This is a genomic window from Streptomyces sp. YIM 121038, assembly GCF_006088715.1.
GTDB lineage: Bacteria > Actinomycetota > Actinomycetes > Streptomycetales > Streptomycetaceae > Streptomyces.
Genome location: NZ_CP030771.1, coordinates 2,176,935 through 2,288,104 on the forward strand (window position 1 = coordinate 2,176,935; position 111,170 = coordinate 2,288,104).

Genomic DNA, 111,170 nt, shown 5'->3' on the forward strand with positions numbered 1-111,170 from the left:
GAGCACCCAGCGCTGCTGTCCGGTGCTCGCGGTGAACTCGTCGGCGACCTCGCGGGCGATGCGGGCACCGGCCTCGGAGAGCTCGAAGACGCGCTCGGGGATGTCGTACTCGCCGAGCGCGGCGTGGTTCGCGCCGAAGGTGTTGGTCTCCACGCAGTCGACGCCCGCGGCGAAGTACTCCTCGTGCACGGAGCGGACGATGTCGGGACGGGTGACGTTCAGGACCTCGTTACAGCCTTCGAGGTTCTGGAAGTCCTCGAGGCTGGGGTCCTGTGCCTGCAGCATCGTGCCCATCGCGCCGTCGGCGACCACCACGCGGGTGGCGAGCGCCTCGCGAAGGGCGTCGGCTCGGTTCCCGGCGGAGGTCTCCGCTGCGGAAACGGATGAGGGGGTCGGCGACGAGGCCATGAATGAGCTCCCTGGAGTGCGACGGCTGTCGGCTTTGCGGCTTCCCGTGGAAGGCGCACCCGGTCAGCGTAGCCGGGACGGGCGTTCTGGTGTGAGGGCATTCCACGGGACGGACGCGTGGCTGGAAATCGCCGTCGAGGGACCCGCCGCGCGACAAGGCGGTGCGCACCCTTAGCCAGAGGTCGGCAACGACCGATAGTGTTCAGCATTGCCGAACGGCGACCCCGTTCGCGAGGGAGCCGCGGAACGAGTGCCCGGCACACAGGGGTGCGGGAACGGGATGGAGGAAAGGGCTGCGATGGCACGCAACATCCAGTCGCTCGAACGGGCCGCGGCGATGCTGCGCCTGCTCGCGGGCGGCGAGCGCCGGCTCGGCCTCTCGGACATCGCCTCCTCCCTCGGTCTGGCCAAGGGCACGGCCCACGGCATCCTGCGCACCCTCCAGCAGGAGGGGTTCGTGGAGCAGGACGCGGCGTCGGGGCGCTATCAGCTGGGCGCGGAGCTGCTGCGCCTCGGCAACAGCTACCTGGACGTGCACGAGCTGCGCGCCCGCGCCCTGGTGTGGACCGACGACCTGGCCCGCTCCAGCGGCGAGAGCGTCTACCTGGGCGTGCTTCACCAGCAGGGCGTGCTGATCGTGCACCACGTCTTCCGGCCCGACGACAGCCGCCAGGTCCTGGAGGTGGGGGCCATGCAGCCGCTGCACTCCACGGCGCTCGGCAAGGTGCTCGCGGCGTACGACCCGGTGGCGCACAGCGAGGCCCTGGAGGCCGAGCGGCGGGCGTTCACGGACCGGACGGTCTGCGGCCCCGCGGAGTTCGAGGGCGTCCTCGACCTCACGCGGGCGCGCGGGTACGCGACCGACGAGGAGGAGACCTGGGAAGGGATCGCCTCCGTGGCCGCGCCCATCTACGACCGGCGGCGGATGCCGGTGGGTGCGGTCGGGGTCACGGGCGCGGTCGAGCGGGTGTGCCCGGACGGGGAGCTGCGGCCGGAGCTGATCGCCGCGGTGCGGGACTGCGCGCGGGCGGTCTCGCGGGACCTGGGCGCCAGCCGCTTCTGACCTCCGGCGGGCCCTCGCGGGGCGCCCCGGGCCCGCCCCTTCCCGATCCGGGGGGCTCCGCCCCCGTGCCCCCCGTTCGTCGGCGCTTCGCGCCTCGTCCTCAAACGCCGGACAGGCTGGAACGTCCCGTGCAGGCCGGTGACCTCAAGTGGCACGCCCACCGATAGGGCGAAACGATCAATAACGATCGTGTTTTCAATTACAGAAGTCTTGACGCGCTGGTAACCCCAGAGTCAGACTCGCGTCCACCGGTCGGCATTGTCGAACAGCTAACGGCATTACGCGTTAGAGTGGGGCGAGCCAAGGGCCGGCAACGCTCTCACCTGAGGGCGCGGACCACCGGAGGGACCCGGGGTTCGGCTTTCCCCTGGACGAAGGACAAAGGAGTCGCGGGTGTCCAGCCACGACATCTTCCTCGGCGAGACCATCGGTACCGCCGTTCTCATTCTGCTGGGCGGTGGCGTGTGCGCCGCCGTCACGCTCAAGCGCTCGAAGGCCAAGGACGCCGGCTGGCTCGCCATCACCTTCGGGTGGGGCTTCGCGGTCCTCACGGCCGCCTATCTGGCCGGTGGCGTCTCGGGCGCCCACCTGAACCCGGCGGTCACCATCGGCCTCGCGGTCGAGGGCGGCACCAAGTGGGGCGACGTGCCGCTCTACCTGGCCTCGCAGCTCCTGGGCGCGATGATCGGCGCCGTGCTCGTGTGGGCGACGTACTACGGGCAGTTCCAGGCCCACCTCACGGACCCCGAGATCATCAAGGCCCAGCCCGCCGAGGAAGGCCTCGTCGACCAGAAGGCGGCCCCCGCGGCCGGTCCCGTGCTCGGCATCTTCTCGACCGGCCCGGAGATCCGGAACGCCGTACAGAACCTCATCACCGAGATCATCGCCACGACCGTGCTCGTCCTGGCGATCCTCACCCAGGGCCTCAACGACGGCGGCAACGGCCTCGGCACCCTGGGCGCCCTGATCACCGCGCTCGTCGTGGTGGGCATCGGCCTCTCGCTCGGCGGCCCCACCGGCTACGCCATCAACCCGGTCCGTGACCTCGGCCCCCGTATCGTCCACTCGCTGCTCCCGCTCCCCAACAAGGGTGGCTCCGACTGGTCGTACGCGTGGATTCCCGTGGTCGGTCCGCTGATCGGCGGCGCTCTCGCCGCATACATCTTCAAGCTGTTCTGAGCGAACCCGCCGACCACCCGACCACGACGCACTTCAGGAGCACACCGTGACCGACGCGCACACCGCAGGCCCCTTCATCGCGGCGATCGACCAGGGCACCACGTCCAGCCGCTGCATCGTCTTCGACCGGGACGGCCGCATCGTCTCCGTCGACCAGAAGGAGCACGAGCAGATCTTCCCCAAGCCGGGGTGGGTCGAGCACAACGCCACGGAGATCTGGACCAACGTCCAGGAAGTCGTCGCCGGCGCCATCCAGAAGGCCGGCATCACCCGCGACGACATCAAGGCCATCGGCATCACCAACCAGCGCGAGACCACGCTGCTGTGGGACAAGAACACCGGTGAGCCGGTGTACAACGCCATCGTCTGGCAGGACACCCGCACCGACGCGCTCTGCAAGGAGCTCGGGCGCAACGTCGGCCAGGACCGCTTCCGGCGCGAGACCGGGCTGCCGCTGGCCTCCTACTTCGCGGGCCCCAAGGCCCGCTGGCTGCTCGACAACGTCGAGGGCCTGCGCGAGCGCGCCGAGGCGGGCGACATCCTCTTCGGCACCATGGACTCCTGGGTCATCTGGAACCTGACGGGCGGAGTCAACGGCGGCAAGCACGTCACCGACGTCACCAACGCCTCCCGCACCATGCTGATGGACCTGCACAGCATGCAGTGGGACGAGCGCATCTGCGACTCCATCGGCGTGCCGATGCAGATCCTCCCCGAGATCCGCTCCTCCGCCGAGGTCTACGGCGAGGTCACCGGCGGCAAGCTCGGCGACCTCCTGGGCGGCATCCCGGTCGCCTCCGCGCTCGGCGACCAGCAGGCGGCCCTGTTCGGCCAGACCTGTTTCGCCGAGGGCGAGGCGAAGTCCACGTACGGCACCGGCACGTTCATGCTGATGAACACCGGTGAGAAGGCCATCAACTCGTACTCCGGCCTGCTGACCACCGTCGGCTACCAGATCGGCGACGCCAAGCCGGTCTACGCCCTCGAGGGCTCCATCGCCGTCACCGGCTCCCTGGTGCAGTGGATGCGCGACCAGATGGGCCTCATCAAGTCCGCCGCCGAGATCGAGACGCTGGCCTCCAGCGTCGAGGACAACGGCGGCGCCTACTTCGTCCCGGCCTTCTCCGGCCTGTTCGCCCCGTACTGGCGCTCCGACGCCCGCGGTGTGATCGCCGGTCTCACCCGGTACGTCACCAAGGCGCACATCGCGCGCGCCGTCCTGGAGGCCACCGCCTGGCAGACCCGTGAGATCACCGACGCCATGACGAAGGACTCCGGCGTCGAGCTCGCGGCCCTCAAGGTCGACGGCGGCATGACCTCCAACAACCTGCTGATGCAGACCCTCTCGGACTTCCTGGACGCGCCCGTGGTGCGTCCGATGGTGGCCGAGACGACCTGCCTCGGCGCCGCATACGCCGCCGGCCTCGCCGTCGGCTTCTGGTCTTCCACCGACGACCTGCGCGCCAACTGGCGCCGGGCCGCCGAATGGACCCCCCGCATGGACGCGGACACCCGCGCCCGTGAGTACAAGAACTGGCTCAAGGCCGTGGAGCGGACCATGGGCTGGCTCGAAGACGAGAGCTGACCACAGCTCAGCTGACGAGGAGCAATAACCATGACCACCCTAGAGAGCGGCCCCGTCATCTCGGCACTCGGGACGCCGCCGGCGGCCGGCGGCAACCCGAGCCGTGCCGAGACCCGGGAACGCCTTTCCAAGGCGGCGTACGACCTCCTGGTGATCGGCGGCGGCATCCTGGGCATCTCCACCGCCTGGCACGCCGCGCAGTCGGGTCTCAGGGTGGCCCTGGTGGACGCCGGCGACTTCGCTGGCGCCACCTCCTCCGCCTCCTCCAAGCTTCTCCACGGCGGTCTGCGCTACCTGCAGACCGGCGCGGTGAAGCTGGTGGCGGAGAACCACTTCGAGCGGCGTGCGGTGTCGCGTCAGGTGGCACCGCACCTCGCCAACCCGCTCACCTTCTACCTGCCGGTGTACAAGGGCGGCCCGCACGGCGCCGCCAAGCTCGGCGCGGGCGTCTTCGCCTACTCGGCGCTCTCCGCGTTCGGCGACGGCGTCGGCCACCTGCTCTCCCCCGCCAAGGCGGCGCAGGACGTGCCGGAGCTGCGCACCGACAACCTGAAGGCCGTCGCGGTCTACGGCGACGACCAGATGAACGACGCCCGCATGGCCCTGATGACGGTCCGCGCGGCCGTCGAGGCCGGCGCCGTCGTCCTCAACCACGCCGAGGTCACCGGCCTGCGCTTCACCAAGGGCCGGGTCACGGGCGCCGACCTCAAGGACCGCCAGTCCGGTGACGAGTTCGGCGTCAGCGCCCGGCTCGTCCTGAACGCCACCGGCCCCTGGGTCGACCACCTGCGCGCGATGGAGGACCCGGACGCGGCCCCCTCCATCCGCCTGTCCAAGGGCGCGCACCTCGTCCTCAAGCGCACCGCCCCCTGGAAGGCCGCGCTGGCCACGCCGATCGACAAGTACCGCATCACGTTCGCCCTGCCGTGGGAGGACATGCTGCTGCTCGGCACGACCGACGAGGAGTACGAGGGCGACCCGCGCGACGTCTCGGTCACCGAGCAGGACACCGCGCAGATCCTGGACGAGGCCGCGTTCTCGATCCGGGACCAGCAGCTGTCCCGTGATCTGATCACGTACTCGTTCGCGGGTCTGCGGGTGCTGCCCGGCGGTCCGGGCGACACCTCCAAGGCCAAGCGCGAGACGGTCGTCACCGAGGGCCGCGGCGGCATGCTGTCGGTCGCGGGCGGCAAGTGGACGACGTTCCGCCACATCGGCCGCACCATCATGAAGAAGCTGGAGTCGCTGCCGGGCCACCCGCTGGGCGACGACTACGAGCCGATCTCCACGCTGCCGAAGAAGCTGCCGCTGCCCGGCATCGCCAACCCGCGCGCGGTCGCCCACCGACTGCTCGTCGACGGCCCGGCCCCCGGCCCGCGCATGGCGCCGGACACCGCCCGTCACCTGGCGACGCACTACGGCTCGCTGTCCTTCGACATCGCCCGCCTGGCGAACGAGAACCCGGAGCTCGCCGAGCGCGTCCACCCCGACGCCCCGGAGATCTGGGCGCAGGTCGTCTACGCGCGTGACCACGAGTGGGCCGAGACGGCCGACGACGTGCTGCGCCGCCGTACGACGCTGACGATCCGCGGCCTCGCGACGGACGAGATCCGCGGCAAGGTCGAGGACCTGCTGGGCAAGAAGAGCTGACCCAGGAGTGATCTGTAAGGGGCGGTCGCCATGGCGACCGCCCCTTACGCGTGCCCGGGAACAGCTGCCACGCCACCGCCACAGCACCGCAATGTTCAGCGCGTACATGTGAAGCATGAAGTTTCAGGTACTTTCCCTCATCTCTCACTCCCCGCACCCGCTGACCGGGGAACGGGCCCCCGCGGCCGAGCGGATCGCCGACGTCGTCGAGGTCGGCGTCGAGGCGGAACGGCTCGGCTACGACGCCTACGCCGTGGGCGAGCGGCACGCGGGCGACTTCCTGTCGTCCAGCCCGACGGTCGTCCTCGGCGCGCTGGCGGCCCGTACGACCCGGATCAAGCTGCTCACCGGCGTGACGGTCGTCGCCATCCTCGACCCGGTGCGGATCGCCGAGGACTACGCGACGCTCGACCAGCTCTCGCGCGGACGCGTGGAGCTGGTCATCGGCAAGGGCGCCGAGGCGGGCCACTTCGACCTGTTCGGGCTCGACGAGGCGCGCCAGTGGGACCTGCAGCAGGAGAAGTACGAGCTGCTGCGGCGCCTGTGGCGGGAGGAGAACGTCGACTGGCAGGGCGAGTTCCGCCCCGCCCTGAAGGACGTCACGACGGTGCCGCGCCCGTACGCGGGGCCGCCGCGCGTCTGGCACGGCTCGGCGACCTCCCTCAACTCCCCCGAACTCGCCGCCAAGCACGGCGATCCGCTGTTCACCGCCAACGCGATCCAGCCACGCGCGGCGTACGCGAAGCTGATCGCGCACTACCGCGAGCGGTTCGAGGCGTACGGCCACGACCCGGCCGACGCCCATGTGGCGGCGGGCTCGGGCGGGCTGCTCATCGCCGACAGCGCGGAGCAGGCCGTGCGCCGCTACCGGGACCTGTACGAGGCGAAGGTGCGCCAGACCTTCAAGCCGCACCTGGAGGGCAAGGCGGGCTACAACACGCCCTTCCGCACCATCGAGGAGGCGATCGCCGACGGGCCGCAGCTCATCGGTTCGCCGCAGCAGATCATCGACAAGATCCTCGGGTACCACGAGGTGTACCGGCACGACCTGCAGTCCATCACGGTCGACGGGTTCGGCCTGTCGCGCGCCGAACAGGTCGAGACCCTCCAGCGGTTCGCCGAGGAGATCGCGCCGGTGGTGCGCAGGGAGGCTCCGTCCCGGCTGTGGGACCCCTCGTGACGGCGGCCGGGGCCGGGCTACGATCCGCACAGGAGTCCGGCCACCGCCCACACCGCAGTCCGCCCCTTGGGAGCGACCGATGACCCTCCTCACGACCTGGCCCGACGCGGGCCCCGAGACCGTCGTCCGCCGCACGTCGGACCCCACCGAGATCGCCGGCGCGCTCGCGCCGCTGGGCGTGCGCTACGAGCGGTGGCCGGTGCGTGCGGACGTACCGGCCGACGCGGACGGCGACACCGTGTTCGCCGCGTACGGACCGGAGATCGACAAGCTGAACGCGGCGGAGGGCTTCCGCACGGTCGACGTCGTCGCGCTGCGTCCGAGCGACGACCCGGGCTGGCCGGACAAGGCACGGGCGGCCCGGGAGAAGTTCCTCGCCGAGCACACGCACGACGACGATGACGAGGTGCGCTTCTTCGTGGCGGGCGCGGGCGTCTTCTATCTGCACGTACGCGGTGAAGTGCACGCCGTGTACTGCGAGAAGGGCGATCTGCTCGGGGTGCCGCGCGGCACGACGCACTGGTTCGACATGGGCACGTCGCCCTCGTTCACGGCGATCCGCTTCTTCCACGAGGAGGACGGCTGGGTCGGCACGTTCACCGGCAGCGACATCGCCGGGCGCTTCCCCGACTTCGACACGATCCACGCCGGTCACACGGGGTCCGCGCGGTGAGCGTGGGCCTGGGGCCCGGCGCCGTGGACGCGGTGGTGCTCGACATCGAGGGCACCACGAGCGCCACCGGGTTCGTCGTGGACGTCATGTACCCCTACGCCCGGGAGCGGTTCGGGGCGCTGCTCGCCGAGCGGTCCCACGAGGCCGTCGTCGCGCGCGCCGTCGCCCAGGTCCGCGAGGAGATCGGCGAGCCCGGCGCGGACGCCGCGCGGATCGAGAAGGTCCTCGGCGCCTGGGTCGACGAGGACCGCAAGGCCACGCCGCTGAAGACGCTCCAGGGCGTCGTCTGGGCGGAGGGCTTCGCGCGCGGCGACCTCGTCGCGCCCTTCTTCGCCGACGTGGTGCCGCGGCTGCGGAGCTGGTACGCGGCCGGGATCCGGCTCTACGTGTACTCGTCGGGGTCGGTGGCGGCGCAGCGCGCGTGGTTCACGTACTCGGCGCACGGGTCGCTCACCGGCCTGGTCAGCGGCTGGTACGACACGGAGAACGCGGGGCCCAAGCAGGATCCCGGCTCCTACCGGGCCATCACCGCCGCGGTCGGCGTGCCGCCCGGCCGCACGGTGTTCCTGTCCGACCGGCTCGGCGAGCTGGACGCGGCCCGGGAGGCCGGGTGGCGCACGGTCGGGGTGCGCAGGGCCGGGGAGCCGTACTTCGCCGAGGGCGTCGGCGGGCATCCGGAAGTGGGGTCGTTCGACGAGGTGGGGCTGGTGACGTCGTGAGCGTGGAGTCGCGGGCGGGCGGGCAGCCGATTCCCGGCCCGGCCCCGAAGGCTGACCCGGACGTCGGCCCGGACGTCGGCCCGGATGTCGGCCCGGATGTCGGCCCGGATGTCGGCCCGGATGTCGGTGTGGCGGCGGCCGGGGCGGTGCTCGCGGCGGAGTCCGCGCGGTTCGCCTCCTTCGGCTGGATGCGCGGGACCTCGGGGAACCTCTCCGTCGTCGTCTCCCGCGATCCCGTACGGCTCGCCGTGACGGCCAGCGGGCTCGACAAGGGCGAGCTGACCGCCGCCGACGTGGTCCTGACGGACGCGGAGGGCGCCGCCGTCGGCGCCGGGCGGCCGTCGGCCGAGGCCGCGCTGCACGCGCGCGTGGTGCGGCTCACCGGGGCGGGCGCCGTCGTGCACGTGCACACCGTGGCGTCCGTGGCGATGGGCGGACGGCGGCCGGGCGGGATCGAGTTCGAGGGCCTGGAGATGCTCAAGGGGCTCGGGCACCGGACGCACGACGTCGCGGTGGTCCTGCCGGTGATCGAGAACAGCCAGGACATGGCGGAGCTCGGGGACCGCCTGGAGGCGGCGCTGCGGCCGGGGATGCCCGCGGTGGTCGTGGCCGGGCACGGCCTGTACGTCTGGGGCGACGACCCGCGGCAGGCACGGCACCGCACGGAGGTCGTGGAGTGGCTCCTGGAGCTGGCCCTGACCGGGTGACCCCCGCGGGGCTACCCGGGCAGCTCCCCCTTCGCCACCTCGCGGACGCCGTGCTCCGTCACCAGGGCGGTCACCAGCGAGCCGGGGGTGACGTCGAACGCGGGGTTGTGGCCGCGCGATCCGGCGGGGGCGGTGCGGACGCCCGCCCACTCCAGGACCTCGTCCCCGGCGCGCAGTTCGATGGGGATGTCCGCCCCGGACGCCGTGGCGAGGTCCACGGTCGTGGTGGGCGCGGCCACGACGAAGGGGATGCCCGCGTGCGCGCAGGCGAGGGCTATGCCCACGGTGCCCACCTTGTTGGCGGTGTCGCCGTTCGCGGCGATCCGGTCCGCGCCGACGACCGCCGCGTCGACCTCGCCGCGCAGGATGACTCCCGCGGCGGCCGCGTCCGCCTGGACGTAGTGCGGTATGCCCGCGTGGGCGAGCTCCCAGGCGGTGAGCCGCGCGCCCTGGAGCAGCGGCCGGGTCTCGTCGGCGTACACGCGGTCGATGCGGCCGCGCCGGTGCAGCTCCCGGATGACGCCGAGCGCGGTGCCCCAGCCCGCCGTGGCGAGCGCGCCGGTGTTGCAGTGGGTGAGGACGCGCAGCGGCCGGTCGGGGCCGAGGCGTTCGAGGAGCCAGTCGGCACCGTGCCGGCCCAGGGCGTGGTTGGCCGCGAGGTCTTCCCGTACGACGGCGTCCGCCTCGGCGAGCACCGCGCCAAGCCCCTCGTCGAGGCGCGCGGCGACGCGGTCCACGCAGGCCATGAGGTTGACGGCGGTGGGGCGCGCGGCGCGGACGCGGGCGACCTCGGCGTCGACCCGCGCGCGGTCCCAGCCCTCGCGCTCCCCCTGGACCAGGGCGAGGGCGACGCCGTAGGCCCCGGCCGCGCCGATCGCGGGCGCGCCGCGGACCACCAACCGCACGATGGCGTCGACGAGTTGGTCGACCGTGCGGACGTCGAGGCGCTTCAGGGCGTGCGGCAGGGCCGTCTGGTCGACGAGACAGAGCGCGGGGCCGCTGCGGGTGTCCGTCCAGACGACGGCCCTGAGGTCCTCGGTGCTCGCCTTGCTCATGGGGGTCAACTCCCGGTGGCGGGTGCGGGGTCCGGCTCGCGCGGTCACCGTACCCGAGCGTCCTGAACGCGGGTTCGACGCCGTCGGCCCACCCCGGCGCCGCCGCCGCGCCCGGCTCCCGGCACACTTCCTCCCGAAGCCCTCGGAGCTCCCGAAGCCCACGGAGCCCACGGACCCCCCGGACCCCCCGGACCCCCCGGACCCCAGCCAGGAGCGCGCGCATGACCATGTCCTCGGCGTCCCCCGCCCCGCAGCCCATCACCGGTCTCCCCCGCACCGGCCTGCCGCCGTACGCCGTCGTCGTCGGCGACCCCGCCCGCGCGGCGGCAGTGGCCGGCCTCCTCGACGACGCCGAGGAGGTGGCGTACCACCGGGAGTACCGCACCTTCACCGGGACCTGGCGGGAACTGCCCGTGGTCGTGTCCTCGCACGGCGTGGGCGCTCCCGGGGCGCTGCTCCTCTTCCAGGAGCTGGCACAGGCGGGTGTGACGCATGTCATCCGGCTCGGCACGGCGGGCGCGATCCGGCCCGGCATCGCGTCCGGCGACCTGGTGATCGCGGACGCGGCGGTGCGCGACGACGGCGTGACGGGGCAGCTGATCCCGGCCGAGTACCCGGCGTTCGGGACGCCCGAGGCGGTGCTCGCGCTCCAGCGGGCGGCCCGTGCCGCCGGGGCCCCGCACCACCGGGGCGTGGTGTGGACGCGGGCCGCCTTCCAGCCCGGCTTCCTGCCGCTGCCCGCCGACGCGTACGAGCGGGCGGGCGTCGCCGCCATCGAGATGGAGCTGAGCGCCCTGTACGTGTTCGCCTCGACGCGCGGCCTGGTCGCGGGCGGCGCGCTCGTCGTGGACGGCGTGAACGCCGACGAGCTGGTCGACGAGGAGGCCACCGGCGGCTACGACCCGCACCGGTCGGAGGTCGCCGACGGAGTCGCCCGTGGCGCCCGGATAACCTTGGACGCGCTGCACCTGTTGGCCGCCGACGTCCCCACGCAGACCGGACAAACCCGGTAGAACCGCCCGCGGAAGCACCCTGGAGATACGCACCACATGCTCCCCATAGACCTCCTCGTCCACGGCGGCGACGTCCTGACCGTCGACGCGTCCGGCACCGTGGTGAGCGACGGCGCCGTCGCCGTGCGCGCCGGTGAGATCGTGGCCGTCGGCCCCGCCGAGCACCTGCGCGCCCGGTACGCCCCGGCCGAGGAGATCGACGCGCGCGGCTGTCTCGTCCTTCCGGGGCTCGTCAACACGCACACCCACCTGGCGATGACGCTGCTGCGCGGCACCGCCGACGACGTCACCCTCCAGGGCTTCCTGGAGCGGGTCGTGCCGCGCGAGGCCGAGCTGCTCACGCCGGAGACCGTCGCGGTGGGCCTGCGCGCGGCGATCGCCGAGTCGGTGCGCGGCGGGGTGACCACCGCGCTCGACATGTACTGGTTCCACGAGGCCGCCGACGAGGTGGCGCGCGAGGCCGGGTGGCGGCTGCTCACCGGGCCGACGTTCATGGACGTGCCCCAGCCGCCGGACGGCCGCCCGTACGCGGAGCGGCTCGCCTGGGCGGGCGCCTGGCTGGCCGCCCGCACCGCCGCGCCGGGCACCAGGCCGGTGCTCTTCGCGCACTCCGCGTACACCCTGGCGCCCGACCAGCTCGCCGCGATCACCGCGCTCGCCCGCGCCCACGGCGCCCTGCTGCATCTGCACGCGGCCGAGAACGCGGCCGAGGTGGCCCTGGTCGGCGAGCGGTACGGCATGCGCCCGGTGGAGCTGCTCGACTCGCTCGGCGTGCTCGGCCCGGACACGCTCCTCGCGCACGCCGTCGAGCTGACCGACGCGGAGATCGCTGCGCTCGCCCGCACGGGTACGTCCGTCGCGCACTGCCCGGCGTCGAACCTGAAGCTGGGCTGCGGCATCGCCCGCGTACCCGACCTCCTCGACGCGGGCGTCACGGTCGGCCTCGGCACCGACGGCGCCGTGAGCTCCAACACGCTCGACGTGCTCGGCGCGGTCCGGCTCGCGGCGCTCGTCCACAAGGCGGGCGGCGACCCGACGGCGGTCGGTGCCGAGCAGGCCGTGCGGATGGCCACCATCGAGTCGGCGCGGGCCCTGGGCCTCGGCGACCGGCTCGGCTCCCTGGAGCCGGGCAAGCGCGCCGACCTGATCGTCGTCGACCTCGACCGGCCGCACCTGGCGCCGCGCCACGACCCCTACGGGACGCTCGCCTACGCCGCCGCGGGCGCCGACGTGCGCGACACCGTCGTCGACGGCCGCGTCCTGATGCGCGACCGCGCCCTGCTCACCCTCGACGAACCGCACGTGCTGCGCGCCCTCAACGACGCCGTGGCCCCGACCGAACCCGCGTACCTGTCATGAGCTCCCCGCCCCCCGCCCCGACCCGCGGCTTCACCGGCCGCGCCCGCGCCGCCGACCGCGACCCGCGCCTGCCGCCGGGCCAGTACGACGCCCGCGACACCTGGCCGGTGCTGTCCGCCGAGGTCACGCCCCGGCTGACGGCCGCCGACTGGACGTTCCGCGTCGGCGGCCTGGTGGCGAGCCCGCGCACCTGGACCTGGGACGAGGCGCACGCGCTGCCCGCGTCCGAGTACCGGGGCGACATCCACTGCGTGACGAGCTGGTCCAAGTTCGGCGTGCGCTTCGGCGGCGTGAGCCTGGACGCGTTCCTCGCCGGGGCGGGCGGCCCGCTGCCCGCCGCCACGCACGTCGTCGCGTACTCCCACACCGGGTACACCGCGAACCTGCCGCTCGCCGACGTGACCGGCGGCCGGGCCTGGATCGCCTGGGAGTACGACGGGGCGCCGCTGCCGCCCGAGCACGGCGGGCCCGCCCGGCTCGTCGTGCCGCACCTGTACTTCTGGAAGAGCGCCAAGTGGATCGCGGGCCTTGAGCTCCTCGACCACGACGAGCCGGGCTTCTGGGAGAAGAACGGCTATCACCACCGGGGCGACCCGTGGCGTGAGGAGCGGTACGCCGGTGACTGACACCTCCACGGGGGCGCTCGTCCCCCCGCTCGCCCCTCCGCTCGTCCCCCCTTTCGTCCCCCCGACCGCCTTCGCGGTGCCCGGGCGCATCGCCGTGAGCGAGCAGGCGGCGGCCCACTGGCAGCAGGCCCTCATCACGGAGATCCGCCGCGAGACGCACGCCGCCGCGACCTTCCGGCTCAAGGTGCCCGACTGGCAGGGGCACCTGCCGGGCCAGCACCTGATGCTGCGCCTGACCGCCGCGGACGGCTACGTCGCCCAGCGCCACTACTCGCTGGCCTCCGCGCCGGACGACAGCGGCGAGATCGAGCTGACCCTGGACCACGTGCCGGGCGGCGAGGTCTCGGGGCATCTGCACACCGTCGCGCGGGAGGGCGACACCGTGGAGGTGCGCGGCCCGCTGTCCGGCTTCTTCGCCTGGCCGGGCGACCGGCCCGCGCTGCTGCTCGGCGCGGGCTCCGGCGTGGTCCCGCTGATGTCGATGATCCGCCACCACCGGCGGGCGGGCCTGACGGTGCCGCTGCGCCTGCTCGTCTCGGCCCGCACCCGCGCGGACCTCCTCTACGCCGACGAGTACGGGGCCGAGACGGATGTGCTCCTCACCCGCGCCGAAGGGCGCCTCACCGCCGGGCACTTGGCGCCCCACCTCGGCGCCGGGCGGCCCGAGGAGGGCTGGGAGGCGTACGTCTGCGGCTCCAACGGCTTCGCCGAGCACGCCTCGCGGCTCCTGGTGGAGGGCGGCCAGCCCGTGGACCGGATCAGGATCGAACGCTTCGGCTGAACCCCGTTCCCCGTAGGGCTCCAAGGGACATAATGAGCCGATACATCCGATGTCTCTATGCCTACCGGACATCCGATGTCCGTTCCTGCTGCTCTTCACCGAGGCGAGGTCCCCATGGCTGTCACGGACGAGGCCATCGAAAAGATCAAGGGCATGATCGTCTCGGGTGCGCTGCGCCCCGGCGACCGCCTCCCCAAGGAGAGCGAGCTGGCCGCCGAACTCGGCCTGTCCCGCAACTCCCTGCGCGAGGCGGTGCGCGCGCTCTCCCTGATCCGCATCCTCGACGTGCGGCAGGGCGACGGCACGTACGTCACCAGCCTCGATCCGCAGCTGCTGCTCGAAGCCCTGAGCTTCGTGGTCGACTTCCACCGCGACGACACGGTCCTGGAGTTCCTCGCCGTACGCCGCATCCTGGAGCCCGCCGCGACGGCGATGGCGGCCGCGCGGATCAGCGAGGCGGAACTGGACGCCCTGACGGAGCAGTTGGACGCCCTCGGCGCCGCGCCGTCCGTGGAGGAGCTGGTCGCCTGCGACCTGGAGTTCCACCGCGGCATCGTCCAGTGGTCGGGGAACTCCGTCCTGTGCTCGCTGCTCGACGGCCTGTCCGGGCCGACGACGCGGGCCCGCGTCTGGCGCGGCCTCACCCAGGAGGACGCGGTCAGCCGCACGCTGCACGAGCACCGGGCGATCCTCGGCGCCCTGCGCGACCGGGACGCGGAAGCCGCCAGGTCCTGGGCGACCGTGCACATCGCGAGCGTGGAGCAGTGGCTGCGCTCCACCCTCTGAACTCCGGGGTCCGCGGCCGAACCGGGCACGGCAGGAGTGAGGCGCGATTGACCTGGGCAGTGATCCGGCACTCGGCGCCGCCGGGGGGCTGCGGAGGCCCCCGCGGGACGCCGTAAGGTTGGGGCGTACTTAGCGGAGAACGTCGGAAGGAGGCCTGGGTGATCGAGCTCGAGGGGGTACCCGAGCTGATCGACCCGGTCATGGTGGCCGCGTTCGAGGGCTGGAACGACGCCGGCGACGCCGCCTCCACCGCGGTCGCGCATCTCGACAAGGAGTGGAAGGGCGAGGTCTTCGCGGCACTGGACGCCGAGGACTACTACGACTTCCAGGTCAACCGCCCCACGGTGTGGCTGGACGGCGGCGTGCGCAAGATCACGTGGCCGACGACCCGGCTCTCGGTCGTCCGCGTCGGCGGCGAGAAGCCGCGCGACCTGGTCCTGGTGCGGGGCATCGAGCCGTCCATGCGCTGGCGTTCGTTCTGCAACGAACTCCTCGGCTTCGCCCACGAGCTGGGCGTCGAACTGGTGGTGATCATGGGCGCGCTGCTCGGTGACACCCCGCACACCCGGCCGGTCCCGGTCAGCGGCGTCACCTCCGACCCGGACCTGGCGCGCAGCATGGACCTGGAGGAGACGAAGTACGAGGGCCCGACGGGCATCGTCGGCATCCTCCAGGAGGCCTGCACGCACGCGGGCGTGCCCGCGGTCAGCCTGTGGGCGGCCGTGCCGCACTACGTCTCGCAGCCGCCGAACCCGAAGGCGACGCTCGCGCTGCTCAACCGCCTGGAGGACCTGATCGACCTCAGGATCCCCCTCGGCGAGCTGACGGAGGACGCGCGCGCCTGGCAGCTGGGCGTCGACCAGCTGGCGGCCGAGGACAGCGAGGTCGCCGAGTACGTGCAGTCCCTGGAGGAGGCGCGGGACACCGCGGAGCTGCCGGAGGCCTCCGGCGAGGCCATCGCCCGCGAGTTCGAGCGCTATCTGCGGCGGCGCGACGGGGGCGGCCCCGGCCAGGTCGGCGGCGTGGCGTCCGAGGGCGAGGGCGCGGCCTATCTGCGGGACGCCCCGAGCGAGCGCACCCGCCCGCCGAAGCCGCAGCCGCGCCCGGAGACGGGCCCGGAGTCCGGCACCGGCTCCCCGGCGAAGCCGTCGGCGGACGACAAGGCCGAGGACAAGGGCGAGGCCCAGGACAACGCCGAGGCTCAGGGCAAGGGCGAGGGCGGGCCCGACGGCAGAGCTGGTGACGCGGCGGCCGACGACCCGACCGACAGGCCCGGCGACAAGCCGACCGACAAGCCCGTCGGTGCCACGGACGCCGAGCCGGAGGACGGCCCGTCCGCTCCGGGCACGACCGCTCCGGGCATGATCACACCGGACACGACCGCTCGGGACACGACCACACCGGAAGCGACCGCTCCGGACACGACCGCTCCAGAAGCAACCGCACCGGACCCGGCGGAGCCGGACGCCGAGCCCGGAGATTCCTCCGAGGACTGAGCGGCCGCGTCCGCGGACGCACCGGCCCGCCCGGCAGCAGGAAGGGGCGGCACCCGCGCGGGTGCCGCCCCTTCCTGCGCTCCCATCCCATCCGTCTCGCCACCTTTGGCCGGTTTGCGGCGTGACATGGGATTGTCGATGAATTGCACACGGTTCCCCCATCAACTTCTGTTCAAACACAGTTGCGGGAAAGGGGGCTGGACGTTCCGGCCGAGCGGTAGCAGGGTGTGCAGCGACCGAACGCCCGGGGTGTGGCAACCGAAGGGAGCGGTGAAGCGATGACCGACCAGGTGCGGCAGGGCGACGATCCGGGAGGCAGTGGCCCTGGACCGGACGGAGCGGGATTCACCTATCGGGCGACCGAGCAGGAACTCATCGTCGTCGCACGGCCGGAGGCCCGGCTGCGCGCCCAGGAGCACGGTGTCCGCTCGGCGACAGGCGCCGACCTCTCGGCCCTGAACATGTTCCTCAGCGACGAACAACTCACCCTGGAGCCGCTGTTCGGCAGCGAGGACCGGCTCCAGGCGGCAGCGGCGGGCACCGTGGACGACGTGCCCGACCTGACCCTCTTCTACCGGGTGCGCGGCAGCGAGGACCGGGCCCCGGAGCTGCGCGCGCGGATCGCCGCGCTGCCCGGCATCGACACGGCGTACGTCAAGCCCGGCGCCGTCCCCGCCACCCTCGGCTCCATCGGGCAGCAGAGCGGCGGCAGCGAGCCCGACGAGGGCCGGCGCCGCAAGGAAGGCGCTCCGGTCACCCCCGACTTCACCGGCCGCCAGGGCTATCTGCGCCCGGCCCCCGAGGGCGTGGACGCGCAGTGGGCCTGGCAGCGGCTCGGCGGCGGCGGTGACGGCGTGACCGTCATCGACATCGAGGGCGCCTGGCAGCTCAGCCACGAGGACCTGTCCGCGCGGCTCGCGGGCGTGGTCATCGGCACCCCGATCCAGGACCTGTCGTGGCGCAACCACGGCACCGCCGTGATCGGCGTGATGGGCGGCGACCGCAACTCCTTCGGCGTCACCGGCATCGTGCCGGACGCCGTGACGGCGGCCGCGTCCTTCCTGCCCAGCGGCACGGCGGCGACCATCCACGCGGCCGCGGACCGGCTCGCGCCCGGTGACGTCATCCTCATCGAACTGCACCGGCCGGGACCGAGGTTCGACTTCGAGGACCGCGACGACCAGCGCGGCTACATCGCCGTCGAGTGGTGGCCCGACGACTACGCGGCGGTCCGCTACGCCACGGCCAAGGGCATCGTCGTCGTCGGGGCGGCGGGCAACGGCGCCGAGTCGCTCGACGACGCCCAGTACGAGCGCCGTCCGGACGAGTTCCCGTCCTGGTGGCGCAACCCGTTCAACCCGTCCAACCCGTCGTCCGACGCCGTCCTGGTCGGCGCGGGCGCGCCGCCGCCCGGTACGCACGGCCGCGACCACGGCCCGGACCGCTCGCGCCTGGCGTTCTCCAACTACGGGGCGCGCGTCGACGCGCAGGGCTGGGGCCGCGAGACCACGACCACCGGCGGCTTCTGGAACCAGCCGGGCGACCTCCAGGGCGGCGTGGACGAGATCGCCTGGTACACCGACACGTTCTCCGGCACGTCGTCGGCGTCCCCGATCGTGGTCGGCGCGCTCGTCTCGCTGCAGGGCATGCTCAAGGCGGCGGGCCAGCAGCCCATGACGTCCGCACGCGCGCGTGCGGTCCTTCGGGCGACGGGCTCGCCGCAGCAGGACGCGCCGGGCCGCCCGGCGTCGCAGCGGATCGGCAACCGCCCCGACATCAAGGCGGCGGTCACCAAGCTGCTGCCGTCGGCGGTGGGCTCGGGCCGCGCCGAGCGCTACTGGGACGAGCTGCTCCCCTATCCGCCGGAACTCCCGCCGCGCCTGCGGCTCTTCGTGGCCGGGGAGTGGCGCAACCTGAACCACCCGACGCCCGAGATCCGCCAGGCGGTGCACTCCGCCTTCGCGGGCGGGTCCCCCGACGTACGTGTCTGGTTCTCGGACGACGAGGTCGTCGGCCTGGTCGTCACGGGCTGAACACCACGGCAAGCACACGGCAAGCACAGCAAGCACGGCAAACGGACCGACCATTGAGGGAAGGTGGCACCCGCATGAGCACCACCCCGCAAATGAGTCAGCTGGGCCAGCAGTACGGTCAGCAGCCCCCCGGCTCGCAGCAGTACGGCCAACAGCAACCGTTCGGCCAGCAGCAGCCGTTCCAGCAGCAGCAATCCCAGCAGCAGCCCTTCTCGCAGCAGCAGTACGGCCAGCAGCCCTTCGGCCAGCAGGGCCCGAGCACCGCGCCGCCGCAGATCGGCCAGCAGGGCCAGATCGGCCAGCGGCCGTTCGGGCAGCAGGGCCAGCAGCAGCCGTTCGGCCAGCAGGGCATCGGCCAACAGGGCATCGGCCAGCAAGGCATCGGCCAGCAGATCCAGGGCCAGCAGATCCCGCCGCACCTGCGCCAGCAGATGCAGCAGCTCGGCCAGCAGCAGCCGTTCCAGCAGCTGCTGCAGCAGCTCGGCCAGCAGCAGGTCCCGCAGGCGCAGGCACCCACGATCTCCACGCAGGCCCTGTCGGGCAACGTGGCGGAGAGCTTCTGGGACGTCATCCAGCCGCTGCCCGGCCAGGCCACGCTGCTCTATCTGCACGTGGACGGCGACTGGCGCGTCTTCATCAACCCGCTCGACCGCACCCGTGACCAGGTGCAGGAGGCGTTCGCGTACGGGCAGCCGGTCATCGGCTACTACGACACCAACAACCCGGGCATCCTGCTCGCCATCGTGATCACCAGGTGATCCGCACGGCGGACGTCTGAGGCGCCGGGTGAGACGGCGGCGCCGGGCGGAGTCCTTCCCGCCCGGCGCCGCTTGCGTCTGTCCGCCTGCCTTACAGGCGTGCTGACGGGGCCACGTCCGCGTGCCTACAGGGCCACGCCGAGCAGGGCGTCGACGGCGCGCGACACCACGCCGGGCGCCCCCTCGTCCGTGCCGCCCTCGGCGTCCTGACGGGCGGCCCAGCGGTCCACGGCGGCGAGTGCCGCGGGCGCGTCCAGGTCGTTGGCGAGGGCCTCGCGCAGCTCCTCCACCAGGTGCTCGGCGGAGGGTCCGTCCGGCCGGGACACGGCGGCGCGCCAGCGCCCGAGGCGCTCGACGGCGTCCTGGAGGACCTGGTCGGTCCACTCCCAGTCGGCGCGGTAGTGGTGGGCGAGGAGCGCGAGCCGGATGGCGGCGGGGTCGACCCCGTCGCGCCGCAGCTTCGACACGAACACCAGGTTGCCCTTGGACTTGGACATCTTGGCGCCGTTGAGCGCGACCATCCCCGCGTGCACGTACACCTTGGCGAAGGGGTGCTCCCCGGTCAGGGCCTGGGCGTGCGACGCGCCCATCTCGTGGTGCGGGAAGACGAGGTCGGAGCCGCCGCCCTGCACGTCGAAGCCCATGCCCAGGTGGTCGAGGGCGATGGCCACGCACTCGATGTGCCAGCCGGGCCTGCCACGGCCGAGCGAGGCGCCGTCCCAGCTGGGCTCGCCCTCGCGGGCCGCCATCCACAGCATCGGGTCGAGCGGGTTCTTCTTGCCGGGCCGGTCCGGGTCGCCGCCGCGCTCGGCGGAGAGCAGCCGCATGGCGGCGGCGTCGAGCCCCGACACCTCGCCGAAGTGCGGATCGGCCTCTACGGAGAAGTAGACGTCCCCTTCGAGCTCGTACGCGGCGCCCTGGTCCCGCAGCCGCTCCACGAGGGGCACGATCCCGGGTATCGACTCGACGGCGCCGACGTACTCCTGCGGCGGGAGCAGCCGCAAGGCGGTCATGTCCTCGCGGAACAGCGCCGTCTCGGCCTGCGCGAGCTCCACCCAGTCCTTGCCGTCGCGGTTCGCCCGCTCCAGGAGGGGGTCGTCCACGTCGGTCACGTTCTGTACGTAGTGCACCTGCCGCTTGGTGTCGAGCCACACGCGCTGCACGAGGTCGAACGCGTTGTAGGTCGCCGCGTGACCCATGTGGGTCGCGTCGTACGGAGTGATGCCGCAGACGTAGAGACGGGCGACGGGACCGGGCTCGAGGGTGACGAGGCCACCGGTCGCGGTGTCGTGGATCCGGAGGTCGCGGCCCTTGCCAGGCAGGACGGGGACCTCAGAAGCGGGCCAGGCATACATGCCATGAGCCTAACCGGATGCACCGTCCACATACGACCCCGGGGACCATCCCCGGTCCCCCGCCCCCGCGGACGCGCCTACACCGGTGGCCAGGGAATGGCAGGCCACTCCCCCGAGGGCGACGGATGCCGCCCCGCGGCGAGCAGCGCGTCCACCCGCGCGCGGGCGGCCTCCACCTCGGCCGCGGTGAGCAGCTCCCCCAGCCGCGAGGCCAGCGCCCCCTCGGCGGCGAGGGCCTCCCGCAAGCCCGCCAGAGCGGCGACGGCCTCGTCCGTGAGCTTCTCCCCCGCCCACCCCCACAGCAGCGTCCGCAGCTTGTCCTCCACGTGGAACGTGACCCCGTGATCGATGCCGTACAGCCGCTCCGCGGCCCCCACGACCAGGTGCCCACCCTTGCGGTCCGCATTGTTGATCACCGCGTCGAGCACGGCGAGCCGCCGCAGCCGGGCGTCGTCCGCGTGCACGAGCAGCGCCGTGCGCCCCTCCCCGACCTCGGCGAACCCCACGGCCTTCCAGCCGTCCCCGGGCTCGTCCCCGTCGACGAGGGCGAGCAGCTCCGCGCCCTCGCCTGCCTCGTCGGGCGAGTCGATCCACAGCTGGACCATGCCCTCGCCGTAGGGCCCGTCCCGCAGCACGGTGGGCGGCACGAGCCCCCAGCCCAGCGCCTCGGACACCTCGTACGCGGCGACCTCGCGCTCGGCGAGCGTGCCGTCGGGGAAGTCCCACAGGGGCCGCTCCCCGGCGACGGGCTTGTACACGCAGGACACCGAGGCGCCGTCGTGGGCGACCGAGCAGTACAGCACCGCGTTGGACGCCTGCCGGATCTGCCCGCGCACGGTCAGCTCACCGCGGGTGAGCAGCTCCGTGGCGGTCAGGCTCCCCGCCGGTATCCGTTCTGGCGCGGGCATACGTGTCCTTCCGGGTCGAGCGGCAGGCTGCACAGCGGGCACGGCGGACGCCCGGCGTTCACCACGTCGAGGGCGCGCTTGGTGAAGGCTCTGGCCTGCGCCCCGGTGAGCCGGACGCGCAGCATCGGCGGGCCGTTCTCCTCGTCCTGCAGGAGCCTTTCCTCGGCCTCCGCGAGGTCCTCGTCGGAGTCCGCGTCCAGCTCGACGAGGGCCTGCGCCTCCACGATCATCCGTTCGGCCTCGCCGTCCCAGGCCAGGGCCATCGTGCCGACCCGGAACTCCTCCTCGACGGGCGAGTCCAGCGGGGCGCTGTCGGCGACCTCGGTGGGCGCGACGGCGGGCACCGCCGCGCTTCCCCCGCTACGCCGTACCACCTCGTCGAGGAGCTCTTCCATGCGTTCGGCGAGGGCGGCCACCTGGGTCTTCTCCAGGGCGACGCTGGTCACTCGCACTCCGGCGGACGCCTGGAGGAAGAAGGTACGCCGCCCGGGAAGGCCGACCGTTCCGGCAACGAAGCGTTCCGGCGGGTCGTAGAGGAACACCTGACGGGGCACGTCCTGTCTCCATTGGAATCGACTGCGGGTTCTTGGCGCGACAACTGCACTGAACCCTACTGCGGGCGACGATCACGGTCATCGCGCGTCTCACGGTGCGCCTGTGTCTCCCCCCACCTGAGCCTCCTCGCCCGCCGGCTCGGCACGCGGGGCGAGGGACCCGAAGTCCCCGGTGTCCCCGAGGCGGACGAGGAAGGGGCGCAGCCGTGTGTAACGGATCGCCGTGATGGAACACGGTTCTACGGAGATCCGCTGAAAGAGGTCGAGATGCAGTCCGATGGCGTCGGCGACGAGGGACTTGATGATGTCGCCGTGGGAGCACATGAGGTACACGGCGTCGGGGCCGTGGTCGCGCTCCACGCGCGCGTTCCACTCGCGTACGGCCTCGGCGGCGCGGGTCTGCATGGCGCGCAGGGACTCACCGCCGGGGAAGGCGGCGGCGGACGGGTGCTGCTGGACGACCTCCATCAGCGGCTCGTCGGACAGCTCGGCGAGCTTGCGTCCGGACCAGTCGCCGTAGTGGCACTCACCGATGCGGTCGTCGGTGTGCACGGTGAGGTCCGGGCGGGCGGCCGCGAGCGGTGCGAGGGTCTCCCGGCAGCGCTGGAGGGGGCTGGTGACGGCTTCGGCGAGCGGCAGCTCGGCGAGGCGTCCGGGCAGCGCGGCGGCCTGTCGTGCGCCGCGCTCGTCGAGGGCGACACCGGGGGTCCACCCGGCGAGCAGGCCTGCGGTGTTGGCCGTGGAGCGGCCGTGCCTAACGAGGATCAGCGTGGGCATGCGGGTCAGCCTAAGCCGCCGAGCGGGTGCGGCAGCAGTGCTGCTTGGGAAGAATGCCCAGCGTGATCGTCGACTGTGCCATCTACCAGCACGGGCGCCGGACCGAGGGTCCGGCGGACTTCTCGGACGCGCTGGACGAGGCGCGTGCGGCGGGGGACGCCTTCGTGTGGATCGGCGTGCACGAGCCGACGGAGGACGAGTTCGAGCGGGTCACCCAGGAGTTCGCGCTGCATCCCCTGGCGGTCGAGGACGCCCTCAAGGCGCACCAGCGGCCGAAGCTGGAGGTGTACGAGGACTCGCTGTTCATGGTCCTGAAGCCAGTGGTGTACGAACCGGAGAGCGACACGGTGTCGTCGGGCGAGCTCATGATCTTCATGGGGGACTCGTTCGTGGTGACGGTCCGGCACGGCGAGGGCGCGCCGCTCGGCAGCGTACGGCACCGACTGGAAGCGGAACCGGAGGTGCTGAAGCACGGTCCGACGGCGGTGCTCTACTCCATCGCCGACGCCGTCGTGGACCACTATCTGGAGGTCGCCGAGGAGCTCCAGACCGACCTGGAGGTCCTGGAGGCGGAGGTGTTCTCGCCGGACAGCGGCGGCTCGCGGAACTCGGCGTCGCGGATCTACCGGTTCAAGCGCCAGATCCTGGAGTTCCGCCGGGCCACGGGGCCGCTCGCGATGCCGCTCTCCCGGCTCGCCGGGGTGGGCCCGCCCGGCCGCACGGTGCCGTACGTGAACGAGTCGGCGCAGCCCTATCTGCGGGACGTCAGCGACCATCTGACGCGGGTGAACGAGTCCGTGGAGGGCCTGGACCGCCTGGTGACGGACATCCTGTCGGCGCATCTGGCGCAGATGAGCGTGCGGCAGAACGACGACATGCGGAAGATCTCCGCCTGGGCGGCCATGGCGGCCGTGCCCACGATGATCGCGGGCGTCTACGGCATGAACTTCGAGCACATGCCCGAGCTGGCCTGGTGGTGGGCGTACCCGGCGGTGATCCTGCTGATGGCCGTTCTGGAAGTGGTCCTGTACCGGATGTTCAAGCGCCGGGGCTGGCTGTAGCCCACGCGCGCGTGGCGGGGCGTGGCGGGACGCGCGCCCGCACGGGGGCCTGGTGGGGGCCCATAGGGGGCTGTGGGGGCTGTGGGGGCTGTGGGGGCTGTCAGGCGAATTCGGGCGCCGTGGTGGCCGGTCCGCCCAGGGCGTCGCGCCGCTCGGGCATCCGCAGGCTCACCATCTTGCGCCAGCCGCCGACGCGTTCGTACGCGTACAGGGCGTGGACGCCCGCCGCGAGGGCCCTGGCCTTGGTGGGCGTCCAGCCGAGGATGCGGCCCATGCGCTCCATGACGGCGAGGCTGACGTCGCGGTAGATCCGGATCTCGACGTGCGCGGTCTCCTGGAGCGTGCGCTGGATGGCGCGGCCGTGGCCCGCGTACGCGAAGCGGAGCAGTTCCTCGTGGCAGTAGGCCAGGTGGTTGTCCTCGTCGTTCGAGATCATCTTCACGGCCTTGCCGATCTCCGGATGGTCGGCGAAGTGCTTGCGGAGCATCACCATCTGGTCGGCGGCGCGCTGCTCGGTGACCCGGCTGTGCGCCAGGTACGTGATGATGTCCTGCTCGGTCAGCGGCTCGTCGGCGCGGAGCTTGTCGTGCGCGAGGCCGATGCCGTGCTTCTCCAGGAGCATCGTGTAGTCGGTGTCGTGCGGGACGTCGCAGGGCTCCAGCCCGCGTTTGCGCAGGAGCGCGTTGAAGATCCGCCCGTGCTTGTCCTCGTCGGCGCCGTGCCGGGTGATCTTGGGGGCGAGGGCGCGCTGGCTCTCGGGCACGAGGGCGGCGATGCGCCCGTTCTCCCAGCCGCCCTGCGACTCCCCGCTGGCCGCGATGGAGCAGAACAGCCGGAACGACTCGTCGTTGTCGACGATCTCCCCGAAGAGACTCTTGGCCGAAAGCATCCCAGGCACCTCCATACCGTCACGCACCACACGGACTTCCGCAAAGAACGAGTCAAATGCGGAGTGCGGGAGGAGGCAACAGCTGTATGGGCCAGCTCCGCCGAACGAAGGAGTTTCGCGGGCCGAACGGAGCCGTAACCGGAAGGCTCGTCGCGGCGTTGTGCTCCGTGACGGCCGTGGCGGGGAAGACCCCCCGAGCCCCCACCACGGCCGCAGAAATCGTCAGGCCACCGCGGCCCGCTCCAGGGCCTCGGCGCCCGCCCGCAGCGCGGTGAGCCGCTCCTCGAGCGTGAAGCCCGCGGGCGACAGGGTGAGGGTGGTGACCCCGGCCGCCGCGTAGGCCCGCATCCGGTCGGCGATCCGGTCCACGGAGCCGAGCAGCGACGTCGAGTCGATGAGCGAGCGCGGCACGGCGGCGGCCGCGCCGTCCTTGTCGCCCGACAGGTACTTCTCCTGGATCTCGGCCGCCTCCTTCTCGTAGCCCATGCGGCACGCGAGCTGGTTGTAGAAGTTCTGCTTGCGGCTGCCCATGCCGCCCACGTACAGCGCCGCGTACGGCCGGAACATGTCGGCCAGCGCGTCGATGTCCCCGTCGCCGTCCTTGCCGACGGCCAGCGGCAGCGTCGGCACGACGTCGAAGCCCTCCATCGCCTTCCCGGCCTTCTCGCGACCCGCCCGCAGGTGCTTCAGCGCGGTCTCCTCCAGGTGCTCGGCGGCCGGGAAGATCAACAGGGCGCCGTCGGCGATCTCGCCCGTCTGCTCCAGGTTCTTCGGGCCGATCGCCGCGATGTACAGCGGGATGTGCTCGCGCTGCGGGTGCACGGTGAGCTTGAGGGGCTTGCCGGGGCCGCCCGGCAGCGGCAGCGTCCAGTGCTCACCCTCGTACGACAGGCGCTCGCGGGTCATCGCCCTGCGGACGATCTCCACGTACTCGCGCGTACGGGCCAGCGGCTTGTCGAACTTCACGCCGTACCAGCCCTCGGAGACCTGCGGGCCCGAGACGCCGAGGCCCAGCCGGAAGCGGCCGCCGGACAGCGAGTCGAGGGTGGCCGCCGTCATCGCCGTCATCGCGGGCTGCCGGGCCGGGATCTGGAAGATCGCCGAGCCGATGTCGATGCGCTCGGTCCGGGCCGCGACCCAGGACAGCACGGTGGCCGCGTCCGAGCCGTAGGCCTCGGCCGCCCAGCAGACCGCGTAGCCCAGCTTGTCGGCCTCCTTCGCGACGGTGAGGTTGTCCGCGTCCATCCCCGCGCCCCAGTAGCCGAGGTTGATCCCGAGCTGCATGGCCGAATCCCCTTACTCGTGAGTAACGTCCCTGTGCCGGGGACTGTAGCGCGCGGCCGCGCGATCCGTCAGGGGCCGACCGCGCGGGTGCGCCCCGGCCGGTGCCGCGGGTTCGCCCCGGTGGGGCCCTTGGGGGGCATCAGGTTGTCCACACCCGCGCGTTTGTCCACAGGCATGCCCTGCGTGGAGGCATGGCCAGTAATCTCGCGCCATGGAGCAGAGGCATCTCGGCCGCACGGGTCTGCGCGTGTCCCGGATCGGGCTCGGCACCCTCACCTGGGGCCGCCCCGAAGAGACCGGTGAGAACGACGCGGCGGACCTGCTGAAGGCCTTCTGGGAGGCGGGCGGCACCCTCGTCGACACGGCCGACGTGTACGGCGACGGCGAGGCCGAGTACCTCCTCGGCCGCCTCGTGGAGCGGCTCGTGCCGCGCCGCGACCTGGTCATCGCGACCAAGGCGGGCAGCGTGCCGGACCCCGACCGCCGCTTCGACTGCTCGCGCGGCCACCTCCTGTCGGCGCTCGACGCCTCCCTCGCCCGCCTCGGCACGGACTATGTGGACATCTGGCAGGTGCACGCCTTCGACCCGGAGACCCCGCTGGAGGAGACCCTCCAGGCCCTGGACATCGCGGTCACCAGCGGCCGCGCGCGGTACGCGGGCGTGTCCAACTTCAGCGGCTGGCAGCTCGCGAAGGCCGCGACGTGGCAGCTGGCCGTCCCCAGCGCCCGCACCCGCCTCGCCAGTACGCAGATGGAGTACTCCCTGCTCCAGCGCGGCATCGAGCGCGAAGTGCTGCCCGCCGCCCGCGACCTGGGCGTGGGCCTGCTGCCGTCGTCACCGCTCGGCCGCGGCGTCCTGACCGGCAAGTACCGGCACGCGACGCCCTCGGACTCGCGGGGCGCCTCCGAGCAGTTCGCGCCCTTCGTCGCGCCGTATCTGGACGAGGCGGCGAGCCGCGTCGTGGACGCCGTCGCCATAGCGGCGGACGGGCTCGCCGTGAGCCCGCTCCAGGTGGCGCTCGCCTGGGTGCGCGACCGCCCGGGAGTGACCGCCCCGATCGTCGGCGCACGCAACGCGCAGCAGCTCACGGCGGCGTTGTCAGTGGAGACCCTTAGTCTTCCTGACGAGATCTGCCAGGCGCTCGACGACGTGTCGGCGCCCGTGCACCGCTACCCAGACCAGGACTGGAGCACGCTGTGAGTACGGAGTCCGCTGCCGCGGAGGTTGCCGAGCCCGAGGCCCCGGAGGCCGCGGCGGAGCCCGAGGCCGAGGCCGCACCGGAAGCCGACGCCACGCCGGAGGAGGCCGACGCACCGGAGGAGGCCGCGGGGCCGGACGAGGACGCCGGGCCGGAGGAGGCCGACGCGACCGGGGCGGACGACGGGTCCGGGAGCGCGGCGGACGCCGAGGGCAAGGCCGAGGCCGGGAGCGAGCTGTCCGAGGCCGAGGCCGAGCTGGCCGCCCAGCGGGAGCTGCGGCAGCGGATCGAGGAGCGCAAGGCCGCCAAGGAGGGCCCGCTGGAGGCGGGCGCCAAGCTCCAGGGCACGGCGGCGGACCTGCTCGCGGCGGTGCGGGCGGTGGAGAGCGGGGAGAAGCCCGTGGCCTCCGCGTTCCGCGAGCCCCAGCCCGTCGCGCCGCGCAGGCCCGCGCCGGAGCCGGTGCGGCGCCCGGCTCCCGAGGCCCCCGCGGCACCGGCCGAGCCCGCGGCGGACGCCGTCGCCGCGGTGGCGGCGGTGCTCTCCGAGGGCGGCGCGCCCGCCGCGCTCGCGCCCAGGGCTGCGGCCGCGCTCGGCGAGGGTGCCGACGAGCGCCTGCGCGAGGACCCCTGGCAGTTGCTGCGCCTCCCCGGGGTGCGGCCCGAGCAGGCCGACGGCTTCGCGCGGGCGCTGCTCGGCGACGCGTGCGGCCCCGGGGACGAGCGCCGGGGCCGCGCCCTGACGGTGTGGCTCCTGGAGCAGGCCGCCCTCGCGGGGCACACAGCCCTCGACGCGGACGCCCTCACCGCGGCCCTCGGGCAGCGCGCCGTGCCGGACCCGGAGGAGGCCGCACAGGGCGCCCTCGCCGAGGGGGACGTGCTCGTCTTCCAGGACGCGCTGGAGGACGCCCCGCAGGTGGCCCCGGCCGCCGCTCCGGACGGCGAAGGCGCCGATCCCGAGGCGGAGGCCACTGCTCCGGTTCGTGTCCTGTTCGGCCTCGAGCGGTACGCGATGGCGGAGGAGAGCCTCGCCGACGGCCTGGCCCGCGTCATCAACTCCCTGCCGAAGGAGGACGGTTCGGGCCCGGACGCCGAGGCCTGGGAGTCCGCCGCGAGCGCAGCGTCCGGCTCCGCCGCCGAGCTGATCCGCGCCGTCGCCGCGCACGGCCTGGTGCTGCACACCGGCGGCGAGGCGGCACGGGCCGAGCCCGCCGCCCTGGTGGCGGCGGCGCGCTCGCTCGGCCTGCGGGTGTGCGCGGCCGCGCACACGGCGGACGGACAGCGCCGCCTCGCCGAGCACACGGGCACCGGCGCGGACGACGGCGAAGGTGCGGCAGAGGGTGCGGGCACCGCCGTCACCGTGGCCGGGTTGCTGTCCGGCCGGCAGGGGCCCGGGCGGGACGCCGACGGTGCCCTGGCCGTGGACCTCCTCGTGGTCCTGGACGCGCCGCAGCTGGACGTGGAGGCGGCGGCCATGCTCGTCGAGTCCCTGCCGGACGGCGCCCGCCTGGTGCTCAGCGGCGACCCGGGCGTGCTGTGGTCGGCGGGCCCCGGCCGGGTCTTCGCCGACGTGCTCGCGGCCCGCGCCTGCCCGCAGATCGCCTCGCGCACCCCGGACCCCGGCCCCCTCGGGGAGCTGGTGTCCGGCATCGGCGTCGGCGAGCTCACCGAGGTCGCCGCGCCGGACAAGGAAGTCGTGATCGTCCCGGTGCACGACGCCGCCGACGCGATCCGGCGCACGGTGCAGCTCGTCGCGGACTCCGTGCCCCGCGCCATCGGCGTGCCCGCCGAGCACACGCAGGTCATCACGCCGGGCCACGGCGGAGCCGCGGGCACCCGCGCGCTGAACGCGGCGCTGAAGGAGCGGCTGAATCCCGGCCCCGGCCGCTTCGGCGGCTTCGACCCGGGCGACCGCGTCGCCCACGCCCCGGTGCCGGGCCGCACGGCGCTCGGCCGTGTCGTGCGGGCCGACGCGGAGGGCCTGCACCTGGAGTGCGACGGCGCCCCCGTGGTCGTGGCGAAGGAGCGGGTGGAGCAGAGCGTGCGACACGCCTGGGCCGTCACCGCGCACCAGGCGGCCGGCCGCCGCTGGCCCGCCGCGGTCGTGGTGCTGCCGGGCGACGCCGCGGCGGCCCTGACCCGGCCCTGGGTGTACGCGGCGTTCAGCCGCGCCGAGCGCCATCTGTCGGTGGTCCAGGGGGTCGCACAGGCCCTGCCCCGGGCGGTCGCGGAACGCCCGGCCAAGGAGCGCACGACCCGGCTGCGCACACTGCTGCGGCCGCAGCTGCCCGAGACGGACTAGGAAGCACGCGGACGCCCCCCGGCCGGGTTACCGCCGGGGGGCGTTCGCGTGTCCGCGTACGGCCCCGCCGCATGGACGTGACCAGCCACGACGAGGCGTCGGGCGGCGAGGCCGCAGACGCCGGGGCCACCGGTGCGGCGCACCGGCACGGCCCTCAGGCTGGCTCGCCGCGCTTGCGGTCGACGACTTCCACGTCGTCGACGTCGTCGTCGAGCGCCACGACCTCGTCCGGGTCGTAGTCGAGCTCGCCGTCCAGGTCGGGATCGGCCGGATCCGCACCGTCGTCGGCGTCCTCCAGGTCCTCCAGGTCCTCCGGGCCGTCCGGCTCGTCATCGAAGACCGCGCTGACGTCGAAGCGGCACACGACCCGCTGGGGGTCGCTCTGGTCGAAGGGGGCCTCCAGCCACTCGCCCGCCTCGGCGGGCTCGTCCAGGGCCGTCACCCACAGCGTGGAGTCGCCCTCCTCCAGGCCGAATTCCTTGTGCCGGGAGGCGATTTCATCTGCTTCGAACTCACCGAAGAGCAGGCCGATGGCGCCCGGCAGCGTGCCCGCCTGACGGTCGTCGTCCGTCGCGTCCTCGTCCGCGGCCTCGACGCGCGCGGCCTGGGCGAGGAGCCGCTGCGGCTCCGCCACCGCGTAGTCGCGCCGGATCAGCACGCTCAGGGCGGTCGGCTCCGCGGGGCCCTGGTACGGCGGCAGGCTGTCCTCCGCGCCGGGGATCTCGAAGGGGGTGACCTCGTCGTAGCGGTCGTAGAGCAGCTCGTCGTAGGCCTCGGCGGCGGCGGCCAGCTCGTTGAACGCGTCGTAGACGTCCGGATCGTCCTCGCCCGACCTGCGTTCGACCGCGGCGAGATGGCGGTCGAGCGCGGTCTTGACCGCCTCGGCGGCGGCGCGTACCTCGGCAGCGGTGGGCTGCGCAGCATCAGACATAGTGCAGACGCTATCCGTACCGGGCCTGTGCCCGCACAATAGATGCGAGACCCGTTATGGAGACGTGGCACAGACTGCCTGGTCAGAGCATGGTGGGGGCGGATGTGATCCGGCCGGAACGGCTCGCCGTACAGATTCCGTACACCTAGGCGGCCATCGCCAGCTTCCGGCGGGCGTCCAGGGCGGTCGCCACGTCGTCCAGGTCGTCATCCCACAGGTGCGCGTACAGGTCGAAGGTGAGAGCCGCGCTCTTGTGCCCGAGCATCTTCTGGACCGCCTTGGGGTTGGCCCCCGCCTGGATCGCCAGCGAAGCGGCCGTGTGGCGCAGCTTGTGGGGGGTCAGCCCCCGGCCCTGGAGACCGGCGTCCTTGACGGCCTGGCGCCAGATGGGCCGCCATTCCGCGTACGTGAGGGCGCCGTCCTCCCCGGTGAAAAGGAACTCATCGCGCCCCTTGGACTTGGCCAGTTCCTTCAGCTCGCCGAACAGGAACGCCGGAACGGGAAGGGTGCGGCGTTCGTGGTTCTTCGTGTCCTTGAGGATGGTGCGGCCACCCTTGAGCTTGGTGAACGCCTCGACAATCCGCACCGTGCGTTTCAACGGATTCAGGCGACCGGCTTTGATGGCGCTGATCTCGCCCCACCGTGGCCCCGTATACGACTTGAGCCGGATCAGCGTTCCGAACATCGGGTTCTGTTTCGCTGCGGCACACGCCAGTCTTTCCACCTCTTCGTGCGTGAGGTAGACGTGCTCGCCGTCGTCACCCGTGCGCGGAAGCTCGTGATCCTTGAACGGACTGGCCGTGATCTTCCCTGTCTGCACAGCACGCTTCGCGACCATTCCGGCTACCCGGTAGATCTTGACGATCCTTCCGGCGGAGAGCGTCTTCGTCTTCCTGCCGGGCAGCCCCTCCAGGTAGGTCAACCAGTCGTCCACGTCCTCCCATCGGATGGCGGAGATTTTCCAATCCCCCCAGAAGGGGATGACGTAGAGGTCCAGGATTTCACGGTAATCCTCTTTGGTGCGCTCCGTGATCCGCCGCTTGTTCTTGTACCAGTCCTCCGCCAGGGCGGAGATCAGGATTTCCCCCTGGCTCGGGTCGCGATAGCTTCCGCCCTTGAGCTTGGCGGTGATGTCCTCTTGGCCGTTCTCCGCATCGGGCTTGGTCGAATACGTCTTGGCCTTGGGCTTCCCCTGCGGGTCGTACCACCGCACTCTCCAGCGCCCCGGTGGCTGACGCTTCTTCCCCGACGCCTTCCACTTGGCGATGGACTCGATGTAGTCCTTGTGCTCCGCGCGGTCCTCGATCCACACCCGGGCCACTACTCATCCCCTTCCATCGTGAGGTACGGATTTCCGGGAAGGTGGCGAAGCCCCGGGGGCAGGCTGTAGAGCCTGAACTCCCACGCGGCGGTCCGGGGATCACCTTCGGGGTTCAGCGGCTCGTAGCCCTGCGCCCAGGACCATGCGCGATGCAGGGGCAGGGTGCCGCCCCCGGTGACGTCCACGGCCTCCGCCCCGTCGTCTCCGAGCGGGAGGAGAAGGCCGAGGGGGGAGACGTCCAGCACCACGGCCAGCGCCATCAGGTCGGAGACCGTGACACGCTGGAGGCCCCGTTCCATGCGGGAGAGGGCCGACTGGGAGACGGTATGGCCCGCTTCGGTGAGGAGCGCGGACAGCTCGTAGGTGGATTTCCCGCGCCGGGCTCGGGCTCTGCGGATGTTCTCGGCGACGGTGGCCGCTGTCGGGTCTGGTGGTGACTCGTCCATGGATGGCATAGGCCATATCAAATCACGTAGCGTCCCGGAGTGTCTGTTATCGTCCTTGAAGGGCCCTGACCAGGGGTTACATGAGTCGGATTCAGACTTGGAGGGGCGATGGCGGACGAGATCCTGACCCCGAAGCAGGTGGCGGCGGAGTACGGCTTCGCGGTCCACACGCTGAAGAACTGGCGCTGGATCGGGACCGGGCCCGACTACATCAAGGGACCGGGACGCACCGGCCGGATCAAGTACCGCCGCAGCGCGGTGGAGCGGTGGCTGAAGAGCCACACCGTGACCCCTGGCCACACCTGATCCACCTCAAGCACAACGAGAGCCCCGCGACCTGCTGATCAGGTGCGGGGCTTCGCCGTACTCGGTGACCCGGCGGACGCTCAGCCGCGCGCTCCGGCAACGCAGCCTTCCACGTACGCGTCGCTGACCGTCTCGGAGAGATCCGTTCCGAGGCTTTCGGGGCTGACGTTCTCCTCGCACGCCATCGCGATCTCCTCGGCCGCGTGCGCACCCGAGTCCTCCGAGACGAACAGGAACGCGCCGTCCTTGTAGCCGTCCTCGTACGCGCTCTCCGGGTCTGAGCCGAGGGGATCGCCCGGTGGGCCGTCGGTCGGCGAAGCGCCCTCCAGGATCCGCGCGATGCGCTCGCCGTGCTCCCCCTGTTGCTGCGGGGTCAGCTCCTCGCGATCGGCGCAGCCGGTGAGTGTCGCCACCAGGCAGGCGGACCCCAGAGCCCAACGGCGGACCCTGTTGCCTTTCTGGATCATCCGCGCTCTCCGTGCTCGAACCGGGCGGACCGAGCCGCCCTGACGGCTTCGACCAGGCCGTCACCGAAGGACTTGCGCATCTGCCGCTCATCACCTGCGAACTCCAGCACGCCGGACACCGGGTCCATCACGACCTTCCGGAACCAGTAATCGTCGGCGGTGGCCAGGAATCCTTCATGGTCGCGGAAGAACGCGGCGGTGAAGGCACCGCGGTCCTGGCCGGGGAGGAACTGGTGGTACATCCGGTGACCGGGAGCCCCTGTGAGGAGCAGCACCGGGTGCCCTGTGCCGTCGGCGAGGTCTCGGCACAGGTCGACGTGGCGTCCCTCGTGCTCGTCGTTCTCCACGTGCTTGACCTCGGCGAAGACGGTGCGGTCACCGGGAAGCATGATCTTGAAGTCCGGGAGGTAGGGAGTCCCGTCCAGGACGTACCCCTCCGGCTCGTACTCCCACCGGACACCGAGGGCGTTGAAGAAGACGGCCCACCGGGCTTCCAGGCGCGACCGGAACCGGTACCCGCCGTAGCTGGTCTCGATCGGCGCGGCCTGCACCGGCCTGCGGCGGGGCTTGTTCGGCTTGTGTCGTCCCATGACGTCTCCCTCCCCTGCTTCGCTGGCGAATTACCGAGAATTAGCGAGGACTTGTTCCGGCATTGCGGGCCTCCTGACGTGTCGCTCGCCTCGGCAACCTCTGATGCGCCTCAAGTTCAGTTGGCGCGCGATGGGTTGACGAAAGGGTAGGGCCATGTCGATCTGGAGCCGGGGCGCTGGCCCCGTACGCGCCCACTGGCGCCTTGTCCTGTTCCCCATCGGATTCGCAGCCTGCCTCTGGGGCAATGAGCGGTGGGCTCACGCAACCGCCACGGACCGGGCGGCCAGTCTGGTGTGCTTCTTCGGCGGCCTTGCTCTGGTGCGCCGCTCGGCCCGGTACTGGCAGCCGTTCACTCTCCCGGGGCTCAGGGCGGAGATCGCGGAGCGGGTCTCGGCGAGGTGGCGTTCGCCCGGGTGGGTCCGGCGTCGGGGGCAGGTGCAGGTACTGCTGTGGGGGGCGGTCGTGGCCGCCATCGCGCTGTACGGGTGGCGGCTCCTCATCCACCTGGACACCGCGCGGCCAGACAGGTACATCGACGACGTCCTGAACCTGATGGCCATCTGGGTCCTCCTCCCCATGTTCGCGCAGATGACCGAACCGGAGGATGTTCCGCTGGACCGGCTGGACGGGCGCATCGCGCGGGCCGCGATCACCCGCACGGCATCGAACGCGGCGGGCATCTCCATGGTGGGCGCCATGGTGTACACGATTGTCCTCCCCCGGTACCCGGCGGCGGTGCTGACCGTGGCGGTGACCCTGGGGGTGGTCGTGATCGCCACGGTCCACAAGACGTGGACGCGGACGCGGAAGCTGTGCACCCGTGTCCATACGGATGTTCAGGCGCTGGTACGGGACTTGGAGGATCTTGCGGACAGTCCCGGTGAGGGCCAGCGTGCGACTGCGGTGCGGAGTTGGGATGCGGTGCACCGGGACCTGCTGACGAGGATCGACAGCGGGTACTGGATGCTCGGGATGCCGTTCCTGCCGCCCAGCGAAGTCGCCGCACTGAAGGAGAAGGTGGCGACGGCGGTGCGGGATCTCCCCGGCGACAAGAACGCGGGCGCGGACGTGTTCGCCGACTTCGAGGCGATCCTGAAGGTGTGCGCTGCGCGGATCGACACGGTGGCGTGACCGCGCACCCCGGGGCCCCTGGGCTCCGTGACGGCATCGCCGCACTCGCTTCGCCAAGGGCGCGCCTCGGCGGCCGTCTGCGGCCTCGTGGCGGACATCGGTTGCCATCGATCCATTGTCGCCGGAGAAGAAGAGGCCACGGCGGCGGCCTGGAGCCGACCCTGCACCAGCGTGTACGCGGACAAGCGCCCTGACCTGCACAAACGCGAAGTGTGTAGGGTTGTGCAGGGTTTCCCCATCCCTCGTGTGTATGCGTACGCGGAGGTGGATTGGAGAACCATGCACAACCCTACACTTTTTGCGTTCACGCAGGTCAGAGCGTTGCGGAAGTGTATGGATCGAGCGTTCGACAAGCCGCCTGTACGTGTTGGCAAAGGTCGAAGAGGCCACGTCCTTGCGGGCACGCCGAGATGGCCCCGCCTCTGGATGAGACAGGGCCCCTCGGTCGGTACGGGTCAGCGGATCGTCAGGCCGCCTGCCCCATCGGCACGTTCATTCCGGACGCCGCGAACCCGTTCTGTACGGCCCGGATCGCCCGCCAGTGCTCCAGGCCGGTGGCGATGGCCATGTTCACGATCTCGTCGCCCAGGTTCTCCAGCCCGCATGGTCCGGGGCACTGGGCGTGGAGGCGTCCCATGTGTCGTGCGACGCTCCACGCCGTCCGACCGCGCCCCTGTCCGTCCTGGAGCGGCCGGAGCATGTCCAGGCCGCGCTCCAGGCCCGTGCGTACGTACCGCTCGGTGTGACGGCACCCGGAGGCCACCTGACGGTCCCAGGCGGCCCGTGCGGGGAGCGCGGACGGCACCCGCGAAGAGCCCGCCCCGGTGGCTTCTTCACGTGCCGTCAGCGCGCGCACGGAGTCCGGGAGCTTCACCATGAGACCGTCACCGGGGCCGAGCCAGCGCGCGTACGCCATGAGGGACTTGATGTCGACGCCGGGGCGCACCGCGTTGGCCGACTGCATGGCGCCCAGGTAGATCCAGTGCTGCCCGCGCGTGGTCTCCACAGTGCGGGTGGCGGGCAGGTGTCCACGGGCCCAGGTGACGGCGTCGGCGTTGTCGAGATCCACCACGGTCAGGTTGGCGCCCCCGGGGTGGTAGGCGGTAGCAGCCGCCTTCGTCCAGGCCGTGCTCCAGGCGTCCGAGGAGATGACCTCGGCGCGGGAGGAGGAGGCGGCCCATCCGTGACAGGGCATCGGGCAGGCGCAGGAGCCAGGGATCTTCATGTTCGGCCGCCCACCGCACTGGTTACCTGTGCAGGTGGGGCAGTTGCCGAACGGCACCTTCCCCTGACGCAGGGGCAGGGCGGGGACGCCGACGGAGGCCAGCGCCAAGGCGGCGTGCAGGGGGCCGAACAGGGCGTCATTGCCGTTGATCATGAGGTAACCCCCATGGTCTGCGCCTGGTGACCGATCGAGGCGGCCGGTCGATGGAGGGGCGCCGTTTCGCGGAGCCGGTCAGGGCCTCCGGGGCGGAGCTGGCTCTCCGGTGCCCGTCCGGCGCTCGGACGGCCCGGTGGCGGACTGGAGGGCGCGGAGCACTGCCGCGGATCCCCGGTCGGCGGGTCGCTGAGCGTGGGCTCCTCGTACTCCGGCTCAGTGGGCTCCGGTTCGCCGCCGCTCTCCCCCGCCAGTCCGGCGAGGAGGCCGAGGCCCTTGTAGACGTTCCCCGCGCTGGATCGCTTCTTCTTGTACCCGCGCAGTTCCAGGGCCTTGGCGAACGCCACCTCGCTCCCCGCTGTCCCGTGCTCCTGGCCGGTCGAGAAGCACCACTCGGACCACTTCTCGTACAGGTAGCGGGCCCCGACGCTTCCCCGCGCGACGCTCACGGTCTCCTCCTCCAGGAAGCGGGCCATAATGTCGCTCTCCGCCCGGTACGCCGCCGTCTTGGCGCGTACCGCGTCCGGAGGGTTCAGTCCCTGCTCCTGGTAGGCGAGCCAGCCCTGGTAGGCCCACGCGAGGATCTGGGGGGCGGCGTCCCGCAGCTTCTCGGGGAGCCGGGTGTCCCGCTCCTCTTCGGGGATCACCACGTCGAACGGGACGACAAGGATCCGGCGCCAGATGGCGGGGTCGTCGCCGGACACCTCGGGGAGGTGGTTGGTGAGCATGATCAGGGTGTGCGTCGGGTCGAATTCGATGGGGTCCTGGCGCATGAGATTCGCTTCGATCGGCTCGCCGCCGGTCAGTCGCTTCATGGTCGCCTCGGAGAACTTCCGGCCCTTCTCCGTCTCGGAGCAGAACGCGAGGCGGGCCCCGCGCAGGCGCATCAGGAATGAGGCGTGGCGCTGGTGCTTGGACTCCATCAACATCTCGGGGTCGACGGTGATGGCGTAGTCGCCGAACGCGTACTGGATGGCTCCGGCCAGCACGCTCTTGCCGTTCGCACCGGTACCGGTGAGGAGAGGCAGGATCTGCTCCAGCACGGCCCCGTACATGGAGCATCCGATGAGCCGCTGTACGAAGTCGCGCACGTCCTGCTGGGGCAGGATGCGGTGCAGGAAGTTCTCCCACAGCTCGCTCCGCCCGCCGTCGATGTCGGCGCACGCCCCGGCGACTTTCGTGATCAGGTCTTCGTGCCGGGACTCTCGGAGGGTGCCGTTTTTCAGGTCCAGGACGCCGCCAGCGGTGTTGAACAGGTGCGGGTCGGCGTCCAGGCTCTTGGACGACGTGCTGACCGGTTCCAGGGCTCCGGCGATCTTGGCGATGCCCTCAAGAGCCCCTGCGGACTCCGAGCGACGGATGTCCTTGAACAGGGCCTTCTGGGTGTCCCCGTCAAGGTGCTGAAGGTCGCTCAGGGCGTTGCGGACGGTCTTGACGGCGTAGGCGAGGTGCCGGACCTGATCGTCCGCCTTCCAGCGGAAGCCGTCCCACTCGTGCCAGCCGATCCCGTGTACGCGCCGGAGCTGGTGGCCATACTCGGTGATCATCCGGTCGGCGAACCGAAGCTGTCCGCTGTGGCGCTCCTCGGCCGCCCGGACGCGGTGCTCCGGCTCCGGGATGGACGCGGATTCCTCGCGGGCCTTGTCGACCAGCGCGATGCGCTGCTCCGGGCCGGTGGGTACGGCGTCCTCGCCACCCCACATGTCGTCGTCGCTGAAGGTGGAGCCAGGTGTGGCCTCTTCGGCGATCGAGGCCGCATCGTTCGTGGCGAAGCTCATGCCGCCACCGCCTGACGGGAGATCACAGGCTGGCCGGTGCAGACACCCTTGTGCTCCCGGTACGCCGTGATCTCGGCCATTGCCTTGGCGGCCGTCGATCCAGGCTCGAAGCCGCAGCCGATCGCCCCGTCAGTGCTCGGGTGTGCCAGCCGGGCCTCCTTCTTGGAGGCGTAGCCGTCGTACAAGGCGCGTCCGGTCCACCGGTCCTTGGGCGCGAAGGATCCGCCCGCCCCGCAGGGGCAGCTCCAGGCGACCTCGGGGGTCTCTACCTGAAACTTCTCCTGGTCGGCGAGGGCGCCTTCGCCTTCGACGTGGAGGCGGTAGCTGCCTCCGGGGCGGATGTGCAACCCGTAGGTGACGGGCGCGACGGCCTGTGTGTCTTTTGTGCCGCCGGGGCGAAGGAGTGGTCCGCCCCGTTCACCGGATGGCAGACTGGCGATGGAGGGTGGAAAATCTGACACGGTTGCCCGCTCTCCGCCCGCTCGCCATCTGTACGACTGTCTGACGGACCGTGTACGGTGGCAGCGAGCTTTGGAAAGGGGAAGATCGCGGCGTATCCGCCAAGATGAGACGCGACTTCCATTCGGCCCCCGGTCCTTGTGGCCGGGGGTTTCTTCTTGCCTGACGTGAGTCTGTATTCGATTCACCATGGACTACAAGTGACTCGATCGACCCAGTTCACGACTGTACCCCAACCACGCTAGAGCAGTCGAGCAGGCACGAAGAAACCCCGCGCTCCGAGGAGGGCGGGGCCTAGGACGTGCGGGTCAGTCGCGCGTTGCGGCCTCCACTCGATCCCCCGGGAAGATCCGCACGACAACGGCGCCTTCGGTCCGGGTCAGCAGCGCCAACACGGGCACGAAATCGTGCATCCCGAGGAGCTTCTGCTCCTCGTCTGCGGGGATCCAGGTCCGCACGCAGTGGAATCCACCATCCGGGCCAACGACGCCGCTGTGCGCCTTCTCGACGGTGTAGATGTCCTCGATGCACAGAACCCCATCCCCGGTCTTCAGCAGTCGACGCTGACGCCAAACTGTCGCATCGTCAGCCTGGTCCAGCTCGCGCTTGATCCAGGAGAAGGTGGGCATCTCCTCGGTGCCGATGTCCTCGGCGGTCCAGTCGGCGATCTCGCCGGGCACGACGACGCGCACCGGCTTGGGCGGCCGGATGCGGACCGATCCCCCGGGGCGCGTGATGACGACTCCCCACACGCGCAGAGTCTGAACGGCCTTAGAGATGGTCGCCTGCGTGGTGCGGTACTCACCCTCGGCGAGCTGGCGATAGGTGGGCAGCTTGTCCGTCCATTCGCCCTGCTCAATCCGGCGCTTGATGTCGAGGGCGATGCTGCGCGCCTCCTGCTGTGCAGTGCTCATTCCTTCTCCTGCTCTCTATTACGGCCTAGGCCATCGTCTCGGCTTTGCCCGATATCTGTCAAGGATTGCTCTAGCGCAGTCGTTGACTTTGATCCCTTGATTGCTCTAGTGTAGTCCATGTCGGTAGGCGCTGACCTGGCGAAACGCCAGTGGTTAGTAGTGCGCCCGCAGTACCCGCACGGAGAGCACGACCAGGGCCGGAGCGGACACCGACTTGAGAACTCCATAGACCAGGGATCACGCCGGTAACCCGTCGGCCCTGCCGTGGCAGACAGACCCCTCCGGGGGCTGGATCAGCGCGGCGAACGCACTGCGACCTACGACGTGTCGGGGAAGCGGACAACGCGCAAGGGCAAAGACCGGCACCACACCCGCTCCGGCGGGTGCACCCGCCAGCACAGACTCCATCGACCGCGGCCTGTGCTGGCCGGGCACCAACCGGACTACGAAGGACCCTCCATGACCCAGCCCACCACCGAGCCCACCTGGGCCGACATCAAGCCTCAGTTGGAGCGTCAGCTGGATGACCTCACCGAGGCGTCCAAGAAGCTCGCCGAGGTCATCGCCAACCCGCCCCAGGAGCAGTGATGGACGAGCAGGACTACCGCGACTACCTGACCACGCGCGCCAAGACCTCGGGTCGGTGCTGAACACGTCGCACGCGGCCGGGGGCACCCCCCCCCGGCATCGAGGGCTACCTGGAAGACCTCCAGGACGCGGAAGACCGCTCAGGCGGCCTCTGCAAACGGAAGGCCCGGCGCACTCCTCCAAGAACACGCCGAGCCCACCTGACTGATACCACCACCCAGCTCACGATCGACCTGGAGACGGCATGAACGACCTTACCGCCCACATCCGAAGCGTGGCCGAAGGCATCCGGCACACCGCCCACACGCTCACCACCGACACCTCCACCGACGACCACACCGCCTACGCCCTGCTCGGCTACGCACAGGTGCTGGCGAAGGCGTCGGCCACCCTGCTCGCCGAGATCCACGGCGACAGCGTGAAGGTCATCACCGAGGCCGAGGCCATCACCGCCCAGGCGGCCGACGACGGCCTGATGGCCATCGCCGAGGCGGTGAAGGAGTCGTGATCACCGCGTACCGGCCCGGCTCTCGCGGGGTTCGCGCCTGGACCCCGCCCGCCAGGCCCACCGGCAAGGGCGTCGACTGGATCGCCGTGGAGCGGGCCGCCGACGGCGACTTGGACCCCGCGCTCCTGGGCAACGAGGAACGCCGCCAGACCGCCCTCGTTCTCATCAGGCGAGGAATGCCCCGGCGCTTCATCGCGCAGCGGATCGGAATCTCGGAGTATTGGATCACCAAGTGGGGCGAGGCGGCATGACGGTCTTCGGGGTCAGGGTCACCCCCGAGGAGTACGCCGAGGCCGTGGAGCAGTGCGCCACGGGCGGTTACGAGGGTTTCGAAGACGTGGTGGCCCTCGGCATCCACCGCCGCAACGGCCGCCTCCGTACCGGCGGATACGACGTGGAGACGCGCGGAGACGTGATCTCGTCCGCACCCGGCCTGATCTGAGGAGACACCGTCTCCGCCTGACGGAGACGCGAAGGAGACGCGGCGGATACGCCAGCGCAGGACGAAGGCCCCGGATCGCGCTAGATCCCCGGGGCCTCCTTGCTCCTTAAGGAGAGAAGCAGTGAAGAAGCCTACCCATCCCCCCACCCTGCGGGGAACCACTCTCGCGGTCCTCGCGGTTATCACCCTCGCGGTGGCCGTACTGTCCGCCCGGGTCAACTGGACGATCCTGGTGCCCGCCTTCGGAGGCTGGGCGATCCCCACGGTGGCCGCCCTGGACACCGTCTGGGCGATCCTCCTGCTCGTCGAGTACGCGGCGGGCAACAACCTGGCCCGCAAGCGGCCCGTACAGATCGCCGGACTGGTCCTCACCGTCATCGTGGCCGCCATCCCGGCGGTCGAGCTGATCGCCTCCGGCGGCGGGGGCCTGGCGATCGTGATGGCCCCGCTCGCCATCGCCGTGGTCAAGGCCGTGTGGGTCCTGGTCCTCCCCGGGCTCGGTCGCAAGGTCTCCCCGCAGACCAAGTCCCTCCTCGCCGAGCGTCGTCAGACGGTGGATGACCGGCTGGAGGTACTGGAGGCCGATGCCTCGCACCGGCTGGAGTTGCTGACGGTCGAGGCCAAGCTGACCGAGAAGATCGCCAAGGCGGAGACCAAGTACCGCAAGGCGGTCCTGAAGGCCCAGGCGGACTCCACCGAGACCCTGCACACGCAGGCCATCGCCACGGACAAGGTGGTCGCCGAGAAGCCGCTTCCGCCCGCCGTCGGGAGCATCGCGCTGCCGGTGCTGGGTGAGTGGGAGGCGGTCCGCACCGGCCCTGTCGCGCTCCTGGCGGGTGTGGCGGCCGCAAAACCCTCGGTCGGTGCACCCTCGGTCGGCTCTCGCTCGGCATCGCCGCAGGTCGCCACGACCGAGGGGGTTGCTGCGGCCACGACCGAGGACACCCCCCGCCACGTGGCCGAGGAGGGCAGGCTCAAGGGCTCCGCCCCGAAGTTCACGGACGAGGAGCTTTACCTGTCCGGCCGCCGGGTCTTCACCGAGATGGCCCCGCCGAAGAGCCTCAACGGATTCATCAACGCCCTCAAGGGCCAGGGCGTCTCGGCGGGCTACGAGCGCGCGGCCCGGCTGTACGCCCAGCTCCAAGAGGAGTTCGGCGGGGTGGACGCGTCCACCGAGTGAGGTCCGGCACCACCGATGGAGCCCAGCCCGAGCGGCTGGGCTTCGTCGCGACTGCCGGAAGCAGTCACCCGCGCGACCCGGTTGGTACCGGCTGGCGGCATCGCCGCAGGTCCGGCACAGATCCGGGGAGCGCCATCCGCACAACCCGAGGAGGAGCCCCGTGCGGGCACGCAAGGCCGCCTCGGCGGCCCGCAAAGAGGCCGAGTGGACTCGGCGCACTCAGGAGGCGTCGACACCCCGCGAGCGGGCGGCGGTCGCGTTCGACCGGTGCCGCACCGGACTCCTCCAGGCCGGTCGCGAAGACCTGCTGGAGGAGCTGGCGAGCACCATCGACGCCTTCCGTCAGCGTCACGCTCAGTGAACATTCGCGAATGTTCGTGGCCTTCATTCGCGCCCCTACAGGCCCCCTCAAGGCGCCTGCGCGTGCGCGCGTGATGATCCACCACTCCATCACCCACTGTCAACCCCCGAACGGAAGGAGGGCGGCATGATCACCGCCACCATCGGCGGCATGTCCATCGGCATCGCCGTCATCTGCCAGGTCCTCGGCAAGCTCGGCATCCTCGGCAAGGCCGCCGCCAAGGCGCACCTCGGATCCGTCCAGATCCTCGCGGTCCTCGCCGCATCCGCCGTGCTCGCATCCGCACCACCCGGACGCTGGATCCAGGCACGCCTGACCACCGTCCTCGGCTACAGCGGCCCCTACGTCGCCGCCGTGAGCGTCACGGCAGCCGTGATCGCCCTGCTGTTCGTCATCGCCGGAGTCATGCGCAACGCCGCCAACGGCAAGACTCTGGCGGCGGCGGTCCTCACCCCGCTCCTCGCCGTGATGGCACCCGGCTCCACGGGTGAGGTCATGGGGCACGGGCTGGCCCTGGTCGTCTCCGCCGCCGCGTGGATCACGCGCGGCCTGACCGGGATCGGGTGATCCGCCGATGGAGGTTCTGCTTGCCATCGCCCTCGGATATCTCCTGCACAAGCCCGTCATGGTCTGTGTCGATCCCACGTACAAGCCGGACGAGAAGGCCAGGAAGGAGCACACCGAGGCGGCCCGCAAGGTCGCCTCGGGTGTCTACCCGAGGCGCACTCACACGGCCGGACGCGTGGGCGGGGCCGTCGCCGCAGGCACGGCAGTGCGCACCGCAGCGCTGTGGCAGGGGGTCAGGGAGGGCGCGAAGGAGCGCTGGAGCAAGCGCAAGCAGGTGCCACGGCCGAAGGAGCCGGTACCGGCAACGTTCCAGCCCGCGCCCGTCGTGGCGCCCCCACTGCCCCCGATGCCTCCGCCGCTTCCGCAGCCACCCGGATCGACAACCCCGCCGAAGGTGAAGGCGGCATCCGGCCCGGACGAGCCGCCCCGCCTGATCGTCGTGCCGGATCTCCCGGAGCATCAGCCCCAACCGGCCCCGAGCCCCGGAGAGAACACCCCCACACCCCCGCCGGTGGCCTCTTCGGCAGATCCGGAAGACGGTCCGCGGGTGCCCGCCGAGCCGAAAGCCCCGCCCGTACAGAACGGAGAGCCCGCCGTGACAGCAGCAGCCGATGCGGAAGTGACCTTCGGGGAGCTTGTGCACTTCCTGGACGAGACCGTGGCCCGCACCCGCGACGATCAGCAGATCGCATCCTTCGTCGCCGCCGATGACAAGCTGATCGCCGATCGGCTCGATCAACTGGCCTCCCAGGCGGCGAACCTCGCCGAGGGGGACAAGGTGCTCACCGCGATCAACGACCTGCGGGAGAAGTGCTCGGGGCAGGCCGTGAAGGCGAGGGAGTACGCCTCCCGCTGCTCCACGACGGCCGACAAGGCGGCCACCGCCAAGACGAACGTGGACCACCGCTACGGCGCCATGGCCGCCGCCGCCCGCGACATGGAGGGCGGCCCCGCCATGTCCTCCTACTACGAGGACTGAGGAGACCGATCATGGCTGTCGCCACCCTGCCCGAAGCCGCCACGTACCGCGCGCTGCTGAAGGCCATCGCCGTCATCCGCACAGAGATCCAGCTCCACGAAGAGGAGCTGACCGGGGTCAATCAGCGCACCAAGAGGACCGCCGAGGGCGCACAGAAGGCCGCCGACGCGATGGCGAACGCCGTCGATCCGGACGGCGGGAAGATCGATGACATGACGCTCGCGGAGGTCCGCGAGATCGCCGCCGCCGCCCAGGGCGCGTCTGCCGCCTGCGGCACGTACGTGGCCGCCGCCAAGGACGCCTCCGCCTCCGCCGACGCCTGCGAGCAAGCCGCCCGCACGCGCAACGAGGGGTATCAGGCTGCGGTCGACGCCTCTCCCGTGTCCGCACCGAACCGGGGATTCCTCGCGTCCCGATGACGCGGGTGGGGGCCAGGACGCGCTAACGAAACCTGGCCCCCGCTCTCGCCAGAACGAGAGGCTGAATCATGTTGCCGAAGAACAACGAAATCAGCAAAGAGGCCCCGGACGTTCCGGCCGCCCGGAGCCGGTGGATCCGGCTTGCAGGTCTCGGTGCGGCAGCCGCCATGCCGGTGGTCGGCGAATCCCTCGCCTACACGCACACGGCCGCGTATCCGCTGCTCGCACTACCCGTCACCACGGCCGGACTGTACGCGTGGAAGCGTGCGGGAGACGTCCGTGATCTCGCTCTGGACGCCGTTACGTCCCGCGACTGGCCCGGCTGGATCCAGTCGGCCACCGGGCGTCTTCCCCGTAGTCCGGACCGTGCCGATGTGCTGCGTGCCGGGCGCATCCTCAACGGCGGTCTGCTGACCGCTTGCGCGGACGGCGCGACGTCCGGGGTGTGGGGGACCTCCGCGATGGCGCTGTGGCTCCTGTGGGGCGGCTACACAACGGCCGCCTGGTGGAAGCTCACCGGCCGCAAGGCGCCAGCGCCCGACATCGCTCAGCAGGTCGACTCCCTATCTGCGATGTGGGACGAATGGGTCGGCTGCGCGGATGGGGTCCTGCCGAAGTCGAGGCTGGTCCAGCCTGTGCACGTCCCTGCGGAGAAGGGCGGCGGCTGGGAAGGCGTCATCCTCCTGGATAGGAAGTCGAAGGCGAAGATCGACTCAGCGGAAGGCGTCCTGCGGGCGCTCGACCTGGCGGACGGGTCGCTCGACCTGGAGCGGATCGGCCCCCGCCGCATCAAGATCCGCAAGCTGGACGCCGATCCCCTGGCGAAGATCGCGCACTTCGCCGACGCGATGGCCCCCATGGACGAGCAGGGCTTCGTCACCGTCGGGCGCCATCGTGACGGCTCTCTCGCGAAGATCCGGCTGATCGACCCCGGGCGCAGTGCGCTGCACATGTTCCTGGTCGGCGGCTCCGGCTCCGGCAAGGGCGGTCTGGTCGATCTCCTGCTATGCCTGGAGCGCATGTCGGGCATCGCCTCCTGGTACATCGACGGAGGCAACGGCAAGTCGGCACCCCACTGGATCGGGAAGATCGACCGGTACACCACCGCCGAGGAAGAGCACATGCAGGCCCTGAAGGATCTGGAGCGCCTTGCTCTGGAGCGGATGGCGGCCTGCACGACGATCGAATGGACCGACGCCAAGGGGCGCCAGCGGGGTACCGCAAAGACCCTTGTCGGGAAGCCTGGTTTCCCGATCGTTTCGGTCACCATCGATGAGATCAACACGGTCATCAAGTACGACGGGGCTTTGCCGATCCTGGAGTTCCTGGCGACCCAGGGGCGAAGCCTTGGGATCATGCTTCGTCTGGTCGGTCAGTCCCCGTACAACGAGAATGCCGGATCCTCGATCATCCGTGACAGCGTGAAATCCAACGGCTGCACCGTCGTTCTTCGGCTCGAAGACGACGGCATGATCCGGTCCGCCCTCGGCAACGCGTACGAGAAGTTCGCCCCGGTCGTCTTCCCCAAGGAGTTCCCCGGAGGAGGGGGCCGCACATTCGGCCTCGGCGTCATCGACGGACCCGGATCGTCCACCCAGAAGTTCCGAACGTGGTTCCTTCCGGACGAGCCGGTCACCGGGGATCTGACGATCCCTGACATCGTCGACATCCAGGATTTCCTGGACGAGAGCTATCCGAACATGCCGACGGTTTCTGACGAACTCGGCTCCGGTGACCTGGAGGCGGTGAACCTGCCCGAGTCGGAAGGCGAAAAGGTCAGCGCATCGGCGAGCATTCCGGCAACCGGCCCGAAGGCTCTCGTATCCGAGTTCATCAACAGCCTGGCCGACGGCGAGGAATTCCTGACGATCCAGCTCCGGATGCAAACCGACCTCACCTCCAGCGAGGTTGGACCACGGTTGACGGAGATGAGGGAAGCGGGGGTCATCGTGAACGTCTCCCGAGGCAGGTGGCGTAAAGCCGCCGATGCGTCCACGCGTGAACTGGCAGCAGCCTGACTGGCACAGAAAGGGCCCGGATCTGCGTAACCGGGCCCTTTCTGTGTCTACTCGAACCGAAGGAACGCCATGTACAAGCCCACGGATGAGGAAATCGCCGGTCGGTTCGCCGGACTCGCCGACGCCTACAACCGCCCCGCAATCCGCCCCGACGTTGCCGAGCTGCTGGAGCGGCACAAGGAAGAGGCCAGGCACTTCGCGACCACGCCGTATGTGCCACACCCGCGACCCGAGGTGAAGCCATCGGAGCCGATCCCCGGATGGATGAAAGGGGTGGCCCTGATGGCCCCCGCAAGCGGCGGCGGTGTCTGGCTGGCCCTGGAAGGAGTCGAAGGCGTCATGAACGCGGTATCGCCGGAGGTGATCGGCGCGCTCGCGCTCGCTGGCCTCTTCGTGTTCCTCGTGGCGCTGGTCGGCCGGAAGAGGGGCCCGAAGCGGATCGTCAATAACTACGACATGCGGGGGGCGTCGGTCATCTCGAAGCGCTCCGCCGGAATCACCTACAAGTCCAACAACTGATCACACAGGGGGAAGTAACCCGTTGAACATGACCGACGATCAGCGCGAGGACATCGTCTTCGCCATGTCCGGCCTCCTCGGCGAGGCCCACGACATCACCTTTCACCAGTGCGGCGGGGACGGAGAGGGGTGGGCGTATCAAGATGACGACGCCACCACCGTCTATGACCAGGCCCGGCACAACGCCGACCGGATCGAGGCGAAGCTGAAGATCCTGCGGAAGACACTGAGGACCGCGCAGTCCACCGCCAACCTCCGACACAAAGAATGAGAAGAGCCCCCACAGGGATTCCTGTGGGGGCTTTTTGTTTTCAGACGGCGGTCAGCCCGTGGCGCGGCGGTTGAGCAGCATGACGGCGTACAGCGGGGAGTCCGGGAACGGCTGACGCTCGCCGACCTTTCGGTAATTCCACCCCTCGTACATCGCCTGAAGCCGAGGGCGCTTGGTGTCGACGGTGAGGACCACCAGGGCCTCCGGCCGGTCTTCGAGCAGGGCGCCGTGAAGCCGCTCCCCGATTCCCCGCTTTCGCCATTGCGGCCTGAGCATCAGTTCCGAGATGGAAAACGTCGACGGATCGGCCGGAGTCTCGGTCAGGTATTCGCGCCACCACTCACGGCCTGCCTCGCCCGGGGCCCCGTATGTGAACCCGACCGGATCACCGGCCTCGTACGCGATGACGCACGCGAATCCGGCTCGTCCTCCCCAGTGGTCCACGAACCAGGGGAAGCGCTGCACGAACTCCTCGTCCTTGCGGTCTGCGTAGGCGTCGGCATGCACGTCAAGGAGGGTTTGCCGGATCTGCGGCAGGTCGTCATGACCGAAGCGGCGAAGTTCAACGGTTGCCGTGCTCACGGGTGCTCCATTCGTTTCGGTAGCGGTCGGCCCACTCTCGCGCAATGTGGGTAGACGGCGCGAGGGTGAGGAGATCCCGGTAGAAGTCGCCGAGCAGGACCCGCAGACGTCCGGGAAGCTCGCTGCCGCTCATCAGGTGGAAGGCGTCTTCCGTGGACCCGCATGCCTGCTCGGCGTCGCCCTGGTGGAGCTGAGCGAGCGCGAGATGGGCGGTGGCCATCGCGCGGTTGCGCCGGTACTCCTTCGGCAGGGCGGACAAGGCCCGGTGCGAGGCAGCCTCGGCCTCCGCCGGTTCGCCGAGGAGTTCCCGGACGATCGCAGCCAGGGCGTGAAGCTCCGCAGGCCCGTAGAAGGCCACCCAGCCTGGCCGTGGCTGGTCCTGCGTCTTGCTCAGAGATTCCTCCGCGTAGCCGAGGGAGCGGATGGCCGACTGCCGCTCTCCCTGCTGGGCGTGGCCGATGGCCGTGCGGGCGTGAGCGAGGGAGCTGAACAGCGGGTCGCGCCGGGTGATGACGGTCGCCTGAGCGGCTTGGGCGGCGGCAACGCCCTCGCCGTACTCCCCGCGTTGGTGGGCGAGGATGGCCGTGGAGTTCCACACCCGCATCTGCGCCATGGGGTCCTGTGCCATCCCTGCGAGCCGCAACGCCTCGTTCAGGTGGGTCTGTGCGCGGTCGAGCTGGCGGGCGTCGATGCAGGACCACGCGGCGGTGGCGGTGTAGTTCGCGGCGATGGAGAACAGCCGCTGACGGATGGTCTGGGATGCGGCCTTGCCTTGCAGGCCAACGGCTTCGGCCGCGCCGGAGAGCGCGGCGCGTTCGAGTGCCACGTGTCCGCCCTTGCTCTGGTCAAGGGCGGTCAGGGCGTCCATGCCGTTGCGGAGGCGGATCACGTCGGAGGTGCCGACGGCCGGACGAGCGGCGATGAGGGGGACCGCCGTGGCGGCGGTTCCGACGGTGGCGGTGCAAAATCGGCGGCGGATCACGTCGGTGTCCTCTTGAGGCGGTTCGGGTGCGCCCGGGGGGTGGAAGCCCAGGCAGGAGGGTGTGCACCCGAATACTGCCGTCAGCGCGTCTCGCTGGCGCTGGTGCGGCCATCGGGTTTTTCCGGTCAGCCAGTTCCGGACGGTGCGGTCGCCCACCGTCCCCTTGTGCCCGGCGGATCTGAGCCCGTCGTTCACCCTGTCGGCCAACACGCTCTGCTGGAGTCCGTGTTCGTCCATGTGGACCCGCAACCGGAAATTCTCTGCCACCTGCTCACCGTAGCCACGCGATCCGGCAGCGTGGAGACGGTTGGAAGACTCTCACTCCAGAAATTTCCGGTCACCGTGAGTAGTACGTCTCACGTTTTTCCTACGCCCCGACCCTCCGTTGCCGTTGCACTGGTCATGCCCCACCCCGGGGCTCGTGCGCCGGGTGTGGTGGCAGGCGGTCCGCTCTCGCATCCCCCGGTTTCGCGGGGCGGGCTGCCTTCCTCGTCCCCTGACCAAGGCGATGACATGGGAATGACGGCGTTAAGGCCACGAGCGACGGGACACCCCGGATACAGCGAGACCCGCCCCCGTGATGAGGAGACGGCGCCCATAGCGCGCAACTTGGTGCGCGCGGCGTGCGCGACGTGGGGCGTGACCGACGATGCGACGGAGGCCGCCGCCCTGGTGCTTGTCGAGCTGGTCTCCAACGCCGTCCGTCACGGCATGGGGCCATCGATCCGCCTCATCGTCGACCGGCCGAGCAGCGGCCAGCTCTATCTCGCCGTAGTCGACCGCTCCGCCCTGAAGTTCCCGGAGTTGCGGGATCCGGGCGACGACGAGTCATCAGGCCGCGGGCTCCTCCTCATCGAAGCGATGAGCGAACGATGGGGCTACGAGCGGCTGGGCCCCACCACACGCCCTTGGGGCAAGCGCGTGTGGGCCGTGCTGCGGACTGAGGAGGAGGCGGTGGCCGCACCGTGAGCGCCCCCTCCTCCCAGCCGGAGTTCGCCCGCCTGAGTCCGCGTCAGCAGATGGGCGTGAACTGCGCCTTATGCGATGACCGCCTGGGCGTCGGAGGGCTCGTCCTGGCCAAGGTGCACTGGCGGGGCATGCCGTTCACCCTGTGGGCCTGCCTGAAGCACACCGAGGAGGAGCGGTGACCACCCCTCCCCCGGGCCGCCATGCGCCCGCAGGCGCCATGCGGCGGGCCCTCATCGAGTCCTGCCTGACCGTCCTCACCGCTGGCGCGCTCCTGGCCTCGCTCGTGGTCGGAGCGGTCCTGAGTGAACGACCCGCCCCCACCCCCGCGTCACCCGCCGCGTGCCACCCCGATATCCGACTCTGGCACGCGGCCATCTGAACGCCGACGGCCGGGCGGTGCCCACCTCCCCGCCTGGCCGTCGGTCTCCATGCTCCCCCGTCGGAATCTCCGCCGGGGGCACCGAGAGAGAGGCAATCATGAGCGTCACTCTTGTCCGACCGACCCCCGAAGAAGTCGCCGAGCGGGCGCGGGTCATCCGTGCCGCCTGGCTCGCCGACGAGGAGATGACCACCGTCCTGAAGGGCTGCGAGAAGTACACCAGCGACTGGGACGACTTCTACGGGGGGCCGCTCGTCAGCAGGTACAGCGTCGAGCGCGACGCCGCCCCGCTCCTCCAGGACGCCGTCAAGGTCATGGCCCTCAAGGCGGCCGTGTACGAGATGACCGGTGATGAGCTGGCCGCCGAGCTGCCCGTACCGGTGCCGGTCGACGTGACCTGTCACGCGCTGTGCGCTCAGATCACAGTCCTGTCCAGGGTCCAGGCCCGGACGGGCCACCTGTTCGTGCACTCCACCGTGAACGAGCACGCGAACGGGACCCCGTGGCGTCTCGGCGACTACACGCACCAGGCGTACCGCCTGGCGTACGGGCCGGTGGATGAGCGGTACTGGATCGACGCCGACGAAGCCGAGAGGCGCAGGGAGATCCTGGACGCGCGCTATGCGTCCATCGGGATCACCGACCGAGGAATGACCAGCTCCATCGCCTACGCGTCCGCGTAGGCTCCGGCTCCACCTTCAGGGACTCCGGCGGTGGTGCGATCCGGTCCGGCTCCAGGCCGACCTTGTCCGGATGCACACACGCCGGAGTCCCCTCTTTCGTGTACCGAAACCCGTCGTCCTGGTTGAACGGCGCCTCCCGCGTGGGCCTGTCGTAGACCACGAACCGGTCTCGCGGGAGGCGTTTGGACGGGCAGATCCCGCAGGCCGGGTGATCAGGATCGGTGACGAAGGGGCGGTCCGGATCGGTCGTCATGCCGGGAAGCTACCGGAAGTGCCGACGCCTCGATGTCACAGCGTTCCGTTGAGGGCCGCCGCGTACGCGAGCGACCGGTTGATGGTGGTGGAGGTCGGCTCGGAACGGGGGTACTGGTTGTTCACCGTGATCACCGGGCCTGTGCGGATACGGCCCTGGTCCACCTTGCGGTCCGCGAGCCGGTTGAGCTGACGCACCAGTCCGTTGCCACCGGACTCGAAAGCCCTGGCCAGAGCCCGTTCGTTCAGGGCGTGCTGACTGCGTGCCGGAGCCTGTACTTGGCCGCCGTTGGCGTAGTGGAACGGCTGGACGGTACTGGCACGACGCCCTCGCGCATTGATCTTGTCGAGCAGTGCACGGTGCCTGCGAGTGGAGTCAGCATTGACGACGTATTCACCGTTGGAGAGCATCGCGTGAATCCGGTCATCGCGCGGCCCGCCGGGTCCGGAGATGTACCCGCCGGACGCTGCCTGCACGGAACCACGGTTGCCCTGGTCGATCTGACGCCGGTAGGTGGTCTGCACCGTGTTGGCGTACGCGGTTGCGGTGCGCCCGTTGAAGCTGTTCATCGCCTGGATGATCCCGTTGAGCTTCGGGGTCGCATTGTCGGTGAGGCTCGCGGTGCCCGTCACGTTGAACTTGCTCTTGTTGCCCGCGATGTAGTCCATCAGCGCCTTGAAGAGCGCCCGGAATTCGGCATCGCTGAACCCGGCCTTCCCGTCTACGTCGAACTCGCCTGTCGCCTTCTTGCCGAGTACGAGCTGGGCCAGGGAGACGACCTTCTTGCGGAAGCCCGCATCGTTCATGACGGCCTTGCCCTTGGCGTCGAGCAGGCCGGAGACCTCCTGGGCCTTCACCCATGCCTCAAGCTCCTTCAGGCTGAGCTTGGCCGGGGCGTCGTTGATGTCGATGTCGACCTTTGCCTTCTGGGCGCTGGCCATGGTCCTGACGATGCTCAGCACGGCCTGGAGGTCTGCCGCCGTCTTCACCCGGTCGAAGAGGATCTGCGGCTTGATCTTCAAGGCGCTCAGCGTCTTGAAAGCGCTGGCGATGCCGGTGATCGTCTTCTCGATGGCTCCGGGGTTCTTGGCCGCCGTGTCCAGCAGGGCCGACGACAGGTTGTCCGACAGGACCTTGGAGACCGCCTGCCCCTGGGTTCCCAAGACCGCCCCCAGCTTGACCATGCCCTGGCTGTACGCCTGCGCAACGCTGTCGGTGTTCAGGCGGACGGAAGCGATGATCTTCTTCCGGGTTTCGGGGTCCGCGCCCACCAGCTTCTCCACCAGTCCGGCGCCCTGCACACCCATGCCAGCCAGTTCGGCCACCACGTCCTGCGGCAACTGGGAGGCGAGTCGGGTCAGGTTCGTTGACCAGTTGCGCACCGCGCTCAGCGACTTGTTGAAGCTGCTGATCCAGTCGTCCAGGCTGGTCTTGGACTCGCCGCCCGCCTTCTTGACCGCGTTCGTCCACGCCTCCAGCGGTGTGGTGTCGAAGCTCTTGAACCCCTCCGAGAACTTCTCCGCGTACGCGGACACGTTCTCGGCAAGCTCATCCGCGGCGTCCGCCGACAGGTTCAGGGACTGCTGGAAGCCCTTCGCCTTCTTGGCCTGCTTGTCCAGGGCGCTCGTGGTGCCCTCCAGGACCGCCTTCGCCGAGTTCTCCGACTCGCTGATGTTGTCGATGGCACCCCGGAAGGACTTCATGGCGTCCAGGTCGCCGCGCAGCCGCTTCTCGTAGTCGCTCTGGATGCCGCGCCCATCACGCGCGGCCACCTGCCACCGGATCTTCTCGTTCAGCTTGCTGATCTCGGCGTTGGCGATCTTCGAAGCGGCGGCTACCCCGCCCTTCTTGTCGCCAAGGGAGTCCTTGATCTGGTCGTAGGTGTCCTTGAGTCGCTTGGCCCGCTCCACGCCCGCCGACCCCTGGAACGGGCCGTCGGAGTCGTTGGGGATGATCCCCAGGATGCTGCCTTCCTGGGTCTTGGCCAGCTCCTCGCGAGTGGACTGAAGGACCTTCAGGCGCTGCTTGAGGACGTTGGTCATCTTGTCCGACCCGGCGTCCTTCTGCATGGCGTCCTGGAACGCCTTCACCCCGCCCGCCGCCTCCAGGGCGGCATCCGAGACCTTCTCGAAGGTGCTGCGGGTGTCCTGTAGCGCCTCGATGATTCCGAAGATCGCGAAGGTGGCGATCGTGCCGCCGACGATACGCATCGCGTTGCCGAACAGCCGGGCCGAGCGCTGAGCCCTCGTCAGCGCGGCAGCCGTCGTCGCCACGTTGGTCTGTGCGGCCCGGATCTGCTGGCTGTACTGCGTCCAGGACATCGCGCCGGACTGCACCTGCCCGCGAAGCCGCTGCTGGGTGGCGGCCAGCCGCTGCTGTGCGGCCTGCGCCCGCGTGGTCGCGGCCGTCACGCCGGACAGGGCGCCCCGCACGTTGCTCCAGGTCGTGCCGACCGTCAGGGCCTGCCCCTGGAGGCGCTGCTGGCTGCGCACCAGGGCGGAGGCGGCTACGTTCGCCCCCAGCAGGGCGGCCCGGAAAGCGGCCCACGCGGCGATCACGCCACCGCCGATGGCCAGCGCCGGACCCAGGTATTTCAACACCGTCTGCGCCCTGGAGGCCGCCTCCAGGAAGCCGGTGAGGGCTTCGGCTGCCGCCCCGAGGCCGCCCGCGCCCGCCTCACCCATCCTGGACAGCAGCACCTCCCAGGCGCTCTTGAGATTCTCCAGCTTCGCGGCGGTCGTCTCGTAGATGACGCCCGACTGGTTCGCGACCTCGTTGCCCTTCAGCCACGCGTCCTTGGACAGGTTCAGCGAGGCCGCCAAGGCGTCGGCGTTCTGCGCCAGGGACACGAACACGCGCGTGTCCTGCACGCCTGTCAGCCCGAGAGAGCGGAGCGCCTGCTGGGCGGAGCCGCCGTTCTTCTCGATGTTGCCCAGGCCCCGCACGAACTGCATGAAGAACTTGTCCGGGTTCGACTTGATCAGGCTCTGCGCCTCGGAAGCGGTGACGCCCATGATGTCGGCCAGGGTCCGCAGGCCCTCACCGCCGCCCTCGGCGGAGGTACGGATGTTGTTCAGCACACGGGCCAGGGATCCGCGCGCCAGGTACGGGGAGATCTTCAGGGAGGCCAGCGTGGAGGACAGACCGGCCGCCGCCGTGGCGGACAGCCCGAAGGACTTCGCGGAGGCGGCGATCTCCTGGTTGACCCGCAGGATCTCCTCCTCGGTCGCCGCCGAGGCGGTACCCAGGGCGAGGACCGCCGAGTTGAAGTTCTTCAGCGCGGCGACGGGGATGTTCTCCATCATCAGGATGCGGCTGGAGAGCAGCGTGGCCTGATCTGCGGCGATGCCGGTTACCACGGAGAAGTCAGCCGTCTCCTTGGAGAACGCGGCCACCTCATCCTTGGCGATGCCGGTCTGGGCGGCCAGCTGCGCGATACTCGCCACCTCCTTGAAGGAGAGCGGCGTGGACAGAGCGATGCCCTCCAGCTCCGTCTTGAGGCCCTTGGCCACGCCTCCGGCCGTCTGCGTGACGCGCTCCACCTGCGCGAAGGCCGCCTCGTGGGAGATCGCCGCGCTGGTGACCTCGGCGACGGAGGCGGCCAGCGCCCCACTGAAAGCGTGGAAGACGCTGGACGCCCGGCTGTACGCCTCGGTGATCGAGTCGATGGAGGCGGACGTGGTGCGCAGGCCGGAGGTGGACGAGGATCCCGCCGCCCCGACCTGGCGCAGGGAGTTGACCAGTGCGCTGGCCGAGGCCGCGGACCCCTGGGTCTGCGTGCGGAACCGCGTCGCCCCGGCTCCGGCCTGGTTCAACCCCTGGGCGGCCTGCTGGGCGGAGGTCCGCATCCCGGCGAGGGTCTGCTGGATCTGGCGGGAGGGTGCTCCGGCCTGCCGCATCGCCTGGACCATGCTGCGCAGGGAGGCGGCTCCGCTGCGCATGGGGGCGTCCAGCTGCCGGGCGGACTGTGCCAGCTGAGCCATCGAGCGGATGAAGGCCCGCTCGGCGGAGGTGGAGGCGGACAGGGTGCGCTGGAGATCCTTGACCGCCTGGTCCAGGGTCTTCACGCCCGAGGCCGCCGACGCGGAGCCCTGGCCCACGGTGGCGGAGGCCCGCGCGAAGTTGGACACGTCGATGTCGATGCGCGCTGTAGCCGTAAATCCCGCCATGCGGTGATTGTTTCACTCAACGTGACCAAATGCCTACGTTGTGTCACTGTGTGTGCATGGCGGGAGTGACGTGGACGCGCAGCGGGCTTCGGAGCCGACGGGGGCCGTATCAGCCCGTCCGCGTATCGGACCGCTTCGATCCGGGCCTTGCGGCATTCGTGAACTCCGCCCTCAACGGGCTCCATCAGCAGGTGGAGCAGCGGGCCAGGACCATCGCCGCCGAGGCGGAGAGATCGGTACGCACACGCTCCCGCGTCGACACCGGCTACATGAAGACGCATGTGGAGAAGACCGTTGAGGCCGGGCGTCAGCACATCGCCATCGAATTCGGCTGGCTCAACGATGACCCCGAGTACGCGAAGTATCAGGAGTTCGGCACCCGGCGGGGCATCGCCCCGATGTTCGCGGTGAAGGGCGCCTTCGATGAGGCGCTGGCGAAGCTCAACCGGTTGATCTGATGGCGGAGCGCGAGGCCAAATCGCTACGCGCGGCCCGGGACACCAAGCTGTGCAGGCGCTGCAACCACGCGCGCAAGCGGCATACCGAGGGCGGGTGCGGCTCGGTTCCCGGCGCCCTGGAGCCCTGCCTGTGCACCGGCTTCACCGACGCGATCCGCGCGAGCCTGTCCGCCTTCATCCCCCCGGAGATCGCGGCCTGGATCAACGAGCAGTCCAGGAACCTCTAAACACGCTACGTAATCATCCTGCTACTCTCCGCGTCATACAGGAACGTATCCCTGGAGAGGGCACCCACATGGCAGCACCCCCCGCAGTGCGGTACAGCAGCACACCGCAGTACGGCACCCGTAGCGCCATCGCCGAAGCCGTACTGGCGCACATGCAGCTGAGGGGCGAGACACAAGAGCAGGTAGCACGGGCCATCGGCGTCACCCAGCCGAGCATCCACCGGTACGTGACCGGACAGACCGGCGTGAGGGCCGAGCACCTGATGCCGCTCGCCGAGCACTGGGGAGTGCCGGTCACCAGTCTGCTGGGCCTCGACCGCATCGAGGCGGAGACGATCACCGGCCGCTGACACGCGAAAGCCCCCCGGAGAGCAATCCAGGGGGCCATTAGCAGAGCGAGCAGCGGGCCCGCCCACGGGCCACTCCCTCAAACCTCACCGGCCATCGGCCAGCCCCTACACCAGGAGCCATTATGTACGACCCGACCCCCACATGGACCTTCCAAGACGCCCATGCCGAACTGCATGCCCACCGCGCGTGGGTGTCCGGATGGGGCGTGACCTGCGACTGCCACATCGGCACGGATCTACTGATCCATCAGGGCCCTGACTGCGCACACCTGGTGGAGCACGTCCTGCCCACCGGGGACGCCGACGAGGGCGAGGTGCCACCCGCGTGGGCCCGGAAGATCATGAGCGCACTCGGAGTCGCCGCGTGAGCATCCAGCACATCACGCTCGTCCTGGACGCCGGAGACCTCTGCGCCCAGGAGAAGGCGGTGCTCACGGCCTTCTGCAACTACACCAATCCCGCCGGACAGACCTTTGCCGGAGAAGCGCGTCTCGCCGCGACGGCGGGAATGCCTGAGCGCACGTTCCGCACCTGGCGGGCAAGGCTCGTCGAACGGGGCCTTCTGGTGTGCCGCCGGAAGGGGCGGCACGTCAAAACCGGAGGGCAGCTCACTTCTCGTACACGGGTCAATCTCGAACTGCTGGCGAAGATGCGCAACCCGGTCTTTGACCGGAAGTTCACCGACGATGACGAGCTGATTCCACTGCCCGAGGAGGGTTACAGGCCGTCAGTGGCCTCAAAGGGGGTTACAGGCCGTCAGCAGCCTCAACGTCAGGCCGTGGGCAGCCTCAACGTCAGGCCGTGGGCAGCCTCAACGTCAGGCCGTGGGCGGCCTGTCATTAACCGTCAGGGAGCCGTTAGCGGAGCCTCAAGCGAAGCTAACGGCTCCCTCCGGGCGCCGACCACTCCAGCCGAGCCTCCGTTGGAGGCTCCGGCACGGCCGGAGCGGAATCAGGAAGAAATGAAGATGATCAGTGATGTTGAACCGCCTGCGGCGGATGAACACAGCAACGGCGCGAAGGAGTCCAGGACCCTCAAGAGCCTGCGCTCCCCGGTGACGAAGATCGACGTGTTCTCGTACTGCCCGCACGACTGGACCAGTCAGGCGGGCCAGGCGTGGCTGCACGGGGCGAAGAAGGACCTGGAGGAGCTGGCGGCCCCGATCAACTGGGCGAGGCCGCAAGGGGAGGCGGCCATGGATGACTCACTGTTCATCGAGTGGCAGGAGGACGCGCACCGGCAGGAGCGCGGCCTGTTGGAGATGCTGGCCACGCTGAGCGATCCGCAGGGACTGGACACCACGAAGCGGCGGGTCAGGGGTGACCGGCACTCGCGGGAGCGGGAGCAGGCTGCGGGAGAGCGGGAGCGGCGGGCCGAGGAGCGGGAGGCCGCACGGATGGCGAAGAAGGCGGAGGAGGACCGGAAGTACGTGCGATGGCTGGAGGGCAAGCAGCGGGCGGCACAGGAGCGGGGAGTTCCGTGTGAGTGCGCCGAGGTGATGCGGCGGACGCACCGGGAGTGCGAAGCCTGCACGAAGGTCCTGGTGGCATAAGCGACAAATGTGGCGTTTGTGCGCTGAGTAACGTTAGATCGGGCCCAGAAAGACCGGAGGTCGCCCATGGGGTACGGCACGCCGACCATGTCCAACCTGCTCGGCATCGGCGTTGACGACGTCATCGAGTGGATCGGCTGCCAGCCGGAGCGGCAGGCGCTGCGCCAGGCGATCAACGCCGAGTTCGGCCACCGGGGACTGACCGGCCGCCAGGTCTCGTACCTGCTCTGGAAGGCCAGCGGTCGGGGCCTGCTACATGCCCGCCGCCCGGAGCCGCAGCTGATGGAGACCCCGTACGGCCTGATGAAGGTCTTCCCGGAGAAGCAGGCGATCTGGTCGACGTGGGATCCGCGGGCGCCGGAGTACCGCTTCCAGGGACCGAGGACAGAGCAGGGCGCTCCTCGGCGAGGCTGGTACTGACGCCCGGAGATGGGCCGCATGCCCGCGTAAGGGCTTCGGGATCCCCCTCCGCCCGCTTCCTCGTCCGGCATCCTGAGCGGCCCTCAGATCGCCGCACAGCAAAGCTCGGCGACTCGTGGGGCGCATGGTGGTCAGCGTGGCGTCACGGAGCCCTCGGCCACCCAGAAGAGGCCACGGCCGCGCCTTGCGGCAGGCAAGAAGGCCCTGCATGGCCTCGTGAGCGCCTTTCGTCCCCTCGAAGGTCTCATCCGTCACGGACTCCCCTGAGAGGCCGCCAGGCGGCCGTCTGTGGCCTTGAGTTGAGAGCAGCGTGGGGCGCATGTGACGACGGAGGCACCGAGGGACGTGAGGAGCAGGCGAGGCGGCCCCTTCAAGCTCAGGCCGGAGCACCCGCCCGGGGACACGACAAAGCCCCCGGAGGGAGGCCCAGGGGCTTGGTCGCTATCCGTAGCGTCGTCTGTCCCAGTTTCGCACACCACCAGGGATTTCAGGTAATTATCTGGTGGTTGCGAGCGAGTTGACCACCCGTAAGGAGGGCGTATGCCGACGCTGCCGGTATCTCAGGCCGCGAAGATCTTGACTTCTGTGTGCGAGGCGGAGGTGATGGGGCAGGGGCTGACGGTGACGATCACCAAGAACGGCAAGCCGATCGCGGACTTGGTCCCGCACACCGGCACGTCCTCCGTGTCGGAGACGCCCGAGAAGACGCACCCCACGATCGCGTGCAAGAGCTGCGGGCGCCCGTTGGCCGTGTCGCTGGATCCGGAGCCCTGCTGTTCCTCGCCCCGCTTCGAGTGAGGGGCCCGGACAGGGCGATGCCCCCGGTCCGTCACTCCCTTACGGGGAACCGGGGGCATCGATGACGCGGTTACGCGATCAAGGCTACGGCCTGCGAGGCTGGCGCCTATGCCATCGCCTCCCCCTCCTGGAGGAGCCGGTACACCGTCGCCCGGGACGGGTTCTTCAGCTTGCCCTTGGCGTCCTTGAAGGTGACGGCGTCACAGATCTCCGGAACGCTCATGCCGCCATCCTTGAGCGCCCTCACCTGCGCAGCCATGGCCGTGGTGCCCACGACGGGGCGCCCGACGGTCTTGCCGTTCTTGCGGGCGGTCCCCTGTCCGCGCAGCACCTTCTCCCGGATGCTCTCGCGCTTCCGCTCCGCCAGTACCGCGAAGATCTTGAACAACGTGTTGTCCCCGTCGGGGCGGTGCTCTCCAGCCAGGGGCCCGGACAGGATCCGCAGGGTGATGCCGTTGGTGCGCAGTGTCTCGGCGTCCTTCACCATCTCGTCGGCGTCACGGCCGATGCGCTCTTCGTCGGTGACGACCAGGGTGACGGCCAGCCCGAACCGGCGAGCCTGTACCGCTTCATCGAGAACGTGTTGCCAGGCGTGGCGCTTGTCGCGCTCACGGGTTGACTCGTTCTCGGCATGGATGTGCTCGGGTGATACCCCGTAGTCGGTAAGCGCGTCCACCTGGGATGCGGTGCTCTGCTTGGACGTGGACACCCGGGCGTACCCCAGAAGCAACAGCGCGGTCGCGGTGGCCACGGTGGTGCGGGGGGTGCGGTAGTCGGTGCCCCGGCCGCGAGGGACGACCACACGCTTCGCCTTGGCCAGCTCCGGCACCAGAGACGTACGGGACGTGTGGTAGCTGGCAGCAGGGGCGCCGGATGCAGTGCGGCAGGGGTGGCCCTGCTCGGCGGTGCAGGTGGAGCACGCCTCGGACTCAGCAAGCGCGATGGTCTCTTCGTCGGTGCGTGTGGTGTTCGCCATGCCAACAGTCTCACAAGACTGTCTCTAAAAGTCAAGATTGGGAGACGGCTTGTGAGACTGACGTAGTGGAGATTCCAGGTCGCGAGCCACCTGTCTCACAAACAAGTGCTTGTGAGACAGAGACCACAGGACGGAGAGACACAGGAGCAGGGACGCCTACGCCCACTCGGGCCATCGGGTCACCCGCTCCTCGCCACCCGACCCACCATCCTCCGCTACGTACGTCGGTGAGTGGCACAGCAGGCAGGGGCGGCAAGCAGGGCCGAGGCGAGCGGCACGAAGACGGCGAAGACCACCACGCCAGACCAGCACCACCCCCGGTCGCACACCTCGCTGCCCAAGTCGGAGAGGAGGAGGGACACACAATGCACTGCGCATGTACATCACTCATACACATACATGCATACATGTAACTAACAAGACACATCAGACACAGAGCACAGCACACAGCAGGGAACAGGAAACAGACCGGAACAGAAAACCTGCTGGCCCGGCAGGCGAGGCGCGCGAGCTAGGAGTTGTCGAAACAGAAAATCAAATACGTTTTCGAACTGCCTGATTGGGACCCGATTCAGGGCCATGCATCCGTCTCCGCGTGGGCTCCGTGGGCTGGCCTCGCGTGGGCTCCGTGGACCGGCTACGCGGAGGCTGGCTCGGCGGTCCGCCCGGGGTTCATCCGGAAGCGGTGGCACTGGCACGGCGTCATCGCCCCGGGGATCCCCTCGCACGCTCCGCCGTCCTTGTGCCGCTTCTCGACGTGCTGACACACCGCGCAGATCCTCGCGATCCGGCCGGGCTCAAGCCCCCCGATCGCCTTCGTCACGGCCCGCCCTCCACCATCACGGCTCGGGCCTTCTCCAGCTCCTCAATCGCCACCTGCATCGCCGTCAGCCCCGGCGAGGCGCCCTGCTCCTCCAGGCCGCCCACCATGATGTGCAGCACCACCAGGGCCGCATCCGTCAGGGCCGCAGCGTCCGGCATCCGCTCCAGGAAGCCCCTCGTCCACGCGGAGGCGTATTCGTCCCCCGTGACCCTCGCCCCCTCGGCGGCGGCCTGGAGTGCATGTGCCGCCCGCCTGCCTGCCGCCTCGCCCGCTGCTGGTGTGTGCCGGATGTCCATACGAAGGCCCCTCCTTGGGTGCCGGAAACAGAAAACGACCCGGATCTCTCCAGGGTCGTTTTCTGGATCGCAGAAAAATTTCGCTGGGATTTTCTACGGGGGGGCGGCCCCTCAGTAGAGAGGTCCAGTCATCTCGCCGGACGTGCCACCGGACGCATCCCCGTACGGCTTCATGGAGAGAAGGTCATCGATCTCGCGAATGGTGTCCGCCGAGGGATAGCCGTTGCCGTGTGCCGACTCGCTCAGACGCCGGGGGCCCTGCAAATCGCGCATCGTCACGCCGCCGCCCTTCATCTCGCGGCGAAGCGTCGTCAGGTGGTACCGCTCCATATGGATGGCCTCGGTCAGGTTCTGCCCCGGGGCGTAGTCTTCGGCCAGCCGGACCATGGAGGACACCGGAAGACCGGATTGGATGATCTGGGCAATGATCTGACCCAGGCTCAGAGCCTTTCGGGCCTTCTCGTACTCTGCGGCGGTCCGCTCCTCAAGGGCGCTGATCGCTTCGAGAGTCTTCCGCTGCTCTGCGGACGCCTCCTTCAGTAGCTTGTGCTCTTCGCTCAGTGCCGCACAAGCACTCTTCTTCGCGATGCTCATCGACTTGATGTTCCGGGAAACCGATGCCCCGATGGACTTGAGTTCTTCCATCGGGTCACTCTTCACTGCGGACTCGGTCATGGTGACGAGCCTTCCTCCCGCGCATGCGCGGGTGACGACATCTGCGGAAAGCCCCTGGGTGATGGACGTGATGGTCCGCCGCCCGGATGGGGCCTCTTCGACTTCTCCGGCCGCCCGGATGGACAGGCCGATGACGGGGGCGAGCGTGGCGAGGCGCGTCCGGAATTCCGGGATGAACTGGATCCGGGCGAACAGTCCCCGCCCGTCCGCGGATTCCTCGAACCGGGCTGCGTCCACGAGATAGCCGATGAGGTCCTTCACGCTCCGCTCGGGGCGCTCTGAGTCCTCGTCGGGCGTCGGGTGGTCGGAGTAGACGTGTGTGCCCGCCGGGAACGCGGTAGGGCCATCCCTGCGCAGCACCTCGGCAGGGTAGTAGCCGCTGGCGCCCTGCACATCGGCCTCGATGAGCCGGGCCCGCCAGATGCCTTTGCCCCCGGCCTCCGGACCGGATGGCACCAGCGGGGAGGCTTCGGTCAGGACCGCGTGGACCACCGGATCCCCCTCGTAACGATGAGTAGTTGTTCGTCACTCATCGTATCTGCCTCCGGTTTGCCCAGGTCGGTACCGGCGGGGGTGCCGGAGCCCTGGCCATCGAGTCGGATTCGGACTCGATGGGGCCCCCAAGATCCACATCCCCTCCCCCGCGACCATGAGGCACCTCTCTCAAATGCGTCCCCGCAGGTCAGCGGACCGGGGATTCGGGACCATGATCACGATGGAGGGGGCAAGCTGAGCTTGTGGCGCTGAGCGCCTGACGCCAAGTCGGATCCGGACTCGGCAGGGGAACCGGCACGAAGAGGCCACCGAGGCGCGGGGTGGCCTCTTCCCCTCACTCCTGAGCCGTCACCGGGAACACGAACGGCCCCCGCTCGCCATCGAGTCGGGAGCCTTTCGCGGTACGGATGCCGTACACGTCCTGCCGGGACGCCCCGGTACCTGGAGGGACTTTACGGGACGCCCGGAGCGGCATGTCCGCAGGTCACGGCGCACATTGCGGCCATAGCCGCAGGTCGGCTCTTGACACCTTCAGCACAATAGATGCGATGCCGGAATACGAATTTGTCGACGTGTACGTTCCCCGCGGGGTCTCCCGCAAGGAAGCCACACGTCTCCTGACGGACCACGCAGAGTACGGACACTGGGAGTTGGACCGCCTCAGCCTGCACGCCGACGGCAGTCGGCGGGTGCGGCTGCGACGGCGCATCATCCGCCAGGCGAGGGCCACTTGGTGAGCCGTCACGGGCGAGTGGTGTGAGCAGGGAGAGGGCCCCGCGATTGCGGGGCCCTCTCCCTGCTCACACCGCCTCAGGCCCGTGCCTTGCGGTACAGGACCGAGCCGGCGAGCAGCATGCCCGCGCCCATCGGCAGGGCGACGCCCGCCGACAAGGGGCTGCCGGTCTCGGCCAGCTGGTCCTTGCCCTCGGGCGGGGTGAGGACCTGGGCGTCCGGCAGGTTCGGGGTGTCGACGGAGTGCGGGGTGCCGGGGTGGGCCGGGGCGTCCGCGCCGGGGTGACCGGGTCCGCCGGGGTGACCGGGCTTGACGGGTCCTCCCGGCTGCCCGGGGTGACCGGGCTTTCCAGGCTGCCCGGGCTTTCCGGGGTGACTGGGCTGTCCGGGGTGACTGGGCTGTCCGGGGTGGTCGGGCTTCACCGGCCCCCCTGGCTGACCGGGCTTTCCGGGCTGGTCCGGAGTGCCGGGCTTCCCGGGGTGACCGGGCTTCCCGGGCTGATCCGGCTTCCCCGGGTGGCCGGGCTTTCCGGGTCCCCCGGGCTGGTCGGGGTTGCCGGGCTGGCCGGGCTGGGTCGGGTTGCCGGGGTGGCTCGGCCGCGTGGTACCGCCGCCCCCCTCGTTCGCGCAGTCGTTGCCCGTGACGGCGTTGCCCGCGCCGCCGATGGTGACGCTGTTGCCGCAGACGTTCACCGGGGCGTACACCGGCGCCTGCACGGTGTTGCCGGAGCCGATGCCGGGCGAGTCGTGCGTACCGCCGTGGGCCGACGAGCCGCCCCCCGAGGGCTGCTCCCCGTAGCCGCCGCCGTGTCCGTCGCCGTAGCCACCTCCGTGACCGCCGCCGTGGCCGCCGCCGTGTCCTGGCGAGCCGGACGAGTTCGTACAGCTGTTGCCGATCGCGGGATTCAGCGCCCCCACCACGTTCACGGTGTTTCCGCACGCGTTCACGGGAGCGTGTACGGGCACCTGCACCGAATTGCCCGAAAGGACCCCCGGGGAATTCGAACTGGCACCATTCGCATTCGAGTCGGCGTGGGCGTAGCCGCTGGTGACCGCGAGTACGCCACCGGCGGCCGCCGCGGTGATCAGCCCTTTGCGCGTGACCTGTCGCATTGCTTTCCCTGCCTTAGCTTCCGGAAATGCGCACGGGCCTCGTCGCGCCGTGCGCTCAATGCCCGCGGCCCCGGAGTGCATGGCACGCACTCCGGGGCCGATGGACTCAGACCCTCATTGGGGTGGCGCCCCCCTCAAGGGGCGAGGCACAGCAACGTCACTTGTTGACGCAGTAGTTGCCGAAGGCGGGGTTCAGCACGCCGATCACCGAGATGGTGTTGCCGCAGGCGTTCACCGGCACGTGCACGGGGATCTGCACGACGTTGCCGGAGACGACGCCCGGGGAGTGCACGGCGGCGCCCTGCGCGCCGGCGTCGGCAGCGGCGACGCCCGCACCGGCGAGCACCAGGCCACCGGTGGCAACCGCGGCGGCGACAACCTTCTTGATCATTGTTCCTCCTAGTTGGCAATGCGGTCCCAGCCGCGGACCGCACCACCTGTAACGAGGAGGCCATAGGACGGCTACGAGCGCCGGACTGCTTTCACTCTTTTCAGTCCAATACGCACGCGCAGCCGATTATTGGAGTTTCGTTTCGGCTTATTGACTGGATTATGGGCCGGTCGCCGCACCGGTTACGACGCGTCGATGAACCGGTCGAGCACGCGCACGCCGAACTTCAGACCGTCCACCGGTACCCGCTCGTCCACGCCGTGGAACATGCCCGCGAAGTCCAGCTCCGGCGGCAGCTTGAGCGGCGCGAAGCCGAAGCCGCGGATGCCGAGGTCGTCGAAGGACTTGGCGTCCGTACCGGCCGAGAGCATGTACGGGACGGCGCGGGCGATGGGGTCCTCGGCCTGGAGCGCCAGCTGCATGGCGTCCACGAGCGCGCCGTCGAAGGTGGTCTCCAGAGCCTTGTCCGCGTGCACGTCCTCCCGCCTGACGTTCGGCCCGAGGATCCGGTCCAGATCGGCGAGGAACTCCTCCTCGTACCCCGGCAGGAAACGTCCGTCGACGTGCGCGGTGGCCTGCCCGGGGATCACGTTGACCTTGTACCCGGCGCCGAGCTGGGTGGGGTTCGCGGTGTTCTGGAGCGAGGCGCCGATCAGCTTGGCGATGCCGCCGAGCTTGGCGAGCGTCTCGTCCATGTTCTCCGGGTCGAGCTCGGTGCCGAGGGCGTCGCCCAGCTCGTCGAGGAAGTGCCGCAGCGTCTTGGTGACGCGGATCGGGAACTTGTGCCGCCCGAGTCGCCCGACGGCCTCGGACAGCTCCGTGATCGCGTTGTCCTTGTGGATCATCGAGCCGTGGCCCGCGGTGCCGTCCACGGTCAGCTTCATCCAGTGCATGCCCTTCTGGGCCGTCTCCACGAGATACAGCCGCAGCTTCTCGTTGACGGTGAAGGAGAAGCCGCCGACCTCGCTGATCGCCTCGGTCACGCCCTCGAAGAGGTCCGGGTGGTTGTCCACCAGGTACCGCGCCCCGTACGTGCCGCCCGCCTCCTCGTCGGCGAGGAAGGCGAGCACGATGTCCCGGGGCGGCTTGCGGCCGCTGCGCAGCCGGTCGCGCACGACCGCGAGGGTCATCGCGTCCATGTCCTTCATGTCGACGGCGCCGCGGCCCCACAGGCAGCCGTCGGCGATCTCCCCGGAGAAGGGGTGGTGCGTCCAGTCCTGGGCGTTGGCGGGGACGACGTCGGTGTGGCCGTGGATGAGCAGCGCGGGCCGCGACGGGTCCTCGCCCTCGATGCGGGCCACCGTGGAGGCGCGCCCCGGGTGCGACTCGAAGATCCGCGGTTCGAGCCCCACCTCCGCGAGCTTCTCCGCCACGTACTCGGCGGCCTTGCGCTCCCCCGGCCCCGAGTGGTCGCCGTAGTTGCTGGTGTCCATGCGGATCAGGTCCCGGCAGAGGTCGACGACCTCGTCCTCACCGGACCCGGCCCCCGCCACCCTGCCGCCCGTGGTCGGCTCGCTCACGCTGTTCCTCCCGCTGTCGCACTCTCGGTCCCCTCCATCCTCCCGCGCCGACCGTCCGGGCCCAAGGGCGGGCGGCGCTCGTCATACGCCGTTCACGCTCATGACCTGCGTGATCAGGCACCCCCGAATGTTTGCTATGGTTTTCCACGTCGCCGCGGGAAACCGCGACAGACCACCGGTCCGGGTGGCGGAATGGCAGACGCGCTAGCTTGAGGTGCTAGTGCCCTTTATCGGGCGTGGGGGTTCAAGTCCCCCCTCGGACACCAGCAGGAAAGCCCCTCTCGAGGGGCTTTCTTCATGTCTGGGCAGGGGCGTGCCCCACGCGTGGCCGGGCAGCGGCTGGAGGATGGCTGTCAGAGGCGGCCCCTACTTCACGGAGTTCAGTGCGCCGCTCACGCGGGGGAGGACCCCCGAACCGCAACGTGAGGACATACCGCGCGCCCTGACGATACGAGACCCCGATCGCGGGCACGCCTGTGACCACCGGGAGCTGGGTGTCCGCAACCGGGACGGCCAACCCGACCAGCGGCGGTCCAGGCCCCCGGTCCAGACGGCCACATGAAGAGGACTTCGCCGGTGGATATCACTGGGGCGCGCTGATGGAGGAGTTCCATACGGTGATGGACTCGGCGACCAGCACGTACTTCAACGTCCCCAAGAAGGCGTCCACCGAGGCGTGGGCCTTCGAAGTGGCCCGCAGACGCCTGCGGGACGGGGGCGTGGAACACGAGGCCGGTGACGACCGGCCGACGGTGTCGAGTCGTCCGTCGGCCGAGCCGGCGCAGCGGACCGGGCGCAAAGCGCCGGGCAGCGACGGCGCGCAGCGCCTGGTCGACGCCGCACGTCGGGCCGACGTAGCGATCGAGGCGGCGGCACTCGTACGCGAGATCATCGGAAAGGCGGGGCCTCCACCGCCGAGGAGGTGCTGCGGGGCGGGACCGTCGGCCTCGGTCGTCGTGAAGTGCTGCCCCTAGGCACCCCTCGGCACTGCCCCGCGATCAACTGCAACGGCTTGTGGACCTCGGGCGAGGGTGCGAAGGCGCACTTCGGGATCACCCGGGGGCCGCAGGCCGCGGACGAGACCGTGGTGGGGCGAGCGGCCCTGTGGAGTTCAGTGGCGGAGCTACTGGGGCCCGGTCCAGTACACCCCCTCCGGGTCGTACTTGGCGGACAGCTGGGACCACTCTGCGGGGCGGCTTGAGAAGGTGTACTCGATGACCGTGTTTGCGGCGTCGCGTTGTACGGGAGTGCACTTCTCGCAGTCCGTTCGCAGGGCATCGGGGAGCAGCCGCTTCAGCTCCTTGGCGTCCGGGTCGCACTTCCCCTTGTCCATCAGGCAGTTGAAGTAGTTGTCGAAGCGGCGCTTGCTGTTCAGGATCTGGTCGACGTCGACGTTGTCGAAGCGGGCGGTGTAGGTCGCACCGGGCGGGGTCGGGTCGCTGGAGGGGTGTGCGGGAGCCGCTCCGGCGCCCGGTCCCGTGGCCAGGGCGGCCGCCAGGGCCGCGGTGAGGACGAATCCAGAGCTCAGTCGCATGACTCTCCTTCGGGCGGGGGCCTTCGAGGGGGCGACTCCAGGACATCCGACGGGCCTGCGGGCTGCACCTCGGCCTGCTCCAGGCGTGTGCCTGAAGCGGTCCGGGCCCGTCGGTCGCCGGGTGCGGGGCCTGGCTGGAATGCGGCTGACGCTGGAGGGGTGTCTCAGATGAGACTTGCGGCCATGCCGAACGGAGCCCAGTCCCTCATCAGCGGCCTTGTGGAGGCCGGAGTCCAGGTGTGCTTCGCCAATCCGGGCACGTCCGAGCTGCACATCGTGACCGCGCTCGACGACGTGCCACGGATGCGGCCGGTCCTGTGCCTCTTCGAAGGCGTCGCGACGGGTGCCGCCGACGGGTACGGCCGCATGACCGGCCGCCCCGCCGGCACGCTGCTGCACCTCGGCCCCGGCCTCGCGGGCGGACTGCCGAACCTGCACAACGCGCGCCGGGCCGGTACGCCCGTCGTGAACGTCGTGGGCGACCACGCGCTGCGGCACAAACGCCTCGACGCGCCCCTGGAGTCGGACATCATCGCGCTCGCCCGCACGGTGTCCGCGTGGACGCGGCGCGCGTACGACGCCACGGACCTCGCGGAGGACGCCGCCGACGCCGTGGCGGCCGCGGCCGGGCCGCCCGGGGCCGTCGCCACACTCGTCGTGCCCGCCGACGTCGCCTGGGCGGACGCCGAGAAGCCCGCCGCGCCGCAGCGCCGGGCCACCGTCCCGCACGGGTTCGTGTCCGAGCGGGGCCTGGAGGAGGCCGCCGCGGTGCTGCGGTCCGGGGAGCCCGCCGCGCTGCTCCTCGGCGGCGCGGCCACGCACGGGGCCGGGCTGCGGGCCGCCGCGCAGGTCGCGGGGGCGACGGGCGCGCGGCTGCTGTGTGAGACGTTTCCCGCGCGGCTGGAGCGGGGTGCGGGCCTGCCGCCCGTCGAGCGCCTCGGCTACCGGGCGGCCGACGCCGCGAGGCAGCTCTCCGGCGTACGCCATCTCGTGCTCGCCGGGGCGTCGCTGCCGGTGCCGTTCTTCGCGTACCCCGGGCAGAGCGGAGTCGTCGTACCCGACGGGTGCGAGGTGCGCGAGCTCGGCGGCGCGGGGCAGGACGTGGGGGTGGCCCTGCGGGAGCTGGCCGCCGCCGTGGGCGGCGCCACCGCCGCTGCGACGGCGCAGGAAGCGGGGCGGCCCCGGGTGCCCGGCGGAGAGCTCACCGCGGAGACCGCGGCCGCCGTGGTGGGGGCGCTGCTGCCGCAGGGCGCCGTCGTCGTGGACGAGTCCAACACGTCGGGGCTCTGGCTGCCCGGCGCGACCGCCGGGGCGCCGCCGCACGACTGGCTGACGCTCACCGGCGGGGCGCTCGGACAGGGCCTTCCGCTCGCCGTGGGCGCGGCCGTGGCGCGGCCCGAGCGGCCCGTCCTCGCGCTCGTCGCCGACGGGGCCGCGATGTACACGCTGCCCGCGCTGTGGACGCAGGCGCGGGAGGGGCTCGACGTCACGACCGTCGTCTTCAGCAACCGCGCGTACGCGATCCTGGGGCTCGAGCAGGGGATGATGGGCGCCGCCGTGGGGGCCGCGGGGCGTGAGCTGTTCGACCTCGGGCGGCCCGAGTTGGACTTCGTCGCGCTGGCGCGCGGGATGGGCGTCCCCGCGGGGCGGGCCACGACCGTGGAGGGGTTCGCCTCGCTCCTGGAGCGGGGGTTGGCGGAGCCGGGGCCGTTCCTGGTGGAGTGCGTGGTGCCGCCCATCGCGTGACGCCCTCAGCCGGGTGGGCCCCGGCCGCTCCCCACGGCGGGGCAGGTCCCGGCCGCTCCCTCAGCGGGTCGGGTGGGGTGTCACCTGGCGCCACGGGGCGAAGGCGGTGGCCGTGCGCGGGAGGAGCGCGGCGAGTTCGGGGCAGTGGCGGAGGAGCACGGACTTCATGCCGCCCTTCTGGACCCAGTCGATGCCGAGCGGGGTGTAGATCTCGGGGCGGAAGTCGACGGTCAGGAAGCGGTCGCTCTGCAGGCGCCTGGTGGCCATCAGGATGAAGACGCGGAACGCCGTGTCGCTGAAGCCGAATCCGGTGGGCGGGTTCTCGGCGAACAGGCCGATCACGGTGTCGATCTCGTCGACCGAGGCGTAGACGTCCTTGAGGCGGGCCAGCGTCTCCGGGTCCTCGGTCAGGTCCTCGAAGCGGCGCACGCGCGGCTTGTGCAGACCCGCGAGGAAGTCGTTGTAGCGGGGCACGCCGCGGCGCCGCGTACGGACGAGGTCGACGACGGACAGGTCGATGATCTCGCCCTCGCGTTCGAAGGCCTGGAGGGCGCGGGGGAAGTTGTGGAGCGTGATGGCGCCGGGGTGGGCGATGCCGAAGGAGTAGAGGGTGTTGGCCAGGCCCGTCTTGCGCAGTGCGCCCTCGGCGGCGGCGCCGTTGATGTCGGGGAAGCCGACGGTTTCGAGGCGCTGCCCGAACTGGTGCTCGCGCAGCTCGAAGTCGTCGGGGATCAGCGGGTGCATGCGGTAGACGGTGACGAAGTCCTCGGTGAGGGAGTACGGCGTGTGGTGGTGGTCGGGCAGCGTGCCCGGGATGCCGGTGAGCGCGTGGGCGTCGAAGAGCCACAGGCCGAGCTTGGTGAGCCAGCTGTCCGGCGGGCCGTCCCAGTTGGTGTGCAGTCCGATGTCGAGGGCCTCGGTGGCGAGGATCGCCGGGGTCCACTCCACGGTGTGGATCTTGGCGATGAGGGCGGAGACGACGAGCCGGGCCGTCTGGTAGACGGACTCCTCGCTCATGGCCGGGTAGGCCCCGCGCAGGGCGTCGCAGACGGCGTTGTGCTCGCGCGCGAAGAGGGTGTGCATGACGCTGAGGCCGAGCCACCAGCTGTCGGTGAAGCCGCTGAGCGGGACGCCGTGCCGGCCGATCGGCAGGTGCCCCTGCTCCAGGCGCAGCCGGGCGCCGCCGTCGGGGGCGCGCAGGGAGCGCGCGGTCGTCTCGTCCGCGCCGTACACCTCGGAGCCGTCCCACCAGTGCGAGGCGGTGTTGCCGAAGAGGACGGGCGGACGCCCCTCGGGCACGGGCAGGCCCTCGTTCTCGGCGAAGCGCATCACGGTCTCGGCGGGGCCGCCGGGCGTGTTGCGCCAGGACATCCCGCCGGGCAGCGGCACCTCGACGGTCTTGGTGCCCGCGGGGTGGCGCCGGTGGTTGACCCAGTCGTGCACCTGGAACTGGATCCAGGCGGCGGCGAGGATGTTCAGCGAGGTCGCGGGCAGGAAGGTCTCGCGGTGCAGGAGCTGCCTGCTGACGGTGACGGGGTTCGGCGTGTCGAAGAGGTCGGGGCGGTAGTCGGGAGCGAGGTTGCGCCCGAAGGCCGCGCCGACGGAGCCCATGGCGGGCGCGGACAGGTCGTTGTACGTGCCGTCGTAGCTGCGCGCGGCGCGCAGCCGCTCGTCGGGCGGGCGCGGCACGGGCCCGGGCTTCGGCGGTGCCTCGTGCGCGTCGGTGTCGATGAGGTTGAAGCGGCGGAGCGCCCTGCGCAGGAAGACCAGGTTGAGCAGGCTCGCCCACGTCGGCAGGCGGTGCCAGGGCACGGAGCGGTTGAGGAGCCGGAAGGCGGCGCCCACGGGCGCTGAGAGGATCCGGTTGCGCAGGGGCTCCGGGGAGCGGAAGCGCAGGCCCGCGCGGTGGGCGGCGCTCGCTTCGTAGGCGGCCTTGCGGGCGCGGTTGAGGTTGCCGAGCGGCCGGAAGTCGTCGGTGGTGTACCAGGGGTTGAAGGCCAGTTCCTCCACGCGGCCCGCGGCGGCGCGGGCCGCGGCGGTGTCGAGGTCCTGGCTGGGGATGGTGAGCCGGGCGACGGGCAGGGCGGGCGCGACGGCCTCGCGCCAGTCGGTGGCGCCGTCCTCGATGGGGGTGCGCGTCTCGTCGACGTACCGCTGGACGCACAGGTCGAAGGAGACGTCGGCGCCCGCGAGCCGGTGTTCGAGGTCGCGGCGCAGGTGGTTGGGGTCGCGCCGGTCGGAGCGCGGCCCGGGTGCGGCGCCGCCCGCCGGGCGCAGCAGATAGCGGACGGGCCCCGCGTCGCCCCACAGGATCGCGCCGCGGCTCCAGTACGTCTCGCCCGCCAGGCTGGTGACGGCGTGCCGGGTGGCGGCTCGTACGGTGCGCCGCATGCGGGTGGCGGTGGCCGGGCCGACGGCCAGCGGCAGCTTGACGAAGAGGCCGAGGGCGGCCCGGAGCCGGCTGCGGGCGCCCGCCATGGCCCGGGCGAAGGCGACGAACTCGCGGGCGTCCTTGGCGTGGGACACCGGCCAGTTGGTGGCGAGCAGGTCGTGGCTCTCGTCGGCCGACACGTCGACGCGTACGGCGATGCCGCGCAGGTCGGCGGCGCCGTCGGCCTGCCGGATGCCGCTCGCGTTGGAGAGCCGTACGGTCGCCGGGTACTCGGCGCCGGGCCGGGCGAAGCCGCCGCGGAGCGCGTCGGGCAGGTCGTCGTGGAAGCGCAGGCGCGCGTTCTCCACGCCGAGCGCGGCCTTGGCGTGCTGGGTGCGGGCCAGGGAACCGGCGCCCGCCGCCCGCTTGTTGACGGCCTGGACCCTCATCAGCTCGCGGGCGAGCCGTTCGAAGACACGGCGCTCCGCTTCGGGGCTGCCGCCCAGATAGCGCTCGTAACTCCGCTCGTACGGTGTCGCTTGGGCCATCGGGCGCTTCCCTTCGCACGAGGTCGCGTACACGGCGGGAGGCGTCGACGCTACTGGCGGCGCCGGGCGGCCGCAGCGCGCGATCCCGCCATGTGCGGGGGCCGCGCACGGGGTCGAACTGGCGGTCGGGCGGCGGTGTCCGGGCCCGTCAGCGGGGTGCGGCGGCGGCGCGGGGCGTCCCTCGCGGGCCTCGGCTCCCACGCACCCCACCGCGCCGGGTGCGGCGGTGGCCGGGTCGTGACGGGGCGCGGGCGGGTCAGTCGATGAAGTCGCCGTCCACGTAGACCCAGGCGCCGTCGACCCGCTCGAACCGGCTGCGCTCGTGCAGGGCGCCCGGGCTGCCGCCGTCGCGGTAGGCGGCGCGGAAGGTGACGGTGCCCGAGCTGTGGAAGGCGGTGCCGTCGGTGGTGTCCTCGATCTCCAGGCCCGTCCAGCGCAGCGCCGGGTCGAAGTCGACGCCCGGCGGGCGGGTGCGCGGATGCCACGTCCGCAGCAGATAGGCCTCGTCGCGCACGGCGAAGGCGCTGTAGCGCGACCGCATCAGCTCCTCGGGCGTGGCGGCGGCCGCCTCGCCGCGGTGCAGCCGCCCGCAGCACTTGTCGTACGGCAGGGCGGGGCCGCAGGGGCAGGCCCGGGAGCGGGGGGCACGGGGAGCACGGGGGGCGCGGGGCGCACGTGGGGACATGCGGGTCATTCTGCCGGGCGGGGCGGAGGCGGGGCGGGGGCGGGATGCGGGCGGGGCGGGATGCGGGCGGGGCGGGGAGTGGGCGGGGCGGGATGCGGGCGGGGCGGGATGCGGGCGGGGCGATGGGCGAGCCCCGAAGGGCCGCGGGCCGTCACGGGGCCAGGACGTCCAGTTCCTGGAGCGCGCCTTCCGCGATCTCGCGGGTCAGGGCCTCGGCGCGGGCCGGGTCGCCCTCCCGTACCGCCTCGGCGAGGCGCACGTGCAGGGTCACGGCCGCCGGGTCGGGGTCCTCGAACATCACGTCGTGGTGCGTACGGCCGGTCAGGACCTCGGCGACGACGTCGCCGAGGCGGGCGAACATCTCGTTGCCCGAGGCGTTCAGGACGGTGCGGTGGAAGGCGATGTCGTGCACCAGGTACGCGTCCAGCTGCTGGCCGCGCGAGGTGGCGACCATGCCGAGGGCGTACTCGGTCAGGGCGGCGCACTGCTCGGCCGTGGCGTGGCGCGCGGCGAGGCCCGCGGCGACCGGCTCGACCGCCGAGCGCAGGACGGTCAGGGAGCGCAGCTGGCGCGGGCGGTCGGCACCGGCCAGGCGCCAGCGGATGACCTGCGGGTCGTAGACGTTCCACTCCGCGGTGGGCAGCACGGTCACGCCGACCCGGCGCCGCGACGCGACCAGGTGCATGGACTCCAGGACCCGCACCGCCTCGCGCATCACGGAGCGGGACACCTCGAAGCGCTGCGCCAGCTCGTCCGTGCGCAGGACACTGCCGGGCGGGTACTCGCCCCCGGTGATGCTGGGCCCGAGGCTGTCCAGTACGCGGGCGTGCAGCCCCGGGGCCTGTGCGGTCATGGGGTCAGCGTACGAGGAGAGCAGCACGGTGAAAAAGTCAGACTTTTCTGTCACAGGCTCTTGAATTTGTCTGACCTAATGAGTTTCAGTGGCGTGAACGGAACGGGCCCGTGTCCGAAATCCCCCTGCGGGGAGCGGGCGACGCACCCCGGCCGATGTCGATGAAGACAGCGAGGCAGCAGCGATGAGCACCCCCCACGTCGTCGTAGTGATGGGCGTCGCAGGAACGGGCAAGACCACGGTCGGCCCCCTGCTCGCCGCCCGGCTCGGCGTGCCCTACGCCGAGGGCGACGACTTCCACCCGCAGGCCAACATCGCCAAGATGTCGTCCGGCACGCCCCTGACCGACGACGACCGATGGCCCTGGCTCGACGCCATCGGCGCCTGGGCGCGACTCCGCGCCGGGCACGGCGGCGTCGTCAGCTGCTCCGCCCTCAAGCGCGGCTACCGCGACCGGCTGCGGTCCGCCGCGCCCGGCCTCGTCTTCGTCCACCTCACCGGTGACCGGGCCCTCATCGAGGACCGGATGAGCCACCGCGAGGGCCACTTCATGCCGACCGCGCTCCTGGACTCCCAGTTCGCGACCCTGCAGCCGCTCGGCGCGGACGAGGCGGGCGTGGCCGTGGACGTCGCGGGCACGCCGGAGGACATCGCGGACCGGGCGGCGAAGGCCCTGGCAGCCCGGTAACCCCCTCCCCGCACCCCTCCCCCGCACCCCCTTTTCCTGCCCACTCCCCTTCCCCGCCCCCTCACGTACGTACGCCCACACGCCGACGTACGCCCACACGCACAAGGAACCACCGTGACCAGTCTCAGCGTCGAGATGCTGGCAGCGGACCCCGTCGAACCGATCACCTCGGCGGGCCATGCCCAGCTCGGCCTCGCCGTCCTCGCGGGCATCGCCGTCATCGTCCTGCTCATCACGAAGTTCAAGGTCCACGCCTTCCTGGCGCTGACCATCGGCTCGCTGGCCCTCGGCGCCTTCGCCGGGGCCCCGCTCGACAAGGCCATCGCCAGCTTCACGACCGGGCTCGGCAACACCGTGGCGGGCGTGGGCGTGCTCATCGCGCTCGGTGCGATCCTCGGCAAGCTGCTCGCGGACTCCGGCGGCGCCGACCAGATCGTGGACACGATCCTGGCCAGGGCCGGGGGTTCCGGCGGCCGGGCCATGCCGTGGGCCATGGTCCTGATCGCCTCGGTGATCGGGCTTCCGCTCTTCTTCGAGGTCGGCATCGTCCTGCTGATCCCGGTGGTGCTCATGGTCGCCCAGCGCGGCAACTACTCGCTGATGCGGATCGGCATCCCCGCGCTCGCCGGTCTGTCCGTGATGCACGGCCTGATCCCGCCGCACCCCGGCCCGCTCGTCGCCATCGACGCGGTACAGGCCAACCTCGGCGTGACGCTGGCCCTCGGTGTGCTCGTCGCCGTCCCCACCGTGATCATCGCGGGGCCGGTGTTCTCCAAGGTCGCCGCGCGCTGGGTGGACGTGGCACCGCCGGAGAAGATGATTCCGCAGCGGGCCTCGGAGGAACTGGAGAAGCGGCCCGGGTTCGGCGTCACGGTCGCCACCGTGCTGCTGCCCGTCGTCCTCATGCTCTCCAAGGCGCTGGTCGACATCGTCGTGGACGACCCCGACGCGACCGTGCAGCGCGTCTTCGACGTCGTCGGGTCGCCGCTGATCGCGCTGCTCGCGGCCGTGCTCGTGGGCATGTTCACGCTGGGACGGGCCGCGGGCTTCACCAAGGAGCGGCTCTCCACGACCGTCGAGAAGTCGCTCGCGCCCATCGCGGGCGTCCTGATGATCGTCGGCGCGGGCGGCGGCTTCAAGCAGACGCTCATCGACGTCGGGGTCGGGCAGATGATCCTCGACTTCTCCGAGGACTGGTCCATCCCCGCGCTGCTGCTCGCCTGGCTGATCGCCGTCGCGATCCGGCTCGCGACGGGCTCCGCGACCGTGGCGACGATCTCGGCGGCGGGGCTCGTGGCGCCGCTCGCGGCGGACATGTCCACCTCGCACACGGCCCTGCTCGTCCTGGCGATCGGTGCGGGCTCGCTCTTCTTCAGCCATGTGAACGACGCCGGGTTCTGGCTGGTGAAGGAGTACTTCGGCCTGGACGTCGGCCAGACGATCAAGACGTGGTCGGTGATGGAGACGATCATCTCGGTGGTGGCGCTCGGGTTCGTGCTGCTGCTTTCGCTCGTGCTGTGACTCCGGCCGCGCCGTACCGGAACCGAGGCCGCCGCCCGTCCGCCCCCCCCTTCCCGGGGCGGGTGGGCGGCGGCCTTTCGGCACGCCCCGGACCGGCCCTAGGCCCCCGGAGGCGGCGTCGTCGCGGCCTTCTCCAGTTGGAAGGCCTCGTTGCCCAGGCCGATGCGGGCGTGGGCCGCGGGCCTGCGGGCGCGGAGGTAGGCGCCGTGGGCGAGGCCGATGACCGCCGCCGCCGCGATGACGCCGGGCAGCAGCCAGGGCAGGGCGGAGCCGGGCCCCGCGGAGACGAGGATGTCGAAGTCCTTGACGGTGTAGCCCGCGATGACCAGCAGGGCGACGGCCGCGAGCCCGGAGGCCACCAGGCGCCAGAGCTGGGCGCGCGCGGCCCCGCGGCGCACGAAGAAGACGATGACCGCCACGGACGCGGTGGCCATGAGCAGCAGCACGCCGAGCGCGCCGACGTTGCCGCCCCAGGTGAACAGGTGCAGGACGGGCGCGGTGGGATCGCCCGCGGGCTTGTCGTCGGCGACGGCGAAGCCCACCACCACGGCGGCGGCCACCACGGTCTGCAGCAGCGAGCCGGTGCCGGGCGCGCCGCTCGCGCTGCTGGTCCGGCCGAAGGCGGCCGGGAGCAGGCCCTCGCGGCCCATCGCGAACGCGTACCGCGCGACCACGTTGTGGAAGCTGAGGACCGCCGCGAACATGCCGGTCACGAACAGGACGTGCAGGACGTCGGTGAAGGTGCCGCCGAGCCGGGACTCGGTGAGGCCGAAGAGCAGGCCCGCGCTCTGTTCGCGCGCGGCGGGCACGATGCCCGAGGGCCCCGCGGCCACCGTGAGCGCCCAGGAGCTGAGCGCGAAGAAGACGGCGACGAACCCCACGGCGAAGAACATCACGCGGGCCACGACGACCTGGGGGCGGCTGGTCTCCTCCGCGTACACGGGCGCCTGCTCGAAGCCGGTGAACGCGGCGATGCAGAAGCACAGGGAGGTGGCGACGCCCGCGCCGGTGAGCGTGTCGGGGTTGAAGGCGTGCAGGGACACGCCCTCGGCGGCGGGGTCGGCCAGGGCGGCGACGTCGAAGATGACGACGAGGGCGACCTCCACGAGCAGCAGCACACCCAGCACGCGCGCGTTGAGGTCGATCTTCAGCCAGCCGAGCACGGCGACGAGGGCCACGGTCACGAGCGCCGGGATCCACCAGGCGACGGTGGTGTCCGCGTACTCGGCGAGCAGCCCGGACACCTCGAAGCCCAGCAGGCCGTACAGGCCCGCCTGGAGCGCGCTGTAGGCGACGAGCGCGACGGCGGAGGCGCCCGCGCCCGCGGTGCCGCCGAGCCCGCGCGATATGTAGGCGTAGAAGGCCCCGGCGTTGTGCACGTGCCTGCTCATCTCCGCGTAGCCGAAGCTGAACAGGGCGAGGACGACGCCGAGCGCGAGGAAGAGCAGGGGCTGGCCGACCACGCCCATCACGCCGTACGTGGTGGGCATGACGCCCGCGACCACCATCAGCGGCCCGGTGGCGGCGAGCACGGAGAGCAGGAGCCCCGCCGTGCCGAGGCGGCCCGCGCGCAGCGCCCGCTCCTGGCCCATGTACGTGTTGATGTCCCCCTGGCCCGCGGCGGGCCTGCCGTGCGCCCCGGTTCCCGGTCCCGTGGGGTGCCCCGCTCTGCTTGCACTCGCGTTCGAACTGCCCGTCGCCATGGCGCGGTCGTCCTTTCCGCTGGTCGTGGGTCGATCGGTCTGGGGTGGTGCCGCCTACGCGTCACGCGGTGCCGAGCGCGGCGGCCCGCGCGGCGGTGTAGGCCTCGTGCGGGTCCCGGTCGGGGTACGACCAGGGCGCTTCGGTCGCGTGCCGGCCGATGCGGTGGAACAGCGCGGCGGCCTCGGCCGACCGGCCCTCGCAGAACGTGGCGTGGGCGAGGAAGTTGAGGTCGACGAAGGCGCGCGGGTGGGCGGTGCCCGCCGGGGCGCCGCCCGGGGTCTCCCATTCGAGCCACCAGTCGAAGGAGGCCTTCATCACCTGCCGGGCGCGGCGGCTCGACCAGTGCCCGGAGGCGACCGGGTCGTGGCTCTCGCTGCCCGCGGCGGCGAGCACCCGGTAGCGCTCGGCGTGCGCGACGACCGGGAGCACCGCGAGCGGCGAGTGGGCGGGCACCTGCTCGGCCGCCCAGGTGGCGAAGTCGTACACCTCGTGCAGCGGGTCCTGGCCCGCGCCGGGCCGGCGCTCGGCGAGCCGCGCGAGCATCAGGTAGTGCGCGTGGTGGTGCTCGGGGTGGCGGTGCCTGACCTCGTCGAAGAGCCGTACGACGTCCTCCTCGTGGCCGAGCGAGCGCTCCAGGAGCAGCAGCGCGAGCCAGGGCGTCGGGTCGGCGGGGACGCGTGCCGCCGCCTCCCGGCAGGCGCTGCGGGCCTTCTCGGAGCGCTCCTTGCCGCGCAGCGCGCGGTGCACGGCGGCGTGGGCGAGCAGCACGGCGGCGTCGGCGCTCTCCGGTTCGGCGAGGCGCCAGTCGCGGATCCACGCCGTGGTGCTCTGCTCGCGGGCGAGCACGTCGCAGCGGTGGCCGCGGCGGTCCCAGTCGTCGCCGGTGGCGGCGAGCAACTCCCGCACCTCGGTCCAGCGGCCCTGCGCCAACGCGGCGCGCGCGGCGACGAGTTCGGCGTCGTCGAGTGCGGCGTCGAAGACGTGGCTCGCACGTTTGCGAGAGCGACCGAGTGGTGGGGGTGGGGACACCGCGGGCGTCCTCCCGAGACGCGGTAGGCGGGCAGGCGATCTCGCACAGCCAACCGGTAGGCGGCGCTCCGCGTCAAGGCCCAGGCGCCCCAAGCATCTTGACACGTCTCCCACGCACCCTGACGAACTCCTTCACGGGTTCGGGCGGCGCGCGGCGGCTCCCTCGGGGCGGCGGCCGCCCGGCGCGGCGCCGCCGCCAACGCCCCGCTAGTCGACGGCCTTTGCAGCCGCACGCCCCGCGGCGCGCCCCGAGAAGAGGCAGCCGCCGAGGAAGGTGCCCTCCAGGGAGCGGTAGCCGTGCACTCCGCCGCCGCCGAACCCGGCGGCCTCGCCCGCGGCGTACACGCCCGGCAGCGGTTCCCCGCCCTCCCGCAGGACGCGCGCGGACAGATTGGTCTCCAGGCCGCCGAGCGTCTTGCGCGTGAGGATGTTCAGACGCACCGCGATCAGCGGCCCCGCGCCGGGGTCGAGGAGGCGGTGCGGCGCGGCGGAGCGGATCAGCCGGTCGCCGAGGAATTTGCGCGCGCCACGGATGGCCATGACCTGGAGGTCCTTGGTGAAGGGGTTGATGACCTCGCGGTCACGGGCGGCGATCGTGCGGTGCAGGGCCGCCTCGTCGATGAGGGGTTCCTTGGTGAGCGCGTTCATGCCGCGCACCAGGGATCCGAGGTCCTTCTCCACGACGAAGTCGACGCCGTGGTCCATGAACGCCCGCACCGGTCCGGGTACGTCGGCCCGCGCCCGCTCGATGACCCCGCGTACGGACTTGCCGGTCAGGTCGGGGTTCTGCTCGGAGCCCGACAGGGTGAACTCCTTGCCGATGACGCGCTGGTTGAGCACGAACCACGTGTGGTCGTACCCGGTGCCCATGATGTGGCCGAGCGTGCCCAGGGTGTCGAAGCCGGGGAACAGCGGCACGGGCAGCCGGTCGCCGCGCGCGTCCAGCCACAGTGAGGACGGGCCCGGCAGGATGCGGATGCCGTGCCCGGCCCAGATGGGGTTCCAGTTCTCGATGCCCTCGGTGTAGTGCCACATGCGGTCGCGGTTGATCAGGCGCGCGCCCGCCCGCTCGGCGATGCCGAGCATCAGGCCGTCGACGTGCGCGGGCACCCCGGAGAGCATCTTCGCGGGCGGGCTGCCGAGCCGCTCGGGCCAGTTGGCGCGGACCAGGTCGTGGTTGCCGCCGATGCCGCCGGAGGTGACGATCACCGCTTGGGCGCGGAACTCGAAGGACCCGGTGACCTCGCGGCTGCTGGCCGTGCCGCGCTCGGCCGTCGAGGGCTCGAGGACCTCGCCGGTCACGGTGTCGACCACGCCCGCGCTGCGGCCGAGGCCGGTGACGCGGTGGCGGAACCTCAGCTGGACGAGGCCGCGCTCGACGCCCTCGCGCACGCGGCGCACGAACGGGGCGAGCAGTCCGGGGCCCGTCCCCCACGTGATGTGGAAGCGCGGCACGGAGTTGCCGTGCCCCTGGGCGTCGTAGCCGCCGCGCTCGGCCCAGCCGACGACCGGGAAGAACCGCACGCCGAGGCCGTGCAGCCAGGCCCGCTTCTCGCCGCACGCGAAGTCCACGTACGCCTTGGCCCACTCGCGCGGCCAGTGGTCCTCCTCGCGGTCGAAGGCGGCCGTGCCCATCCAGTCCTGGAGGGCGAGTTCGCGGTGGTCCTTGATCCGCATGCGCCGCTGCTCGGGGGAGCCGACGAAGAAGAGCCCGCCGAAGGACCAGTGGGCCTGCCCGCCCAGGGACTGCTCCGGCTCCTGGTCGACCAGGATCACCCTGCGCCCCGCGTCGACGAGCTCGGCGGTGGCCGTGAGCCCGGCGAGCCCCGCGCCGATCACGATGACGTCCGCGTCGTAGGCCATGACGGCTCCTTCTCGACATCCGGCTCGGCCCTCGGTCGGGCGCGCCGAGCAGTGGCGGGGCGGTGCGTCCGCCGGCGGTGGCGCGTGCGCGCGGACGCGTGTTACCCGTGGGTCAGATCCTGGATAGCGCCGGGCCGGACGTCAACAGTCCGGTACGGGATACCCGTGCCTGGCCCGCCACGGCACGGCCCAGGACCGGGCGGGGGCCGGGCGGGGGCCGGGCGGGGGCCGGGCGGGGGCCGCTATCGTCGGCCGGGTACCGCTTGCCCGACCGCCGCCGAGTCCGAGGTACCTCACGTGTCGGTTCTGGTCCTGCTTCTGTCCGTCGCCGCGGCCTGCTGCCTCGGCGTCGGCTTCGTGCTCCAGCAGAACGCCGCCCAGCGGGCCCCGCTCGGCGACTTCCTCTCGCCGCGCCTCCTGCTCGACCTGGTGCGGGTGCCGCGCTGGCTGGGCGGCATCGGCCTGATGGTGTGCGGCATGGTGCTCGGCGCCCTCGCGCTCGGGGAGGGCGAGGTCACCCTGGTGGAGCCGCTGCTCGCCACGAACCTGCTGTTCGCCCTCGCGCTCTCGCGGCACCAGACCAAGCAGCCGCTCGGCCGCCAGGGCTGGGCCGGGCTCGCGCTGCTCGCGGGCGGTGTGACGGCCTTCATCGTGGCGGGCGAACCGCGCGGCGGCGCCGCCGACCCCGATCCGCTGCGGCACTGGCTGGTCCTCGGCGTGATGACCGGCGGGGCCCTGGCCCTGGCCGCACTGGCGAAGAAGTCCCCCCTCGGCTCCGGGCCCGCGCTGCTCGGCGTCGCGGCCGGGCTGCTCTACGGCGTGCAGGACGCGCTGACGCGGGTCAGCGAGGAGCGGTTCGTCGCGGGCGGCTGGGCCGAGCTCCTCGGCGGCTGGCAGCCGTACGCGGTCCTGGTGCTCGGCGTCACCGGGCTCGTCCTCGTGCAGAGCGCGTTCGAGATGGCGCCGCTGCGGATGTCCCTGCCCGCGCTCACCGCCGCCCAGCCCCTCGCGGGCATCGCCTGCGGCGTCGGCTTCCTCGGCGACCGGCTGCGGACGGACACCGCGGCCCTGGCGTGGGAGGCGGCGGGCCTCGCCGGGATCGTGACCGGCATCGTCCTGCTCGGCCTGCATCCGGCGATGCCCGCGGGCACGGGCGGCGGGAGCAGCGGGGCGCGGGCCTCTGCCCTGCGCTGACCTGTCAGGATGGCCGTATGAGTGCTGACGCCACGCATCCGGCGGACGAGATCCTGGCCATCGTCGACGAGCACGACCGCGTGATCGGCGAGGCCCCGCGCGGCGAGGTGTACGCCCGCGGCCTGCGCCACCGCTGCGTCTTCATCGAGGCCCGCGACGCGGAGGGCCGCGTCTTCGTGCACCGCCGCACCGCCACGAAGCTCGTCTTCCCCTCCCTGTACGACATGTTCGTCGGCGGCGTCGTCGGCGCGGGCGAGTCCTACGACGACGCGGCCCTGCGCGAGGCCCAGGAGGAGCTCGGCGTCCGCGGACTCCCCCGCCCCACCCCGCTGTTCAAGTTCCTGTACGACGACGGGGCGGGCCGCACCTGGTGGTCGTACCTCTACGAGGTCCGCTGCGCGGGCCCGGTGGATCCACAGGTGGAGGAGGTCGCCTGGCACGACTTCCTGACCGACGGGGAACTCGCGCGCCGCGCCGAGGAGTGGGCGTGGGTGCCGGACGGCCTGGACGCGTACCGGCGCCTGCGCGACTTCCGGGCGACACGATGACGAGCGGACACAGAGAGGAACAGGCCCCGGCGGGGCCCGGGAAGGGGGGCGGCGGTCGGCAGGGGCTGCGGCTGTGGTTCAGCCCCGCCGGGCTGCGGAACGAGGGCGACACTCCGGACTACCGCTTCTCCCTGGCCAACGAGCGCACCTTCCTGGCCTGGCTGCGCACCGCGCTGGCGCTGGTCGGCGGCGGCTTCGCCGTGGACCAGTTCCTGCCCGACCTGCGCTGGGGCGCCCGCGTCGGGCTCGCGCTCGCGCTGCTCGGCGCCGGGGTGCTGTGCGCGCTGCGGGCGGTCGACCACTGGGTGCGGTGCGAGCGGGCCATGCGGCGCGGCGAGGACCTCCCGGTCTCGCGCTTCCCCGCGCTGCTCGGCCTCGCGGTGGCGGTGGTCGCCCTCGCGATGGTGGCGGTCGTGCTGTTCGGCTGGGAAGGGTGACGGGGGCGGTGCCGGAGGGCTCCTTCGCGGTCCGGGACCCGGGCCTCCAGCCCGAGCGCACCCGGCTCGCGTGGCGGCGTACGACGCTGACCTGCACGGTCGTCGCGGTGCTCGCGGCGCGGACGGCCCTGCACCACGGCCCGTCGGCGGCGGGCGTCGCGGCGTGCGCGCTGACCCTGCTGCTCTGGCTCGGCTTCCTCGCGGTGGCGCACCGCAGGATCACGGAGCTCGCGGTGGCGCGCCCGCGCGCGCTGGACGCGCGGGCGGCGACGGCGGCGGCCCTGTGCGCGGGGGCGCTCGTGCTGTGCGCGCTGGTGGCGCTGTTCTGAGGACGCGGCGGCGGGGCGCCGGGGGCTAGTCCCCTTCGGCCGCCCAGTCCACGGTGACCACGATCTTCCCTCGGGTGCGCCCCTGTTCGCTCAGGCGGTGCGCGTCCGCGGCCCGCTCCAGCGGGAACGTCGCGTCGACGTGGACGGTGAGCACGTCCTGCTCCGCGAGTTCGGTGAGGTGCCGCAGGTCGTCCGCGTCGGGGCGGACGAAGCAGTACTGCCCGCCCAGGCCGATCACGGAGCCGTCGGCGACGGAGGCGAGGCGGCCGCCGGGCGCGAGCAGCTCGGCGGAGACCCTCAGCGTGTCGCCGCCGATGGTGTCGAAGGCGGCGTCGACGCCCTCGGGGGCGAGGGCGCGCACCCGCTCGGCGAGGCCCTCGCCGTAGGTGACGGGCTCGGCGCCCAGCTCCCGCAGATAGGCGTGGTTGCGCTCGCTCGCGGTGCCGATGACGCGGGCGCCCGCGTGCCGGGACAGCTGGACGGCGAAGGAGCCGACGCCGCCCGCGGCCGCGTGCACCAGGACGACGTCGCCCTCGCCCACGGTGAGCGCCCTGTGCACCACCTGGTAGGCGGTGAGCCCGGCCAGCGGCAGGCCCGCGGCCTCCTCGAAGGTGAGGTTGCGGGGCTTGCGGGCCAGGGTGCGCACGGGCGCGGCCACGTACTCGGCGAGCGTGCCCCGGGACAGGAAGTCCTCGCGCACGTAGCCGATGACCTCGTCGCCGACGGCGAACTCCGGGACGGCGACGCCGGGCTGGACCACCACGCCCGCCACGTCCCAGCCGGGGATCACCGGGAAGACCGGGTCCAGGACGGCGTCCAGGTAGCCCTCGCGGCACTTGTGGTCGACCGGGTTGACGGCCGCGGCCCGGACCTTGACCAGGACGGAGTCCGGGCCGACCTTCGGGTCGCGCACGTCGCCGTACTCCAGGACCTCGGCACCGCCGTACGCGCGGTAGCTGATCGCTTTCATCGAGTCGCCTCACGCAGTCATGACACTACGCAGCACGCTGACACAACGGGACCAAAGGGGCATCGAGGACTAGCCTGAGAGGGTCATCAGGCCCCTCTCCGGGAGGCACATCCCATGACCGTCGCCCATCAGGAACACACCGCCCACGACCACGCGCACGGCCCCGCCTGCGGCCACCCAGAGGTCCCGCACGGCGACCACGTCGACTACGCGCACGACGGCCATCTGCACCGCGCGCACGGCGGCCACTACGACGAGTGCGAGCCGGGCGGCCACGTCGCGCACGAGGGGCACGACCACCAGCACGGCACGGACTGCGGGCACGCCTCCGTGCCGCACGGCGACCACGTGGACTACGTGCACGACGGACACCGGCACGCGGCCCACGACGGCCACTGGGACGACCACTGACCGCCTGAGCCCGCCCCGCCGCACCCCGGCGCGCACTCGCCGGGCCCGCCCCCCACACACGCCTCCGCCGAGCCCGCGCCCGTGGCGGCGGCCGCGATCCTGATCACGTTCGAGCACCCCCTCTGGACGACATACCGACTGGTCGGCATCATGAACGCCAGCGCGTTTGCCACCGGTTCGACGCCCGTCCGTCCGCACGTGCCCGTCCACGATCAGGAGCGACCGCCCATGAGCGCAGACCACCCGCCCGGCCTCGACCTCGACCGGCTCCGCGGCCACCTCGACCGCGCGCGCCCGGGACTGCTCGGCGGCGGCCCGCTCACGGCCCGCCTCGTCGAAGGCGGCCGGTCCAACCTCACGTACGCCGTCACGGACGGGGCCGCCCGCTGGGTGGTGCGCCGCCCGCCGCTCGGCCACGTCCTGGCCACCGCGCACGACATGCGGCGCGAGCACCGGGTGATCAGCGCGCTGCACCCGACCGCCGTACCGGTGCCACGCCCCGTGCTGCTGTGCGAGGACGAGTCGGTCGTCGGGGCGCCCTTCTACGTCATGGAGTTCGTCGAGGGCACGCCGTACCGCACGGCGGAGCAGCTCGCTCCGCTCGGGCCCGAGCGCACCCGGGCCACGGTGCTCGGCCTGGTCGACGCGCTCGTGGACCTGCACGCCGTGGACCCGGAGGCGGTGGGGCTCGCCGACTTCGGGCGGCCCGAGGGCTTCCTCGACCGGCAGCTGCGCCGCTGGGGCAAGCAGCTCGCGGCCTCGCGCGGCCGCGAGCTCGCCGGCATCGACGAGCTGCACGCGGCGCTCGGGCGGGCGCTGCCCGCGTCGCCCGCGCCCGCCGTCGTCCACGGCGACTACCGCCTGGACAACGTCCTGATCGACTCCACGTCCGGGACGGACCGGATCGCGGCCGTCCTCGACTGGGAGATGTCGACCCTCGGCGACCCGCTGACGGACCTGGGGCTCCTGGTGATGTACAGCGTGCGCCTGGAGGTGCCCGACTCCCCCGTCAGCACCGCGGCGGGCGCTCCGGGACACCCGGATCCGGCCGAGCTGATCGAGCGGTACGCGGCCCGCTCCGGGCGCGACGTCTCCGCGGTCTCCTGGTACACCGCGTTCGCCTGGTTCAAGCTCGCCGTGATCCTGGAGGGCATCCACTACCGCTACACCCAGGGCCAGACGGTCGGCCCGGGCTTCGACCGCATCGGCGAACTGGTGCCCCTGTTCATCGAGCACGGCCTGACCACCCTCCAGGAAGGCTGATCCGCACCCATGGACTTCGCATTCGACGCCCGTACCGAAGAACTGCGCGGCAGGCTGCTCGCCTTCATGGACGCGTACGTGTACCCGGCCGAGAAGGTCGCCGACGAACAGCGCGCCCGCCTCGCCTCCCCGTGGGACACTCCCGCCGTGGTCGAGGACCTGAAGGCCGAGGCCCGCCGCCAGGGCCTGTGGAACCTCTTCCTGCCGGACGCCGAGCACGGCGCGGGCCTGACGAACCTCCAGTACGCGCCCCTCGCGGAAATCACCGGCCGCAGCCCGCACTTGGCGCCCACCGCCCTGAACTGCGCGGCGCCGGACACCGGCAACATGGAGGTGCTCGCCCAGTTCGGCACCGGCGAGCAGCGGAAGCGCTGGCTCGCGCCGCTGCTCGCGGGCGAGATCCGCTCGGCGTTCGCGATGACGGAGCCGGAGGTGGCCTCCTCCGACGCCACGAACATCACCACGCACATCCGGCGCGACGGCGACGCGTACGAGATCACGGGCCGCAAGTGGTACATCTCCGGGGCGATGAACCCGCGCTGCGAGGTCTTCATCGTCATGGGCAAGACGGACCCGGAAGGCCCCGACATCCGCCGCCAGCAGTCGATGGTCCTCGTCCCCCGCGACACCCCCGGCGTCGAGGTGCGCCGCGCCATGACGGTGTACGGGTACGAGGACCACTCCCACGGAGGGCACGCCGAGGTCGTCTTCGACCACGCGCGCGTGCCCGTGACGCACCTCGTCGGCGAGGAGGGCGGCGGCTTCGCCATCGCCCAGGCACGGCTCGGTCCTGGGCGCATCCACCACTGCATGCGGCTCATCGGCATGGCCGAGCGGGCGATCGAGCTGATGTGCCGCAGGGCCCTGGACCGCACCGCGTTCGGCAAGCCGCTGGCCCGGCAGGGCGTCGTACAGCAGTGGATCGCCGACGCGCGCGTCACGGTGGAGCAGCTGCGGCTGCTCGTGCTCAAGACGGCGTGGCTGATGGACACCGTGGGCAACAAGGGCGCGCACACGGAGATCCAGGCCATCAAGATCGCGACGCCCCGGGCGGTCGTCGACATCCTGGACAGCGCGGTGCAGCTGCACGGCGCGGGCGGGGTGAGCCAGGACTTCCCGCTGGCGGAGCTGTGGGCCGCGGCGCGGACGCTGCGGCTCGCCGACGGTCCCGACGAGGTGCATCAGCGGTCACTGGCCCGGCGGGAGCTCAAGCGGTACGCCTAGCGGCGGGCGGGGCCCGGGGCCGCGTCCTCCCGTCCTGCCCGACGGGACGATCACGCACGGCTGGGGCTACGGGCGCAGGGCCCTCAGCAGCAGGTCCGCCAGGTGGTCCGCGACCTGTTGCGGGGACAGCGGGCCGTCGGGGCGGTACCACGTGGACAGGTGGTGGACCGAGCCGAAGTGGTAGTCCACCACCAGGTCCGCGGGGGTCGCCGAGGAGAAGACGCCCGCCTCCTGGCCCTCCTCGACCAGCGCGCGGAAGCGTTCGTGGTAGCGGCGGCGCTCGGCCCGCACCTGCTTGTGCTTCTCGGGGCTGAGGTGGTGCATGGACCGGAAGAAGATCGCGGCGTCGTCGAGGTTGGCGATGGTGGTCACCACGACGTCGGCCGCCGCGTCCCGCAGCCGCCGCTCCACCGGCGCGTCCGCGTCCGCGAAGGCGTCGAGCCGCTCCTGCTGGACCCGCAGCATGCGGGCGTACACCTCGTGCAGCAGGTCGTCCTTGGAGCCGAAGTAGTGGTACAGCGCGCCCTTGGTGACGCCGGCCGCTTCCACGATCTCCTGCACGGACGTGCGGTCGTAGCCGCGGTCGGCGAAGAGCCGGGTGGCGGCGGCGAGCAGCCGCTGCGGGACGGGCGTGCCGTCACCGTCCGTCGTCCTGGCCACTGCCGCCACCTGCCTTCCGTTTCCTGTGCTGCCCGCTGACGCGGGCGCCTGGATGTGTTCGGTCGTTCACACGGTCTCCGGAGACAACGCGGTTCCCGCCGGAGGATCTTCCCACTGACCGGCTACGGGAGCCGCGTCGCCTCCCACTTCCGCTGGATGTGGTTCATGCTGGTGAGCCACTTGTCGGGGGCGGACGCCCGCGCCTGGTAGTACTCCGCGACCTCGGGGTGCGGCAGGATCAGGAAGCGGTCCTCGGCCATCCCGGCGAACAGGGCGTCGGCGACGTCCTCCGGCTCGACGGCGGTGGGCACGAGCACGAGTTCGCCCGCGGACCCGGCGGCGGTGAGCATGTCGGTGCGCACGCCCTGCGGGCAGATCGCGTGCACCTTGAGGCCCCGGTGGCGGTAGGTGAGCGAGAGCCACTCCGCGAAGGCGTACGCGCCGTGCTTGGTGACGCTGTACGGGGCGGCGCCCACCATGGTGAGGAGCCCGGCCGCGGACACCGTGGACACGAACCGGCCCGCGCCGCGCTCCAGCCAGGCGGGCAGCAGCGCGTGCGCGGCCCGGACGTGCGCCATGACGTTCACGTCCCAGGCGCTCGCCCACACCTGCTCGTCGGCGGCCTCGGAACCGCCGGACGCCAGGCCCGCGTTGGCGCAGTACACGTCGACGGCGCCGTCGAGGGCCGCGAGCGCGCCGGGCACGACCCCGGAGGCGTCGCCCGGCACGGCGGACCCGCCGATCTCCTCGGCGACGGCGGCGGCCTTGGCGGCGTCCAGGTCGTTGACGACGACGCGGGCCCCGGCCGCGGCGAAGCGGCGGGCCAGCGCGGCCCCGATCCCGCCCCCGGCTCCGGTGACGACGACTCCCTTGTCCCGCAAGCTCTCCACGGTCTCCCCTTCGGCCTCGAACACACTGCCTCACTGACGCGCTGCGGCAGCAGACTAACCGGTCGGTATGTTCGGCGGAAGGGGAGGTCCCGGCCGTGCACGGGCGGGAGGACGGGAGCCGGGGCGGGCGGAGGGCGGGGGCCGGGGCGGGCGGAGGGCGGGGGCCGGGCAGGTGTCGGGGCGGGGGCCGGGGCGGGACCCCTACCGGTTTTCCGGTAGGCCTCAGGGTGCGCGGGCCCCCCTCCCGCCCTGGGGGCTTCCCGGCTGGTGACGGGGAGCCGGACCCGGGATCGTGATCAGTGGCTCACGACGGGCGTACGACAGGCGAGTTGAGGAGTGGTTCGGCATGACACGGACGGCACGGCGCACGGCCCCGCTGCTGGTGGTGGCGGCCGCGGTCGGCGCGGGAGCCCTGGTCGCCCCGCAGGGCGCCGGGGCGGCGGCGCGCGAGGGCGACCCGGTGCGGGCCATCGAGCGCGTCGCGCACCCGCTGCGCTCGACCGCCCCGGGCGGTCCGGACGAGGACCTGCGGCCGCTGGACGCGATGGTGGGCGGCGCCACGGTGGTGGGCCTGGGCGAGGCCACGCACGGCTCGCACGAGTTCTTCACCATGAAGGACCGGGTCTTCCGCCACCTGGTCGAGGACAAGGGCTTCACCACCTTCGCGCAGGAGGTCAGCTGGACGACCGGACTGCGCTTCGACGCCTATGTGCGCGGCGGCGCGGGCGACGTGCGCGCGCTCGTCCACCGCGAGCTGGCGAAGACCCCCTGGGACACCGAGGAGTATGTGGAACTGCTCTCGTGGATGCGCGCGTACAACGCCGAGCACCCGCGGCGGCAGCTCCGCTTCATGGGCAACGACCTCAACTACCCGCAGACGGGCAAGGAGCTCTACGACGGCGTGACGGACTACGTCCGGCGTCACGAACCGGACCTGCTCCCCCGGATCACCGAGCTGTACGCGCCGCTGCGGCGCCTGACGGACGGCGACGCGCACATGGGCAGGCCCCAGGCCGAGCGCGAGCGCCTGGCGGAGAGGGCACGGACGGCCTACCGGCTCCTCGAGGCGCGCGAGCCGGAGCGGGGCGGCAAGCGGTTCGCCCTGGCCCTGCACCACGCCCGGTCCGTCCAGCAGACCGCGAGGATCTACGCCTTCGCGCTGAACACCCCGGCGGGCGACCGCGCCGCCATGCTGTACCGCGACCGCATCATGGCGGAGAACACCGCCTGGTGGCAGCGGTACACGGGCACGAAGGTCCTGCTCTCGGCGCACAACGCCCATGTCGGGTACGCCTCGTACGACCCGCGCTATCCCAAGATGCAGGGCGCCTTCCTGCGCGACCGCCTCGGCAAGAAGTACCTGAGCGTGGGCTTCACCTTCGACCGGGGCGCTTTCATGGCGCAGCCGGACGGCGAGGCGGCCTGGAAGTCCTTCTCGGTGGGCCCGGCCACGCCGGACATGAACGAGCACACGCTCGACAAGGTCCGCCACGACGACTACTACGTCGATCTGCGCACGGCCCCCGAGGCCGCCCGGTCCTGGCTCCGGAAGGCCCGGACGACCTACAGCATCGGATCGGGCTGGCCCGACGGTCCCTACAAGATCTCGCTGGCGTCGTCCCACGACGTCCTCATACATCTGCACGACGTCACGGCGGCCCACCGGCAGCCCTCCTAGGCGGGGGCCGGTGCGTCCGGGGGACGGCACCGGCCTCTCTGTCTCGTTTCCACGCCCCGTTTCCCTAGCCTCTTGTCACGTGATCATGGGAAACATCCGGTATGTCATGCCGCAGATCTGGCCAGCGACCCCGTGCGGCGGGACGATGGTGGACGTGGAGCCCTACTGGGAGTTGACCTTCGACGCCGACGGGGACGTCGACGCCGCGCAGCGCGACCGGCTCCTGTCCGGCGCGGAGGACAAGCGCGTCACCGACCTCTTGGTGTTCGCGCACGGCTGGAACAACGACCAGCGGCGTGCCCGCGCGTTGTACCAGCGCTTCTTCACCCCCTTCGCCTCACTCACAGGCCCGGACGTCCGCCTCGGTTACGTCGGCGTGCTGTGGCCCTCGATGCGCTTCCCCGACGAGCGCATCCCTGACTTCGAGCCGTCCGCGACCGCCGGGGCCCCCGGCGTCACCGGCGTCACCGGCGTCACCGGGACCGCCGCGCCGCCCACGCTCGACGAGCCGACGCGGCGGCTGCTCGCCCAGGTGTTCCCGGGCCCCGCGCAGGCGGCCCGGCTGGACCGCATGGCCCGGTTGCTGGAGGAGCGCTCCGAGGTCCGCTCCCGGCTCGACGAGTTCGCACGGCACGTGCGCGACCTGGTGGCGGTGCCCGAGACCGGCCCCGCGCACGAGTTCGCCGACGACACGGGCGCGGGCGAGCCCGCGATGCTCACCGACGACGCCGTCGAGGTCTGCGAGGTCCTGACCGCCGCCCTGGAGAGCGCGGGCTGCCCCGAACTCCTCGGCGGGCTGCGCAAACGGCTCTGGCACGGCGCCCGCGAGCTGCTGCGCCAGGGCTCCTACTACGCGATGAAGCGCCGCGCGGGAGCCGTCGGCCAGCTCGGCCTCGGGCCCGCGCTCGGACTGCTCTGCGCCCGTGTGCCCCGCCTGCGGGTGCATCTGATCGGGCACAGCTTCGGCGCCCGCCTGGTGTCGTACGGGCTGCGCGGCATGCCCGCCGGGGCGGGCGGTGTGAAGTCGGCGACGCTGCTGCAAGGGGCCTTCTCGCACTACGCGTTCAGCGAGCGGCTGCCGCACGACCGGTCGCGCGGCGGCGCCCTGCACGGGGTGCAGCAGCGGGTCGACGGGCCGCTGGTCGCCTGCTACTCGTCGCACGACGACGCCCTCGGCAAGCTCTATCCGCTCGCCTCCAAGCTCGCCGGGGACTCCGCGAGCTTCCTCGCCCTGTGGGAGCGGTGGGGCGCCGTCGGGTTCGACGGAATCCAAGCCACGGACGGCGCCCGGCGCGTGCGGCTGGGCGCCGCCCTGCCCCGGCGGGGGTGCGTGAGCGTGGACGCCGCCGCGGTGGTGCGGCGGGGTGGCCCTCCTTCCGGGGCGCACAGTGACATCTGCCATGAGGAGTTGGCTCGGGTCGTGTGTGCGGCTGGGCGGATCGGCGTCGTGTGAGCGCCGTTGGGGTGTGGTGGGTGGGGAAGCTGCGCGTCCGTCGTGGCTGGTCGCGCAGTTCCCCACGCCCCTTCGGGGCCCGGCTAGCGGTGCCGGGGGAACTCCACCACCTGCTGGTACGTCGGGCGGTTCTGCCACTGGATCGCGCGGTGGGTGATGCCGCCGAGGGGGCGGTGGATCACCGCGTCCGCGCACCACTGGTCGCCCGCCTTGCAGGCGGCGTCACCGGGGTAGACCGCTGACGCCGGTACGGCGAGGGCCTGCTTGAGGGTGGCGAGGAGCGTCTCGCGGCAGGCGTCGAGCGTGCCGCCGCCGCAGTGGGCGGTGCGGCTCCAGCCCTCGACGGGCCGCCCGAGGACGGTCCGCAGGTCCTTGTCGACATAGCCCCACCAGCCGTACTGGAAGGCGGATCCCGCGTGCGCGCCGGTCGGCCCGTGGCCCGCCGAGGGCGCCTCGTCGACGCCGAGCTGCGCGGTCAGCGCGTCGTAGAGGTCCTTGCCGAGCCCCGGTGCGAAGACGGCCTCGACGAGCCTCGGCCACCAGGCGTCCATGGCGCGCACGGCGTCGGGATGCGCGTAGGTGTGCGAGCCGCGCGCGGTCTCCTTGCGCTGGGCGCCCGCCTTGCGCCAGGCCTCCAGCTGCCGCACGGCCCCGGCCAGGTCGGGGTCGTCGACGGCCTTGGTGCCGATGACGTCGAGCAGCTCCGGCAGGACCTGTTCGCCGCGCAGATCGGTGACGGCCGCGTCGGCCATGGCCCGGGTGAGCGCGGCCCGGGTGACGCCGCCGTCCCTGACGAGCGCCTTGACCCGGTCGTCGAGCAGGTCGCCGCGGTGCACGGCGCCCATGCCGAAGCCGCCGGAGGTGTAGTCGGTGGCCTGTTTGTTGTTCCAGGAGATGTAGTAGTCCTGGTTGACGGACTGCGGGTGCGCGGCGGGCGGCGTCTGCGCGGAGGTGTTGTCCCGGGGGTCGAAGTCCCGCCACTCGTAGGCCTCCTGGGCCTGGACGGGGAAGGCCGGGTCGACGCCGTCGGCACGCTCGGGGTTGGCGCCGCTGTTGTAGTACGCGGTGTCGCGGGAGTCGGCGTAGAACCAGTTGAAGGCGTAGGAGATGCGCTGGGCCGCCTCCTTGAAGGACGCGGCGTCCTTGACGTGGCCGGGGTCGTTCAGCATCTGGAAGCCGATGATCGAGTCGGCCTCGTGGCGGTAGGTGGAGCGCAGCGAAACGTACGCGACGGGTTTGCCGCCGATCGTGGCGCGGTGCGTGACGACGCCGAGCCGCGTGCGGAACACCTGCATGCGGTAGGAGCCCGCGGCGGTGGAGTCGGCGACGGTCGGCTTCCAGGCGTTCTTGCGCTCCAGCTTCTCCATGGGCGTGCAGGTGCCCCGGAAGCGGTAGTGCGCCGACTGTTTGGTGGGGCTGCCCCCGCCCGGTTCGCACAGCTCGACGGCGTAGGTGTCGGTGATGTCCTGCGTCGCGGAGGTCGCCGACCACGCGTAGTCCTGCCCCCGGCCGAGCTGCACGTACATGCCGACACCGGCGAAGGACACGCCGCGCGCGCTGATGCCGGGCCCCTGGAGCTCCTGCTGCATGAGGAGCTGCGGGGCGAAGTAGCCGGTCTGCGGGCCGAAGACCGCGACGGGGTGGCCGCTCGCGGTGTGCTTGCCGGAGACGAGCAGGGCGTTCGACATGCCCTTGCGCTGCCCGGCCCTGCCGAACAGATCGGCGGGCAGCACCCCGTCGTCGTACATCCCCTGGAGGGGTGTGAGCTTCTTCGGGGCCGCGACGGGGTCCTTGGCCGGTGTCCGCGCGCCGCCCTCGCGGTCGAAGACGAGCTGCTCGCGCTGGACCGAGCCCGGGTCGGGCAGGGCGGTGCCGCGCGGCTCGTCGGGCTTGCCCGCGTACGGGAAGCGGGTGCCGTCGTGGACGGTCCGTACGGTCTCCGGGTCGTTGCGGGCGCGGAAGTCCTCCCAGATCCGGCTGCCCTTCTCGACGCCGTACTTGTTCTGCGCGGCGAGCAGCGAGAGCGCGGACTCGACCTCTCCGCCGCCGCCGTTGCCGAACAGGCCGCCGACCACGGACGCCAGGGCGATCATGTCGGTGACCTTGAAGGGCTCGATCTCGCCGACGTTCGTGATCGCGTCGATCTTGCCGGTCAGGACGTACTCGCCGGGGAAGTAGCGGCCGTTCTTGGACTGCTCGCGGTAGGCGTTGAGGCCGTCGATGTAGGCCTGTGCGTCCGCCATGGCCTGCCGGCCGCGCTCGCCCTGGGTGTTCCTGATGTACTCGACCTGCCGCTCCAGGTCCTGCTCGGTGTACGGGGCCTGCGGCCAGAACTGCTGCTCAAGGCCCTGGTTGGCGGGCGCGCCGCCGGCGAACGGGGTGAGCTGGCCGCGGCCGATGTGCCGGAACAGGTCGATGAGCCAGAGGCGGTCCTGGCCCGCGGCGTAGCCCGCGCCGAACTCGGTGCCGTAGCGGGTGCTGCCCTGGATGTGCGGGACGCCGTACTTCTTGTCGCGCGTGATGGTCACGTCGTCGCGCGGCCTGCTGACGGAGGCGACCTGGTCCGGCTCGACGCCGAAGGAGGCGTCGTCGAAGAACTCGCCGAGCTTGTCGTCGGTCAGCGACGGGTAGCCGGTGGCCAGCGCGTCGTACGGGCCGAGCTGGTCCTCGGCGTGGGCGGGCCGGGTGCCGAGGAGGCGGTGGCTGAGGATCTCCGCGAGCGTGGCGTTGCCGCTGGCGCCCGGCGGCAGGACGTCCGCGCACCGGTCGTCGCAGAAGTCGGGGGCGGCGGGCGGCGGCCCGGCGGCGGCCGCGCCGGGGCCGGGCGCGAGCAGCAGGGAGGCGCCGAGGGCCAGGGCCGCCGTGGTGGTGAGGGTTCTGAGCCGTGCGCTGCGTGGTCGCATGGATGCTCCTCCGGATGGCCGTCGCGGCGGAGGTTACTGCTGGGTTGTCGAACCTGAAAGATGAACAACCGTCGCCTTTTCACAACCACCACAAGGCGCCGTTCCGGTACGGCCGCACGCGCGGTCCGCGGGGTGCGCGGGGGCTCGCTCCGGACCTGTGCCACAGCTGTGCGTGACCTGTGCGCGCCGTCCCGCACGGCACCTCCACATTCCTCACGCATTGACGCTGACCTGCGGGGAACGCGCTGATGAGTAGCCATCGGAAATCGGATGGCACCAAATCGCGTGTCGATACGTCTACTCGATGTCCGCCGGGTCACTGGCGACGTCCGAGAAGTGTGACGGAGGTGCAGGGCGATGGCCGGATTCCGGAGTCTCGCGAGACAGGTGCGTGACCCGCACAGCGACTTGGCGCTGCGGCGGTACTCACTGCGCAAGTGCTTGGAGAGATTCGCCCCCTACGGCCACCGGGCGACCTGGGACCACCTGTGCTCCCGCGCGGGTTTCGGTCCCGAGGACCGGTCGCCGGACCCCGCGCGGCTCGTCGCCGCGCTCGACGAACTTCAGGCGGCCCGCACCGTGTGGCTCGCCTATGAGGAGAGCTTCGCGCGCCGCCGCCGCAGGGAGAAGCACGACGGCCTGCGGCGCCCCGGCAGTGTCGACGACTGGCACCGCTGCACGTGGGGCGGGCACGGGGTCGCCTGGTGCGACGACCCGGACGTGCACCCCTCCGCGCCGCTCGCGGACGTGCTGCGCAAGCTCATCACCGCACTGGAACGAGAGCCGGGCGCCGCCTGCCCCGTGTGCGGCGACGCGGCCCTCGAATGGCGCTACGGCCTGGCGCACGTCCCGTCGGCAGGCCCCGTCTGCACCGGCTGCGGCATCGTGGTGCCCGCGCCGGTCCTCACCCCCGAGGCGGTGCGGCGGTCGCGGTCGCGGTCGCTGGTCTCCGCCTGAGCGACAGCCGAACCTAGGGCCTGACGACGTCCGTCTGGATGGCCAGCTTGAACTCGGCCAGGACGAGCGGCGCGGTGATCTTCACGTCGCCCGGACCGCGCGCGGATATCTTCAGGCCCACCGGTGTCCCCGGGTGCACGAACATCTGCCAGTGGTGCGTGCGGTACTGACCGCCGCGGGTGGGCACGAAGTCGGCGGTGGCTGTGGAGTCGTAGCCCGTCGACAGGTCCAGCGGGTCGCGCACGAAGCGCGCGCGGTACTCCGTCGGCCTGCTGTCGGGCTCCCAGAAGACCATCGCCGACAGCGTGCCCCACCCGTCGTGGCTGGGCCAGATCAGGCCCGAGCGCGCGTCGGGGAACTTCGACGGCTTGGTGGCGCCGTGCAGCGGATCGTGCATGCGCCAGGCGTCGTACGCCTCCTCGTCCGCGTCGTACGGAAAGCGCACCAGGTGGTACCCGTCGCCGTCGTACGTGATCCGCTGCCGTCCCGAGCGGGCGGCTTCCCATTTCAACGAGCAGATGGCGACGCTCATCGGCTCTCCCCGTGTGTGTGGTCGTGGCGTCCTGCCCCGCGGCGGCCGAAGCGGTCGCCGCCGGAGCGCGTGACGTACATGTACACCCCCCGGCCGCGCGCGGAAAGGCCCGGACGCGCCGGGGGCCTGCGGCCGCGGGAGCCCCGGGGAGCCGCGCGGGCGGGGTCAGTGCCCGGCGCGGCGCTCGTTGAGGAGGCGGGAGCCGACGAGGCGGTCGCCGAAGACGTCGTCCGGGTTGGACAGGACGCAGGTCTCCAGGGACAGACAGCCGCAGCCGATGCAGTCCGTGAGGTGGTCCCTCAGGCGGCCCAGCTGCTTGATGCGCTCGTCGAGTTCGGACCGCCAGGTCTGGGAGAGCCGGGACCAGTCCGCCCGTGTCGGCGTCCGCCCCTCCGGCAGCTCCGCGAGGGCGTCGCGGATCGTCGCGAGCGGGATGCCCACCCGCTGCGCGGCCCGGATGAAGGCGACGCGGCGCAGTGTGTCCCGGCTGTAGCGGCGCTGGTTGCCCGAGGTGCGGCGGCTGCTGATGAGCCCTTTGGTCTCGTAGAAGTGCAGCGCGGAGACGGCGGCGCCGCTGCGCGCGGACACCTGGCCGACGGTGAGTTCGTGGATCTTCTCTGGGATCTGGGGCACCCCTCGAAGCCTACTGGTCGGTGCGTTGACACCGGTCGGCACACCCAGCATGCTGAGCAAGCGCTTAGTCTCACCCGTCCCTGGGAGGTCGCACATGGCAGAGCCGAGGATCTTCACGTCAGCCGAGGAGCTGCGCGCCGCGGTCGGCGAGCCGCTGGGGCACAGCGACTGGCTGGAGGTCGACCAGAAGCGGATCGACCTGTTCGCGGAGGCCACCGGCGATCACCAGTGGATCCACGTGGATCCGGAGCGGGCGGCCTCGGGCCCGTTCGGCGCGACGATCGCGCACGGGTATCTGACGCTCGCGCTGCTGCCCGCGCTCGTCCCGCAGGTGCTGCGCGTGGAGGGCATGCGGATGGGCCTCAACTACGGCACGAACAAGGTGCGGTTCCCCTCCCCCGTGCCCGTCGGCTCGCGGCTGCGCGCGACCGTCGCGCTGACGGAGGTGGAGCCGACGAAGGACGGCGGCGTCCAGGTGACGGCGGCGGTCACGGTGGAGCGCGAGGACGGCGACAAGCCCGCCTGCGTGGCGGAGTCGGTGTCGCGCTACTACTTCTGAGCGGCCGCTTCCGACCTGTCGCTGAGCGGCTGTTGCCGGGCGGCTACTTCTGGGCCGCCCCCACCATCCGCAGCACGAGGTCGGCGTAGAGCGCGCCGACCTCGTCCGGCGTCCGGTGCCCCGCGGCGTTGAACCAGCGGGCCACGTCGATGCACAGGGAGAGCACGGCGAGGGTGGTGCCGGGGACGTCGGGGACGTCGAACTCGCCCGCGCGCACGCCGTCGTTGATGATCTCGCGCACGGCGGCGTCGGACTTGCGGCGCAGCGCCACGATCTCGGTGCGGTGCTCGGGTCCGAGCGCGTCGAGTTCGTACTGCACGACGCGCGCGGTCATGTGGTGCCCGGCGTGCCAGCGCACGAAGGAGCGCACGGCGTCGGAGAGGCGCTCGGCGGCGCTGCCCCCGCCGTCGGCCGCGGTGCGCAGGATGGCCAGGGCCTTGTCGTGGCCGAGCCTGCTGATGCGGTGGAGGAGCTCTTCCTTGGTCTTGTAGTGGATGTAGAGCGCGGCCGGGCTCATCCCGGCGCGGCCCGCGATGTCCCGGGTGGTCGTGGCGTGGTAGCCGCGCTCGGCGAAGGCCTCGACGGCGGCGATCAGCAGCCGCCTCGCCGCGTCGGGACTGACCTCGACCCACGGCTGATCCTCGCCGAGGGTCTCCTTCGCCGCACCCATGCGCACTCCTTCCACCGCTCCGGACCGTCACCCTACCCTGAGGGTGAGCAAGCGCTTAGGCAAGTGTGCCGGGCGCATCCGGAGCGCGGAGCGGCCGGTCAGAAGGCGGAGACCCCGGTCAGCGCGCGCCCGATCACCAGCTTCTGGATCTGGCTCGTGCCCTCGTAGAGGGTCATCACGCGGGCGTCGCGCACGAGCTTGCCGACGGGGTACTCGTCGATGTAGCCGTAGCCGCCGAAGACCTGGAGCGCCTGGTTCGCGGCGCGCACGGCGGCCTCCGACGCGAACAGCTTGGCCTTGGACGACTCGGTGGCGAACGGCAGGCCCCGGTCGACGAGGTCGGCGACCCGCCAGGTCAGCAGCCGGGCCGCGTCCACGTCCACGGCGATGTCGCTGAGCAGCTCCTGGACGAGCTGGTGGTGGGCGATGCTCCGGCCGAACTGCTCGCGCTCGGTCGCGTACGCCACCGCCGCGTCGAGGGCGGCCTGGGCGATGCCCACACAGCCCGCCGCCACCGACATCCGGCCCTTGGCGAGGGCCGCCATGGCCACCGAGAACCCCTTGCCCTCGGGCCCGAGCAGCGCGCTCGCGGGCACCTTGACGCCCTGGAGGACCAGTTCGGCGGTGGCCTGGCCGCGCAGGCCGAGCTTGCCGTGCACGGCGCGGCGGGTCAGGCCGGGGGTGTCGGTGGGCACGAGGAAGGCGGAGACGCCCTTGTGCCCCGGGGCGTCGTTCGTCCGCGCGAACAGCAGGACCACGTCGGCCCAGGTGCCGTTCGTGATGAACATCTTGGTGCCGTCGACGACGTACGAGCCGTCGCTGTCGCGCACGGCCCTGGTGGTGAGGTTGCCCGCGTCCGAGCCCGTCCCCGGCTCGGTGAGCCCGAAGCAGCCCACGGCCGTGCCGGCGGTGAGGCCGGGCAGCCAGCGCCGCTTCTGCTCCTCGTCGCCCCAGGCGGCGATGGACTTGGCGACGAGCCCGAGGGAGACCGAGACGATGCCGCGCACGGAGGAGTCGCCCCGGCCCAGCTCCTCGGTCACCAGGCAGTACGCGAGGTGGTCGCCGCCGCTGCCGCCGTACTCCTCGTCGATGGTGAGGCCGAGGAAGCCGACGTCGCCGAGCTTGCGCACGATGGCCGCGTCCACGCTCTCGGCCCGGTCCCAGGCGGCCGCGTGCGGGGCGATCTCGCGCTCGACGAAGTCCTTGGCGAGCCGCCTGACGGCGTCCTGCTCCTCGCTGAGCTCCAGGTTCATCGAAGCCTCCCCGCCCGACGGAGTTTTAATTAGCACTGCTAGTTTTTTCTCGCAGCCCTACTATGTGCCGCATGGCCCGACCGCGCAAGCCCCTGCTCAGCCGCGACCGCATCGTCGACGCGGCGCGTTCCCTCGTGGACGCCGAGGGCCTCGCCGCGGTCTCCACCCGCCGCCTCGCGGCCGAACTGGGCGTCAGCGGACCGTCCCTCTACAACCACTTCGCCACCAAGGACCAGATCCTGGAGGCGGTGGCGGACTCGGTCAGCGCGCAGGTCGACCTGTCGATGTTCGAGGACGGCCGCGACTGGCGCGCCGCGCTGCACGACTGGGCCGTCTCCTACCGGGCCGCGCTCACCCGGCACCCGAACATCGTTCCCGTCCTCGCCCGCGGCCCCGGCCGCCGCCCCGCGGGCCTGCGTCTCGCGGACGCGATGTTCGGCGCCATGGTCGACGCGGGGTGGCCCCCGGCGCAGGCCACGTCGATCGGGGCGCTGATGCGGTACTTCATCATGGGCTCCGCGCTCGGCTCCTTCGCCGGCGGCTTCGTCGACGACGAGGCGGCGTACGACCCGGCCGACTACCCCCACCTCGGCCAGGCCCATCTCCTGGCGGAGCACCAGGAGCTGGTGGACGAGCGGGCCTTCGACGCGGGGCTCGCGGCGCTCCTCGACGGGTTGGCGCTCCAGTACGAGAGGGTGACGCTGCGCGCGGGGTGACCGGGCCGCGGCGCTCCGGCGGGGCCCTCAGAACACCACAAGCGCCCGGCCGCCCCTGCCCGCCTCCATGTTCGCGAAGGCCGTCGGGATGTCCTCCAGGCCGATCCGGTCCGTCACCATCAGGCCCAGGTCGAGGCGGCCCGCGCGGACGTGGTCGGCGAGGACGGGGACGTCCCGTGCCGGGTCCGAGTTGCCGTAGACGCAGCCCGAGAGGGTGCGGCCCCAGTGGAAGATCTCCAGGGCGTTGAAGGTGACCTGCTGGTCCTTGCCGCCGATGCCGACGACCGTGGTGCGGCCGCCGCGGCGGGTGGACTCCCAGGCGGTGCGGATCGTGACCGCGCGGCCCACGCACTCCACGGCCACGTCGACGCCGTGGCCGCCGGTGAGTTCGCGCAGGTCGCGGGCCGTCCTGTCGGAGGCGACCACATAGTCCGTGGCCCCGGCCGCGCGGGCCAGGGCCTCCTTCCCCGCGGACACGTCGACCGCGAGCACCCGCGCCGCCCCGGCGATCCGCGCCGCCTGGAGCGCGGCCAGGCCCACCCCGCCCACGCCGAGGACGGCGACCGTCTCGCCCGCGCGGACCCGCGCCGCGTGGTGCACCGCGCCGTAGCCGGTGAGGACGGCGCAGCCGAGGAGGGCGGCGTCGGCGAGGGGCACGCCCGCGGGCGCGGGCAGGACGCACCCGGCGGCCACCACCGTCTCCTGCGCGAACGCGGCCACGTTCAGGCCGGGGTGCAGGTCGGTGCCGTCGGCGCGGCGGGCGTACACGGCACCCGCGCCGGTGAGCGCGGTGCCGCACAGCCAGACCTCGCCGAGGCCGCAGGCGTGGCAGTCACCGCAGGACGGGGCCCAGTTGAGGACCACGCCGTCACCGGGCGCGACCCGGGTGACGCCCTCGCCCACGGCCACCACCGTGCCCGCGCCCTCGTGGCCGAGCACCGCGGGGACCGGCACGCGCATCGTGCCGTTCGTCAGGGACAGGTCGGAGTGGCAGACCCCGGCGGCGGCCAGGCGCACCCGCACCTGGCCGGGCCCGGGGTCGGGCAGCTCGATGTCGGTGATCTCCAGCGGGGAACCGATGGCGGGCAGTACGGCGGCGCGGACCACGAGGGCGAATCCTCCAGAGGAGTGGGAAGGGCCGTCAGGAGAGGCGGCCGGAAGCTGTCGGGAGAGGCGGCCGGAACTAGAACTGGAGCGACTTGGTCTGGAGGTACTCGGCCAGGCCGTGCCGCCCCAGTTCGCGGCCGACGCCCGACTGCTTGTAGCCGCCGAAGGGCGCGAGCGGGTTGAAGCCGCCGCCGTTGATGTCGACCTGGCCGGTGTCGAGGCGGCGGGCGAAGGCGGCCGCCTCCGCGTCGTCCGCCGCCCACACGGCGCCCGCGAGGCCGTACACCGTGCCGTTGGCGATCGCCTCGGCCTCGGCCTCGTCCTCGTAGCGCATGAGGGAGACGACCGGGCCGAAGATCTCCTCCTGGGCGATGGTCATGCCGGGGGTGACGTCGGCGAAGACGGTGGGGCGCACGTAGTAGCCGCGCTCGCGCGGTGCGTCGGGGCCGCCCGCCACCAGGCGCGCGCCCTCCGCCACGCCCCGGTCGATGTAGCCGCGCACGCGGTCGCGCTGCTTCTCGCTGACGACCGGGCCGATGCGCTCGGTGTACTTCTCGGCCGCCAGGGCGGCGAGCCGGACCGCCTCGTCGTACCGCGAGGCGTGCACGAGCATGCGGGTCCAGGCGCTGCACGTCTGGCCGGAGTTGGCCATGACGTTGGCGACGCCCACGTTCACGGCCCTGGCGAGGTCGGCGCTCGGCAGGATGACGTTGGCGGACTTGCCGCCGAGTTCGAGGGCGACGCGCTTGACGGCCGCGCCCGCGATCGCGCCGATCTTCCTGCCGACCGCCGTGGAGCCGGTGAACGAGACGAGGTCCACGCCGTCGTGCTCGGCGAGCGCCTGGCCCGCGACCGGGCCGACCCCCGTGACCAGGTTGAACACCCCCGCGGGCAGGCCCGCTTCGTGCACGATCCCAGCGAACAGACGGGCCGTGAGCGGGGTGTCCTCGGCGGGCTTGAGCACCACGGTGCAGCCCGCCGCGAGGGCCGGGGCGACCTTGGCGACGATCTGATGGAGGGGGTAGTTCCAGGGGGTGATCGCGCCGACGACGCCCACGGGCTCGGAGTGGACGGTGGAGTTGCCCACCTTCTCCTCGAAGGGGTGGGTGGCCGCGAGTTCCGCGTACGAGCCCGCCACGAGGATCGGCACCCCGGCGTGCACGGCCTCCGCGAACGGCAGCGGGGCGCCCAGTTCGGCGGCGACCGTCCCGGCGATCTCGGCCTTGCGGGCGACGAGGCCGTCGCGGATCGCGGCGAGCCGCGCGGCGCGCTCCGCGGGCGGGGTCGCCCGCCAGCCGGGGAGCGCCGCGCGCGCGGCCCGGACCGCCGCCGCGACGTCCTCGGCGGTGCCCGCGGGGACGTGGGCGATGACCTGCTCGTCGGCCGGGTTCACCACCGGGGTGGTGTCCTGGGTGGCGGCGGGGCGCCACTGCCCCGCGATGTACATGCCGGTGTGGGGCTTCATGGGGGTCAAACTAGCGCCGATAGTTTTCTGTCGCCAGAGGCCCCTTCCGGCGGCGGGGCCCGGGGCCCCCGGAGCTCGGGCGGCCGGAGCGGAACGGCTCGCTCCCTCGCAGCACCGCGTTGACCTGGAGTTTTGCGCTTATTGCTCACACGTCAACATCTTGTTAACGCTGGAAAGCGGGTCCTACGGTCATCCGAACCGCCAGACCTGGTGGCAGTTCGATGGTGAACGATAGGTAGCTCCCATGCTGACAATCCTCGGATTCGTCATGATCGCCACCTTCCTGGTGCTGATCATGATGAAGAAGATGTCGCCCATCGCGGCACTGGTGCTCATCCCCGCGCTGTTCTGCGTCTTCGTAGGCAAGGCCGCCCACCTCGGGGACTACGTCCTCGAAGGCGTGGGCAACCTCGCGCCCACCGCCGCGATGCTCATGTTCGCCATCGTGTACTTCGGCGTCATGATCGATGTCGGCCTCTTCGACCCGATCGTCCGGGGCATCCTGCGGTTCTGCAAGGCGGACCCGATGCGGATCGTCGTCGGCACCGCCGTGCTCGCCGCGATCGTCTCGCTCGACGGCGACGGCTCCACCACGTTCATGATCACCGTGTCGGCGATGTACCCGCTGTACAAGCGTCTGAAGATGAGCCTCGTCGTCATGACGGGTGTCGCGGCCACCGCCAACGGCGTGATGAACACGCTGCCTTGGGGCGGCCCCACGGCCCGCGCGGCCACCGCCCTCAAGGTCGACGCCAGCGACATCTTCGTACCGATGATCCCCGCGCTCGCGGTCGGCCTCGTGGCCGTCTTCGTCCTCGCGTACGCCCTCGGCCTGCGCGAGCGCAAGCGCCTCGGGGTGCTCTCGCTCGACGAGGTCCTGGAGAGCGGGACGGTCGCGGGCGAGCCGGTGCTGGTCGGCGCGGGGGGCGACGGGGACGGGGCGGAGCGGGTCAGCTTCGTGAAGGGCGGCGGGTCTGCGGGCGGCCCCTCCGCAGGTGACCTCGTTGCGGGCGGCTCCCCCGCGGACGGCTCCCCCGCGGGCGGCCTCGCCGCGGACGACCCCTCCGCGGATGACCCCGACGACGGCTTCCAGGGCCTCGACCCGAACCGTCCCACCCTGCGGCCCAAGCTCTACTGGTTCAACGCGGGCCTGACCGTCCTGCTGCTCACCGCCATGATCATGGAGTGGCTGCCGATCCCGGTCCTGTTCCTGCTCGGCGCGGCCCTGGCCCTCACCGTCAACTTCCCGCACATGCCCGACCAGAAGGCCCGCATCGCCGCGCACGCCGAGAACGTCCTCAACGTCACCGGCATGGTCTTCGCCGCCGCCGTCTTCACCGGCGTGCTCACCGGCACCGGCATGGTCGACCACATGGCCGACTGGCTCGTGAACGCCATCCCCGACGGCATGGGCGGCCAGATGGGCCTGGTCACCGGTCTGCTCTCGATCCCCCTCACGTACTTCATGTCCAACGACGGCTTCTACTTCGGCGTCCTGCCGGTGCTCGCCGAGGCGGGCAACGCGCACGGCGTCTCCACCATCGAGATCGCCCGCGCCTCCATCGCGGGGCAGGCCCTGCACATGTCGAGCCCGCTCGTGCCCGCCGTGTACGTCCTCGTCGGCATGGCCAAGGTCGAGTTCGGCGACCACACCCGGTTCACGGTGAAGTGGGCGGTGCTCACCTCGCTCGTGGTGCTCGGGTCCGGGATCCTGTTCGGCATCATCTGAGCAGTGATGCCTCGGATACGTCGCCCGCGCGCAGCCCGGAAGGACCCGGCCGGGGAGAAACCGGCCGGGCAGGAGAAGGCCCAACGGCGCGGGGACAGGGGCTGGCTGCTGCGGCTCGTCATCTCCTTCAGCTGTGCGCAGGCCGCGGTCTCGATGGCGCGGCCCGCCGTCTCCTACCGGGCGCTCGCACTGGGCGCCGACGAGCGGGCCGTCGGTGTGATCGCGGGCGTGTACGCGCTGCTCCCGCTGTTCGTGGCGGTGCCGCTCGGCCGCCGTACCGACCACGGCCGGTGCGCGCCGCTGCTGCTCCTCGGCGTCGCCCTGATCGCGGGCGGCTGCGCGCTCGGCGGCACCTCGGGGTCGCTCGGCGCCCTCGCCGCCTGGAGCGGGGTGATGGGCCTCGGCCACCTCTGCTTCGTCATCGGCGCGCAGTCCATCGTCGCCCGCCGGTCGGCCCCGGCCGAACGGGACCGGAACTTCGGGCACTTCACCATCGGCGCCTCCCTCGGCCAGCTCGTCGGCCCGCTGGCGGCCGGTGCGCTGATCGGCGGCGACACCGGCGGCACCAGCGCCCTCGCCCTGGTGGTGGCGGCGGGCGTCGCGGCGGTGTCCTGCACGTCGCTGTGGCGCCTGGAGCAGCCTCGGGGCGGGGCCGGGGCGTCCGGGGGCGGGGCCTCGGCGGCACCGGGGGCCGGGGCGTCCGCGGGGCCGAAGGTCCCCGTGCTGCGCATCCTGGGCGCCCGTGGTGTGCCCGCGGGGATGTTCATCAGTCTCGCCGTGCTGTCCGCCACCGACATCCTCACCGCGTATCTGCCCGTCATCGGCGAGGACCGGGGCATCGCGCCCGCGACCGTCGGGGTCCTGCTCGGCCTGCGTGCGGGCGCGACGATCGCCTGCCGCCTCGTGATGACGCCCCTCATCCGGCTGCTCGGCCGCCGCGCGCTCATCGCCGGCACCTGCGCCGCCGCCGGACTCCTGTGCGCCGGGGTCGCGTTGCCGCTGCCCGTCTGGGCGCTCGGGGCGGTCCTGACGCTGCTCGGGTTCTGCCTCGGCGTCGGCCAGCCCCTGTCGATGACGACCGTGGTCCAGGCGGCGCCCGCCGGGGCCCGCTCCACGGCCCTCGCCCTGCGGCTGACCGGCAACCGGCTCGGCCAGGTCGCCGCGCCGGCCGGGGCGGGCCTCGTCGCCGGGGTGGCGGGGGCGGCGGCCCCCTTCGTCACGCTGGGCGTCCTGCTGTGCGTGGCCGCGGGGGCGGCGGGGCGCGCGGAGTGACCGCCCTTCCTCAAGCCCCCGGCCCCGAGCCCCGGGCCCCGAGCCCCGGGCCCCGAGCCCCCGGCCCCGGCTCACGGCCCCGGCTCACGGCGCGAGCGGAGTGACCCGCACCGCGAAGCCGTTGAGCACCGCCGTGCCGGACAGCGGGTCGAGGAGGCTGCCGTCGAGGAGCTGGTTCACGTTGGCTCCGGGGTCGGCGGCGGCGACGGTCAGCCGGGTGCCGGGGCGGTCGTGGCCCCAGCCGTGCGGCAGGCTCACCACCCCGGGACGCATCGCGTCCGTGACCTCCACCAGGGCCTCGATCTCCCCGCCCGCGGCCGTCACGCGCGCGGGGCGGCCGTCCGCCAGGCCGAGCCGGGCCGCGTCCCCGGGGTGGACGTGCAGGGTGCAGCGGTTGGAGCCGCCGGTCAGGGCGGGGACGTTGTGCATCCAGCTGTTGTTGGAGCGCAGATGGCGGCGGCCGACGAGGACGAGCTCGGCGGGCGTCTCGCGCAGCGCGCGGGCCAGCCGCGGCAGATCCGCGGCGATCGGGCCGGGCAGCAGCTCGATTCGGCCGCTGCGGGTCTTGAGGATCTCCGGGACGCGCGGGGCGAGCGGCCCGAGGTCGATGCCGTGCGGGTGGTCGAGGAGGCGGGCCAGGCTCAGCCCGTCCGGGTCCGCGCCGAAGCCGTCGCCGTACGGGCCGAGGCGCAGCATCAGGTCCAGGCGCCGCTCGGGGCCGCTCTCGCCCGTGAGCCGGGCGGCGAGGTCCGCGGGGTCGCGGCCGTACACCCGGGTGTGCGGGGCGGCGACGGCCTCGGCGAGGGTGCGCTCGACGACCAGGGCGTCCACGGCGGCCGGGTCGGTGCCGTGCCCGCCGGTCGCGGCGAGCACCAGCCGCGCGAGGATCTCGGTCTCCGGCATCCGGCCCGCCTCCAGGGGCACGGCGGCGCGGGTGTAGCGGACCTGGTTGCGCACGGCCAGGGCGTTGAAGGCGAACGGGAAGTGGGCGCTCTGGGCGGGTGGTGGCGGCGGGAGCACGACGTCGGCGTGGCGCGCGGTCTCGTTCAGGTACGGGTCGACGCTCACCATGAAGTCCAGGGACTCCAGGGCCTTGTCGAGGCGGTCGCCGTCGGGCGCGGACAGGACGGGGTTGGCGGCGATGGCGATGACGGCGCGGACGGGGCTCTCGCCCAGGCCGCTGTCCGGGACGCGGGGCTGGCTGTCGATCTCCTCGGCGAGCGCGGCGAGGGGCAGTTCGCCCTTGGCCTCGGGGTGCCCGCTCACGCGGCTGCGCCAGCGGCCGAGCGCGAAGCCCCGGCCCGGCCCGGCGGGGCGCGGCGCCCTGCCGGTGGCGGAGAGCGGGAACAGGACGCCGCCGGGCCGGTCGAGGTTGCCGGTCAGGACGTTCAGGACGTCGACGAGCCAGCAGGTCAGCGTCCCGTGGGCGACGGTGCTCGCGCCGATCCTGCCGTACACGGCGGCGGTGGGCGCCGCGGCGAGTTCACGGGCGAGGGTCCGGAGGGTGGCGGCGGGCACGTCGCAGGCCGGAGCGACGGCCTCCGGGGTGAAGGCCCGTACGGCGTCGGCGAGTTCGTCGATCCCCGTGACGTGGTCTTCGAGCGCGCCGAGGCGGGTGAGGCCGTCGGCGAACAGGACCTGCGCCATCGCCGCGAGCAGCAGCGCGTCCGTGCCGGGCCGGATCGCCAGGTGCCGGTCGGCGAGCCGGGCGGTGCGGGTGCGGCGCGGGTCGACGACGGTGAGCAGGCCGCCCCGGGCGCGCAGCGCCTTGAGCCGGCCGGGGAAGTCGGGCGCGGTGCACAGGCTGCCGTTGGAGTCCAGGGGGTTGGCGCCGATGACGAGCAGGTGGTCGGTGCGGTCCAGGTCCGGTACGGGGATCGCCAGCGGGTCGCCGAAGAGGAGGCCGCAGGAGACGTGCTTGGGCATCTGGTCGACGGTGCTCGCGGTGAACAGGCTGCGGGTGCCGAGGGCGCCGAGCAGCACGGGCGGGTACAGGGCGCCCGCCATGGTGTGCACGTTCGGGTTGCCGAGCACGACGCCCACCGCGTGCGGTCCGTACCCCTCGACGACGGGGCGCAGGCCCGCGGCGACGGCGGCGAACGCCTCGTCCCAGCTCGTCTCCGCGAGGCGTCCGCCGGTGCGGACGAGGGGCCGCCGCAGCCGGTCGGGGTCGGCGTCGGACGCGCCGAGCGCGGCGCCCTTGGGGCAGATGAAGCCGCGGCTGAAGACGTCGGCGCGGTCGCCGCGCGCGCCGGTCACGCGCGCGCCCTCGACGGTGAGCGTGAGGCCGCAGGTGGCTTCGCAGAGCGGGCAGATGCGCGGGGCGGTGCGGGTCATGGGCCCTCCCGGGGCGGGGCGCGGAGGCGCGGTGCACCCTCAGCATACCGACCGGTACGTATGGCACCAGGGTTCAGCCGAGCGCCCGCTCGACGTACGCGTACAGCAGGGTCCGCGTCTCGGCCACGAGCTCCGGGTCGCCCAACGGGTCGGCGCGGAAGGCGAGTTGGAGCAGGGCGTCGACGGCCTCGACGCTGACGAGCACGGCGCGGCGGAGCCGGGCGTCCAGCGGGCGGCCGAGGTGTCCGGCGAGGAGCCGGGCGACGCGGTCGGCGACGGTCCCGTTGGCGTCGGGCATCGCCTCGGGCGCCGACGGAATGCCGAAGTCGACCCGCCCGAAGCCGGGCACGGTGCGCTTCATCAGCAGATACTCGTCGAAGGCGGCCTCGACGGCGCCGCGCAGATCACCGCGGGGCACGGCCGTCATGCGCGCCGTGACCCGGCGGGCGTAGGCGTCGAGGTTGCGGTGGGCGAGGGCGTCGGCCAGGGCGCGCTTGTTGTCGAAGAAGCGGTAGACCGAGCCGATGGGCACGCCCGCGCGGACCGCGACCGCCCGGGTGGTCAGCCCCTCGTAGCCGACCTCGTCGAGGAGGGCGGCGCAGGCGTCGAGGATCCGGTCGAGGCGCTCCGCGCTGCGGCGCTGCACCGGGCTGCGGCGCAGGGCGGCGGCGGGGTTCGGGTCACGCGGTCCAGGGGAGTCACGCACCCCGGGAGAGTAGAGCACCGTTCACATTTCACGGATCCCTCTTGCGCGGGGAAATGACGAATCCTACGGTGTTCCATAGGAATCGTTGGCGAGGACGCCGGCGGCGGCCCGTCGTGGGCCAGGGAGCCGAGGGAGCTGTCATGAGCGGGGACCAGCCGAAGGACGACAGGGGCAACGCGCGCAAGCTCGCGGAGGGGCTCACCTACCTCTCCGGATTCGGCAACGAGCACAGCTCGGAGGCCGTCCCCGGCGCCCTGCCGCTCGGCCGCAACTCGCCCCAGCGCGCCCCCCTCGGCCTGTACGCGGAGCAGCTGAGCGGCACCGCGTTCACCGAGCCGCGCGCCCACAACCGCCGCTCGTGGCTGTATCGGGTGCGCCCGTCGGCCGCCCACCCGGCGTTCACCCGGACCGACAACGGCGCGATCCGCACGGCCCCGTTCACCGAGACCGTGCCCGACCCCAACCGCCTGCGCTGGGACCCGCTGCCGGAGCCCGCCCCCGGCACCGACTGGCTCGCCGGCCTGTGGACCCTCGGCGGCAACGGCGACGCGACCCAGCGCACGGGCATGGCGGTGCACCTCTACCACGCCAACGCCTCCATGGACCGGGTGTTCAGCGACGCCGACGGCGAGCTGCTCGTCGTCCCCGAGCGGGGCGGCCTGCTCCTGCGCACCGAGCTGGGCCTGCTGCACGCCGAGCCCGGCCACGTCGCCCTGATCCCGCGCGGCGTCCGCTTCCGCGTGGAGCTGCTCGACGAGAGCGCCCGCGGTTACGTCTGCGAGAACTACGGCGCGGCCTTCCAGCTCCCCGACCTCGGCCCGATCGGCGCCAACGGCCTGGCGAACGCGCGGGACTTCCTGGCCCCCGTCGCCGCGTACGAGGACGACTCGGACACGGCGGGCCCGGTCGAGGTCGTCAACAAGTTCTGCGGCAACCTCTGGACGGCGACGTACGACCACTCCCCGCTCGACGTGGTCGCCTGGCACGGCAACCACGTGCCGTACGTGTACGACCTGCGCCGCTTCAACGTCATCGGCACCATCTCCTACGACCACCCCGACCCGTCCATCTTCACGGTGCTCACCTCGCCCTCGGACACCCCGGGCCTCGCGGGCGTCGACTTCGTGGTCTTCGCCCCGCGCTGGCTGGTCGGCGAGGACACCTTCCGGCCGCCGTACTTCCACCGGAACGTGATGAGCGAGTACATGGGCCTGATCGAGGGCGCGTACGACGCCAAGACCGCCGGAAAGGGGGGCTTCGTGCCGGGCGGCGGCTCGCTGCACAACATGATGTCGGCGCACGGCCCCGACCGGGAGACCTTCGAGAGGGCCAGCGCCGCGGAGCTGAAGCCGCAGAAGATCGACGACGGCCTCGCGTTCATGTTCGAGACCCGCTGGCCCGTGACCGCCACCGGGCAGGCGGCTTCGGCGGACCATCTGCAGCGGGGGTACGACGACGTGTGGCAGGGTCTGGAGCGTCATTTCCGGCCGTAGCACCACCACTTCCGGCCGCTGTCCGCGTCGTCTCGGAAGTACGGAGTTCCCTGTGACCGCTTTCGCCCCGGACTCGATCGTCCTGAACCGAAAGCTGCCGCTCTGGTATCAGGTCTCGCAGTCGCTGCGCGCCTCGATACTCGGCCGGGCGCCGGACGCCCCGCTGCGGCTTCCCACCGAGGAGCAGCTGGCGGGGCACTACGGCGTCAGCGTGCTCACCATGCGCCAGGCCCTCAAGGAGCTGGAGGACGAGGGCCTGATCAGCAGGCACCGGCGGCGCGGCACGTTCATCGAGCCGGACGTGCGGCGCGGCTCGCCGGTGCGGCTGCTCGGCTCGGTCGACGCCATCGTGGCGCAGCAGTCCGGCATGGACACCAAGCTCCTGTCCCACGGCCGGGAGCAGGTGCCCACCGACGTCGCCGAGCACTTCCCCGGGCTCACCGAGGTCGCCACGTACCACCGGCTGCGCAGCGACGCCAGGACCGGCGAGCCGACCAACCACGCGCGCAACCACGTGCGTCCCGACCTCGCCGAGCGCATCGACCCGACCGACCTGGAGCGCTGGCCGATGACGAAGGTCCTGCGCGACGTGGTGGGCGTGGCGATCTCGCGCATCACCGACACCGTGGAGGCCCGGCTCGCCGACCCCGAGACGGCCCGGCTGCTCCAAGTGCCGCTGCTCAGCCCGATCCTGCACTACACGGGCATCACCTACGACACCGAGGGCCGGGCGCTCGACGTGGCCCGGATCCAGTACCGGGGCGACCGCTTCTCGTTCACCGTCACGCTCGACGCGACCTGATGGCCGCCTCCCGGCGCGTCGTACGATGCCGGGCGTGACGTACGACGACGCGCCGCCGCTCGCCGATCTCATGCCGTGGTCCGTCGCGCCGCTCCGGCCGGGACGCGGGTGGCCGATGGCGCCCGACGCCGCGTCCCTCAGGGCCCGTTGGGACGCCTTCGTCCGCGCCGACGCGGCCGGGCGCGAGGCACTGTTCGGGCCGACCCGGGCGCGCACCCTGCACACCCCGGTCGCGCAGCTGCCCGGGTGCGGCGGCGGCACGGGACGCCTCGCCCGCGAGGACGGGCCCTGCGCCGAACCCGTCCGGGTGGTGCACGGGCCCTTCGACGAGCAGTGGCTGATACCCGACCACCGCCTCCTCGACGCGGCCCGCCCGGAGCTGTGGCGGGTGGCCGGTGCCGGGCAGCTCTTCCTCACCGAGCAGGGGTACGTCCCCGACGCGGACGCCGGGCCCGCGGTGCTCGCCTCCGCGGTGCTGCCGGACGGGCGCTCCCCCGCCGGGCGGCCCGGCCGCATCCGCCCGCTCTACCGACGTCCCGGTGGCACTGAAACGAACGTTCCATCCGGTCTGTTGGAACACCTCTCCCGGCTGTACGGGACGGGTGTCGCCCCGGAGGACTTCC

The 111,170-nt window shown here is 71.8% G+C and carries 111 protein-coding genes and 1 tRNA gene (2 of these 112 cut by a window edge); 67 read left to right on the forward strand and 45 right to left on the reverse strand.

Going from position 1 to position 111,170, the window contains the following annotated elements; genetic code table 11:
• A protein-coding gene (metH, locus tag C9F11_RS08740) for a methionine synthase (protein WP_138958705.1) crosses the window boundary here: on the reverse strand, window positions 1-408 show its beginning. Its footprint begins 3,123 nt before the window's first position; 408 of the gene's 3,531 nt are visible here — the first part of the coding sequence; the start codon lies at window positions 406-408; the stop codon falls past the left edge of the window.
• Window positions 409-706: 298 nt separating this feature from the next.
• Between metH and C9F11_RS08745 the strand changes: the two genes are divergently transcribed.
• The 8 genes from C9F11_RS08745 (at window position 707) to mtnB (ending at window position 9,164) form a co-directional block, all read left to right on the forward strand.
• The gene (locus C9F11_RS08745; RefSeq protein ID WP_138958706.1) at window positions 707-1,471 is read left to right on the forward strand and encodes an IclR family transcriptional regulator; all 765 of its coding nucleotides are present in this window, start codon (window positions 707-709) and stop codon (window positions 1,469-1,471) included.
• A gap of 393 nt (window positions 1,472-1,864) precedes the next feature.
• On the forward strand, window positions 1,865-2,650 hold the full coding sequence (locus C9F11_RS08755; RefSeq protein WP_138958707.1) for an MIP/aquaporin family protein: 786 nt from the start codon (window positions 1,865-1,867) through the stop codon (window positions 2,648-2,650).
• Window positions 2,651-2,696: 46 nt separating this feature from the next.
• Entirely contained in the window at window positions 2,697-4,235 is a 1,539-nt protein-coding gene (gene glpK / locus C9F11_RS08760; protein WP_138958708.1) for a glycerol kinase GlpK, read from the forward strand.
• Window positions 4,236-4,265: 30 nt separating this feature from the next.
• Complete coding sequence (locus C9F11_RS08765; RefSeq protein ID WP_138958709.1) at window positions 4,266-5,885, forward strand: glycerol-3-phosphate dehydrogenase/oxidase; 1,620 nt, start codon at window positions 4,266-4,268, stop codon at window positions 5,883-5,885.
• A 115-nt stretch (window positions 5,886-6,000) separates the two neighbouring features.
• A complete protein-coding gene (locus C9F11_RS08770) occupies window positions 6,001-7,065 on the forward strand; it encodes an LLM class flavin-dependent oxidoreductase (RefSeq protein WP_138958710.1) in 1,065 nt (354 codons plus the stop codon).
• 79 nt (window positions 7,066-7,144) lie between these two features.
• On the forward strand, window positions 7,145-7,738 hold the full coding sequence (locus C9F11_RS08775; RefSeq protein WP_138958711.1) for a cupin: 594 nt from the start codon (window positions 7,145-7,147) through the stop codon (window positions 7,736-7,738).
• Window positions 7,735-8,457: an acireductone synthase gene (mtnC, locus tag C9F11_RS08780; protein ID WP_138958712.1), complete on the forward strand. Its 723-nt coding sequence runs from the start codon at window positions 7,735-7,737 to the stop codon at window positions 8,455-8,457. Before C9F11_RS08775 ends, mtnC begins: the two co-directional genes overlap by 4 nt.
• A 128-nt stretch (window positions 8,458-8,585) precedes the next feature.
• Window positions 8,586-9,164, forward strand: a complete 579-nt coding sequence (gene mtnB / locus C9F11_RS08785) for a methylthioribulose 1-phosphate dehydratase (RefSeq protein ID WP_249402153.1) — start codon at window positions 8,586-8,588, stop codon at window positions 9,162-9,164.
• An 11-nt stretch (window positions 9,165-9,175) separates the two neighbouring features.
• Here the strand turns inward: mtnB and mtnA are convergent, their stop codons facing one another.
• The gene (gene mtnA / locus C9F11_RS08790) at window positions 9,176-10,219 is read right to left on the reverse strand and encodes an S-methyl-5-thioribose-1-phosphate isomerase (protein WP_138958713.1); all 1,044 of its coding nucleotides are present in this window, start codon (window positions 10,217-10,219) and stop codon (window positions 9,176-9,178) included.
• Between the two features lie 221 nt (window positions 10,220-10,440).
• Between mtnA and C9F11_RS08795 the strand changes: the two genes are divergently transcribed.
• From C9F11_RS08795 to C9F11_RS08830, 8 genes are all read left to right on the forward strand, one after another.
• Window positions 10,441-11,232 (forward strand): purine-nucleoside phosphorylase, encoded by a 792-nt coding sequence (locus C9F11_RS08795; protein WP_249401648.1) that lies wholly within the window; start codon window positions 10,441-10,443, stop codon window positions 11,230-11,232.
• Between the two features lie 36 nt (window positions 11,233-11,268).
• Entirely contained in the window at window positions 11,269-12,591 is a 1,323-nt protein-coding gene (locus tag C9F11_RS08800; protein WP_138958714.1) for an amidohydrolase, read from the forward strand.
• A complete protein-coding gene (locus C9F11_RS08805) occupies window positions 12,588-13,217 on the forward strand; it encodes a sulfite oxidase-like oxidoreductase (protein WP_138958715.1) in 630 nt (209 codons plus the stop codon). The genes C9F11_RS08800 and C9F11_RS08805 overlap by 4 nt, the downstream gene beginning before the upstream one ends.
• Window positions 13,210-13,998 (forward strand): ferredoxin reductase, encoded by a 789-nt coding sequence (locus tag C9F11_RS08810; RefSeq protein ID WP_138958716.1) that lies wholly within the window; start codon window positions 13,210-13,212, stop codon window positions 13,996-13,998. The genes C9F11_RS08805 and C9F11_RS08810 overlap by 8 nt, the downstream gene beginning before the upstream one ends.
• 114 nt (window positions 13,999-14,112) lie before the next feature.
• Window positions 14,113-14,784 (forward strand): FadR/GntR family transcriptional regulator, encoded by a 672-nt coding sequence (locus C9F11_RS08815; RefSeq protein ID WP_138958717.1) that lies wholly within the window; start codon window positions 14,113-14,115, stop codon window positions 14,782-14,784.
• 158 nt (window positions 14,785-14,942) lie between these two features.
• On the forward strand, window positions 14,943-16,280 hold the full coding sequence (locus C9F11_RS08820) for a PAC2 family protein (RefSeq protein ID WP_249401649.1): 1,338 nt from the start codon (window positions 14,943-14,945) through the stop codon (window positions 16,278-16,280).
• Window positions 16,281-16,558: 278 nt separating this feature from the next.
• Window positions 16,559-18,313 (forward strand): S8 family peptidase, encoded by a 1,755-nt coding sequence (locus tag C9F11_RS08825; RefSeq protein WP_138958718.1) that lies wholly within the window; start codon window positions 16,559-16,561, stop codon window positions 18,311-18,313.
• A gap of 74 nt (window positions 18,314-18,387) precedes the next feature.
• Complete coding sequence (locus tag C9F11_RS08830; RefSeq protein ID WP_138958719.1) at window positions 18,388-19,071, forward strand: hypothetical protein; 684 nt, start codon at window positions 18,388-18,390, stop codon at window positions 19,069-19,071.
• Window positions 19,072-19,196: 125 nt separating this feature from the next.
• Here the strand turns inward: C9F11_RS08830 and mshC are convergent, their stop codons facing one another.
• The 4 genes from mshC to C9F11_RS08850 form a co-directional block, all read right to left on the reverse strand.
• Entirely contained in the window at window positions 19,197-20,426 is a 1,230-nt protein-coding gene (mshC, locus tag C9F11_RS08835) for a cysteine--1-D-myo-inosityl 2-amino-2-deoxy-alpha-D-glucopyranoside ligase (protein ID WP_138958720.1), read from the reverse strand.
• A gap of 77 nt (window positions 20,427-20,503) precedes the next feature.
• Window positions 20,504-21,334: an SCO1664 family protein gene (locus C9F11_RS08840; RefSeq protein ID WP_138958721.1), complete on the reverse strand. Its 831-nt coding sequence runs from the start codon at window positions 21,332-21,334 to the stop codon at window positions 20,504-20,506.
• Window positions 21,298-21,888 (reverse strand): DUF3090 domain-containing protein, encoded by a 591-nt coding sequence (locus tag C9F11_RS08845; protein ID WP_138958722.1) that lies wholly within the window; start codon window positions 21,886-21,888, stop codon window positions 21,298-21,300. Before C9F11_RS08845 ends, C9F11_RS08840 begins: the two co-directional genes overlap by 37 nt.
• A gap of 90 nt (window positions 21,889-21,978) precedes the next feature.
• The gene (locus C9F11_RS08850) at window positions 21,979-22,665 is read right to left on the reverse strand and encodes a histidine phosphatase family protein (RefSeq protein WP_138958723.1); all 687 of its coding nucleotides are present in this window, start codon (window positions 22,663-22,665) and stop codon (window positions 21,979-21,981) included.
• Window positions 22,666-22,727: 62 nt separating this feature from the next.
• On the opposite strand from C9F11_RS08850, the gene corA reads away from it, so the two are divergent.
• Entirely contained in the window at window positions 22,728-23,726 is a 999-nt protein-coding gene (gene corA, locus C9F11_RS08855; protein WP_138958724.1) for a magnesium/cobalt transporter CorA, read from the forward strand.
• Window positions 23,727-23,826: 100 nt separating this feature from the next.
• Here the strand turns inward: corA and C9F11_RS08860 are convergent, their stop codons facing one another.
• Entirely contained in the window at window positions 23,827-24,615 is a 789-nt protein-coding gene (locus tag C9F11_RS08860) for a ferritin-like domain-containing protein (protein WP_138958725.1), read from the reverse strand.
• 222 nt (window positions 24,616-24,837) lie between these two features.
• Complete coding sequence (locus C9F11_RS08865; protein WP_138958726.1) at window positions 24,838-25,899, reverse strand: LLM class F420-dependent oxidoreductase; 1,062 nt, start codon at window positions 25,897-25,899, stop codon at window positions 24,838-24,840.
• 211 nt (window positions 25,900-26,110) lie between these two features.
• Between C9F11_RS08865 and C9F11_RS08870 the strand changes: the two genes are divergently transcribed.
• On the forward strand, window positions 26,111-27,100 hold the full coding sequence (locus C9F11_RS08870; RefSeq protein WP_138958727.1) for an aldo/keto reductase: 990 nt from the start codon (window positions 26,111-26,113) through the stop codon (window positions 27,098-27,100).
• Complete coding sequence (locus C9F11_RS08875) at window positions 27,097-29,397, forward strand: helix-hairpin-helix domain-containing protein (RefSeq protein ID WP_171075676.1); 2,301 nt, start codon at window positions 27,097-27,099, stop codon at window positions 29,395-29,397. Before C9F11_RS08870 ends, C9F11_RS08875 begins: the two co-directional genes overlap by 4 nt.
• Before the next feature lie 154 nt (window positions 29,398-29,551).
• On the opposite strand, the gene C9F11_RS08880 is transcribed toward C9F11_RS08875, so the two are convergent.
• The 3 genes from C9F11_RS08880 to C9F11_RS08890 form a co-directional block, all read right to left on the reverse strand.
• Window positions 29,552-30,328 (reverse strand): hypothetical protein, encoded by a 777-nt coding sequence (locus tag C9F11_RS08880; protein ID WP_138958729.1) that lies wholly within the window; start codon window positions 30,326-30,328, stop codon window positions 29,552-29,554.
• A 145-nt stretch (window positions 30,329-30,473) separates the two neighbouring features.
• Window positions 30,474-31,640 (reverse strand): site-specific integrase, encoded by a 1,167-nt coding sequence (locus C9F11_RS08885; protein WP_249401650.1) that lies wholly within the window; start codon window positions 31,638-31,640, stop codon window positions 30,474-30,476.
• Window positions 31,641-31,648: 8 nt separating this feature from the next.
• Window positions 31,649-32,104, reverse strand: coding sequence for a helix-turn-helix transcriptional regulator (locus tag C9F11_RS08890; protein ID WP_138958731.1), 456 nt, complete (start codon window positions 32,102-32,104; stop codon window positions 31,649-31,651).
• Between the two features lie 99 nt (window positions 32,105-32,203).
• On the opposite strand from C9F11_RS08890, the gene C9F11_RS08895 reads away from it, so the two are divergent.
• Window positions 32,204-32,401 (forward strand): helix-turn-helix domain-containing protein, encoded by a 198-nt coding sequence (locus C9F11_RS08895; protein ID WP_138958732.1) that lies wholly within the window; start codon window positions 32,204-32,206, stop codon window positions 32,399-32,401.
• 80 nt (window positions 32,402-32,481) lie between these two features.
• On the opposite strand, the gene C9F11_RS08900 is transcribed toward C9F11_RS08895, so the two are convergent.
• Together C9F11_RS08900 and C9F11_RS08905 are read right to left on the reverse strand one after the other, a co-directional pair.
• A complete protein-coding gene (locus C9F11_RS08900; RefSeq protein WP_138958733.1) occupies window positions 32,482-32,868 on the reverse strand; it encodes a hypothetical protein in 387 nt (128 codons plus the stop codon).
• On the reverse strand, window positions 32,865-33,458 hold the full coding sequence (locus C9F11_RS08905; RefSeq protein ID WP_138958734.1) for a hypothetical protein: 594 nt from the start codon (window positions 33,456-33,458) through the stop codon (window positions 32,865-32,867). The genes C9F11_RS08900 and C9F11_RS08905 overlap by 4 nt, the downstream gene beginning before the upstream one ends.
• 463 nt (window positions 33,459-33,921) lie before the next feature.
• On the opposite strand from C9F11_RS08905, the gene C9F11_RS08910 reads away from it, so the two are divergent.
• Window positions 33,922-34,590, forward strand: a complete 669-nt coding sequence (locus tag C9F11_RS08910; protein ID WP_138958735.1) for a hypothetical protein — start codon at window positions 33,922-33,924, stop codon at window positions 34,588-34,590.
• 466 nt (window positions 34,591-35,056) lie between these two features.
• Here C9F11_RS08910 and C9F11_RS08915 read toward each other — a convergent pair whose 3' ends face one another.
• From C9F11_RS08915 to C9F11_RS08930, 4 genes are all read right to left on the reverse strand, one after another.
• On the reverse strand, window positions 35,057-35,968 hold the full coding sequence (locus C9F11_RS08915) for a bifunctional DNA primase/polymerase (RefSeq protein WP_138958736.1): 912 nt from the start codon (window positions 35,966-35,968) through the stop codon (window positions 35,057-35,059).
• Window positions 35,965-37,746, reverse strand: coding sequence for a phage/plasmid primase, P4 family (locus tag C9F11_RS08920; protein WP_138958737.1), 1,782 nt, complete (start codon window positions 37,744-37,746; stop codon window positions 35,965-35,967). Before C9F11_RS08920 ends, C9F11_RS08915 begins: the two co-directional genes overlap by 4 nt.
• The gene (locus tag C9F11_RS08925; protein WP_138958738.1) at window positions 37,743-38,093 is read right to left on the reverse strand and encodes a hypothetical protein; all 351 of its coding nucleotides are present in this window, start codon (window positions 38,091-38,093) and stop codon (window positions 37,743-37,745) included. The genes C9F11_RS08920 and C9F11_RS08925 overlap by 4 nt, the downstream gene beginning before the upstream one ends.
• Window positions 38,094-38,513: 420 nt before the next feature.
• Entirely contained in the window at window positions 38,514-39,119 is a 606-nt protein-coding gene (locus tag C9F11_RS08930) for a GntR family transcriptional regulator (protein ID WP_138958739.1), read from the reverse strand.
• Between the two features lie 459 nt (window positions 39,120-39,578).
• On the opposite strand from C9F11_RS08930, the gene C9F11_RS49640 reads away from it, so the two are divergent.
• From C9F11_RS49640 to C9F11_RS08985, 12 genes are all read left to right on the forward strand, one after another.
• A complete protein-coding gene (locus C9F11_RS49640) occupies window positions 39,579-39,707 on the forward strand; it encodes a hypothetical protein (RefSeq protein WP_269078074.1) in 129 nt (42 codons plus the stop codon).
• A gap of 244 nt (window positions 39,708-39,951) precedes the next feature.
• Window positions 39,952-40,215: a hypothetical protein gene (locus C9F11_RS08935; protein ID WP_138958740.1), complete on the forward strand. Its 264-nt coding sequence runs from the start codon at window positions 39,952-39,954 to the stop codon at window positions 40,213-40,215.
• On the forward strand, window positions 40,212-40,466 hold the full coding sequence (locus C9F11_RS08940; RefSeq protein ID WP_138958741.1) for a hypothetical protein: 255 nt from the start codon (window positions 40,212-40,214) through the stop codon (window positions 40,464-40,466). The genes C9F11_RS08935 and C9F11_RS08940 overlap by 4 nt, the downstream gene beginning before the upstream one ends.
• Window positions 40,463-40,657 carry a hypothetical protein gene (locus C9F11_RS08945; protein ID WP_138958742.1) on the forward strand — a complete coding sequence of 65 codons (195 nt, stop codon included), beginning with the start codon at window positions 40,463-40,465 and terminating at the stop codon, window positions 40,655-40,657. The genes C9F11_RS08940 and C9F11_RS08945 overlap by 4 nt, the downstream gene beginning before the upstream one ends.
• Window positions 40,658-40,778: 121 nt before the next feature.
• The gene (locus tag C9F11_RS08950; protein ID WP_138958743.1) at window positions 40,779-41,837 is read left to right on the forward strand and encodes a hypothetical protein; all 1,059 of its coding nucleotides are present in this window, start codon (window positions 40,779-40,781) and stop codon (window positions 41,835-41,837) included.
• Window positions 41,838-41,997: 160 nt separating this feature from the next.
• Window positions 41,998-42,198, forward strand: coding sequence for a hypothetical protein (locus C9F11_RS08955; RefSeq protein WP_138958744.1), 201 nt, complete (start codon window positions 41,998-42,000; stop codon window positions 42,196-42,198).
• 126 nt (window positions 42,199-42,324) lie between these two features.
• Window positions 42,325-42,765, forward strand: coding sequence for a hypothetical protein (locus C9F11_RS08960; protein ID WP_138958745.1), 441 nt, complete (start codon window positions 42,325-42,327; stop codon window positions 42,763-42,765).
• Window positions 42,766-42,772: 7 nt separating this feature from the next.
• Entirely contained in the window at window positions 42,773-43,744 is a 972-nt protein-coding gene (locus C9F11_RS08965; protein ID WP_138958746.1) for a hypothetical protein, read from the forward strand.
• Window positions 43,745-43,755: 11 nt separating this feature from the next.
• The gene (locus C9F11_RS08970; RefSeq protein ID WP_138958747.1) at window positions 43,756-44,163 is read left to right on the forward strand and encodes a hypothetical protein; all 408 of its coding nucleotides are present in this window, start codon (window positions 43,756-43,758) and stop codon (window positions 44,161-44,163) included.
• A 68-nt stretch (window positions 44,164-44,231) separates the two neighbouring features.
• Window positions 44,232-46,181 carry a hypothetical protein gene (locus C9F11_RS08975; RefSeq protein WP_138958748.1) on the forward strand — a complete coding sequence of 650 codons (1,950 nt, stop codon included), beginning with the start codon at window positions 44,232-44,234 and terminating at the stop codon, window positions 46,179-46,181.
• A 69-nt stretch (window positions 46,182-46,250) separates the two neighbouring features.
• On the forward strand, window positions 46,251-46,700 hold the full coding sequence (locus tag C9F11_RS08980; RefSeq protein ID WP_138958749.1) for a hypothetical protein: 450 nt from the start codon (window positions 46,251-46,253) through the stop codon (window positions 46,698-46,700).
• Window positions 46,701-46,728: 28 nt separating this feature from the next.
• Window positions 46,729-46,971, forward strand: coding sequence for a hypothetical protein (locus tag C9F11_RS08985; RefSeq protein WP_138958750.1), 243 nt, complete (start codon window positions 46,729-46,731; stop codon window positions 46,969-46,971).
• Between the two features lie 51 nt (window positions 46,972-47,022).
• Here C9F11_RS08985 and C9F11_RS08990 read toward each other — a convergent pair whose 3' ends face one another.
• Both C9F11_RS08990 and C9F11_RS08995 read right to left on the reverse strand, forming a co-directional pair.
• Window positions 47,023-47,553, reverse strand: a complete 531-nt coding sequence (locus C9F11_RS08990) for a GNAT family N-acetyltransferase (RefSeq protein ID WP_138958751.1) — start codon at window positions 47,551-47,553, stop codon at window positions 47,023-47,025.
• Window positions 47,534-48,802 carry a hypothetical protein gene (locus C9F11_RS08995; RefSeq protein ID WP_249401651.1) on the reverse strand — a complete coding sequence of 423 codons (1,269 nt, stop codon included), beginning with the start codon at window positions 48,800-48,802 and terminating at the stop codon, window positions 47,534-47,536. Before C9F11_RS08995 ends, C9F11_RS08990 begins: the two co-directional genes overlap by 20 nt.
• 252 nt (window positions 48,803-49,054) lie before the next feature.
• Between C9F11_RS08995 and C9F11_RS09000 the strand changes: the two genes are divergently transcribed.
• The 4 genes from C9F11_RS09000 (at window position 49,055) to C9F11_RS09015 (ending at window position 50,566) form a co-directional block, all read left to right on the forward strand.
• Window positions 49,055-49,504: an ATP-binding protein gene (locus C9F11_RS09000; protein WP_138958752.1), complete on the forward strand. Its 450-nt coding sequence runs from the start codon at window positions 49,055-49,057 to the stop codon at window positions 49,502-49,504.
• Window positions 49,501-49,683, forward strand: coding sequence for a hypothetical protein (locus C9F11_RS09005; RefSeq protein ID WP_138958753.1), 183 nt, complete (start codon window positions 49,501-49,503; stop codon window positions 49,681-49,683). Before C9F11_RS09000 ends, C9F11_RS09005 begins: the two co-directional genes overlap by 4 nt.
• On the forward strand, window positions 49,680-49,883 hold the full coding sequence (locus C9F11_RS09010) for a hypothetical protein (protein ID WP_138958754.1): 204 nt from the start codon (window positions 49,680-49,682) through the stop codon (window positions 49,881-49,883). The genes C9F11_RS09005 and C9F11_RS09010 overlap by 4 nt, the downstream gene beginning before the upstream one ends.
• A 98-nt stretch (window positions 49,884-49,981) precedes the next feature.
• A complete protein-coding gene (locus tag C9F11_RS09015) occupies window positions 49,982-50,566 on the forward strand; it encodes a hypothetical protein (RefSeq protein ID WP_138958755.1) in 585 nt (194 codons plus the stop codon).
• A gap of 288 nt (window positions 50,567-50,854) precedes the next feature.
• On the opposite strand, the gene C9F11_RS09020 is transcribed toward C9F11_RS09015, so the two are convergent.
• Window positions 50,855-54,988 carry a phage tail tape measure protein gene (locus tag C9F11_RS09020; RefSeq protein ID WP_138958756.1) on the reverse strand — a complete coding sequence of 1,378 codons (4,134 nt, stop codon included), beginning with the start codon at window positions 54,986-54,988 and terminating at the stop codon, window positions 50,855-50,857.
• A 56-nt stretch (window positions 54,989-55,044) separates the two neighbouring features.
• On the opposite strand from C9F11_RS09020, the gene C9F11_RS09025 reads away from it, so the two are divergent.
• The 7 genes from C9F11_RS09025 to C9F11_RS09055 all read left to right on the forward strand — a co-directional run bounded on the left by C9F11_RS09025 (window position 55,045) and on the right by C9F11_RS09055 (window position 58,793).
• Entirely contained in the window at window positions 55,045-55,446 is a 402-nt protein-coding gene (locus C9F11_RS09025; RefSeq protein WP_138958757.1) for a hypothetical protein, read from the forward strand.
• Entirely contained in the window at window positions 55,446-55,673 is a 228-nt protein-coding gene (locus tag C9F11_RS09030; protein ID WP_138958758.1) for a hypothetical protein, read from the forward strand. The genes C9F11_RS09025 and C9F11_RS09030 overlap by 1 nt, the downstream gene beginning before the upstream one ends.
• A gap of 68 nt (window positions 55,674-55,741) precedes the next feature.
• Complete coding sequence (locus tag C9F11_RS09035; protein ID WP_138958759.1) at window positions 55,742-56,023, forward strand: helix-turn-helix transcriptional regulator; 282 nt, start codon at window positions 55,742-55,744, stop codon at window positions 56,021-56,023.
• 122 nt (window positions 56,024-56,145) lie between these two features.
• On the forward strand, window positions 56,146-56,391 hold the full coding sequence (locus C9F11_RS09040) for a hypothetical protein (protein ID WP_138958760.1): 246 nt from the start codon (window positions 56,146-56,148) through the stop codon (window positions 56,389-56,391).
• Entirely contained in the window at window positions 56,388-57,575 is a 1,188-nt protein-coding gene (locus tag C9F11_RS09045) for a helix-turn-helix domain-containing protein (protein ID WP_138958761.1), read from the forward strand. The genes C9F11_RS09040 and C9F11_RS09045 overlap by 4 nt, the downstream gene beginning before the upstream one ends.
• Before the next feature lie 66 nt (window positions 57,576-57,641).
• Window positions 57,642-57,995 carry a hypothetical protein gene (locus C9F11_RS09050; protein ID WP_138958762.1) on the forward strand — a complete coding sequence of 118 codons (354 nt, stop codon included), beginning with the start codon at window positions 57,642-57,644 and terminating at the stop codon, window positions 57,993-57,995.
• Between the two features lie 540 nt (window positions 57,996-58,535).
• Window positions 58,536-58,793 carry a hypothetical protein gene (locus C9F11_RS09055; protein WP_138958763.1) on the forward strand — a complete coding sequence of 86 codons (258 nt, stop codon included), beginning with the start codon at window positions 58,536-58,538 and terminating at the stop codon, window positions 58,791-58,793.
• 106 nt (window positions 58,794-58,899) lie between these two features.
• On the opposite strand, the gene C9F11_RS09060 is transcribed toward C9F11_RS09055, so the two are convergent.
• The 3 genes from C9F11_RS09060 to C9F11_RS09070 all read right to left on the reverse strand — a co-directional run bounded on the left by C9F11_RS09060 (window position 58,900) and on the right by C9F11_RS09070 (window position 62,055).
• Entirely contained in the window at window positions 58,900-59,769 is an 870-nt protein-coding gene (locus tag C9F11_RS09060) for a recombinase family protein (RefSeq protein WP_138958764.1), read from the reverse strand.
• Window positions 59,770-60,588: 819 nt separating this feature from the next.
• Window positions 60,589-60,888, reverse strand: a complete 300-nt coding sequence (locus C9F11_RS09065) for a hypothetical protein (RefSeq protein WP_138958765.1) — start codon at window positions 60,886-60,888, stop codon at window positions 60,589-60,591.
• A 111-nt stretch (window positions 60,889-60,999) separates the two neighbouring features.
• Window positions 61,000-62,055: a hypothetical protein gene (locus C9F11_RS09070; protein ID WP_138958766.1), complete on the reverse strand. Its 1,056-nt coding sequence runs from the start codon at window positions 62,053-62,055 to the stop codon at window positions 61,000-61,002.
• A gap of 551 nt (window positions 62,056-62,606) precedes the next feature.
• Between C9F11_RS09070 and C9F11_RS09075 the strand changes: the two genes are divergently transcribed.
• Entirely contained in the window at window positions 62,607-62,795 is a 189-nt protein-coding gene (locus tag C9F11_RS09075; RefSeq protein WP_138958767.1) for a DUF5703 family protein, read from the forward strand.
• 73 nt (window positions 62,796-62,868) lie between these two features.
• Here the strand turns inward: C9F11_RS09075 and C9F11_RS09080 are convergent, their stop codons facing one another.
• From C9F11_RS09080 to C9F11_RS09090, 3 genes are all read right to left on the reverse strand, one after another.
• Window positions 62,869-63,903 carry a chaplin gene (locus tag C9F11_RS09080; RefSeq protein WP_138958768.1) on the reverse strand — a complete coding sequence of 345 codons (1,035 nt, stop codon included), beginning with the start codon at window positions 63,901-63,903 and terminating at the stop codon, window positions 62,869-62,871.
• 157 nt (window positions 63,904-64,060) lie between these two features.
• A complete protein-coding gene (gene chpH / locus C9F11_RS09085; RefSeq protein WP_138958769.1) occupies window positions 64,061-64,294 on the reverse strand; it encodes a chaplin ChpH in 234 nt (77 codons plus the stop codon).
• A 182-nt stretch (window positions 64,295-64,476) separates the two neighbouring features.
• Window positions 64,477-65,814: a M20/M25/M40 family metallo-hydrolase gene (locus tag C9F11_RS09090; protein ID WP_138958770.1), complete on the reverse strand. Its 1,338-nt coding sequence runs from the start codon at window positions 65,812-65,814 to the stop codon at window positions 64,477-64,479.
• Between the two features lie 178 nt (window positions 65,815-65,992).
• Between C9F11_RS09090 and C9F11_RS09095 the strand changes: the two genes are divergently transcribed.
• Both C9F11_RS09095 and C9F11_RS09100 read left to right on the forward strand, forming a co-directional pair.
• Window positions 65,993-66,080: transfer RNA gene (locus tag C9F11_RS09095), tRNA-Leu, on the forward strand.
• 354 nt (window positions 66,081-66,434) lie between these two features.
• On the forward strand, window positions 66,435-66,788 hold the full coding sequence (locus C9F11_RS09100; RefSeq protein ID WP_171075677.1) for a hypothetical protein: 354 nt from the start codon (window positions 66,435-66,437) through the stop codon (window positions 66,786-66,788).
• Window positions 66,789-66,937: 149 nt separating this feature from the next.
• Here the strand turns inward: C9F11_RS09100 and C9F11_RS09105 are convergent, their stop codons facing one another.
• Entirely contained in the window at window positions 66,938-67,348 is a 411-nt protein-coding gene (locus C9F11_RS09105) for an A10/OS-D family protein (protein ID WP_138958772.1), read from the reverse strand.
• A 183-nt stretch (window positions 67,349-67,531) separates the two neighbouring features.
• Here C9F11_RS09105 and C9F11_RS09110 point away from each other — a divergent pair, with 183 nt between their 5' ends.
• The gene (locus C9F11_RS09110) at window positions 67,532-69,094 is read left to right on the forward strand and encodes an acetolactate synthase large subunit (protein WP_249401653.1); all 1,563 of its coding nucleotides are present in this window, start codon (window positions 67,532-67,534) and stop codon (window positions 69,092-69,094) included.
• A gap of 60 nt (window positions 69,095-69,154) precedes the next feature.
• Here the strand turns inward: C9F11_RS09110 and C9F11_RS09115 are convergent, their stop codons facing one another.
• From C9F11_RS09115 to C9F11_RS09125, 3 genes are all read right to left on the reverse strand, one after another.
• Window positions 69,155-72,013 carry a peroxidase family protein gene (locus C9F11_RS09115; protein WP_138958774.1) on the reverse strand — a complete coding sequence of 953 codons (2,859 nt, stop codon included), beginning with the start codon at window positions 72,011-72,013 and terminating at the stop codon, window positions 69,155-69,157.
• 256 nt (window positions 72,014-72,269) lie between these two features.
• Complete coding sequence (locus tag C9F11_RS09120) at window positions 72,270-72,707, reverse strand: YchJ family protein (protein ID WP_138958775.1); 438 nt, start codon at window positions 72,705-72,707, stop codon at window positions 72,270-72,272.
• A 142-nt stretch (window positions 72,708-72,849) separates the two neighbouring features.
• Window positions 72,850-73,551 (reverse strand): FCD domain-containing protein, encoded by a 702-nt coding sequence (locus C9F11_RS09125; RefSeq protein ID WP_138958776.1) that lies wholly within the window; start codon window positions 73,549-73,551, stop codon window positions 72,850-72,852.
• A gap of 184 nt (window positions 73,552-73,735) precedes the next feature.
• Here C9F11_RS09125 and C9F11_RS09130 point away from each other — a divergent pair, with 184 nt between their 5' ends.
• Window positions 73,736-74,239 (forward strand): gluconokinase, encoded by a 504-nt coding sequence (locus C9F11_RS09130; protein WP_138958777.1) that lies wholly within the window; start codon window positions 73,736-73,738, stop codon window positions 74,237-74,239.
• Between the two features lie 114 nt (window positions 74,240-74,353).
• Window positions 74,354-75,760, forward strand: coding sequence for a gluconate:H+ symporter (locus C9F11_RS09135; RefSeq protein ID WP_138958778.1), 1,407 nt, complete (start codon window positions 74,354-74,356; stop codon window positions 75,758-75,760).
• 98 nt (window positions 75,761-75,858) lie between these two features.
• Here C9F11_RS09135 and C9F11_RS09140 read toward each other — a convergent pair whose 3' ends face one another.
• The 3 genes from C9F11_RS09140 to C9F11_RS09150 form a co-directional block, all read right to left on the reverse strand.
• On the reverse strand, window positions 75,859-77,463 hold the full coding sequence (locus tag C9F11_RS09140; RefSeq protein ID WP_138958779.1) for an APC family permease: 1,605 nt from the start codon (window positions 77,461-77,463) through the stop codon (window positions 75,859-75,861).
• A 61-nt stretch (window positions 77,464-77,524) separates the two neighbouring features.
• Window positions 77,525-78,493 (reverse strand): hypothetical protein, encoded by a 969-nt coding sequence (locus C9F11_RS09145; protein ID WP_138958780.1) that lies wholly within the window; start codon window positions 78,491-78,493, stop codon window positions 77,525-77,527.
• A 207-nt stretch (window positions 78,494-78,700) separates the two neighbouring features.
• Complete coding sequence (locus C9F11_RS09150) at window positions 78,701-80,356, reverse strand: FAD-binding dehydrogenase (protein WP_138958781.1); 1,656 nt, start codon at window positions 80,354-80,356, stop codon at window positions 78,701-78,703.
• Window positions 80,357-80,653: 297 nt separating this feature from the next.
• Here C9F11_RS09150 and C9F11_RS09155 point away from each other — a divergent pair, with 297 nt between their 5' ends.
• Genes C9F11_RS09155 through C9F11_RS09170 form a run of 4 tightly spaced genes read left to right on the forward strand, consistent with a single transcriptional unit; the run spans window position 80,654 to window position 82,864 of the window.
• Window positions 80,654-81,550: a DMT family transporter gene (locus C9F11_RS09155; RefSeq protein WP_138958782.1), complete on the forward strand. Its 897-nt coding sequence runs from the start codon at window positions 80,654-80,656 to the stop codon at window positions 81,548-81,550.
• Between the two features lie 17 nt (window positions 81,551-81,567).
• Window positions 81,568-82,098, forward strand: coding sequence for an NUDIX domain-containing protein (locus C9F11_RS09160; RefSeq protein ID WP_138958783.1), 531 nt, complete (start codon window positions 81,568-81,570; stop codon window positions 82,096-82,098).
• Window positions 82,095-82,535, forward strand: a complete 441-nt coding sequence (locus tag C9F11_RS09165) for a DUF202 domain-containing protein (RefSeq protein WP_138958784.1) — start codon at window positions 82,095-82,097, stop codon at window positions 82,533-82,535. The genes C9F11_RS09160 and C9F11_RS09165 overlap by 4 nt, the downstream gene beginning before the upstream one ends.
• Window positions 82,536-82,543: 8 nt before the next feature.
• A complete protein-coding gene (locus C9F11_RS09170) occupies window positions 82,544-82,864 on the forward strand; it encodes a DUF202 domain-containing protein (RefSeq protein WP_138958785.1) in 321 nt (106 codons plus the stop codon).
• 25 nt (window positions 82,865-82,889) lie between these two features.
• On the opposite strand, the gene C9F11_RS09175 is transcribed toward C9F11_RS09170, so the two are convergent.
• Window positions 82,890-83,834: an NADP-dependent oxidoreductase gene (locus C9F11_RS09175; protein WP_138958786.1), complete on the reverse strand. Its 945-nt coding sequence runs from the start codon at window positions 83,832-83,834 to the stop codon at window positions 82,890-82,892.
• A 114-nt stretch (window positions 83,835-83,948) separates the two neighbouring features.
• Between C9F11_RS09175 and C9F11_RS09180 the strand changes: the two genes are divergently transcribed.
• From C9F11_RS09180 to C9F11_RS09190, 3 genes are all read left to right on the forward strand, one after another.
• Window positions 83,949-84,245, forward strand: a complete 297-nt coding sequence (locus tag C9F11_RS09180; protein ID WP_138958787.1) for a hypothetical protein — start codon at window positions 83,949-83,951, stop codon at window positions 84,243-84,245.
• A 228-nt stretch (window positions 84,246-84,473) separates the two neighbouring features.
• Window positions 84,474-85,508, forward strand: a complete 1,035-nt coding sequence (locus C9F11_RS09185; protein WP_138958788.1) for a phosphotransferase family protein — start codon at window positions 84,474-84,476, stop codon at window positions 85,506-85,508.
• Window positions 85,509-85,517: 9 nt separating this feature from the next.
• Window positions 85,518-86,732, forward strand: a complete 1,215-nt coding sequence (locus C9F11_RS09190; protein ID WP_138958789.1) for an acyl-CoA dehydrogenase family protein — start codon at window positions 85,518-85,520, stop codon at window positions 86,730-86,732.
• A 66-nt stretch (window positions 86,733-86,798) separates the two neighbouring features.
• Here the strand turns inward: C9F11_RS09190 and C9F11_RS09195 are convergent, their stop codons facing one another.
• Window positions 86,799-87,392: a TetR/AcrR family transcriptional regulator gene (locus tag C9F11_RS09195; RefSeq protein WP_138958790.1), complete on the reverse strand. Its 594-nt coding sequence runs from the start codon at window positions 87,390-87,392 to the stop codon at window positions 86,799-86,801.
• Window positions 87,393-87,514: 122 nt separating this feature from the next.
• Window positions 87,515-88,282 (reverse strand): SDR family NAD(P)-dependent oxidoreductase, encoded by a 768-nt coding sequence (locus C9F11_RS09200; RefSeq protein ID WP_138966258.1) that lies wholly within the window; start codon window positions 88,280-88,282, stop codon window positions 87,515-87,517.
• Between the two features lie 346 nt (window positions 88,283-88,628).
• Between C9F11_RS09200 and C9F11_RS09210 the strand changes: the two genes are divergently transcribed.
• The gene (locus tag C9F11_RS09210) at window positions 88,629-89,960 is read left to right on the forward strand and encodes an erythromycin esterase family protein (RefSeq protein ID WP_138958791.1); all 1,332 of its coding nucleotides are present in this window, start codon (window positions 88,629-88,631) and stop codon (window positions 89,958-89,960) included.
• An 85-nt stretch (window positions 89,961-90,045) separates the two neighbouring features.
• Window positions 90,046-91,413, forward strand: coding sequence for a serine-threonine protein kinase (locus tag C9F11_RS09215; RefSeq protein ID WP_346347236.1), 1,368 nt, complete (start codon window positions 90,046-90,048; stop codon window positions 91,411-91,413).
• 83 nt (window positions 91,414-91,496) lie between these two features.
• Here C9F11_RS09215 and C9F11_RS09220 read toward each other — a convergent pair whose 3' ends face one another.
• Window positions 91,497-94,316 carry a penicillin acylase family protein gene (locus C9F11_RS09220; RefSeq protein ID WP_138958792.1) on the reverse strand — a complete coding sequence of 940 codons (2,820 nt, stop codon included), beginning with the start codon at window positions 94,314-94,316 and terminating at the stop codon, window positions 91,497-91,499.
• A 357-nt stretch (window positions 94,317-94,673) separates the two neighbouring features.
• Between C9F11_RS09220 and C9F11_RS09225 the strand changes: the two genes are divergently transcribed.
• Window positions 94,674-95,273, forward strand: coding sequence for a hypothetical protein (locus tag C9F11_RS09225; protein WP_138958793.1), 600 nt, complete (start codon window positions 94,674-94,676; stop codon window positions 95,271-95,273).
• Between the two features lie 13 nt (window positions 95,274-95,286).
• Here C9F11_RS09225 and C9F11_RS09230 read toward each other — a convergent pair whose 3' ends face one another.
• Window positions 95,287-95,805, reverse strand: a complete 519-nt coding sequence (locus tag C9F11_RS09230) for a hypothetical protein (protein ID WP_138958794.1) — start codon at window positions 95,803-95,805, stop codon at window positions 95,287-95,289.
• 165 nt (window positions 95,806-95,970) lie between these two features.
• Window positions 95,971-96,438 (reverse strand): redox-sensitive transcriptional activator SoxR, encoded by a 468-nt coding sequence (gene soxR / locus C9F11_RS09235; RefSeq protein WP_138958795.1) that lies wholly within the window; start codon window positions 96,436-96,438, stop codon window positions 95,971-95,973.
• Between the two features lie 94 nt (window positions 96,439-96,532).
• Here soxR and C9F11_RS09240 point away from each other — a divergent pair, with 94 nt between their 5' ends.
• Window positions 96,533-96,997: a MaoC family dehydratase gene (locus C9F11_RS09240; RefSeq protein WP_138958796.1), complete on the forward strand. Its 465-nt coding sequence runs from the start codon at window positions 96,533-96,535 to the stop codon at window positions 96,995-96,997.
• A 43-nt stretch (window positions 96,998-97,040) separates the two neighbouring features.
• Here the strand turns inward: C9F11_RS09240 and C9F11_RS09245 are convergent, their stop codons facing one another.
• Together C9F11_RS09245 and C9F11_RS09250 are read right to left on the reverse strand one after the other, a co-directional pair.
• On the reverse strand, window positions 97,041-97,667 hold the full coding sequence (locus tag C9F11_RS09245; protein WP_138958797.1) for a TetR/AcrR family transcriptional regulator: 627 nt from the start codon (window positions 97,665-97,667) through the stop codon (window positions 97,041-97,043).
• Between the two features lie 98 nt (window positions 97,668-97,765).
• The gene (locus tag C9F11_RS09250; RefSeq protein WP_138958798.1) at window positions 97,766-98,920 is read right to left on the reverse strand and encodes an acyl-CoA dehydrogenase family protein; all 1,155 of its coding nucleotides are present in this window, start codon (window positions 98,918-98,920) and stop codon (window positions 97,766-97,768) included.
• 71 nt (window positions 98,921-98,991) lie between these two features.
• Here C9F11_RS09250 and C9F11_RS09255 point away from each other — a divergent pair, with 71 nt between their 5' ends.
• Window positions 98,992-99,636, forward strand: a complete 645-nt coding sequence (locus C9F11_RS09255) for a TetR/AcrR family transcriptional regulator C-terminal domain-containing protein (protein ID WP_138958799.1) — start codon at window positions 98,992-98,994, stop codon at window positions 99,634-99,636.
• Window positions 99,637-99,663: 27 nt separating this feature from the next.
• Here the strand turns inward: C9F11_RS09255 and C9F11_RS09260 are convergent, their stop codons facing one another.
• Both C9F11_RS09260 and C9F11_RS09265 read right to left on the reverse strand, forming a co-directional pair.
• Window positions 99,664-100,743 carry a zinc-binding dehydrogenase gene (locus C9F11_RS09260; protein WP_138958800.1) on the reverse strand — a complete coding sequence of 360 codons (1,080 nt, stop codon included), beginning with the start codon at window positions 100,741-100,743 and terminating at the stop codon, window positions 99,664-99,666.
• Window positions 100,744-100,819: 76 nt separating this feature from the next.
• Window positions 100,820-102,208 (reverse strand): aldehyde dehydrogenase family protein, encoded by a 1,389-nt coding sequence (locus C9F11_RS09265; RefSeq protein WP_138958801.1) that lies wholly within the window; start codon window positions 102,206-102,208, stop codon window positions 100,820-100,822.
• A gap of 244 nt (window positions 102,209-102,452) precedes the next feature.
• Here C9F11_RS09265 and C9F11_RS09270 point away from each other — a divergent pair, with 244 nt between their 5' ends.
• Together C9F11_RS09270 and C9F11_RS09275 are read left to right on the forward strand one after the other, a co-directional pair.
• Entirely contained in the window at window positions 102,453-103,937 is a 1,485-nt protein-coding gene (locus C9F11_RS09270; protein WP_138958802.1) for a citrate:proton symporter, read from the forward strand.
• A gap of 6 nt (window positions 103,938-103,943) precedes the next feature.
• A complete protein-coding gene (locus tag C9F11_RS09275) occupies window positions 103,944-105,209 on the forward strand; it encodes an MFS transporter (protein WP_138958803.1) in 1,266 nt (421 codons plus the stop codon).
• 84 nt (window positions 105,210-105,293) lie between these two features.
• Here C9F11_RS09275 and C9F11_RS09280 read toward each other — a convergent pair whose 3' ends face one another.
• Window positions 105,294-107,546 (reverse strand): molybdopterin oxidoreductase family protein, encoded by a 2,253-nt coding sequence (locus tag C9F11_RS09280; RefSeq protein WP_138958804.1) that lies wholly within the window; start codon window positions 107,544-107,546, stop codon window positions 105,294-105,296.
• A 73-nt stretch (window positions 107,547-107,619) separates the two neighbouring features.
• Window positions 107,620-108,252 (reverse strand): TetR/AcrR family transcriptional regulator, encoded by a 633-nt coding sequence (locus C9F11_RS09285; protein ID WP_138958805.1) that lies wholly within the window; start codon window positions 108,250-108,252, stop codon window positions 107,620-107,622.
• 140 nt (window positions 108,253-108,392) lie between these two features.
• On the opposite strand from C9F11_RS09285, the gene hmgA reads away from it, so the two are divergent.
• The 3 genes in view from hmgA to C9F11_RS09300 are tightly spaced (at most 52 nt apart) and all read left to right on the forward strand, a layout consistent with a single transcriptional unit that may run on beyond the window.
• Complete coding sequence (gene hmgA, locus C9F11_RS09290; protein WP_138958806.1) at window positions 108,393-109,745, forward strand: homogentisate 1,2-dioxygenase; 1,353 nt, start codon at window positions 108,393-108,395, stop codon at window positions 109,743-109,745.
• Window positions 109,746-109,797: 52 nt separating this feature from the next.
• A complete protein-coding gene (locus tag C9F11_RS09295; protein WP_138958807.1) occupies window positions 109,798-110,547 on the forward strand; it encodes a GntR family transcriptional regulator in 750 nt (249 codons plus the stop codon).
• A 25-nt stretch (window positions 110,548-110,572) separates the two neighbouring features.
• Window positions 110,573-111,170 carry the start of a type ISP restriction/modification enzyme gene (locus C9F11_RS09300; RefSeq protein ID WP_171075678.1) on the forward strand. The gene runs 602 nt beyond the window's last position, so the window shows 598 of its 1,200 coding nt (coding positions 1-598); its start codon is at window positions 110,573-110,575; its stop codon lies beyond the right edge, outside the window.

Excerpts from the sequence above, each read along its gene's own strand:
- mtnA (WP_138958713.1), bottom strand. The coding sequence starts at position 10,219 with ATGAGCAAGGCGAGCACCGAGGACCTCAGGGCCGTCGTCTGGACGGAC.
- C9F11_RS09075 (WP_138958767.1), top strand. The coding sequence starts at position 62,607 with ATGCCGGAATACGAATTTGTCGACGTGTACGTTCCCCGCGGGGTCTCC.
- C9F11_RS09185 (WP_138958788.1), top strand. The coding sequence starts at position 84,474 with ATGAGCGCAGACCACCCGCCCGGCCTCGACCTCGACCGGCTCCGCGGC.
- C9F11_RS09180 (WP_138958787.1), top strand. The coding sequence starts at position 83,949 with ATGACCGTCGCCCATCAGGAACACACCGCCCACGACCACGCGCACGGC.
- C9F11_RS09140 (WP_138958779.1), bottom strand. The coding sequence starts at position 77,463 with ATGGCGACGGGCAGTTCGAACGCGAGTGCAAGCAGAGCGGGGCACCCC.
- C9F11_RS08865 (WP_138958726.1), bottom strand. The coding sequence starts at position 25,899 with ATGCAGCTCGGGATCAACCTCGGCTACTGGGGCGCGGGGATGGACGCG.
- C9F11_RS08920 (WP_138958737.1), bottom strand. The coding sequence starts at position 37,746 with ATGAGCTTCGCCACGAACGATGCGGCCTCGATCGCCGAAGAGGCCACA.
- C9F11_RS08775 (WP_138958711.1), top strand. The coding sequence starts at position 7,145 with ATGACCCTCCTCACGACCTGGCCCGACGCGGGCCCCGAGACCGTCGTC.
- C9F11_RS08935 (WP_138958740.1), top strand. The coding sequence starts at position 39,952 with ATGAACGACCTTACCGCCCACATCCGAAGCGTGGCCGAAGGCATCCGG.
- C9F11_RS09210 (WP_138958791.1), top strand. The coding sequence starts at position 88,629 with ATGACACGGACGGCACGGCGCACGGCCCCGCTGCTGGTGGTGGCGGCC.
- C9F11_RS08960 (WP_138958745.1), top strand. The coding sequence starts at position 42,325 with ATGATCACCGCCACCATCGGCGGCATGTCCATCGGCATCGCCGTCATC.
- C9F11_RS08795 (WP_249401648.1), top strand. The coding sequence starts at position 10,441 with ATGACCATGTCCTCGGCGTCCCCCGCCCCGCAGCCCATCACCGGTCTC.
- C9F11_RS09105 (WP_138958772.1), bottom strand. The coding sequence starts at position 67,348 with ATGCGACTGAGCTCTGGATTCGTCCTCACCGCGGCCCTGGCGGCCGCC.
- C9F11_RS09125 (WP_138958776.1), bottom strand. The coding sequence starts at position 73,551 with ATGACCGCACAGGCCCCGGGGCTGCACGCCCGCGTACTGGACAGCCTC.
- C9F11_RS09220 (WP_138958792.1), bottom strand. The coding sequence starts at position 94,316 with ATGCGACCACGCAGCGCACGGCTCAGAACCCTCACCACCACGGCGGCC.
- chpH (WP_138958769.1), bottom strand. The coding sequence starts at position 64,294 with ATGATCAAGAAGGTTGTCGCCGCCGCGGTTGCCACCGGTGGCCTGGTG.
- C9F11_RS08765 (WP_138958709.1), top strand. The coding sequence starts at position 4,266 with ATGACCACCCTAGAGAGCGGCCCCGTCATCTCGGCACTCGGGACGCCG.
- C9F11_RS08800 (WP_138958714.1), top strand. The coding sequence starts at position 11,269 with ATGCTCCCCATAGACCTCCTCGTCCACGGCGGCGACGTCCTGACCGTC.
- C9F11_RS08930 (WP_138958739.1), bottom strand. The coding sequence starts at position 39,119 with ATGAGCACTGCACAGCAGGAGGCGCGCAGCATCGCCCTCGACATCAAG.
- C9F11_RS09245 (WP_138958797.1), bottom strand. The coding sequence starts at position 97,667 with ATGGGTGCGGCGAAGGAGACCCTCGGCGAGGATCAGCCGTGGGTCGAG.
- C9F11_RS08945 (WP_138958742.1), top strand. The coding sequence starts at position 40,463 with ATGACGGTCTTCGGGGTCAGGGTCACCCCCGAGGAGTACGCCGAGGCC.
- C9F11_RS08745 (WP_138958706.1), top strand. The coding sequence starts at position 707 with ATGGCACGCAACATCCAGTCGCTCGAACGGGCCGCGGCGATGCTGCGC.
- C9F11_RS08975 (WP_138958748.1), top strand. The coding sequence starts at position 44,232 with ATGTTGCCGAAGAACAACGAAATCAGCAAAGAGGCCCCGGACGTTCCG.
- C9F11_RS09150 (WP_138958781.1), bottom strand. The coding sequence starts at position 80,356 with ATGGCCTACGACGCGGACGTCATCGTGATCGGCGCGGGGCTCGCCGGG.
- C9F11_RS09080 (WP_138958768.1), bottom strand. The coding sequence starts at position 63,903 with ATGCGACAGGTCACGCGCAAAGGGCTGATCACCGCGGCGGCCGCCGGT.
- C9F11_RS08980 (WP_138958749.1), top strand. The coding sequence starts at position 46,251 with ATGTACAAGCCCACGGATGAGGAAATCGCCGGTCGGTTCGCCGGACTC.
- C9F11_RS09115 (WP_138958774.1), bottom strand. The coding sequence starts at position 72,013 with ATGGCCCAAGCGACACCGTACGAGCGGAGTTACGAGCGCTATCTGGGC.
- C9F11_RS09025 (WP_138958757.1), top strand. The coding sequence starts at position 55,045 with ATGGCGGGAGTGACGTGGACGCGCAGCGGGCTTCGGAGCCGACGGGGG.
- C9F11_RS09030 (WP_138958758.1), top strand. The coding sequence starts at position 55,446 with ATGGCGGAGCGCGAGGCCAAATCGCTACGCGCGGCCCGGGACACCAAG.
- C9F11_RS09000 (WP_138958752.1), top strand. The coding sequence starts at position 49,055 with ATGACGGCGTTAAGGCCACGAGCGACGGGACACCCCGGATACAGCGAG.
- C9F11_RS09120 (WP_138958775.1), bottom strand. The coding sequence starts at position 72,707 with ATGACCCGCATGTCCCCACGTGCGCCCCGCGCCCCCCGTGCTCCCCGT.
- C9F11_RS08985 (WP_138958750.1), top strand. The coding sequence starts at position 46,729 with ATGACCGACGATCAGCGCGAGGACATCGTCTTCGCCATGTCCGGCCTC.
- C9F11_RS09265 (WP_138958801.1), bottom strand. The coding sequence starts at position 102,208 with ATGAAGCCCCACACCGGCATGTACATCGCGGGGCAGTGGCGCCCCGCC.
- C9F11_RS09175 (WP_138958786.1), bottom strand. The coding sequence starts at position 83,834 with ATGAAAGCGATCAGCTACCGCGCGTACGGCGGTGCCGAGGTCCTGGAG.
- C9F11_RS08970 (WP_138958747.1), top strand. The coding sequence starts at position 43,756 with ATGGCTGTCGCCACCCTGCCCGAAGCCGCCACGTACCGCGCGCTGCTG.
- C9F11_RS08890 (WP_138958731.1), bottom strand. The coding sequence starts at position 32,104 with ATGCCATCCATGGACGAGTCACCACCAGACCCGACAGCGGCCACCGTC.
- C9F11_RS08770 (WP_138958710.1), top strand. The coding sequence starts at position 6,001 with ATGAAGTTTCAGGTACTTTCCCTCATCTCTCACTCCCCGCACCCGCTG.
- C9F11_RS08880 (WP_138958729.1), bottom strand. The coding sequence starts at position 30,328 with ATGTCTGATGCTGCGCAGCCCACCGCTGCCGAGGTACGCGCCGCCGCC.
- C9F11_RS09215 (WP_346347236.1), top strand. The coding sequence starts at position 90,046 with ATGGGAAACATCCGGTATGTCATGCCGCAGATCTGGCCAGCGACCCCG.
- C9F11_RS09165 (WP_138958784.1), top strand. The coding sequence starts at position 82,095 with ATGACGAGCGGACACAGAGAGGAACAGGCCCCGGCGGGGCCCGGGAAG.
- C9F11_RS09055 (WP_138958763.1), top strand. The coding sequence starts at position 58,536 with ATGCCGACGCTGCCGGTATCTCAGGCCGCGAAGATCTTGACTTCTGTG.
- C9F11_RS08860 (WP_138958725.1), bottom strand. The coding sequence starts at position 24,615 with ATGCTTTCGGCCAAGAGTCTCTTCGGGGAGATCGTCGACAACGACGAG.
- hmgA (WP_138958806.1), top strand. The coding sequence starts at position 108,393 with ATGAGCGGGGACCAGCCGAAGGACGACAGGGGCAACGCGCGCAAGCTC.
- C9F11_RS09270 (WP_138958802.1), top strand. The coding sequence starts at position 102,453 with ATGCTGACAATCCTCGGATTCGTCATGATCGCCACCTTCCTGGTGCTG.
- C9F11_RS08915 (WP_138958736.1), bottom strand. The coding sequence starts at position 35,968 with ATGATCAACGGCAATGACGCCCTGTTCGGCCCCCTGCACGCCGCCTTG.
- mshC (WP_138958720.1), bottom strand. The coding sequence starts at position 20,426 with ATGTATGCCTGGCCCGCTTCTGAGGTCCCCGTCCTGCCTGGCAAGGGC.
- C9F11_RS09100 (WP_171075677.1), top strand. The coding sequence starts at position 66,435 with ATGGACTCGGCGACCAGCACGTACTTCAACGTCCCCAAGAAGGCGTCC.
- C9F11_RS09035 (WP_138958759.1), top strand. The coding sequence starts at position 55,742 with ATGGCAGCACCCCCCGCAGTGCGGTACAGCAGCACACCGCAGTACGGC.
- C9F11_RS09130 (WP_138958777.1), top strand. The coding sequence starts at position 73,736 with ATGAGCACCCCCCACGTCGTCGTAGTGATGGGCGTCGCAGGAACGGGC.
- C9F11_RS08805 (WP_138958715.1), top strand. The coding sequence starts at position 12,588 with ATGAGCTCCCCGCCCCCCGCCCCGACCCGCGGCTTCACCGGCCGCGCC.
- C9F11_RS09255 (WP_138958799.1), top strand. The coding sequence starts at position 98,992 with ATGGCCCGACCGCGCAAGCCCCTGCTCAGCCGCGACCGCATCGTCGAC.
- C9F11_RS09065 (WP_138958765.1), bottom strand. The coding sequence starts at position 60,888 with ATGGACATCCGGCACACACCAGCAGCGGGCGAGGCGGCAGGCAGGCGG.
- C9F11_RS08900 (WP_138958733.1), bottom strand. The coding sequence starts at position 32,868 with ATGATCCAGAAAGGCAACAGGGTCCGCCGTTGGGCTCTGGGGTCCGCC.
- C9F11_RS09225 (WP_138958793.1), top strand. The coding sequence starts at position 94,674 with ATGGCCGGATTCCGGAGTCTCGCGAGACAGGTGCGTGACCCGCACAGC.
- C9F11_RS08825 (WP_138958718.1), top strand. The coding sequence starts at position 16,559 with ATGACCGACCAGGTGCGGCAGGGCGACGATCCGGGAGGCAGTGGCCCT.
- C9F11_RS09280 (WP_138958804.1), bottom strand. The coding sequence starts at position 107,546 with ATGACCCGCACCGCCCCGCGCATCTGCCCGCTCTGCGAAGCCACCTGC.
- C9F11_RS09015 (WP_138958755.1), top strand. The coding sequence starts at position 49,982 with ATGAGCGTCACTCTTGTCCGACCGACCCCCGAAGAAGTCGCCGAGCGG.
- C9F11_RS09110 (WP_249401653.1), top strand. The coding sequence starts at position 67,532 with ATGCCGAACGGAGCCCAGTCCCTCATCAGCGGCCTTGTGGAGGCCGGA.
- C9F11_RS08840 (WP_138958721.1), bottom strand. The coding sequence starts at position 21,334 with ATGCCCGCGCCAGAACGGATACCGGCGGGGAGCCTGACCGCCACGGAG.
- C9F11_RS09040 (WP_138958760.1), top strand. The coding sequence starts at position 56,146 with ATGTACGACCCGACCCCCACATGGACCTTCCAAGACGCCCATGCCGAA.
- C9F11_RS08965 (WP_138958746.1), top strand. The coding sequence starts at position 42,773 with ATGGAGGTTCTGCTTGCCATCGCCCTCGGATATCTCCTGCACAAGCCC.
- C9F11_RS09190 (WP_138958789.1), top strand. The coding sequence starts at position 85,518 with ATGGACTTCGCATTCGACGCCCGTACCGAAGAACTGCGCGGCAGGCTG.
- C9F11_RS08830 (WP_138958719.1), top strand. The coding sequence starts at position 18,388 with ATGAGCACCACCCCGCAAATGAGTCAGCTGGGCCAGCAGTACGGTCAG.
- C9F11_RS09160 (WP_138958783.1), top strand. The coding sequence starts at position 81,568 with ATGAGTGCTGACGCCACGCATCCGGCGGACGAGATCCTGGCCATCGTC.
- C9F11_RS09050 (WP_138958762.1), top strand. The coding sequence starts at position 57,642 with ATGGGGTACGGCACGCCGACCATGTCCAACCTGCTCGGCATCGGCGTT.
- C9F11_RS08815 (WP_138958717.1), top strand. The coding sequence starts at position 14,113 with ATGGCTGTCACGGACGAGGCCATCGAAAAGATCAAGGGCATGATCGTC.
- C9F11_RS09250 (WP_138958798.1), bottom strand. The coding sequence starts at position 98,920 with ATGAACCTGGAGCTCAGCGAGGAGCAGGACGCCGTCAGGCGGCTCGCC.
- C9F11_RS08905 (WP_138958734.1), bottom strand. The coding sequence starts at position 33,458 with ATGGGACGACACAAGCCGAACAAGCCCCGCCGCAGGCCGGTGCAGGCC.
- C9F11_RS09060 (WP_138958764.1), bottom strand. The coding sequence starts at position 59,769 with ATGGCGAACACCACACGCACCGACGAAGAGACCATCGCGCTTGCTGAG.
- C9F11_RS09275 (WP_138958803.1), top strand. The coding sequence starts at position 103,944 with ATGCCTCGGATACGTCGCCCGCGCGCAGCCCGGAAGGACCCGGCCGGG.
- C9F11_RS49640 (WP_269078074.1), top strand. The coding sequence starts at position 39,579 with ATGACCCAGCCCACCACCGAGCCCACCTGGGCCGACATCAAGCCTCAG.
- C9F11_RS08850 (WP_138958723.1), bottom strand. The coding sequence starts at position 22,665 with ATGCCCACGCTGATCCTCGTTAGGCACGGCCGCTCCACGGCCAACACC.
- C9F11_RS09230 (WP_138958794.1), bottom strand. The coding sequence starts at position 95,805 with ATGAGCGTCGCCATCTGCTCGTTGAAATGGGAAGCCGCCCGCTCGGGA.
- C9F11_RS08895 (WP_138958732.1), top strand. The coding sequence starts at position 32,204 with ATGGCGGACGAGATCCTGACCCCGAAGCAGGTGGCGGCGGAGTACGGC.
- C9F11_RS08870 (WP_138958727.1), top strand. The coding sequence starts at position 26,111 with ATGGAGCAGAGGCATCTCGGCCGCACGGGTCTGCGCGTGTCCCGGATC.
- C9F11_RS09240 (WP_138958796.1), top strand. The coding sequence starts at position 96,533 with ATGGCAGAGCCGAGGATCTTCACGTCAGCCGAGGAGCTGCGCGCCGCG.
- C9F11_RS09020 (WP_138958756.1), bottom strand. The coding sequence starts at position 54,988 with ATGGCGGGATTTACGGCTACAGCGCGCATCGACATCGACGTGTCCAAC.